The sequence below is a fragment of the Bradyrhizobium sp. 61 genome (assembly GCF_023073075.1).
GTDB classification, from domain to species: domain Bacteria; phylum Pseudomonadota; class Alphaproteobacteria; order Rhizobiales; family Xanthobacteraceae; genus Bradyrhizobium; species Bradyrhizobium barranii.
On the sequence record NZ_JADPIU010000084.1, the window covers coordinates 1 to 114,461 of the forward strand.

Below are 114,461 nucleotides of genomic sequence, written 5' to 3' on the forward strand. Positions count from 1 at the left end.
CGTCGATCTCATCCTTCGGCCGCCGCCCCAGCAGTGCCCATATTGCCGAAAGCAAATCCTTGAAAAACAGCGGCGAAAACACATTCTGCCAAAGTAGTGCTAGCCCAGCTCTTGCAGCAGCTTCCGCGTCTCGCCCAGCAGCGCCCGTATCGCCCTTCGTTCTGCGATCCGGTCTTGCGTGAATAGCCCATGCTTCCGCGCATTCTGATTTCCCCTCGGTGCGCCTGATCTCGCGGCGCTGCCATGCATGCGACAGCGGGTCTTGCCGTGCACCGCCGGCGCGAGGCAGGCGGTGCCGCTGCGTGTCCTGGCGCCGCAGCGCGGACTCGCCTGCATCGGAGCCGTGTTGCGGGTGTGATCGCCGCTCACGCGGTGGCGCCTTGTGCGGCAACGACCGGTTCATGTTCGCCTTCGCCGGCTTCGCGAGGCGAGCTCGATCCTGCTAACATCGCTGTGTCCCCGGTGTCTTGCTCCGTTACGAGCATGTCCGCGTGCTGTACGGCGTGGCTCGCGGTGGCTCCCGCGCCATCCTGCACCGTCAGACTCTCCACCGTGATCGCCCGCTCGCCAATGTTGCGGTACCGGTTGAGCGCCTCGACCTGGGCCGGAAAGATTCGCGCCAGCTTGGCGAGCGCGCGTGAGGCGCTGTCCTGCCGCGGGATGTCGTCGGCGAAGGCGAGGCGATGGGCGCAGCGCATCGCCAGGACGTGAATGGAGACCATCTGTGCCGCCAGCATGGCCTCGATGGAGTCCCGCGGTGCGATGCTCTTCATCATCGAGATCATGAAGGCGAGATTGGCCTCGTCCGGCTTCTGCGTAATCACGCTGGCTTTCACCAATTGCTTCAAGATGCCGTGCAACGCGTCACGGTCGACGGCACCGAGCGCGTCAGCCAGCAGCCGTTCGCCGGTTTTCGGGTCGGGATGATCGATGGCAATGCGCCGCCTGTAGAGTTTTACGCGCGGACTCTCGGCCAGCCCGCTGCGATCGTTTGCCGCGACCGGCGGCGTGGTGTGGCGATTTGGGGGTGTCGTCATGTGTCGTGTCCTTTGCCGGCGCAGGTGCGCGAACGACGCGCTCGCGTGCCGCGCGCGGCTACGAATTTTGAGATGTCGATGAGAGGCTTACGCGCGATCGCGGCGAGGCGCCCGTGGAGCGGGCGGCTTGGACGCTGGCGATTGTTGCGATGATGCCATCATGCCGGTGTTTTGCCCGACGTGTCAAATTTTATTTCGTGGTATCCGAAGGCGCGTGTCTTGCGCAAGTCCTTGTTCTGACAAGGGCCGGCTACTGTGCATAGGGTTGTTTTCGCATTTTTTGTTTGGATGCGGCTCTCGCGTGCCGCGCGACGGAATGACGGCGTGCAAACGCGATTGCGAAATCCGGCGCGACCGCTAATCATGATCTCCAGAGGCGCCGCACCATGCAAAAGCGGCAGCGCGGGTCCGGGGAGAGAACGAATGCAACGAACGCTTCGCCTGCTGGCGATTGTCGCCGGATTGTGCGTGACGACCGAGGCTCTCGCGCAAAAATATCCGACACGTCCGGTCAAGATCATGGTCGGTTTCAGCGCGGGCGGCCCGGTCGATGTGGTCGCGCGCATCATCGGCGACCGGCTGAGCAACAAGCTCGGCCAGCCCTTCGTGGTCGAGAACCGTGCCGGCGCCAACGGCATGATCGCAGCCGAGGGTGTGGCGCGCGCGGACGCGGACGGCTACACCATCCTCGCCTGCAACTCGTCCACCATCACGCTCAACAAGACGCTGTTCAAGGATGCCCGCTACGATCCGCAAGGGGACTTTGCGCCGCTCACCACCGTCATCTCGGCGCCGCTGGTTCTCGTGGTCAATCCCGAGAATCCCAAGACGGCCAACATCAACACCGTCGCCGATCTGGTCGCGGCGGCGAAGGCCGCGCCGGGCGCGCTCGCCTACGGCTCGGGCGGCAACGGCAACCTTGCCCATCTCGCCATGGAGCTGCTCAGCCAGAAGGCCGGCATCAAGCTGATCCACGTGCCCTATCGCGGTGGCGCGGCATCCGAGGTCGGCATCCTCGCGCAGGAGGTTTTGGCGGTGTTCGATCCCTTGTCCGCCGTGCCGCTGGTGAAGGCCGGCAAGCTGCGTGCGCTCGCGGTGTCATCGGCCGAGCGGCTGCCGGCGCTGCCTGAGGTGCCGACCGTCGCGGAGGCCGGCTATCCCGGCTTCGACATCTCGTTCTGGGTCGGCTTCTTCATGCCGAAGGCCGTGCCCGCGCCGATCCGCGAGACGCTGCACCGTGAGATCGTCGCCGCCGCCAGGGATCCGGCGGTGCAGGAGCGGCTGGAGTCGCAAAGCGTCGTGAGCGTGCTCAGCCCGGCCGACTATGCCGCGAAGATCGCGAAGGAGACGACGGAGCTTGCCGAGGTCGTCGCGGCCGCGAACATCAAGGCGGAGTAGGGGGCGTCACGGCGAGAGGATCTGCTTGCGGTAGCGGATCAGCGCTCGCTCGATGCGAGGCGCACGGCGCGGGCCTTCGCGCCGGTCGTCTTCCTCGATGCGCCGACGGAATCCTCATTAAAGCAGCAGGGAAAACCGGCCGCGAAGCGGGCTTCGAGCTAGTCCTTGGGAAAGTCTTTGCGCATCGCGATCTCGGCGGCGTCGCCGGGCGACAGCACGGTCTGCTCGAACGCTGCTTGCGGCTTCGTCATGATGTCGTAGAGCGAGATGCCCTTGATCGGCTTATCCATGAGTACGCGAACGCAGTCGGCGAGCGTGCCGTTGTAGACGAGATAGGGCGGACCCCGGTCCTTCTGTCTCTCGCCTTTCAGCGACGGCCACTTCTTCAGTTCGGCCGGCGCGTCGCAGGCGATCGGCGATTCCTCTTTGAACATGCGCTTGGCCTCGGGCGGCGTGGAAGGCCCGAAAGTCCTAGTGCCGCCGGGTAAACGCACGTTAAAGAATTAGTTAAAATCAGCCGGCAACGAAGGCGAGCAGGGTGCCGTTGGCCTTGGCCGGCGGCACGCAGATCGCAGCCCCGCTGCGCAACGCAGCCGGACCCAGCGCCTTCTCGGTGGCTGCGAGATCGCCGCTGACGAGGACCAGGGCCGCGCCGCCGCGCGCGGAAAGACCGGTGAGCGGCACGCCGGGATAGCGTTTGCCGAGCTGCTCCAGCGTCAGATAGACGAAGTCGGCGCGGTCGCCGCCGGACGGCACGGCGACGGCACCGTCGGCTTCCGCCTTCGGTTCGCGGTCGATCAGGCGGCCGAGATGCGCCGCATCCTGCGCGGGCTCGGGCGTTGCGATCAGCGTCTGCCTGATCCGCTTCGCCGCATTGGCGTGCTTCATCAATTCAGGAATCCACACCGTCTCGCGGGTCTTGTGCTGGCAGGCGAAGATGCGCACGCCGCCGGGCGCCTCCGCGGTCGGCCACATGAAGGTGCGGAATTTTGCCGCCGAGATCGTGCCATCGGGTAGCGTCACCGGCCGTTCGAAATCGGTCGGGCCGATCGGCGTCAGGCCGCGCGCACGGATCTCCTCGGCGCCGGCCGCGCTGTCGATCGCCGTGAAGGCGATGCGCTCGATGCCCTCGCCGTGCCTGTCGACGAAGGCGCGGGCCGGTGCGTTGTGCTCGGTCGCCACCAGCACGCCGAGCAGCTCCATGTAGTCGGGGTCGAACATGATGGTGTAATTGCCGGTGCCCATATGCGCGCTGTGGGTGCCGCGCGGCGACAGGGTGAAACCGAGCTGCCTGTAGTTTTCGGCGGCCTTGTCGAGCTCCCGAACCATGACCACGGCGTGGTCGATACCGATGATGTTCTTGAGGGCCACTGTTCTTTCCCCGCAGCAAATGCAAATTTCGATCTGGACCGCGCCAGCGGCCGCTGGCCCTGTCTACGCCGGATAGGCGATCAAGTCATTTTCAAATCGGGGGCGGATGCGGAATTTCATTTCGCGAAATGCGGTATCGACGCGTGATGGCGTCACTGCGCCTGCTCGATATAGGCGGCGAGGATGGCGCGCTCCTCGCTGGTCATGTCGGTGATGTTGCCCGGCGGCATCGCATTGGACCACGCCGCCACGCGGCCGATCAGGCGGATGTTGCGATGGATGTGCTCGGGCGCGTCGAGCAAGATGCCTTTGGGCGCGGTCACGATGCCGGCCCAGACCGGCTCGGCCGCGTGGCACATGCTGCAACGGGACATCACGATCTCCTCGACATTGGCGCGCGTCGGCTGTGCCGACAGCGCGCCCGTCTTGACCTCGCGTGGGCCTGCCGCGGAGAGCAGGAGGATCGCGATCACGCCCAACGCGGCGACACCCCACACCCACCACGGCGATTTGCGCCCCGCGTGCCGTTCGTTGAAGAAGTGGCGGATCACGGGGCCGAGCGCCAGAATGATCGCGACGATGATCCAGTTGAAGCGCGTTGCGTAGAGCAGAGGATAGTGATTGCTGATCATCAGCACGACGACGGGCAGGGTCAGGTAGTTGTTGTGAACCGAGCGCTCCTTGCTGGCCTTGCCGAGCTTCGGATCGGGCGCCTGGCCCGCGATCAGGCTGGCCACGATCTTCTTCTGGTTCGGGATGATCAGTGCGAACACGTTGGCGACCATGATGGTGCCGATGATCGCCCCGATCTGGTTGAAGGCGCCGCGACCGCTCAGGACGTGGGTGAAGGCGTAAGTGAGCGCGACCAGGAACAGATAGCCGCCGATGGCAAAGGGCAGCTCGCGCTGCGCAAGCCCGGTGCGGCAGGCCGCCTCATAGAGAAGCCATGCCAGCGCCAGGCTGCAGAAGCTGAACAGCCCGGCCTGGATCGGTGAGAGGTCGAGAATCGACTTGTCGACCAGGAACAGGTCGGCATCGAGATAGTACACCACCACCATCAGCGCGAAGCCGGACAGCCAGGTGGTGTAGGCCTCCCATTTGAACCAGGTCAGCTCCTCCGGCATCTGGCTCGGAGCCACCAGATATTTCATGATCCGGTAGAAGCCGCCGCCATGGACCTGCCAGGCTTCGCCCTGCACGCCGTCCGGCAGGTCAGTCTTCGGCTTCAGGCTGAGATCGAGGGCGATGAAGTAGAAGGAACTGCCGATCCAGGCGATCGCCGCGACCACGTGCAGCCAGCGCAGCAGCAGGCTCGCCCATTCCGATATGATGGATCCCCACATGATCACCCCATCAATTGCGACCTGAATGCCGCAGCTTTGATGACCGCAACCGGCGGTCGCGCCCTTACAATGTGTCGCACCGATCTGCCGCATTTTCCAGTACGATGGGCTCCGGCTGATGCACATCGTGCGGGCATGAGCTGACGTGGGATTCGGCAGGTGTTTGTACTGCCGCAGAACATTTGCGGACCTATAAGCGTCGACGTTCAGGACGCGCAGGCTGGGAGGAAGACGACGTGAAAAGCAGGATTTCGTCCGCAGCAACGGCTGCGGGATTGCTGGTCGCGGTTGCTGCCAGCGCGCAGGCCGAGCCGGTTCTGCAAGGCAAGGACGCCTATGGCGATTGGCAGGCCGACAAGCCCGGCACGGTCAGGTTGATCCGGCCGCAGGACCTCGTCAGACCCGGCGCTACACGGTCGGTTGCGAGCACCGCGCGTGTGGCGTCGCGACCGCCGGAGGCCACGCCACGTGTGCCGGCGGGTTTCAAGATCGAGCTGTTCGCCGAAGGCTTGCGCGCGCCGCGCATTGTGAGGGTCGCGCCGAACGGCGATGTCTTCGTCGCGGAGACGCGGGCCGACGCCATCCGCGTGCTGCGCGCCGGGGATGGCGGCAAGGCCGCGACCAGCGAGGTGTTTGCCAGCGGATTGAGACGGCCGTTCGGCATCGCCTTCTTTCCGAACGGCGACAATCCGCAATGGGTCTATATCGCCAACACCGACAGCGTCGTCCGGTTTCCCTATCAGGCCGGCGATCTCAAGGCGCGCGGCAGGGCGGAGACGATCGTGGCAAGCCTGCCGCAGGACGGCAGCCATTCCACCCGCGACATCGTCTTCACGCCCGACAACAAGCGCATGCTGGTCTCGGTCGGCTCGCTCAGCAACGTCGCCGAGGGCATGGGGACGCCGCCGGGCGGGTTGGATGGCTGGTCGAAGACGCAGCCGCTCGGCGCGGCCTGGGCCAGCGAGCTCGAGCGCGCCACCGTGCTAGCCTTCACGCCTGACGGCAAGGACCGGAAGATCTATGCCACCGGCATCCGCAACTGCGTCGGCCTTGCGATCGAGCCGCAGACCGGGCTGCCCTGGTGCTCGACCAATGAGCGCGACGGGCTCGGCGACGATCTTGTGCCCGACTACGTCACCAGCGTGAAGGAGGGCGCGTTCTACGGCTGGCCGTGGTTCTATATCGGCGGCAACGAAGATCCGCGCCATGCCGGCGCGCGGCCGGATCTCAAGGACAAGGTGACGGTGCCCGACGTGCTGATCCAGCCGCACTCGGCTTCGCTCGGCATGACTTTCTATCAGGGCACGCAGTTTCCGTCCGACTATCAAGGCGATGCCTTCGCCGCTGAGCACGGCTCCTGGAACCGCTCCAAGCGCACCGGCTACAAGGTGATCCGTATCAGGATGAAGGACGGCAAGCCCACCGGCGAGTACGAGGATTTCGTCACGGGGTTTGTCGTGAGTGACACGGAGGTCTGGGGAAGGCCGGTTGGTGTCGCCGTGGCGAAGGATGGATCGCTGCTGGTGTCGGAGGACGGCAATGGCACCATCTGGCGGGCGACGCGCGCACCGCAGTGACGCTGTTTCCCTCCCCCTCCAGGGGAGGGTAAGCAGCGCGCTCGACCTACCCCCGTCTCACACTCGCGCCACCGTCCACCGGCAGCGTCACGCCCGTGATGAAATTCGCCTCGTCCGACGCCAAGAACAGCGCGGCATTCGCGACGTCCCAGCCGGTGCCCATCTTCTTGCGCAGCGGTACCTTGCTGTCGCGCTCGGCTTCGACTTCAGCGCGGGGCTTGGACCATTCGCGGGCGCGGGTGTCGACGGCCATCGGCGTGTTCATCAGGCCGGGCAGGATGACGTTGGCACGGATGCCGTATTCGGCGTTCTGGTAGGCGAGCTGCTCGGTGAAGGCGATCATGGCCGACTTCGTCGCCTTGTAGGCGACGTAAGGATAGGTCGTGATCGCGGCCATCGAGGAGATGTTGACGATGGCGCCGCTTCCTTGCGCGCGCATGATCGGGATCACTTCCTTCGCTGCCAGAATACAGCTCTTCAGATTGATGGCGACGACACGGTCGAACGCCTCCTCGGTGATTTGAAGCAGCTCGGCATCGCCACCGGACAGGCTGACGCCGACATTGTTGTGCAGCACGTCGATGCGGCCCCAGCGCGCCAGCGCATCCGCGACCATCGCCTTGATGTCCGCGGATTTGGTCACGTCGGCCTTGAAAGCCGCGGCGGTGCCTTGCTCCGCTGCGATCAGATCGACGGTTTCCTGCGCCGATTCCAGGTGGTGGTCGACGCACAGCACTTTGGCGCCCTCGCGCGCGAAGGTCAGCGCGGTGGCGCGACCATTGCCCATGCCTTCGCCGGGGCTCTGGCCGGCGCCGACGACGATCGCGACCTTGTCCTTCAAGCGCATGTCACTTCACTCCCGGGATCGGGTACTGCTGGAGTACCTCTTTGTAATACGGTTCGTTGTCGATCTTCATGGTGGCGAGCACGCGCACCACACCACAATAGAAGGCGATGGTGAGTACGAGGTCGACCATGTGATCGTCGGAGAGATCTTTCTTGATCTCGGCGAAGGTCGCGTCCGACATCGCGAGCTCGCGCACCATCTCGCGGGCGCCTTTCAAGATCGCCCTGGCGAGCGGCTCCAGCTTCGACGGCTTGCCGTCGGTCTCTGCCATCAGGCCTGCGATGTCCTCGTCGGTGACGCCGAACTCCTTGCCGATCTTCACATGGTGGGTGAATTCGTATTCCGACTTCTCCATCCAGCCGACCTGGAGGATCGCGAGCTCCCGCAGCCGCGGGTCGAGCTTGCTCTTGAAGCGAATATAGCTGCCGATGCCGTTGAAGGCGCGCGCCATCTCCGGCGAGTTGACCAGCAGCTTGTGCAGGTTGGTGTTGCGCTTGAGCATGTCGCGATATTCGGGCGCGACCTGGTCGGCCTCGAGATAGGGTAGGCGGGCCATCCGTGTTCCTTTCAGTGTTCCTGTGATTCACGTTCCGGCGCTTGCAGCGTCACGCCGCCGTCGACCACCAGCACCTGGCCGGTGATGTAGCGCGCGAAGTTGCTGAGCAGGAATTTGACGGCGTGGCCGACGTCCCAGCCGGTGCCTTCGGTCTTGAGCAGGGAAGCCCTGGCGCGGTTGGTGCGGGCCTGCTCGCTCATGCCGCGGGCATAGACCATCGGCGTGTACATCGGGCCGGGGCAGATGCAGTTGACGCGAATGTTGTCGCGACCGTGGTCGACCGCCATGGCGCGCGTCAGACCGATGATGGCGGCCTTCGATGTCGTATAGGTCGTGAGCCCACGCGGCCTGAGCGCCGAGATCGAGGAGATATTGACGATCGCGCCGCCCTTGGCGGTCTTGATCATCGCGGGGATCGCGTGCTTGGAGAGCAGGAACATGGTCTCGACGTTGACCTGCATGACGCGGCGATACTGCTCGGGTGTCTCGTCGACCACGCTGCCGCGGCTGCCGATGCCGACATTGTTGTCGAGGAAATCGCGCCGGCCCCAGCGGTCGAGCGTGGCCTCGACCAGTGTCTTGCAATCGGCTTCGCTGGTGACGTCGCCGCCATGGGCCGCTGCCGTGCCGCCCTCGGCCGTGATCATCTCCACGGTGCGCTCGGCGAGCTTGAGGTCGCGATCGGCCACCAGCACTTTTGCCCCGGCGCGGGCCAATAGGATTGCTGCAGCGCGGCCGTTGCCGATGCCGTCGCCAGCGGCGCCACCGCCGCTGATCAGCGCCACCTTGCCGGCGAGGCCGGCATCGTCCTCGGGGCCCTGCATGTCGTTTCATCCCAATTATTTTCGTGCAGATTAGCAATCGCCCGGACAGGAGAGAAGGCCGATGGTCCCGCGCAGATGTCATTGACATCGCATGGAATTGCATGCCGCCGGGCGGCACGGCGCGCGATTAAGCGGGCATATCGCGGAACCGTTCTGCCGAGCTTGCGTTTGTTGCGGGGGCTTTTCCGCGCTAGGCTCTCGCCTGGGGTTTCCCAATCGCCAGTGGCTTGCCGATGAATCTGCTCGATCCACAAGGGCCGGTGGCTGCCGCCAACAGCACCATCTTGGTCGATTCCGTCTTCATCATGCTCGTGATCGTGGTGCCGACCATTTTCGCGATTTTGGCCTTTGCGTTCTGGTTTCGCGCGTCCAATCCGAGAGCGCGTTACCAGCCCGACTTCGTCTATTCCGGCCGCGTCGAGATGGTGGTGTGGGCGATCCCCGCGCTCACCGTGATCCTGCTCGGCGGCGTCGCCTGGATCGGCTCGCACCAGCTCGATCCCGCAGCACCCGTGCCGGGCACCGGCAGTCCGGTCCGCATCCAGGCGGTCTCGCTCGACTGGAAATGGCTCTTCATCTATCCGGACCAGCGCATCGCCACCGTCAACACGCTGACGGTGCCGGCCGGCGCCGAGCTGAATTTCCAGCTGACGTCGTCGAGCGTGATGAACGTGTTCTTCATCCCGCAGCTCGGCAGCATGATCTACACCATGAACGGCATGGTGACGAAGCTGAACCTGCGCGCCGACAATGAGGGCAAGTTGCAGGGCCTGTCGGCGCATTTCTCCGGCGACGGCTTTCCCGACATGATGTTCGACGTCAACGTGATCTCGCCGCTCGCCTTCCCGGACTGGGTCGCGACCACGGCGAAGACCGATGCCGTGCTGAACGAGGAGAGCTATACGAAGCTGATGCAGCAGGGCATCGAGAAGAACAGGCTGACCTTTCGCCTGGACGATCCCCGTCTGTTCGACCTGATCGCAACCCAGCACATTCCGCCAGGGCCCGGCCCGGAGCTGCTCTCCGATGCCGGCAGGCCGCACAGTGGAGGTCACGATGCTCGGTAAGCTCGATTGGTCGGCGATCCCGTTCGACCAGCCGATACCCCTCGTCGCGGGTGCCGTGGTGCTGGTCGCGATCCTCGGCGTGCTGATCTGGGTCGTCGTGAAAGGGCATTTGCCCTATCTCTGGCACGAATGGATCACCAGCGTCGATCACAAGCGCATCGGCGTGATGTACATCCTGCTCGCTTCGGTGATGCTGCTGCGCGGCGGCAGCGATGCCATCATGATGCGGCTCCAGCAGGCGGTGGCCTACCAGTCGCAGGGCTATCTCCCGCCGGAGCACTACAACCAGATCTTCTCGGCGCACGGCACTATCATGATCTTCTTCACGGCGATGCCGTTCGTGATCGGGCTGATGAACCTGATTGTGCCGCTTCAACTCGGCGTGCGCGACGTTGCTTTCCCAACGCTGAATTCGGTCGGCTTCTGGCTGACCGCGACCGGCGCGCTGCTGGTCAATATCTCGCTCGTGGTCGGCGAGTTCGCGCGCACCGGCTGGCTCGCCTTTCCGCCGTTGTCGGAGCTGTCCTATTCGCCCGGCGTCGGCGTCGACTACTACGCCTGGTCTCTCCAGATCTCCGGCGTCGGCACCCTGGTCGCCGGCATCAACCTGGTGACCACCGTGCTGAAATTGCGCACCAAGGGCATGAACTATCTGCGCATGCCGATGTTCTGCTGGACCACGCTGGCCTCCAACCTGCTCATCGTCGCCGCCTTTCCGATCCTCACCGCGACGCTCGCGATGCTGCTGCTCGACCGTTACCTCGGCTTCCACTTCTTCACCAATGAAGCCGGCGGCAACGTCATGATGTTCATGAACCTGATATGGGCCTGGGGCCACCCGGAGGTCTATATCCTCGTATTGCCGGCCTTCGGCATCTTCTCCGAGGTGGTGTCGACCTTCTCGGGCAAGGCGCTGTTCGGCTATCGCTCGATGGTGCTTGCCACCATGGCGATCTGCGTCATCTCCTTCATGGTCTGGCTACACCATTTCTTCACGATGGGCGCCGGCCCCGACGTCAACGCCATCTTCGGCATCGCCAGCATGATCATCGCGATTCCGACGGGAGTGAAGATCTACAACTGGCTGTTCACGATGTATGGCGGCCGCATCCGTTTTGCGACGCCGATGCTGTGGGCGGTCGGGTTCATGGTCACCTTCATCATCGGCGGGCTGACGGGCGTGCTGGTCGCGGTGCCCCCGGCCGACTTCATGCTCCACAACAGCATGTTCCTGGTGGCGCACTTCCATAACGTCATCATCGGCGGCGTGCTGTTCGGCGCCTTCGCCGGCTTCGAGTACTGGTTCCCAAAAGCGTTCGGCTTTCGTCTCGACGAGCGCTGGGGCAAGGCGGCGTTCTGGTTCACGTTCCTCGGCTTCTACGTCACTTTCATTCCGCTCTATATCGCCGGGATGCTCGGCATGACCCGGCGCATGCAGCACTACGACGTCGCGGCCTGGCGGCCATGGATGTTCGTGGCGGCCGCCGGCATGGCGGTGCTGACGATTGGCGTGATCTGCCAGATCGTGCAACTCGTGGTCAGCATCCGCAACCGCGAGGCCCTGCGCGACCGCACCGGCGATCCCTGGGACGGCCGCTCGCTGGAATGGGCGACCTCGTCGCCGCCGCCCGTGTTCAATTTCGCGTTCCATCCCGACGTGCGCGGCGAGGATGCCTATTGGGACATAAAGGCTGCCGCCCAGCAGCAATCGCTCGATCACGCCGCGCCCGAATATCACGACATCGAGATGCCCCGGAATTCACCGACCGGCTTCATCTGCGCGTTCTTCGCCACCATCATGGGCTTCGCGCTGATCTGGCACATCTGGTGGATGGTGATTTTGGGCGGCATCGGCGCATTCGCGACCTTCGTCGTGTTCGCCTGGCGCGACCATGACGAATACGTCATTCCGGCCGACGAGGTCGCTCGCATCGACCGCATCAATCTCGAGGAACGGCGCAGCCTCGTCAGCATGGCGGGAGCGCTCTGATGTCGATGACGGCGACAGCCGGCCGCGCGCATGCCGACCCCCACCACATCGGGCTCGTCGTCGAGCATCCAGGCCCGGCATCGAAGCGCATCGTGACCGCCTACGGCTTCTGGGTCTTCCTGCTCTCCGATATCGTGATGTTCTCCTGCTTCTTCGCGGCCTATGCGGTGCTGTCCGGCCAGACCGCGGGCGGCCCCAGCGGCTCGGAGATCTTCGAGCAGCGCAATGTCGCGATCGAGACGGTCTGCCTGCTGCTGTCGAGCTTCACTTGCGGCATGGCCAGCATTGCCGCCGACGTGCGCAACCGGTTCTGGTTCTATCTCGGCATGACCGTGACCTGCGTGCTCGGACTGATCTTTCTGACCATCGAGTTCCGCGAATTCGCCGATCTCGTCGCACGCGGCTATGGCCCGTCGCGCAGCGCGTTCCTGACGTCGTTCTTCTCGCTGGTCGGATGTCACGGCCTGCACGTCTCTGCCGGCGTGCTCTGGCTGCTCACCATGATGGCCCAGGTGTTTGCAAAGGGCTTTCGCGCCGACGTCCTGCGCCGGATGATGTGCTTTGCGCTGTTCTGGCATGCGCTCGACATCGTCTGGGTCGGGGTCTTCTCCGTCGTCTACCTGCTTGGGAGTGCCGTATGAGCGATCAGACGCATGTGCGGACCGGACACGATCTCGCACCGGGCGAGGAAGAGCAACACAGCGTCGGCGAGCGGGTGCTCGGCTACGTCGTTGGTCTCGGCCTCGCGCTGGTGCTCACGGCAACCTCATTCTTCATCGCCGGAACCGACCTGGTCTGGCAGCCGTCCATCCCTGTCGCTCTGATCGTGCTCGCGATCGCGCAGATGGGCGTGCACCTCGTGTTCTTCCTGCACATCACGACGGGGCCCGATAATACCAACAACGTGCTGGCGCTCGCCTTCGGCCTTCTGGTCGTCTTCCTGGTCGTCGGCGGCACTGTCTGGATCATGGGGCATCTGAATGCGAACATGCCGCCGATGGACCAGATCATGCCGATGCGGAAATAGGGCGCAGAAAAAAGAAGAGCCGCTTGTTGTGACAAGCGGCCCAAGTCTAGGGAGGAAACGCCCGAGCAAAGCAATCGGACCGAAGCCGGATTGCTGCCAAGGAACGCTCGCGCAAAGCGCTTGCGTACATATTAGATGTAGCAGCCACCGAGAGAGTTCAATTCCGGATCAATACTGTCTCCGGCTACCGCTCACATGCTCGTGACGGGCTTCCTCATTTCGGCCGGCGGCAATTGTAGGCCTTGCGGAAGCCGGCGGCCTGCGCGTCGTCCTCCGAGCAGAACCAGCGGTCCGGCTTGGTGGTCGCGGGATAGCTCGGGCAGCCCCTCAAGTGATAGATGCCGATATTGCCGGTGACGCGTGCCCGGACTGCGAGCTTGCCCTTGATGCTGCAACTCGGCGGCATGGTCAGCTCCTCCGGAAACAGCGCCGCGCGGATTTCCTTGTCGCGGTCGGCGCGGCAGGCGGCGCCGAGCAGCGTGCCGTCCTTCTTGCCCATGCGGAATTCTTGCGGTGCAACAAAGCAGCCCTTCCAGATGCCGGCTGACGCGGTTTTGGCATCGGCCGCGGCAGGCTTGACGTTCGCCTTGATCGGCTCGCGGGCGATGGCATAGCCAAGCTTGACCAGCTGCTCGTTCAACGAGACCTTGTCGCCCTCGGCGGTGCAGATCGCCCGGTGCCGTTTGCCGAAGCTCTTTTCCGGCCCGACATCGTCACAACGCACGCTGCGTTTGTTGATCAGCTTCGCCAGCTGGTCGCGGGCCTCGATGCCGCAGGTCCAGGGATCGGCGTGATCGTCGATGCAGACCTGGTCCAGTTCGGGTGCGTCGACGCCGTCGAGGCGGTAGGTGACGTCGCCGAGCTGGATCGAATTGGCGTCCCGGACGGTCGCGGCCGCCGTAAGCGCGGAGGCCGGCCCGGAAGAGGCGAGAAACCCGGACAGAGCGAGACACGAAACAAGCGCGAAGGCGCAGGCGGCGGCAAATGAATTCCTTAAGGACATAACGTCTCGCTATCGATTGCTCTGGCACCTCGTTCCTAGCATCCGGAAGTCGCGATACCAATGGTCTGCGCCCTGCGAAGTGCGACATTCGCGCGCCAGCCTTTACTGACCGGCCGGTCTGCCCCTATCGTTCGGCACGATCAAAAACCTGCGTAGACCGAATCGCCCTTGAAGCGGCGAGGGCGGGAGGAAGAAAGTTCGATGAAAGACCCCGTGGACGTCCTGATCATCGGCGCCGGCGCTTCAGGTGCCGCGATCGCGTGGTCGCTGGCCGAGACCAAGATGCACATCCTCTGCCTGGAGCAGGGCGGCTGGATGAACCCGGCGGAATATCCCAGCACGGGCCGCGACTGGGAGGCCAAGTTCTACGGGGAGTGGTCGTCGAGCCCGAATGTCCGCGGTCGGCCCGAGGACTATCCGATCAACGACGACAATTCGCCGATCAAGGTCGTCAACTACAACGCGGTCGGCGGCTCGACGGTGATGTACACCGCGCACTGGCCGCGGCTGCATCCCTCCGATTTCAAGGTGAAGACGCTCGACGGCGTCGCCGACGACTGGCCGATCGACTACGACGCGCTGACGCCGTTCTTCGAAGAGAACGACCGCATCATGGGTACGTCAGGCTTGTCGGGCGATCCGCTGTCGCCGCTGACGCATCCGCCGATGCCGCAGCAGCCGATGGGATTGTCCGGCGCCATCATCGGCAAGGCCATGAACAAGCTCGGCTGGCACTGGTGGCCGTCGGACACGACAGTCGCGACCACGGACTATGAGGGCCGCGCGCGTTGCATCAATCTCGGCCATTGCACGCCGGCCTGCGCCCAAGGCGCAAAATCCTCGACCGACATTACCTATTGGCCGCACGCGATCCGCGCCGGCGTCGAGCTGCGCACGCATTGCCGGGTGCGCGAGATCACCACCGACGAGAACGGCATGGCCTCGGGCGTGGTCTATTACGACAAGGACGGCGTCGAGCAGTTCCAGCCGGCGCATGTCGTCATCATCGCCTGCAACGGCGTCGGCACGCCGCGGCTGCTGCTCAACTCGGCATCCAACCGCTTCCCGCACGGTCTTGCCAATTCGTCGGGCCTCGTCGGCAAGAACCTGATGTTCCATCCCTATGCGCAGATCTACGGCTATGTGAAGGAGCCGACCGACAGCAACCGCGCGCCGCCGACCTGTGTGGAGCAAGGAATGGTATGACACCGACCTGTCGCGCGGCTTCGTGCGCGGCTACGGCGTCCAGTTCGTGCGCGGGGCAGGGCCCGTGTTCGAGGCCGTCGTGAGCGAGCAGAGGGGCATTTTGCCGTGGGGCGCGGATCATCACCGCGTCTTCCGCAAGCTCAATGGCCATCGGCTGGGATTCTCCGCGATCTGCGAGGACCTGCCGGAGGAGCACAATCGCGTCACGCTCGATCCTGTCCTGAAGGACAGCCACGGCATTCCAGCGCCGAGGATCGACTACACCATCAGCGAGAACAGCCGGAAGATGATGGAGCATGCGCTCGCGCGCGGCCGCGAGGTTCTGGAAATGGCGGGGGCGACCGACATCTGCGTCAACTCGCCGATCCCGTGGGGCGGCTGGCATCTGCTCGGCACCGCGCGGATGGGCACCGACCCCGAACGCTCCGTCGTCAACGAATGGGGCCGCACGCACGACGTGAAAAATCTCTTCATCGTCGACGGCAGCATCTTCGTCACCTCGGGCGGCGTGAACCCGACGTCCACCATCCAGGCCCTCGCGCTCTACATCGCCGACCAGATGAAGCAGCGCCTCGCCAATCTGTTCGACTGAGGCCGTCATGTCCGCTGACAATCAACTCACCCGCGCCCAATGCAACGATCTCCGCACGATTGCTGCGATGATCGTGCCCGCCAGCGACGAGTACAAGGTGCCCGGCGCCGACGCCCCCGCGATCCAGACCGATATTCTGAAGACGCTGGGCCGCGACGCCAAATTGGTGGCGGCGGCGCTGGACCATCTGGCCCGGCTCGCCGGCCAGCCGCTCGCAGAGCTCGATGCCGCCAGGCGCGATGCGGTGGCTCAGGAGTTCCGCAGCTCCGGCGGCGCGGCCGCCGCAACGCTCGTCCGCGTCGTCCTGCAATGCTACTACCGCGACGACCAGGTGTTGCGCTCGCTTGGGCTGGAGCTGCGCGCGCCGTTCCCCAAGGGGTACGTGCTCCCGGACGGCGACTGGTCGCTGCTCGACCCGGTCAAGGCGAGGGTGGGCACGCTGCGGCGCGCGCCCTAGCCACCTTGGTAGGTCAAGCCCTGACAGCCCAGCCTTGCGCCCCAGGCGGGTCCCTTGCGCTGGCAGGAACAGGCCACCATTTGTGTGAGCCTCAAGGACTCTTGCCATGCTGGATTTTACCTCAGACATCGTCGATGACGCCGCGTCATCGCGAGCGACAGCGTCTGCCCCGGTCGATGACCGGGCCCTGCTGGACGCCTATTCCAACGCCGTGATCGACGTGACCGACCGTGTCGGTCCCGCCGTCGTGCGCGTCGAGACCGGGCCAAAGGTGCCGAACGGCCGCGAGCGCGGCGGGCTCGGCTCCGGCATCGTGATCTCGCCGGACGGGCTCGTGCTCACCAACAGCCACGTGGTCGGTTCCTCCAGGGAGATCCGGCTGCGGGACGTCGAGGGTAACGTCGGTGAGGCCCGCGTACTCGGCGTCGATCCCGACACCGATCTGGCGCTGCTCCGCGCCAACGGCGTGCGCGACTTGCCCTATGCCGCGCTCGGCAACTCCAAGACCCTGCGTCGCGGCCAGCTCGTGATCGCGATCGGCAATCCGCTCGGCTTCGAATCGACCGTGACCGCCGGCGTGGTCTCGGCGCTGGGGCGCTCGATCCGCTCGGTGAGCGGGCGCACCATCGAGGACGTGATCCAGACCGATGCTGCGCTCAACCCCGGCAATTCCGGCGGTCCGCTGGTGTCGTCGAATGCCGAGGTGATCGGCATCAACACGGCCATCATCAACGGCGCGCAAGGCATCTGTTTCGCGGTCGCCAGCAACACCGCGCAGTTCGTGTTGTCGGAGATCATCCGCCACGGCTATGTCCGCCGCGCCTTTATCGGCGTCGCCGGGCAGACTGCACCGGTCCCGCGGCGGCACGCGGTACTGGCCGGCGTCGACAACAAGATGGGCGCGCTCTTGATGCAGATCGAGCCGGACGGACCGGCGGCGAAGGCGGGCCTGTTGCCCGGCGACGTCGTCATCAAGCTCGATGGTGTCGATATCAACGGCGTCGACGATCTGATCCGCGTGCTCGACCGCGACCGGATCGGCCGGCGGCTCGCCATGGACGTGCTGCGGCTCGGCCGCCTGCGGGCGATCGATATCGACCCGATCGAACGCAAGCCGGCGCGCTAGCGTTGGTGCCTCCGGGCGAGGTATGACGGTGTCATGCCTCGTTCCCGGACCCTTGCCGCATGATGCCGGCGCATGAGACCTACGATGTCATCGTCGTCGGCGCCGGTGCCGGTGGCATGACGGCCGCGGCCGTTGCCGCCGCTGAAGGCCTGCGCGTGCTGGTGATCGAGAAGACGGCGTACGTCGGCGGCACCACCGCCTGGTGCGACGGCATGGTCTGGATCCCCGCCAATCCCAAGATGAAGGACGTCGGGCTGTCCGACAGCATCACGGACGCGGTCCGGTATCTGTCGAGCACGGTGCCGGAGCCTGCCAATGCCGGCTTGCGCGCTGCCTTCCTCGCGCGCGGGCCGGAGGCGGTCGCCTATCTCGAAGCCAACACGGAAGTGCGCCTCCAGCCGGTGAAAGCCTGTCCGGACTGTTATCCGGAGCGGTTGGGCGCGACATCAGGCGGGCGCGTGCTGGAGCCGGTCGCGTTCGACGGCGCCCGGCTCGGCGCGCCGTTCGCACGGCTGCGCGCGCCGCTGCCGGAGCTCACGCTGTTCGGCGGGATGATGGTCAATCGCCTCGACATCCCGCATCTGCGCCGGGCCGGAAAATCGTTGCGTTCGACCCTGCGCGCGGCGCGGCTGGTTTCCGAATATGCGTTGCAGCGGCTGCGCAATCGGCGCGGCACGACGCTGCATCTCGGCAACGCGCTCGCGGCGCGGCTCTATGCCTCGCTGCTGGCGCGGCAGGTCGAGATTCTCTTCTGCGCCGATGTCGAGGGCCTGTCGATGCAGAGCGATCGTGCCAGCGGCGTTGTCATCCGCCACGGCTCTCGCGACCGCCTGATCGCCGCGCGTCGCGGCGTGGTGGTCGCGACCGGCGGCTTTTCGCACGACGCCGTGTTGCGCAAACGCTTCTTCCCGGTCGCGGCTGGTTTCGTCTCTGCGGCCAGCACCGCTGGCACTGGCGACGGGCTCCGGCTTGCGACCACGGCCGGTGCCGCGCTCAACACGGAGGCGACGTGTCCGGCTTATTGGGTGCCGGCCTCGCTGTTCCGTCGCGCCGATGGCAGCCGCGGTGTCTTCCCGCATACGGTGACCGACCGCGCCAAGCCCGGCGTGATCGCCATCAACGCGGCCGGCCGTCGCTTCGCCAACGAGGCGCTGTGCCACCATGAGTTCGTGCTGGCGATGTTGCGCGACTGCAATGGCGAGCCGGATCGGCCGTTTTATCTCGTCTGCGACCGTCAGTTCCTGTGGAGCTATGGCCTCGGCCGCATCAAGCCGTTTACGCTCAACCTCCGGCGCCATGTGGCGAGCGGCGAGTTGCTCAAGGCTCCTGACATCGCGCAGCTCGCGGCGAAGATCGGCGTCAATCCGTCCGTGCTCACGGCGACGATCGCAAGTTACAACGTTGATGCTGGGGAGGGCCGCGATCCCGAATTCGGTCGCGGCAACACCATCTATCAGCGTCACCTCGGCGATGCCACGCACAAGCCCAATCCTTGCGTCGCGCCGATTCTCCGCGCGCCGTTCTTCGCGATGCGCATCCATCCGGCCGATCTCGGCACGGCCATCGGCATGAAGGTGGATGCCCAGGCGCGCGTGCTGCGTGAGGACGGCACGCCGGTTGCGGGTCTCTACGCCTGCGGCAACGACATGGGCTCGATCATGAACGGCAACTATCCTGGGCCGGGGATCACGCTCGGGCCGGCGCTGACGTTCGGGTATATCGCGGGAAGGCATTTGGCGGAGGGGAGTGTTGTGACGGCGACGTCTGCGGTTGCAGGGACTCCCGTCTAGCCATCTCCACCGCTGTCATTCCCCGCGACCCGGCTACGCCAAGGCTTCGCCGGGGTTGAGGTCCAGGGGCGCCGAAGCTTTAGCGTAGGCGGCAAGCGGGGCATCCAGTACGCCGCGGCCCATCCGTTCAATCACAGCCGCCTCGGAGTACTGGATCGCCCGGTCAAGCCGGGCGATGACGCTGAGTGTGTGGCGAGCTCGTCCACAATCTCCGTTATTGCGAGCGAAGCGAAGCAATCCAGGCTGTCTCCGCAGAGGGTTTCTGGATTGCTTCGTCGCTTTGCTCCTCGCAATGACGCGGAGAGAGCTTCGGCGCTAACCGCTACTCCGCCGCCGCCGCAAAGCGGCTGTTCTCCAGCTCCGCCTCCAGCCGCGCAGTCTCGGCCGCCGCGACCTTGATGTTGGCTTCCTTGACGTGGCCGAAGCCGCGGATCGTCTCGGGCACGCGGGCCAGCCGCGCCAGCAGCGGGATCTGCTCCGCCTTCAGCCCGGACATCCGCTGATCGATCATGCCGACATAATCCGCGACTAGCTTCCGCTCGGTCCGGCGCTCCTCGGTGCGGCCGAACGGGTCGAACGCGCCGCCCCGCAGGAACTTCAGCTTGGCGAGCAGGCGGAAGGCGTGGATCATCCAGCCGCCGAACTCCTTCTTCTGGAGATGGCCGGTCGTCTTGTCGCGCTGCGCGAAGATCGGCGGGGCGAGGTGGTATTTCAGCGTGAAGTCGCCGTCGAACTTCTCCGACACCTTCTTGGCAAAGCTGCCGTCGGTGTAGAGCCGTGCAACCTCGTATTCGTCCTTGTAGGCCATCAGCTTGAACAGGTTCTTGGCGACCGCCTCGGTGAGCTCCGTGGACGCGGGCGAAGCGGCCATTTCCGCCTTGCGCACCTTGGCGACGGCCGTGCGGTAGCGGTCGGCGTAGGCCTTGTCCTGATAGCCGGTCAGGAATTCGGCGCGGGTCGCAATGACGTCGTCGAGCGACTTCGTCGGCGCGGATGCCCGGCTCTTGAACTGCAGTACGCTGCGGACGCGCGACATGTCGTGAGCGGCCAGCCGTCCCCAGGTGAAGGCAAGCTTGTTCATCTCGATCGCCGCGCCGTTGATCTCGATGGCGCGGAGCAGGGCCTCCAGCGACAGCGGGATCGCGCCCTTCTGGAAGGCGAAGCCGAGCATGAAGGGATTTGTCGCGATCGAGTCGCCCATTAGGGCCGAGGCAATGCCTGTCGCGTCGATGATGTCGAGGTTCGTGTCGCCGACGGCGTCACGCAGCACGGTCTGCATCGTGCCTATCTCGAAGTCGAGATCCGGGTTTTGCACGAAGCTCGCGGTCGGCTGCAGGTCGGCGTTGATGTAGGCCTTGGTCACGCCGCGCTCGGCGCGGCTGAGTGCGGAGGGACCTGCCGAGACGATCATGTCGCAGCCGAGGATGACGTCGGCGCCGCCGGTGGTGATGCGGACGGCAGAAATATCCTCCGGCCTCCGTGCGATGCGGACATGGCTCATCACCGCGCCGTTCTTCTGCGACAGGCCGGTGAAGTCCAGTGCCGAGCAGCCGCGGCCGTCGACATGGGCGGCCATGCCGAGCAGCGCGCCGATGGTGATGACGCCGGTGCCGCCGATGCCGGTGACGAGGATGTTGTACGGCGCCTCAAGCTCGCGGACAGGAGGCAGCGGCAGGTCGGCGAACAACTGTCCGGAATCGACCGCCGACGTCTTCATCCGCTTCAGGCTGCCGCCATGCACGGTGACAAAGCTCGGGCAAAAACCTTCGACGCAGGAAAAGTCCTTGTTGCAGTTCGACTGGTCGATCTGGCGCTTGCGGCCGAACTCCGTCTCCAGCGGCTGCACCGAGACGCAGTTGGAGGCCTGCGAGCAGTCGCCGCAGCCTTCGCAGACCAGCTCGTTGATGAAGGCGCGCTTGGCCGGATCGGGATAGAGCCCGCGCTTGCGGCGGCGGCGCTTTTCGGCGGCGCAGGTCTGGTCGTAGATGACGACCGTGAGACCCCCGATGTCGCGCAGCTCGCGCTGCACGGCGTCGAGCTCGCGGCGGTGATGGATGGTCGCGCCCTGCGGGAAGTAATTGCCCTCAGGGTACTTGCTGGGATCATCGGAGACGATGGCCAGGCGCTTCACGCCCTCGGCCCAGACCTGGTGCGCAATCTGCGCGACGTTGAAGGCACCTTCGGCCGGCTGGCCGCCGGTCATCGCGACCGCGTCGTTGTAGAGGATCTTGTAGGTGATGTTGATGCCCGCGGCAGAGGCTGCGCGCAACGCAAGCAGGCCGGAATGGGTGTAGGTGCCGTCGCCGAGATTCTGAAAAATGTGCTTCTCGGTGGTGAAGGGCGACTGGCCGATCCAGTTCACGCCCTCGGCACCCATATGCGAGATCAGATCGGTGCGGCGGGTCGGCATGCTCAAGGCCATGCCGTGGCAGCCGATGCCGGCCATGGCGCGGCTGCCCTCGGGCACGCGCGTCGAGGAGTTGTGCGGGCAGCCCGAGCAGAAGAACGGTGTGCGCGCGAGCTTGATCTGCGTGCTTGATGTGACGGGACTGTCGAAGGCCTCGAGCCGGGCGAGGCGTTGCTCCAGCACCGGGCTGTGATGCCCGAGCTTGCGCAAGCGTGCCACCAGCGCGCCCGCGACGATGGTCGGCGTCAGCTCGCCTTCGCTCGGCAGCAGCGGCGCGCCGCGCTCGTCACGCTTGCCCGTGACGGTCGGCCGCCTCGAGGCATCGATATTGTAGAGGATGCGCATCAGCTGGTCTTCGATGAAGCCGCGCTTCTCCTCGACCACGAGCACATCCTGAAGGCCTTCCGCGAAACGCTTGGCGCCGCTTTCCTCCAGCGGCCAGGTCAGTGCGACCTTGTAGATGCGAAGGCCGAGATCCTGGGCGTCCTTGTCGGTGATGCCCAAATCGGCCAGCGCCTGGCGCAGATCGAGATAGGCCTTGCCGGTCGCGAGAATGCCGAGCCGTGCCGGCTTGGAATCGAGCACGATGCGGTCGAGCTGGTTGGCGCGGGCGAAGGCCTGTACCGCGGCCATCTTCGGGCCGAACAGGCGCCTCTCGGCGTCCAGTGGCGGATCGGGCCAGCGGATGTTGAGGCCACCGGGCGGCATCTCGAAATCATCGGGAAGCTTGATCTGGATGCGCGCGGGATCGCTATAGATCGAAGCCGAGCTCTCCACGGTCTCGCTGATCGCCTTGAAGCCGACCCAGCAGCCGGAGAAGCGCGACAGCGCGAAGCCGTAGAGGCCGAGGTCGAGATAGTCCTGGAGCGTTGCCGGATTGATCACGGGGATCAGCGCCGCCGCGAACACCTGTTCGCTCTGATGCGCCAGCGTCGAGGACTGGCACCCATGGTCGTCGCCGGCAAGCGCGAGCACGCCGCCATTGAGCGAGGTGCCGGCCGCATTCGCATGTTTGAGCGCGTCGACCGAGCGGTCGACGCCGGGGCCCTTGCCGTACCAGATGCCGAACACGCCATCGACCTTTGCGCCGGGAAACAGGCCGACCTGCTGGCTGCCCCAGACGGCGGTCGCCGCCAGGTCCTCGTTCAGGCCGGGGACGAAGGCGATGTCGTGCTGCTGGAGGTGCGACTTCGCGCGCCACAGCGCGTGGTCGTACATGCCGAGTGGGGAACCGCGATAACCCGAGATGAAACCGCCGGTGTTGAGCCCCTGAAGCCGGTCGCGTTCGCGCTGCAACATGGGCAACCGAACCAGTGCCTGCGTGCCGGACAGGAAGATCCGCTTCGATTCGAGCCGGTATTTGTCGTCCAGCTCGACCTGCATCAGCGTCATTTCAGGAGTCCTCGTCTCTCGTTCGGCGTGGGGGTTTGCGCTGCGGGAGGGATAGCGGCGGCGCGACGCGAATTGTGACAGTCAAGAGCATGGGCCGGCGAAGTCAATACGGCTAGCCGCATCCGTGGCGCTCCTGCTAGTCATGGCTGCCTGTGGAGGACACCATGGCTGCAAACGCATTCGACACCGAGATTACAGAGACGGCCGAGGCGCTGATCGGGCCGTGGCGCCAGCCGCGCCAGATGCTGCACGCGCAAGTCTACGACGCGCATGCCTCGATCCACGACGATGCCACGGCGCAAAAGCTCGGCTTCAAGGGCGGCACCATCGAAGGCCCGACGCATTTCAGCCAGTTCGCCCCGCTCGGCGCGCGGCTGTGGGGGCAGGCCTGGTTCGAGAGCGGTTGCCTGTCCGCGCATTACCGCAACGCCTGCTTCGAAGGCGAGGAGGTGCAGGCGATCCTGTCGAAGCCGCTGCCCGGCACGAGCCAGTGCCAGATCCAGATGGTCAAGCGCGACGGCACCGAGGTGCTGCGCGGCACGGCCTCGGTCGGCGAACCGCACGCGGCAACCGCGCTCGAGGCACGCCTGGGCGAGCTCAAGCCGCTCGCCGATCCCGTGATCCTGCGCGATGTGAAGGTCGCCCAGACCAGCAAACGGCAGACGGTGCGGATGGCGCTCGATCAGAACATGGGCGACCTCTATCCATTCTCCCTGAGGCAGAAGCTCGCCGTCATCACCGAGAACTCGCCGTATTATTCCGGCGCCGACAATCCTTGGGGCAGAGCGATCATCCCGATGGAGATGCTGAGCGTGTTGTTCCAGTACCGCTCCAAGGACGATCCGCTGCCGGCTAGGGGGCCGGCGGTCGGCCTGTTCGCGGATCAGGAGATCAGGCTGATCAAGGGGCCGCTCTTCGTCGATGAGGCGTACGAAATCGAGCGTGAGGTTGTCGCGCTCTCCGGCAGCCGCCGCACCGAGAGCGCCTGGATGAAGACGCGCGTGTTCGGCAAGACGGGCGCGGTGGTGGCCACCATGCTGCTCAACATGGCGACGCTGAAGGATTCGTATGCGCCGTATGAGATGGAGTATCGGCAGCTGTACGGCGCGGGGCGGTAGTCTCCGCTCGTCATTCCGGGGCGCGAGCAGCGCGAACCCGGAATCCATTTCGCCTCACACATTGCGGCCCGATGGATTCCGGGCTCGACGCTTCGCGTCGCCCCGGAATGACGGCGAGTGAGTCCGTCGCCGCCCGCTCATCCTTTAAGCAGATGCACGTCGTAAAGCCGTCGCACAGGGAATAAGCAGCCGTCAGCCGCTGACGTAACCTTCTGAGTGCGCAGCAAATTCTCTCGCGGCCTGTGCCCCACCGCTATTGTACACAATGGCACGGCGTTTGCAGAACTCCTGGCAAAGAGAGTTCTCGCGGGGGCCTTGAGTCATGTTGAACTCGACCAAGCCGACACCGGGCGTCATCAGCGCCGAGCCCGAGCCGATCAGGCTCGACTGGCCTGCCACCGCGCTTCTCATCATCGACATGCAGCGGGATTTCATGGAGCCGGGCGGCTTCGGCGAAACGCTTGGCAACGATGTCAGCCAGCTCGCGCGCGCGGTGAAGCCGATCGGCGCGGTGCTGAAGGCGGCGCGTGACACCGGCATGCTGGTGATCCACACGCGCGAGGGGCATCTGCCCGATCTGTCCGACGCGCCGCCGGCGAAAGTCGAGCGCGGCGCACCGTCCTTGCGCATTGGCGATCCCGGCCCGATGGGGCGCATTCTCATTCGCGGCGAGGCCGGCCACGACATCATTCCCGAGCTCTATCCGCTCGACAGCGAAGTGGTGATCGACAAGCCCGGCAAAGGCGCGTTCTACGCCACCGAGCTCACGGATGTGCTGGAGAAATACGGCATCGAGAACTTGCTCGTCTGCGGCGTCACGACGGAAGTGTGCGTCAACACCACCGTGCGCGAGGCCAATGACCGCGGCTATCGCTGCGTCGTCATCTCCGACGGCTGCGCATCCTACTTCCCGGAATTTCACGAGATGGGCCTGAAGATGATCAAGGCCCAGGGCGGCATCTTCGGCTGGGTCGCGGACTCAGCCGCAGTCTTGGAGGCAATGAAGACTTCGACCACATAGGGGTAGCATCATGAGCACATTGACGGGGACGGCCGGCAAATCTGATCTGAGCAAGTCCGAGTTCAAGCCGGTACTATGGACATCGGGCGACTGGAACGCGTTCTTCGGCTTCGGCACCAACATCCTCGTTAACATGCTGGTGCTCACGGGTCTGCTGCGCTTCGTTTTGAAGATGCCTGATAGTCTCGTGTTCGGCCGCATCCTGCCCGCGCTCGGGCTGATGATGTGTCTCTCCACCTTCTACTACGCGTATCTCGCCTATCGGCTGGCGCAGAAGTCGGGCCGCAACGACGTCTGCGCACTGCCCTCGGGCGTCAGCGTACCGCACATGTTCATCGTCACCTTCGTGATCATGCTGCCGATCACGATCAAGACCGGTGCCCCGCTCAAGGGCTGGTCGGCCGGCCTCGTCTGGGTGTTCTTCCAGAGCTTTATCCTGATGATTGGCGGCTTCATCGCACCGTTCATCCGCAAGATCACGCCGCGCGCGGCGCTGCTCGGCACGCTCGCCGGCGTCTCCGTCACCTTCATCTCGATGCGTCCGGCGTTGGAGATGTACATGACGCCGCAGATTGGTCTGGTCTGCTTCGCCATCATCCTGGTGAGCTGGTTCGGCGGCGTGAAATATTGGCGCGGCATTCCCGCGGGGCTCGTCGCCATCGCGGTCGGCATGGTCATCGCCTGGGGCTCGAACCTGTTCGGGCTCGGCCTCGGTGGGCTGAGCGTCAAGGGCGTCGGCGACGCTTTCGCGAACTTCGGCTTCTCGGTGCCGATCCCGGCGTTGGGCTACGTCTTCTCCGGCTTCGAGTTCCTCGGCATCATTCTGGTTACCGCTATTCCGTTCGGCATCTACGACCTCGTCGAGGCCATGGACAATGTCGAGAGCGCGGAAGCGGCCGGCGACGAATATCCGACCACGCGGGTACTCACCGCCGACGGCGTTGTCAGCCTGATCGGCTGCCTGATGGGCAACCCCTTCATCAACGCCGTCTATATCGGCCATCCCGGCTGGAAGGCGATGGGCGGCCGCATCGGCTATTCGGCTGCGACCGGCATCATGGTGGTGGTGCTGGCCTGGTTCGGCATCATCTCGGTGCTGCTGGCACTCGTGCCTGTCGTCGCGATCTCGCCGATCCTGCTCTATATCGGCATGTTGATCGGCGCGCAGGCGTTCCAGACCACGCCGGCCAAGCACGCGCCCGCGATCGTGCTGGCGCTGACGCCGCATCTTGCCGCCTGGGCCAAGCTCCAGATCGACACGATGCTCGGCTCGACCATGATGGCGGCGACCTCTGTCGGCGGTCTCGCCGCCGACAAGGCCGACGCGGTCAAGGCCGCGGCGATCGCAGCACTGCCGCAGCAGGGCGTATTCTATCACGGCCTGGAGGTGATGGGCGGCGGCTCCATCCTCGGCGGCCTCATCCTCGGTGCAATCGGCGTCTTCATCATCGAGCGCGACTTCGAGAAGGCCTCGGCCTTCGCGCTGGTCGGTGCGGTGCTCACTTACTTCGGCTTCATGCATGGCGAAGCCGTCGGTATCGGCGGCGGCTTCGGCGTCACGCCCGCGGTGGCGTTCGCCTACGCGGTGATGGCGGCGGGATTGTTTTCCGCCAGCAAGCTCGGCGCCACCGAGCGCTACGCCGCCCATCCGGAGATGCACGCGCTGCCGGCGGAGTAGGTCTCGGCCAGTATTGGTCGCCGCCGGGTGACACCATGTCGCCCGGCTGTGTTTTTTCAGGCGACGCCCAGATCGGACAGGATATCGGCCCCGGCACGAACCTCGTGACTGGATCCCCGGAAATCGTCGCCAACGGGCTCGCAGGCGCCACCCAGATGCCGTGCAAAGAACGCCTCGGCAATCGCGAGATGAGAGAGCTGGTTCGGCGGCCTCTGGAATCCGTGTCCCTCATCGGGATAGACGATGTAGGTCACGGGAATGCCTTTCGCCTGCATAGCCGCTGCGATGGTGTCGCTTTCCGCGATCTTGCAGCGAACGTCGTTGGCGCCATGAAAGATCAGCATGGGCTTCTTGATGTTGTCGACCTTGTTGATCGGTGAACGTTCGGCGAGCAGCTTGCGGCCTTCCTCGGTGCGGGGATCGCCGTAGCTGCGATACATGAATTCCGCAAAGCCGGCCCAATAGGGTGGCATCGACTCCAGCAGGGTTTGCAGGTTGGAGATGCCGACGACCGGCACGGAACAGCAGAAGACGTCCGGCGTGAAGGTTGCGCCGACGAACGAGGCCAGGCCGCCGTAGGACAGGCCGAAAATCGCGACTTTGTCCTTTTGCGCGATGCCTTCGGCGATCGCCCAATCGACCATGTCGATGAGATCGTCGTGCATCTTTCGCGCATGCTCTTTCTCGCTCGCCGCGACAAACGCCTTGCCGAAGCCCGTCGATCCCCGATAGTTGACCGAAAGCACGGCGTAGCCGCGATCGGCCAGCCATTGGTGATCCCTGCGATAGCCGTAGATATCCCGTCCCCACGGACCGCCGTGGACGATGAGGACCATCGGCAGCGGCCGAGGCGGGCGATCGCCATCGATGTCGGCGGGCAGCGTGAGGTACGAGACGAGGGGCAGGCCGTCGCGCGATTTGCCTTGCACTTCCTGCATCGAAGCGAGGCGGTAGGGCTTCAGCTCGGGGCGCGCCGAAAACAGCTCGGTGATGGTCTGCTTGTCGCGGTCAAGGAGATGATATGTGATGGGTTGATCCGGCGCGTGGCTCGCCACGATCCATCGGCGGCCATCGTCGCTTTGGCTCTCAACATAAAACGCGTGGTCGCGTAGTCGCGCCTTGATCAGATCAAGCTCGGCCGCAATCGCAGGCGTCAAAGCCGTCCATTCCTGCCGACCGGGATCGATGCAGACCGCTTCGGGTTCGAGTGTCCGGGTGTTGAATATGGCTCCCGTCACATCGGCGCGGTCGCTTGCGAACAAGACACGTTCGTCACCCGTCGACCAGTTGATGCTTAGCAGGGCCGACTTGTCGTGCGTGACGCTCGAAGTCATATGGAGGTAGTTGCCCTCCGCGTCGAAATTCCAGGGCCGGGTGCTGATGTAGGCCTCGTATGAGGTATCGCGCCAATGCGTGACCTCGCCGTCGTCAATACGCCAGAGCCGTGTGCCTCCGTCAGGCGCGTTGCTGTGCGCGTAGCGCGGCTTCAACTGCCAGTCGAGCCCGACGTAATGGAACTCCTGGCGATTTTCCCAAACCAGGCTGCGTTCGCCGGTTGCGAGGTCGAGCACGTAGACATCGTGCCAGCGCGGGTCGCGATCGTTGAGGCTGACTGCAATCTTGTCAGGAACCATGTGCGACCAGTGCGTCGGCATCGCTCGGACATTGGCAAAGGGCGTGAGATCCCGGAGCTCTGAACTGCGGGGATCGACGACGAACAGGCGCAGATTCTCATCGCCGTTCTCGTCGTTGAGAAACATGATGTAGCGGCCGTCCGGGCTCCAACTCTGCCAGTTGATTGGTCGGCCCGTGGTGCGTGTCACGGGCCGGCCCGCCGCAATGCTGTCGACCGGAGAAACCCAGACGTTCAGAACGTCATCGACAGGGGCGAGCCAGGACAGCCATTGCCCATCTGGTGACAACTTGGCGCCGACGTAGGTCGGATTGCCAAACAGTTTTCGGCGCGGAATCAGAGGGCGAGCTGACATGTGGCGTCTCGTACGCAGGCGCGACTTCCATCACGCATCGTAGTGCTACGGTATGTAGCATACATACGCGAAAACCTTGCGTCAACTCCAAGTAGAGCGCGTGCTCGTGGCGCGGGAAGCGCGCAAGAGTGCGCTCCCCAGAGGATTGAGATTGGCGCAGCTACCCGCCCTTGACGGCCCCCGCGGTCAGCCCGGCCACGATCTGCCGCTGGGCGAACACTGTGAGCAGCAGCACCGGGAGGGTGACGATCAGCGCGGCGGCGGCGAGCGGGCCCCAGCTCAACTGGTCGAACGAGATCATGTTGTAGACGGCGACGGGCAGGGTGCGCGTCTCGCGTCCGGCCAGCACGATGCCGAACACAAAATTGTTCCAGGAGAAGATCACGGCGAGGATGAAGGCGACCGCAATTCCGGGCTTGGCGATCGGCAGGGCGACATGGCGAAAGACCTGCCAGCGCGTGGCGCCGTCAATGAGGGCGGCTTCCTCCAGCTCCAGCGGCGTGGTCTCGAAATAGCCGATCATGATCCAGATCACGATCGGCACCGTCACGACGAGATGGATGATGATCTGCGGCACCAGCGTTCCGAGCAATCCCAGCCATTGGAACAGCAGGAACAGCGGGATCAAATAGGACAGGCCGGGCGTGATGCGCGCGATCAGGATCACGATCGCGGATTTGTGCGCGGCCATGCGCGCGATGCCGTAGCCGGCGGGAACGCCGACGAGCAGGGCAAGCGTGGTCGCGCCGCCGGTGACGATCAGGCTGTTGACGAAATAGGTCAGGAAGCGGTTGGAAGCGAGCACGTCGGCATAGTTCTTCCAGGCGATGCGATCGGGGAAGAACACCGGCGGGTAGGCGGCATTGTCGACCTCGAACTTGAGCGATAGCGACGCCATCCAGAGGAAGAACAGGATCGCCGGCGACACGATGACGAACACCGACAGCCACAGACCGATCCTGCCAATGACCTGACGTAGGTTGATTCGACTTGGGTTGACTTGACTTGAGCTCATGCGCCGCTCGCGATTTCGGTCCACAGCATGCGCTGGCGGGCATAGAGCATCACGGCCGCGAGGGCGACGATGAGGAGGAAGAACACCACCGCGATCGCCGAGCCGTAGCCGAGGTCGTAATAGGTGAAGGCGACGCTGTAGAGATAGATGTTGATCGTCTCCGACGCCGAACCCGGTCCTCCCTGCGTGATCGCGAAGATGATGTCGAAACTCTTCACGGCGTCGATCATGCGGATCATGCCGGCGATGAACAGGAACGGCATGATCAGCGGCAGGGTGATGAAGCGGAATACCTGCCAGAAGCTGGCGCCGTCGATCTGCGCGCTTTCATAAGGTTCGGTCGGGATGGCGGCGAGGCCGCCGAGCACGATCAGCATGACCAGCGGCGTCCATTGCCAGGTCTCGACCAGCACGAGCGAGGGAATGACGGTCGCGGGGTGGAAGACCCAGAGCTGTGCGGGTATCCCGACCAGCGACAAGAGGTAGTTCAGCACGCCGAGCTGCGGGTGGAACATCATGGTCCAGACCAGTGCGATCGCGACGGGGGTCGCCATCATCGGCATGATGAAGATACCGCGCAGAAAGCCGCGGCCCGCGAATTTCTGGTGAAACACGACGGCCGCGAACGTGCCGAGGATCAGCGGCAGCAGCACCGACAGCAAAGTGTAGACCATGGTGTGGCCCACCGCCTCGATGAAGCGGGGATCGCTCGTCAGCCGCAGATAGTTGGAAAACCCGACGAAGGTGGTCGGTGAGCCGACCTTCCACTCGTTCAGGCTCATCCAGATCGTGAAGACCCACGGGAAGATGATGATCGCGAGCACGACGACCAGCGCCGGCACCACGAACGGCCAGTAGGACGGCGGCCGCAACGCCTTCTCCGGCGCGGCATCAGACTGTGTCGCGGCCGGAGTCGATTGTGTCAACGTACTCACGCCTTTTCGCTGCGCTCCAGGATCGGCCGGTACTGATCGTGGGCCTTCTTCAACTCGGTTGCGGGATCGGCGCCTGACAGTGTCGAGGTGAGGGCCGCGCCGACGAGATCGCGGAATTCGGCGACCGGGATCACGACGGGAAGGCCGAGCTTGCTGATCTTGGCGGAATCGATCACCGACTGCAGCCACTCCTTGGGCATCTTGACGCCGTTCTGGACCTCGGGATCGCCGAGGATCGAGTTGCGGAACGGCACGCCGCCGCCGGCCTGCAGCAGCCGCGCGCCCTGCTGCTTCGAGACCGCCCACTGGCAGAGCAGATAGGCGGCTTCCTTGTTCTTGCTCGCCGCGGCAATGCCAATGCCGTCGCCATAGGTGGCCGAATATTGCCCCTTCGGTCCGGCCGGCACGACGGTGTAGCCGACCTTGCCGACGACGCGCGAGGCGGCGGGGTCCTCCAGCGGCGGCGCCCAGCCGACGCCGTCGATCCACATCGCCGAACGTCCTTGCGTGAACGAGGCCATCGACTCCATCCAGTTGAAGCCGGCGACGCCTGGCGGGGCGACCTTCGTCAGCAGCGTCTGATAGAGCTTTGTCGCCGCGACCGCCTCGGGGCCGTCCGTGAGGATGTTGCCTTTGGCGTCGAGGAATTCGCCGCCATAGTCGAGGAAGAAGTTGGTCCACAACGTCATGTTGGCGTTGCGCAGGCCCCGTCCGACGAAACCGTAGGTGCCTTCCTTGGTGTCGGTCAGTTTTTCGGCGGCCGCGACCATCTCGTCGAGGGTCTTGGGGACGGCGACGCCCTTCTTCTGGAACAACTCCTTGTTGTAGTAGAGGATGAAGTAATCGACCGACCAGGGCAGCGACAGCATCTGGCCCTTGTCGTTCTTGGCGTATTGCAGGCCGGCGGCCGAGAAATCGCTCTCGACGAGATCGGGCGCCGTCAGCGTCGGATCCTTCATGAAGGGCGTCATGTCGGCGAGCCAGCCGCCCTTCTCGAACTGCCGCTTCTGCACGTGATAGCTGAGATGGACGACGTCGAAGCTCGGCCGGCCCGAGGTCAGCTCGATCACCACTTTCTGGCGCTGCTGCTGCTCGGGGATCTGTTCGGATTCCACCTGGATGCCGGTGAGCTCGGTGAACTCCTTGATGTTTTTTTGCAGGTTGTCGCCGCGCGGACCCTTGGCGAGGATCACCTCCAGCTTGGTCGCGGCGTATTTCTTCCAGTTGACCTCGGCGCGCGCCGGTAGTCCGGTCAGGCTGAGCGCGCCGGCCGCGGCGGTCCCCGTCAACAGCATGCGGCGCGAGATGTTATGGTTGGCCACGTCGAATCCCTCCCTCTGATTCATTTTCTTTGGGAGGGATACTAACGGCCGTGCCACGCCTGCCTAGCCCTAATCTGGGGACTCAGGGACGCACGGCAGGCGTCTCCATCGGCAGGCCGCGCGCCCGCGACATCAGGTAGAGTTCAAGCGCGACCAGCTCGGGCGCGCCGTAATCATAGGCCTGGGCGCGTACGCCGGTCATGCAACTGCGCAACCTTCGCTCGATCGACCCCAGCGTCTGCCACTCCAGGCGGTAGAGCGGATAGCCGGTCGGCTGCCCTTGCGTGATCGGCGCGCCCGCAAGACGCTTGTCGAAATTGTCGTCGTGGCAATTGGTGCAGGCGAGGTTGAGCTGGCCCTCGCGCTGCATGAAGAGGTCGCGGCCCTGCGCCACGAAAGGCTTCAGCTCCGGATCATCGCCAGCCGTGATCGCGACGCCGCGGGACTGGTGGGCGACGAAGGCGGACAGCGCCAGGAGGTCGCGGCTCTCGTAGGGCAGCGCCGGCGCCTGCTGATGATTGGCGCGGCAGAGGTTGATGCGCTGGTCGAGGGTGACGGGGCGCGCCAGCGCCTTGTCGAAGGCCGGATAGCGCGCCGCGACGCCCTTCATGCTGGTCGTTGCATCGCCGTGGCAGTCCGCACAGGCCTTGTCGGCGCTGCCGGCCTTCTTCGCCCAGAGCGCCCCGCCGTCGAGCACGAAAAGCATGCCCGGATTGGACGTGTCGTCATCCTGCATCGCGCGCGTGTCCGGCCCCATGAACGAATAGCCGGAGCGGCGCGCGTCCGGCGGAATTTCGCCGGCGAGCAGGGCAGGGGCCGCGGCCAACAATGTTGCCGCCGCTATCGCGCGCCAAAAGATCATTCGACCGTGATCGGGGCCGATGCGGTCGACGAATAGCCGTTGTCGCCGATCCATTCGAATTCGAACTTGCCGCTCTCCTTCGCGACCGTGAAGAAGGAGAGGTATGGGTTGGCCGCGATCGCCGGAAACAGGTCGGCGCGGAAAACTTCGGTGCCATTGTAGCGGCACGTAAAGCTCGTGATGATGTCGCGCGGCACCAGCGCGCCGTCCGCGGTGTGGCGGAAGCCGGTCTCCATGATGTGCGAGGTCAGCGTGCGGATCTCGATGACATCGCCGCGTTTGGCTTTTGCCGGGACGTTGATGAGCGCGGCCATCAGTTCATCTCCTCGGTACAGGCGGCCAGCGTCACGACGATGTCGGCGGCGACCTGCCAGAACGTGTCATCGGACAGGCGTGCGATTGCGACCACCTTCTGGGTGTCGGCGAGCCGGATTCGGGTCGAGACCTGGGCGCGGCCGGAGGAGGGGTTGAGATAGAAATTGCCGATGTTCGGCTGCGGGTTCTTCTCGTTGAAGACGTGGATGCTCTTGACGTAGTCGTTCGCGGTCATCGGGCTTGCGACGCTTACCGTCATCGGCACGGTGTTGCCGTTCTCGACCAGCGGCGGAATGTCGAGCTTGATCTTGCCGGTGCGAATCTGGGCTTCGCCGACGACGTTGCGGATGGCGGTGCTGAGCATCGCGGGCGTCGCTTCCAGCGGTCGCAGCGTGACGATCGGAATCGTTCCGGCGACCGTCGCGCCGCCTGCAATACTCAGGAATTGTCGTCGCGTGGTTGGCATGAAGCTAGTTCCGAAGCGTTACAAGAAAGGCCACGATGTCTTCGATCTCCGCGGCGGATAATATCGGCTTGCCGGCAAAATTGCGCCCGACCCGGACCAGCCCGTCGTTGCGATAATAGGACGGCATGATGGTCTGCGGGTTGTAGCGCGATGCATCGACCAGCCGCAGCCGCAACTGGCCAGCCGACCACCAGTTTCCGGTGCCGGTGAGATCGGGCGCGAGGTCACCCTGGAACCGCGCCTCCGGGAACGGACCGGAATGGCAAAGGATGCAGGTCGTGGTGCGCGCCACCACCAGCGCGCGTCCACGCGCGGCATCGGCTGGTGAGCCCGTGAGCGGCTCCGGGATGGTGTCACCGATGATCTTGTAGGGCACGAGCTCGTCGGCTCTTGCGCCGCAAGCCAAGGCAACGCCGGCGGCGATCAGCGCTGCGATATGAAGGAATGCTCTAGCCAAAGGTGTCCGCCGTGATGGTTTGAAACCAGCGTTCCGCCTCCGCGGCCTCGCGGGCGCGCAGCTCGCGCGGCGCATCGACCGGGCTGGTCGCGCCGCCCTCGACCTCGGCAAAGATGTCACCCCTGGGCTGGTAGTTGCCGGCGAGCGAGAAGCCGTAGCCGGGCGCGGCGGTTGTATAGCAGACGCCGGTCAGCCGCGGTGCCTCCGGCGCGCGGCCTGCGAACAGGTTGAGGATGGCGGCGGCGCAGGCGTTGCCCTGTGCGCTCGCGGCCGACGCCGATTTGGGAATGCCGCCGCCGAGGCAGGCGTCGCCGATGACATGGATATTCGGGACGAGCTTCGACTCGAAGGTCACGGGATCGATCGGGCACCAGCCGGTGGCATCCGCCGCGCCCGCGATCTCGGCGATGCGGCCGGCGCGTTGCGGCGGGATGACGTTGGCGACATCAGGCGTGTAGTTGCCGAACTCGGTGATGATGGTCCTTGTCGAAGGATCGACCGAGGTGACGCGACCGCCCTGCGACAGCGCGATGCGCTCGATCATGTCGCCATAGAGCTCCTTCCACGCCTTCTCGAACAGCCGCTGCTGCGAAAAATTGTCCTTGGCATCGAGGACCAGCACCTTCGAGCGCGGCTTCTTCGTCTTCAGGTAATGCGCGATCAGGCTGGCGCGTTCGTAGGGTGCCGGCGGGCAGCGCGAGGGATTGGCCGGGATCGCGATGGCAACCGTGCCGCCGTCCGCCATTGCCTCCAGCTGCCTGCGCAGCAGCAGCGTCTGCGCACCGGCCTTCCAGGCGTGCGGCATTTTTTCGGATGCCGCTTCGTCATAGCCGGGCAGGGCCTCGAAATGGAAGTCGATGCCAGGGGAGAGCACGAGGCGGTCATAGGGCAGCGCGACGCCGTCGGTCGTCACGACGCTGCGCCGCTGCGGCTCGATTGTGGTCACGGCCTCGCCGATCACGGTGATGCCCTCGGCGGCGAGCCTGTCATAGTCAAACTGCTGCGCGTCGATCTCACGCAGGCCCGCAATCACCTCGTTGCTGAAGGGGCAGGAGGTGAAGACCGCGTTCGGTTCGATCAGGATGATTTGCAGGTTTTCCTGCGCGCGTTTCAGCGCGCGGGCGCAGGCCGCGCCGCCGAACCCGCCGCCGACCACGACGATACGTGCTGCCGATTGCGCACGCGGGACCGATGGCCGCGCCAGCGTTGCGGCGGCCGCGGTGATGCCGAGCACGGCATTCCGCCGTGTCACCGGGCGCGTGGTCATCAGGATCATCCAGGCAAAAATGCCGCGGCGGCCGTTGCAGCCGCCGCGGCGTTCTCAGGCGAAGGTGATGTTCTGGTCGCGCAGCGGCACCGAGCGGATGCGCTTGCCCGTCGCCGCGAAATAGGCGTTGAGCACCGCCGGCGCCGCGACGCCGATGGTGGGCTCGCCGACGCCACCCCAGAACCCGCCGCTCGGCACCATCACCGATTCCACCTTCGGCATCTCGTTGATGCGCATCGAGTTGTAGGTGTCGAAGTTGGTTTGCTCGATCTTGCCGTCCTTGACGGTGCAGCCGCCGTAGAACAGCGCGGAGAGGCCGTAGACGAAGGAGCCGGCGATCTGCCGCTCCACCTGCGCCGGATTGACGACGTAGCCGGGATCGGTGGAGGCGACGATGCGATGCACCTTGATCTTGTTGCCGTCGGTCACCGAGATTTCGGCGGCGCCGGCGACATAGCTGCCATAGCCCATGACCTGCGCGATGCCGCGATAGACGCCCTGCGGTGCCGGCTTGTCCCAGCCGATCTTCTCGGCCACGGCATTGAGCACCGCCAGATGCTTGGGATGGTTGCCCATCAGCTTGCGGCGGAATTCGAGCGGGTCCTGACCTGCGGCCTGGGCCAGCTCGTCCATGAAGCATTCCATGTAGATCGCGTTGTGATTGACGTTCACGCCGCGCCAGAAGCCGGGTGGAACGTGCGGGTTGCGCATCGCATGCTCGACCAGGAGGTTCGGCACCGAATAGCCGAACGCGGCTTCGCCGGTCTGGGCGACGCCCTGGAATGCGGCCGGATCCATGCCGTTCTGCAGCGCTTCGGGGCGCAGCGAGAACAGGATCGACTGCCCGGACAGGCGGTAGTGCAGCGCCACCAGATTGTTGTTGGCGTCGAACGCGCCGATCATCTTGCACTGGGTGATCGGGTGATACCTGCCGTGCGCCATGTCCTCTTCGCGCGACCACAACAGCTTGATCGGCACGCCCGGCATCTGCTTGGCGATCATGACCGCCTGACGGACGTAGTCGGTCTGGCCGCGCCGGCCGAAGCCGCCGCCGGGCATCACCTTGTACACGTCGCACTTCTCCGCCGGCAGGCCGGAGGCCTCCAGCACCGCCGCGAAGACGGCTTCGCCGTTCTGCGTGCCGCACCAGACCTCGCATTTGTCCGCCGTGTAGAGCGCGGTGGCGTTCATCGGCTCCATCGTGGCGTGGTTCTGGTAGGGGTAGTTGTAGACGGCTTCGACCTTCTTCGCTGCGCCGGCAATCGCGGCTTTGACGTCGCCGTTCTTGTTGCCGACATAGGCCGGCTGCGAATCGTCGAGGCCCTCAGCCAGCCACTTCGCGATCGACTCGCTGGAGACCTTGGCATTCTCGCCCTCGTCCCAGACGATCGGCAGCGCTTCCAGCGCGGTCTTGGCGTGCCACCAGGTGTCGGCAACGACCGCAACCGCGGTGTCGCCGACCTTGACGACCTTCTTGACGCCTTTCATGCCGGTGATCTTGGCTTCGTCATAGCTCTTCAGCTTGCCGCCAAACACCGGGCAGTCCTTGATTGCGGCGTTCAGCATGCCCGGCAGCTTGACGTCGATGCCGTAGATCATCGTGCCGGTGGTCTTGTCGGCGGTATCGAGCCGCAACAGGCCCTTGCCTGCGATGGTCCAGTCCTTGGGATCCTTGAGCTTGACGTCGGCGGGCGGCGCCAGCTTGGCGGCGGCTTCGGCGACCTTGCCGTAAGTCGTCGTCTCGCCCGACGCCTTGTGGGTGATGACGCCCTTGGCGACGGTGCATTCGGAGGCCGGCACTTTCCACTCGTTCGCGGCGGCCTCGATCAGCATCACGCGCGCGGTGGCGCCGCCCTTGCGGACATAGTCTTGCGAGCTGCGGATGCCGCGGCTTCCGCCGGTCGAGAAATCGCCCCAGACGCGCTTGCGGGCGACGCTCTGGCCGGGGGTCGGATATTCGGTCGTGACCTTCGACCAGTCGCATTCGAGTTCCTCGGCGACCAGCTGGGCGAGTCCGGTGAGCGAGCCCTGGCCCATCTCGGAGCGGGCGATGCGGATCACGACGGTGTCATCGGGCCTGACCACGACCCAGGCGTTGACTTCCGGCGCGCCGTCGGCCGCGCGGACCACGGCGGGGCCACCGAAGGGGAGATCGAGCCCGATCGCGAGGCCGGCGCCGACAGCGGCGGTGCCGACGACGAAGGCGCGACGGTTCATCTTGGGAGAAACATGCTTATTCATGGGGCGGCTCCTCAGGCGCTGGCGATCGTGTGGATCGCTTCGCGCACCTGCTGGAAGGTGCCGCAGCGGCAGATATTGGTGATGGCCTCGTCGATATCGGCGTCGGTCGGCTTCGGCTTCTCGGCGAGAAGCGCGGCCACCGCCATGATCATGCCGCTCTGGCAATAGCCACATTGCGGAACGTCCTTGGCGATCCAGGCTGCCTGCACCTTGTGCAGCGTGTCGCCGGATGCGAGCCCCTCGATCGTGGTGATCTTCTTGCCTTCGGCCTCGCTGACCGAAATCCCGCAGGAACGGGTGGCAACGCCGTCCATGTGAACGGTGCAGGCGCCGCACTGCGCAATGCCGCAGCCATATTTGGTGCCGGTCAGGCCGGCATTCTCACGGATCGCCCAGAGCAGCGGCGTATCCGGCTCGACGTCGAGCGTGAAGGTTTTTCCGTTGATTGTTAGGTTTGCCATCGCAAGTCCCCTGATTGGCCCAATCCACCGATCGGACTCAGGGAATAATGTGTCTGGCAAATTGGAACTGTTCAAATCAATAGTCCGAGGGGTGGCCAACAGCGAGGCTGGCATGCGCGGGGAAGAATGTCGGGAGCGCGGTGTTGCGTTGTGAACGGCGGTGCAAATCCGCAGCCTTTGGTCGCATCGAATTCGTTTGACTATCTGAGGGTATTGTACAACCTTTGGTTTGATGGATCATTAGTCCATCCTAAGGGAGAATCTTCATGGGCCGCATCGTCACGATCGATCTCGAAAAAGTTCTCGCGTCAGGTAACGATCTCAAAGCCAAGTCACCGTCCGGACTCACCACCCACGCCGATTTGCTCAGCCTTGCCAGCGACGTCAGCAAGGACCCGGTCTCCTATCTGAGCAGCGTTGGCGTACAGCTCGACGACCAGACGGCGTCGATGCTGCGGAACAAGCTGGCCACGCGTAGCGGCGGCGTACAGGCCGGTACGATCCATATCGACATCCTCTGATCCCGTATCTGCAGATCACGATGGCCGGCTGACCGGTTCGCCGGGCAGCCGGGATATGAGGTCGTCGGCCATGGCGTTCGGCGCACAATTTTTATCCGATTTCCGCGCGGCCAGGGTGACGCCTACCAATCTCGTTCTGAACGTCACTCTGAAATGCCCGCTCAAATGTTCGCATTGCTGCTTTTCATCTGACATGTTTCACGGCGGGCACCTGTCCGCCGCGGACGTTCATCGTTGCATTCAGCAGGCCGCACAGATCCCGTCGATGGAGATCATCCATTTCGTCGGGGGTGATCCGATGCTGCATGCGGACATCGTTGCCGACGCCGTGGCCCTGGCCGCGTCGCTGGGCTTGCGCGCGGGTATCACCACGAGCGCGTTCTGGGCGAAGTCGCCCGCGCGCGCAACGGCGGCCGTTCGGCAATTGCGCGCGGCCGGGCTCACCGAAATGACGTTGTCTTACGACGATCCCCACGCCGAGTTCGTGCCGCTGAATTTCATTGCCAACGCGGTCGCCGCTGCGCGCGAATGCGGCCTGCTGCTTCGGATCGCCGTGGTGGTCGAGGCGGGTTCGAAGATCACCGCCGCCAGCCTGCGCGCCGATCTCGGTCTTCAGGACGAGCCCGGCATCAACATCTATGAGACCGTCGCCAACTCGACCGGACGCGGCGAGGGCACGGACGAGGACACGCAGGCGGGGCGCGTTCGCCACACCTCGGCCTATCGCGGTCCCTGCGAGTCCGTTCTCCACACCGTCACGGTCGATCACGAGGGCGGCATCCGGCCCTGCTGCGGCGTGCTTCCCCATTACGACTCGCTGAAGGTCGGCCACATCGCGAAGGAAGGGATCGAAGCCGCCATGCGGGCGGCCGCGGACGATCCGCTCTACAGATGGATCAGGCTCGAGGGACCCGTCGCCATCCTCGCCGCAGTCACGGCCGCCGATCCCGTGCCGATGCGCGTTGAGGATTTCGACGGCATCTGTACCGCCTGCGACCGCATCTTCCGCTCGCCAGAGCTGCTGGCGCGCGTGCGCGAGGCTGCCGAGGCGCGCCGCGGCCAGATCGAAACCTGCGAGATCCTGCTGGACGGGCAAACCGCATCGGCCAATCTCGTGGCCGCACAATGAGCGTCGATGTCCTCTTCTGCTCGGCGCCGGTGATGTCGGTGGTGCGGCCGTCGGCCGCGCTCGGCCTGTTGCAGGCCCTGCTGCGGCAGAAGGGCGTTCGGGCCGAGACGCTCTATCTCAATCTGCTCTTCGCTGATCGCATCGGGCTCGATCTGAACGAGCAGCTTGCGGAGAAGCTGCCGAGCCATCTCCTCGCCGGCGATTGGCTGTTCGGCGATTGCCTGGGCTCGCGGCCCGGACGGCCGCAGGCGCAGCGCCACCTCAGCGAGCTCAGCGCCGCCATCGAGCGCAACGGGCTGGACCAGCTCTACGAGATCCGCCGCAACCTGATCCCGTCCTTCGTGGCGGAAGCGGCCGACCGGCTGCTCGAACGCACCCCCAAGGTCATCGGCTTCACCTCGATGTTCGAGCAGACGGCCGCTTCGCTCGCGATCGCGGCCGCGGTCAAGGCGCGTGATCCGTCCGTCGTCGTCTGCTTCGGCGGCGCCAATTGCCATGGGCCGATGGGCGCCGTGCTGCTGAAGAACTTTGCGCAGATCGACTACGTCTTCAACGGCGAGGCCGATACCGTGTTCGGGCCGGCCGTCGAGGCGATCCTGCGCGGCGAAGAGCCCCGCGGCCTCCCGGGATGCCTGTCCCGCGACCAGCCGGCTGCTGGCGCAGCAGCCGGTCCGACCGCGATGGATGCGCTGCCGATCCCCGACTACGCCGACTATTTCGCACAACTGCCCTGGATGTCCGAAGCCGCCCGCGTGCGTCCCTCTATTCCGTTCGAGTCCTCGCGCGGCTGCTGGTGGGGGCAGAAGCACCATTGCACGTTCTGCGGCCTCAACGGGGAAGGCATGGCGTTCAGGGCCAAGTCGGCGCCGCGCGTCCTGCGCGAGATCGAGACGCTGCATGCGGAGTTCGGCATCGGTCGCTTTGCCGCGACCGACAACATCCTGGGCATGTCCCATATCGACGGCGTGCTGGGCAGGCTCGCCGAACGCCCGGCGCACGGCTTTCGCTTCTTCTACGAGATCAAGGCCAATATGGACGAGGCGCAACTCGAGAAGCTGGCGCTCGCGGGGACGGTCTGGTTGCAGCCCGGCATCGAGAGCCTGTCGGATCCGGTGCTGCATCTCATGCGCAAGGGCGTGAGCGCCTTGCTCAACCTGCGTCTGCTGCGCAATTGCCGCGAACTTGGCGTCGGGCTGGTCTGGTCGATCCTGTACGGGTTTCCCGGCGAGCCCCGCGACGCCTACGACGCCGTCGCCAAGATGGTCCCGCTGCTCGAACATCTTCAGCCGCCGGTCGGCTGCGGCCGTATCCGGCTCGACAGGTTCAGCCCCAATTTCGAGCGTGCCGCCGAGATCGGATTCCGCAACGTCACGCCGATGCCGGCCTATGGCGCGATCTACGATGTCCCTGACGAGGATCTCTTCGATCTCGCTTATTTCTTCGAGGGCGACGCACCCGATGCCGCGCGCGAGCAGGACTTGGTGTCGCTCAAGGCCGCAAGCGCGGCCTGGCGCGCGCGCTGGTTCGATCAGCCCTTTGCGCCGCAATTGACGATGACGGCGGTCGGCACGGCGCATCTCGTCAGCGACACCCGGGCATGCGCGCTCCAGCCGTTCTATTGTCCGACTCCGGCCGAGATCGGCGTGCTCAATCTGCTGCGCAATCCCTGCACGCGACTGAGCGTCATTGAACAGCTAGCCGATCGTTTGGATGCGGCATCAGTCGAGGCCGCACTGGATGCGATTCTGGCACGACGGTTGGCGATCGAGATCGACGGCAGAGTGTTGTCGCTCGTCACCGAGGCCGGTCGGGAGATTTTTGACGCCGACGCCCGTGCCGAGTTTCCGCTTGGATTCGTTTTGCCACGCGAGCGTATCGCCCCGCCGGAAGAAAACGGGTTGCACGTGGCCCTGACGAACGCCAGCGATGAAACGGCAGACCTCGAACGGGTGCAGCCATGACCGTCGAAGTCCGCCCCCTCGGCGACAAGTGCAACATCAAGTGCCGCTACTGCTATCAGGAGGGCATCCGCACCGCCGGCAACGTGCCGACGCGCTACGATCTCGATGCGATCATGGCGACGCTGGACAGATTGGCGGAGCCCTTCAGCCTGTTCGGCGGCGAGATCATGCTGACGCGCCGGCCCGATCTCGAACGCCTGATGCAGCTTGGCTTCGACCGCCATGGCGGCGTCGGCATGCAGACCAACGGCACGCTGATCGAGGAGCGCGACATCGAGCTCTTCAGGAAATACCACGTGCGTATCGGCATCTCGATCGACGGGTCGGGACCGCTCAACGATGCCCGCTGGGCCGGTAGCCTGGCGGCGACGCGGCGTGCGACCGCGCGCATCGAGGCGGCGATCGAGACGCTGTGCCGGGAGGGCATGCCGCCGAACGTGATCGTGACGCTCAACCGGATGAACGCCGCGCCGGCTCGGCTCGGCGTGCTGTGCGAGTGGATCGGGTTTCTCGGTAGCCTCGGCGTGCGCAAGCTGCGCCTGCACCTGCTGGAGCAGGACGAAACGGAAGGGGGCGAGGGTCTCGCGCTCACCGCGCAGGAGAACCTTGCGGCCTTGAGGCGACTGCGCCGGCTCGAACAGGAGCTGCCGTCGGTCCAGTTCGACATCTTCGCCGAGATGGCCGCGATGCTCAGGGGCAATGACGCGCAGACCTCATGCGTCTTCCACGCCTGCGATCCCTATGCGACCCGCGCCGTGGTGGGCGTCGAGAGCGATGGCCGGCTCGGCAATTGCGGCCGCACCAACAAGGATGGTGTGACCCATCTGCGTGCCGGCCGCGAGGCCTTCGAGCGCCAGCTCTCGCTTTACCGGACGCCGCAGGCCGATGGCGGATGCGAGGGATGCCGGTTCTTCCTCGCGTGCAAGGGCAATTGTCCGGGCACCGCGATCGACGGCGACTGGCGGATGCGCTCGATCGATTGCCCGGTGTGGTTCGGCCTGTTCGAGGACATCGAGACCGAGCTTCAGGCGAACGATGAGGTCGCGATCAGCCGGTCGGAGCGCCGGTCCGATCTCGAAGCGAAGATGATCGCCGCCTGGTCGATCGGTGACAATCCGACCCTGCATTCATTGCTCCAGCAGGCGGACGCACCATGACGTCCGCCTGGCCGACCTGCTGGCTGACCTGGCCCCGTCCTCCGCTCGCGGCCGCGCCGCGGGAGCCAGCCGTCGCCAAGGCAGCGACGCAGCGCATCAGCTTCACCGGCCCGCAGGCGCGCGCGCTCTGGCAGCTGCGTCTGGATCGCCTCAGGCATGCGGCGCTAGCGATCGAATTCGAGATGGTGCGCCGGAAGCGCATTCCGGCCTCGCTGGTGTGGACTGGCTATGATGGCATCGACGCCCTGACCGAGCGGGCGCGCGCGATTGGCCTCGAGGCCAAGCCGGTCAAGGCGTCGCTCGGCTATGCCGCCGACTGGCCGCTCGAGGCATCGATCGCCGAACCGAAGCGGCTGCTCGACTATGCCTTCCTGATCGGCGCAGCGCCGCTCGACACATCGATCGCCGAGCCGGCGGCGGACGGCCTGGAGCAGGCGGCGATACGGTTCGGCTATCCCGCATGCTGCGCAAGATCCTGGGCAGACTATCTTGGGCGCGGCGGATGCGATCCGTTGGCCGGCATCCTCGCGCGCGAGGACAAGACGGCTGTAACCGCTCATGTTGCGCTCGCGGTTCTGGGACTGGGGCCGGTGAGACACGCGCCTTGCTCTGCGGACTGTTCTGCCACGTGCGATCTTTCGCGTGAGTTCATCGATCTCGGCCGCCAGCTGGAATTGGCCGCGGAAATGAGTTGGCTCGAAGAGATGGCGGATTGGACGGTGGGTGCGTCGCTGGTCAATGGCGTTGCCGAGATTGCGACGGCCACCTTCCGCTGCACATGGCTGTCCGACGAGGGCACACCGTCGCATCGGCGGCCTCGTCAACGCGCAGCGGCGACGCATCTGGACAAGCGAAAGGCCGCGGCGGTCGAGCCCGCGGACAGCGCCGATATCCTCACCGAACTCGGCGGCGGATTTGAAGCGGCCGGTTTCGAAAACCCCTTCGCCATGCGCTCGCGCTTCAGCACGGTGGTCTGGGAGCAGACCGCTGCGCTGCGCCGCGCGGGTTCGGCCGTGCATGTCGGATGCGGCGATGGCTTGCTGCTGGAATTGATCGCGCAGACGAGGCCAAAGCTGAGATTATACGGTGCCGAGGAAGATGCCGCGCTAGCTGAAGCCGCGCGCCGGCGCCTCGGTGCGTCATTGCCGGTGCTCGGCGGGACCAGCATCGAGGCGATTGCGGCGCTGTCGCGTCTCGCGCCTGATGGCGTCGACCTCGCTTTCGTCGATCCGGAACGGCTTGGCGGTCACGAAGCGCTTGCCGCTGTCCGCGCGATCGCGAAATCGGTGATCGTGATCGGCACCGACCGTTCGCTGCACCGGCTTGGGGATATGGACACGCTTGCGGCATCGATGGGGCTTGCCTTGCTGCCTGGACGCGCAGGGCGAGTCTCCGCGGCCCTCTCGGCGACGAGTGGTCGTCCGCACTGACCGGTTCGAAGGAGAGATCGCCATGGACGCGACGTCGATTGACTGGGAACGCACGGCACGACCGCAGGCCGACGGCTACGATACCGCGGTCGCCCTCGGCCTGATCGACACCGAGCCGACGCCCTGGCGGCCGCTGCCGCCGCAGCGTCCCCCGGTGAACGGTGCGCCGGCCATCGCGGAGGGCAGGGTTGTCCTGCGCACGGAGGATCCGCTGCTGCCGGCGCCGCGGTTTGTCCCCGACGCGCTAGCCATCCCGGCGCTGGAGCAGGCGCTGCACTACGTCCGCCGCTGGCCGCTCGCTGCGAAACAATGGCCTGATATCGTGCACACCATCCAGTGCTATCACGACACCGAGCAGCCGACCGAGGGGCCCGGCCGGCTCGGCTCGGCCAGCCACTCGGTCGACGCGCGGTTCGGCGTCATCGGCCTCACGGTCAATTGCCCGCTCGCGACCGCGCAGGCGATCGTCCATGAAATGGCCCATCACAAGCTCCGGGCATTCGGCGTCGCCAACGAGAATGCGATCCGGATCATCAGCAATCCGCAGGACGAGCTCTATCCCAGCCCGATCGTGGTCGACCGGCCGCGTCCAATGACCGCAGTGCTGCACGCGCAATATTCGTTCATCCACGTCACCCAGCTCGACGTGCACATGCTGGAGCAGGAAGACGACCCGCAAGTTCGCAGCGACATCCGCGCACTGCTCGCGCGCAATGCGTCGCGGATGGAGCAGGGGTTCGAGACCCTGCGGCAGCATGCCCGCACCGATGCGGCCGGCCGGGCGTTTCTCGGCGCGTTCTTCGCCTGGTGCAGCGACGTCCTGGCGAGCAGCCGGACGATGCTTGCCAGCGAGCGCGTCTGATTGCCCGCTCTGCCCAGGACCGGGTTCCAGCCCTAAACGCCAGCTACGCGGTTTGAGGCGACTTTCGGCTGTGAATGCCGGTTCCACGGCCGATCGGCGCTGCATTGCGGCGACAGTTTGTCCTTTTTACCGGGGTGCAAGACGAACGCGCTCTGGTACACTGGGACGAAGCAAAAAGGGATTCCATGAACGTACCGCAGCGCTGCAACGTATTGATGCTCTATCCGCTGTTCTTGGCGGAGTCGTTCTGGAGCTTTGGCGAATCCTGCGAGCTGATGGGTGTGAAGCGACCCGCAGCTCCCCTCGGCCTGATCACGGTGGCAGCGATGTTGCCGAAGGACTGGACGGTCCGACTGATCGACTGCAACACCCAGCCCCTTGGTGACGAGGATCTCGCCTGGGCCGATGTCGTGTTCACCGGCGGCATGCTGCCGCAGCAGGCCGATACGCTGCGCCTGATCGAACTCTGCCGCGCCGTCGGCAAGCCGGTGGTCGTCGGCGGACCCGATCCGACGTCGAGTCCCCATGTCTACGAACGGGCCGACTTCCGGGTGCTCGGCGAGGCCGAAAGCGTCATCGACGAGTTCATCGCGGCCTGGGAAAGCGGGGCCCGCTCCGGCGTCTTCACTGCGCCGAAATTCCAGGCCGACGTGACAAAGACGCCGGTGCCACGCTTCGATCTCCTGAAGTTCGAGGACTATCTCTACCTCGGTGTGCAGTATTCGCGCGGCTGTCCGTTCACCTGCGAGTTCTGCGACATCATCGAGCTTTACGGCCGTGTGCCGCGCACCAAGACGGTCGAGCAGATGTTCGTCGAGCTCGAGACGCTCTACCGGATGGGCTATCGCGGCCATCTCGACTTCGTCGACGACAATTTCATCGGCAACAAGAAGTCGCTGCGGCAGTTTCTGCCCCAGCTCGCCGAATGGCAGCGCGCGCACGGCTATCCCTTCGAATTGTCCACCGAGGCCTCGGTCAACCTGGCCGACGATCCCGAGCTATTGGAGCTGATGGGCGTGGCCAATTTCTTCGGCATCTTCGTTGGCATCGAAAGTCCGGACCCTGCAACGCTGGTCGCGATGCGGAAGAAGCAGAACACGCGGCGCAACATCGCCGAGAGCATCCACAAGATCTATGCCGCCGGCATGCTCGTCACCGCGGGCTTCATCGTCGGCTTCGACAGCGAGAAGGTCTCGATGGCGGAAGCGATGATCGATTTCATCGAGGAGGCCGCGATTCCCGTCGCCATGGTCGGCCTGCTCTATGCGTTGCCGAACACGCAGCTCACGCGCCGACTCGAGCGTGAAGGCCGGCTGCATCCGGGCCACGATCTGGCGCCGACCATCGGCGCCGATCAGTGCACGGACGGCATCAACTTCGATCCGGTCCGCCCGTTGCGCGACATCCTGACGGACTACAAGCGGGTGCTGGAGCACATCTACAGCCCCGCCGCCTACGCAGGACGCGTCGACCGCCTGATGACGCTGCTCGACCGATCCAGGCAGCGCCCCGAGCTCGCCGAGGGCGACATCCGCTCGCGGGTCGGGGCGATGGAGACGGTGCACCGCGTTGTCACCGCCCTTCCCGAAGCGCGCGCGCCGCTGTGGCAGACCTTCATGAACTGCGCCAAGCGCGACACGTCATCGGCACGGATCGCGGTGCAGATGATTGCCGCCTATGCGCATCTCGGGCCGTTCTCGCGCAAGGTCATCGAAGCCATCGACGGGCGCCTCGCTGCGCTCAATGACGAGACGGTCATCCCGACCGCTGCGACGCTCGACACCACCGCAGCCCGGCACCTGGCCTGAAGGCTTACTTCACCGCCAGCCGCAAGAAGCTCATGACGCTGCCGAGCGCGGCAAAGCCGGCGCCGAGGGCCAGCGCAACGGTTGCGCCGTCGTGGCCGGCAAGCGCAAAGCAGAGGGCGGCGAGCGCCGCGCCCGTGGTCTGGCCCGTTAGCCGCGCGGTGGCGACGATGCCGGAGGCGCTGCCGCTGCGGTGCGGCGGCGCGCTCGACATCACCGCCTTCATGTTCGGTGCCTGGAAGAAGCCGAACCCCATGCCGCAGATCACCATCCGCCAGATGATGTCGGGTATGGCAGGATTGGACGGAAGCATCGCGAGCAATGCCATGCCGAGGCCGAGCAGCACGAGCCCGATGCCGCCGAGCAGGCCGACGGCATGGCGGTCGGAGAGGCGCCCCGCGATCGGCGCCATGATGCCGACCACCAGCGGCCAGGGCGTCATGAAGAAGCCGGTCTCGACCTGTGAACGCCCGAGCACGTCCTCGAAATAGAACGGCAGCGAGACGAAGGCGAGGCCCTGCACGGCGAACGAGCACACGGCAGTCGCCGCCGACAGCGCGAACATCGGCCGGCTGAACAGGTCGATCGGCAGCATCGGCGCCGGATGGTCGGCATGCCGGCGCGTCAGGATGAAGCCGAGTGCGAGGGCCGTGATCAGCTCAATACCCACGACGAAAGGCGACAGATTGTGTGCGGCGCTGCCGATGCCCGTGATGAACAGGCCGAGGCAAGCAGACGCCAGGACCGCGCCGAGGAAGTCGAAGCCGTGATCGGCGCGCGGCGTCTTCGGCAGCATCGCATAGCCGATGCCGATCGCGACGAGGCCGAACGGGATGTTGACCGCGAACAGCCACGGCCACGGGCCGAATGCGAGGATGGCAGAGGCGATTGACGGCCCGAAAGTGAAGGCGGTTGCGACCACGAGCGCGTTGTGGCCAAAACCGCGGCCGAGCATCCGGCCGGGATAGACGAACCGCACCAGCGCCGTGTTGACGCTCATGATGCCGCTGGCCCCCAAGCCCTGCAGCGTGCGCGCGACCAGCAGGCTGTCCAGCGACCACGCCACCGCGCAGAACAGCGAGGCGATGGTGAACAGGATCAGGCCGCCGAGATAGATGCGCTGGTGCCCGACGATCTCGCCGAGCGCACCGAGCGGCAGCAGGGTTGCCACCAGCGCGATCTGGTAGACATTGACCACCCAGACCGATTGCTCCGGCGTGACGTGCAAATCGGCGGCGATGGCTGGCAGCGCGATATTGGCGATCGCGGTGTCGAGAGAGGCCATCGCCAGCGCGGTGAAGATGGCAGCGATCGCCCAGCGCCGCTGCGTGGCCGGAAGGCCGTCGGCAATGGGATGGTCGGGCTCGCGCGCGGCGGCAGGTAACGTGATTGTCATTGCCTGGCGCGTTGCTCCGGCGGCGTGGTGAAAGGGGACTTTCGGCATGTACTACGCCGAAGGCCGCTTCCACAGGCATATGCTTGCATGCTGTGTATGCGCGAAGGTCAGGCGATGCGGCCGGCGGCTGGCGTATGATCGCGCCAGCTGCTGCAATCTTGGGGGATCATCATGCAAATCGTCGTTCTGCCCGGTGACGGCATCGGACCGGAGATCACGACCGCGACATCGGGCGTGCTGCGCGCGGCCTCCGAGCGCTTCCAGCTTGACTTGCGCCTCGAGGAGCACGCGGTCGGACATGCGAGCCTGAAGCTATCAGGCACGACGGTGCGCCCCGAGCTGCTCGACATCGTCCGCGCCGCCGACGGACTGATCCTGGGGCCGACCGCGACCTTCGACTTCAAGGACGAGGCGCATGGCGAGATCAACCCGTCCAGGCACTTTCGCAAGAGCCTGGACCTCTACGCCAATGTCCGGCCCGCGCGCACCTATGCGGGTCGGCCCGGCCGGCTCGGCGAGTTCGACCTCGTCGTCGTGCGCGAGAACACCGAAGGCTTTTACGCCGACCGCAACATGGAGCAGGGCAATGGCGAGATGCTGGTCACGCCTGACGTCGTGATCTCGCTGCGCCGGATCACGCGCCTCTGCTGCGAGCGTATCGCGCACGCCGCCTGCCGTCTGGCGATGAAACGGCGAAGACATCTGACCATCGTGCACAAGGCCAATGTGCTCAAGATCGGCGACGGCATGTTCCTCGACATCTGCCGCGCGGCCGCGAAGGGCTATCCCGGCCTCGAAGTCGACGACATCCTGGTCGACGCCATGATGGCGCATGTCCTGCGCAACCCCGATCGCTTCGACGTCATCGTCGCCACCAACATGTTCGGCGACATTCTGTCCGATCTCACGGCCGAGCTCTCCGGCAGCCTCGGCCTCGGCGGCTCGCTCAATGTCGGTGATCGCTACGCCATGGCGCAGGCCGCGCACGGCTCGGCGCCTGACATCGCGGGGCAGGATGTCGCCAACCCGGTCTCGCTGATCCTATCGACCGCGTTGCTGCTGGCCTGGCACGGCGAGAAGACCGGCGCCGTCCGTTATGAGGAAGCCGCGCGTGCGATCGAAGCCGCGGTGGCGAAGGCGCTTCGCGAGGGCAGGGTGACGCGCGACGTCGGCGGCAAGCTCGGCACCATCGCGGCAGGCGCTGCGATTGCGGAGATCTTGCAGGCGGAGTGAGCCATCGTCGCGGATGCCTGTGATTTTTTTTGGGGGCCAACACAAAAACTCGAAAAACAACCCCATGCACAGTAGAAGGCTCCTTGATCAATAAGGGATTTTCGGAGCGCGTTGCGACGACCTTCGTGACAGTGATCACGTTGACCCGTCGGGCAAAACACTGGCATGACGCTATCGTGCCAGCGGTCGGGGACAAGGGCGCATTCTCATCATGCGCGACGTCCGTTTCCTGACGTCCAGTGGCCCGTCTCCTCTGGCCCGCTTGAGCCAGATCAAGACTCACCCCGCGGCGCCGCCGGACCTTTCCATCAACGCATCCATGGAAAGGGCGGCCCATATGACAACCCTGCTCAGGGAAATCCGGGATACACCTCTGCTCTGGATGCTGGTCTTCGTGCCCATCGTGCTGGTGGCGGAGGCGGTCGCCCCGCATTCCCACACGCTGCTGTTCGTGCTCGCCGTGCTTGCGATCGTGCCGCTGGCGGCGCTGCTCAGTCACACCACCGAAGCGGTCGCCGCCAGAACCGGCGATGCCGTGGGTGGGCTGCTCAACGCAACGCTCGGCAATCTGACGGAGCTGATCATCGCCATCACGGCGCTGCGGGCAGGCGAGTACATGCTGGTGAAGGCCTCGATTGCCGGCGCGATCGTCACCAACGCGACATTCATGCTCGGCGCCTGCCTGCTGCTCGGCGGCCTGCGCTACCACGTGCAGGAGTACAACCGCGCCGGCGCGCGCCTGTCGTCCGGCCTGTTGCTGATGGCGACAGTCGCCCTGCTGGCCCCCTCAGCAGTCGCCGACCTCGAGCATTTGCCGCAGGACGGAGGCGTCATTCACAAGCTTAGCGTCGGCATTTCAGTCCTGCTGATCGCGGCTTACGCGCTTGGCCTGTGGTTCTCGCTCGGGACGCACAAGGAATTGTTCGCAAGCGCCGATCACGGCGAGCAGGAGGAAGCGCACTGGCCGATCGGGCTAGCCGTTGGGACGCTGCTGGCCGTCACCGTGCTGGTGGCGCTGGTGAGCGAGATCTTCGTGGAATCGGTGCAGAAGGCGGCGGAGACCTTCGGCATGAGTCCGGCTTTCGTCGGGTTCATCATCGTTTCGCTGGTTGGCGCCGCTGCCGAATTTGCAGTTGCCCTTGCCGCTGCGCGCAAGGACCGCCTCGACATGGTCGTCAGCATTGCGCTCGGCAGCGCCTCCCAGATCGCGCTGTTCGTTGCACCCGCGCTCGTGCTGCTCAGTTATGTCGTGGGACCGACGCCAATGAACCTTCAGTTCTGGCCTGGCGCCGTCACCATGGTGATGATCGCAACAGTCACGGCGACCTTCATCACCACCAGTGGACGCTCGGCATGGTTCGTCGGCGCGCTGATGATTTTCATTTATGCGGTGTTTGCGCTGACGCTGTATGTCGTCCCGCCGGCGGGCGAGGGATGAGGTGCACTCGCCCGCCGGCACAGGGGTGAATTGGCTCATCGGAGAATGGCGGCCCGTGGCGAGCCATCCTCCGAAGCGGCGAATACGTTTCCCGCTAGTAGGCCCAGTAGCTGCCGGTGGGCGGGCAATTGTCGCCGCCATAGCCATAGCCGTAGTTGCCGCCGCCATAACCGTAATACGATGCGGCCGGGTAGCCGTTGCCATAGGCGGGATAACCGCCATAGTAGCCACCGTAGTACCCGCCATAGCCGCCGTAATAGGCGCTCCGCGCGATTGCGCCGCCGACGACCGCGCCGGCGACCACACCATAACCGAGGCCGCGATAGCCGTAGCCGCGATAACCCCAGCCTCCGCGGTAGCCCCAGCCGACGCCGCGATAGCCGTAGCCGCCGCCGCGCCAGCCGCCGACCCAGCGCACTTCGGTGGTGACCTGATCGACCATCGATTTCATCGTCGAAAGATGCGTCGGGATCGGCCCGGCCTGAGCGATTGTGCCTGATAGCAGGGCGCCGGCTCCGGCGAGAACGAAGGTACGCAGGGAATTCGAGGATGTCATGATCGATCATCTCCTTGGCTTACGGGCGGCGCTTTCTGCGCGGCCGTACCCATTCCGGGATGGCAATGCCGCGGCGGGTTTGATCTAGATCAAGCGTCGACGGCGTATCCGGCCTGGACCTCGACGGGATCAATGTGCGATGCCGTCGGTAAGCACGCGCAGGCTCGTGGCGGGCGACTACTTCAAGTCGACCGTATCTTCCGCGATGATTTCTTCGTCGAATCCGGTCGTCCGCAACACGCGTACCGCGGCACGTTTGGCGCCGGCGAACTGATTGCGATCGACGTCCACCTCCGGGGTGGGACGACTCACTGCGATCGTGTCCCACGTCGACTTGTTGTCCGGCTTGACCTGGACCGAGTAGGTTACGCCGGCGACGGGCTGCAAACCGCCGAGCTGGTCGATCTTCAATGGTCGCCGGCTGGCTGCCGCAGCCCCGGCGAGCTCGAGTCCGAAGGTGGCGCCTGCGGTCGGCCCGGAAGGTGCCGCCCCGGCCTCGTATCGGCTGATCTCCTTCCCCTTGAGCTGGAGGCTTACCGACTTCATGCCGCTCACCCGCGGAAGGTCCGCCTGAATCAGACCGACTTCGTTCGGCCGGTCGGGTTCAGCAGATGACCGGCGGATCACGACTGGCTCACGGTAGACTTCCTTGCCGGCGCCGTCGTAAGCCACGAGTTCCACATCCTTGTCGGTGGCGGCGTCCGACGCGATGGTGGAGACCGACGGGTTCACATACATGATCTTGCCGTCGCCAGCGGTCTTGTTGATGGTGGCGACGACGTGAACGAATGATCCGGTCTTGATTTCGGTCTTCATCGGATCCTCCTAGGCGACCGGCGGACCGAGGGCGTCCTCTTCCAAAAGCCGGGTCATTATCGCCTGGTAAGTGTACGCCGATAGCCACTGGTTGTCTGCATAGGTCATCACGTCGTGATATGTGAGCCCCGGCAACGCTGCGGCCGGCAAGCCGAGTTCGTGATCCCCGGTGTCGACACCGACATATTTGTTGTCCGGCTTGCTGATACAGCCGTTCTCATAAGGGAATGTCGGATCGCTCGCGTCCTGCGCGGCGGGGGGAAATCCCGGATGAAACCGGCCGAACGTATGTCCAAGTTCGTGTGCGCCGTACCAGTCGGCATATGACGCGTCGCGATCGCCGGCAAAGCCGTTCGGCACGCCCGCGGGTCCGGAAGCGACGGTGTCCGGCTGGGGCGTGCCCGGAATGGCGAACGCCTTTCCTCGCATGAAGTTGTTGGACGCGTTATCGTCGACAAGACCGTAATAGTGCGTGCGCGGGTCGACGCCGCTGCTCACCTCGCGGCTTCGCAGCGCGGCGATCTGGGCATTGGCGAGATCGACCGTCGAGTCGTCGAACGGCGCGGCAAAATCCGCGTCCACCACCATGTGGGACCATTCGAGCGCGGCGACAGGATAGGCGCGGTTGAGAAACGACTTGAGATACGAAAAGTGGACCGCAGCGGGGGTGACGGTCGTTGTGCCCGCCCTGTATCGAAGACCGATCACCCGGATGCGCAGCGGCGGCGCCGCCGCGAATGTGACGGGCGCGATGTTGAACGCCGCCGCCGGAAGGTCGCCGCCTCCGGGCTGAAAGATGCGGCTGATGCGCAAGTTGAGTGTGCCCGCGCCGATGGCCGCGGCCGGCAGGCGGAAGTTCAGGCTCTTGTCGATGTCTTCCCGCTGTTCACGGAGGCTGAAGGGCGAGCCCGGGTCCACCCGAAGCGAGTTGAGGGCCGGGAGGAACGTGTCGCCTCCGCCGCTCCGGCTCCACGCAATTTCCGCGGTGATCTGACCGGGCTGCGACACCGAAGTCGGCTCAAGATAGAGGCGAACGAGCGTCGCCTTATCGGCGACCAGCGGCACCGAATTCGTCACGTCCTGAACACACTGGACGATCTCGACGCCGCGCACCTGCACGCCGGTCTGCGGCTGAGCAAGACCGAGCGGGCGGCGCTTGCGAGGTTTGAGTCTGGGAACGCCCGAGCCGCGATGCACGCACATCATGCACATGGTGTTGTTCCGGCTTTGATGACCCGTAACGCGAGCTTCGCTTTGTCGCGTGGACTTCAGGTCTACATTGATACTATACTACTCGCTATAATTGAATAAGGCCAACCCTGCGGATCGGTCATTTGGACGCAGCGCGGTTGACATAGCCTGTTGTCGGAGCCGGTCGCGAAAGGCCCCCGCACAGCAAGTTCTGCGGCGAATTATTTGCGCGGAGGACGTCCGATGTTGCATCGCTTTCAGTCGCGTGGGCTCGGCGCGGCAGCTGCTCCGCAGACCACCGCGTCGCCACGTTCGGAGTTCGAGCCGATCGAGGACATCCGCGCCTCGTTCATCGACAAATTCCAGAGGCGGCGGATCGAGGCCGGCGAGAAGCCCGCCGCCCTGAGGCGCAGCCTGAACGGACAGCCGATCGACGAGCCGGACCATCCGCGCTGATGGCCTCGCGGCAAGTCTCGTGCGACGCCTCCGTTTTTGGACAATCCCTTGTGATATCGAGGTCAGACGATGATCGATCCAAACGCAATTGCAGCGTTGAAAGTCTATCCGCCCATCGGCGTCGCCCGCGTTGGCAATGCCCAAGGCGCCGGCGACTACGTCATCGGCCCCGAGATGATCGGCGGTGCGTCGACCTTGCCCGGCACGACGCCGGAACAGCCGGCTCGCCTTGTCGAGGACTTTCGCACCGCGAACGGAGAGATCAAGCGGCAAGCCGCGCGCTTCCGCATCTACGCCCACATGAAGGACGGCAGCGTGCAGGAGGTGACCGCTGCATCCGCGAAGATCGAGTGGCGCGTCTGCATCGCAAACCTCAAGGCCGGCTGGTACGAGTTCAACCAGGCAATGGACCTCGGCCCGCTGAGCCAGAGCGCGTTGCAGCGAAATCGCGAGCTGGTTTTGCCGGACGCCAGGTGGAAGCTCGACATCACGCCAACCCCGCGAAGCATCGCGGGGCAGGGGGCTGGCCCGATCAGGTTGGACGATGGCGCGTTCTGGGCTTCGCCGGTCTATCTCGGCGAGCTTCGTACCGACGAGGAGGGGCGGCTGATCTTCCTCGGCGGCAATGGAGTTTCGCGGCCGTTCCGCAAAGGGACCCGGCCCCTGACTTTCGCCAACAATCCAGGTTGGCACGATGACGTCAGCGACGGGCCGGTGCGGGCGCAAGTGACATTTGCGGGGCATGCACCGATCGATGCGGAGCCCGGCTACGTCTGCGTTACGCCGCCGAATTACGCGCCGGGGCTGTTCGGTCTCGTAACGATGGACGACGTGGTGCGGGAGGTGTTCTACGACAAGGGCTGGATTCCACGACCGGTCAAGACCTCGTTCGTCAACGACGTGCAACCAATCTTTCAGCGCCTGACCGGACTGCAATGGGTCAACCACGGGCTCTTCGTCGTTCATGGTTTTGGCTCGCCGCTCGACGCGCAGAATGCGCAAGTCCTCGCCAAGCTCAACGACGCGTCTACTGCGAATGCGGCGTGGCGCGCGGCCGTGCTGGCGTTGTTTCGCGATCCAGGCGCGAGCGGCGCACTGATCGAAGATCAGATCGCGCAGGTGTTCGGCGATGCGGTCGACCAATTCTTCGAAGGTCCGCCGAAGCCTTCGAATTCGCTGCTTGCCGTGACGAAGACCCAGTACGCGCACCTCAAGCGCTGGGCTGCTGGAACATTCGATGCCGACGGGCCGTCGCACCAGCCGGCGCAGCCGCACGACTTCTCTGCCCTGCCTCCCGAGGTCCAGGTCAAGCATCTCGAGCGCGCATCCTTGCACGATTGTCTCGGCGGCCCATTCCATCCCGCGATGGAGATGACATGGGTGATGCGGATTCCGCTGATGTGGGCATCGGCGTATCGGCTGAAGGCCCTGGCCGGCGAGCAACCAGCGCGGCAGGACTTCGGGGGTACTCTCACGCCGGCGGTCTGCACCGGCGCGAATGGTCCGCACGATGGTGTCGCAGCCGGCTGCCTCACCCGCTTCCTCGGCGTGCCCTGGCAGACCGATCATACCTCGTGTAATTCGGCCGCCGACTACTTCCCGTCGACGTTCCTGTCGATGCCGACGTTCTGGGGACCGCGTGCCCCGGATCAGGTTCTGGCAGACGGAAACTATCTGCGTGCGGCCGCCATCGCGCCTCTCGGCCAGGCGACGCAGCAGCAGACGTTCAAGCACCTGATGAACCGGGTCGACTGGTTGCGCGACATCCGCGGCAACGACTACTATGACCGCCTGTCGAACATGATTGCGGAATGGTCCGAGCTCGGCATGGTGTTGCCGGTGAAGAACGCGCCTGCATCTCTGCCGGTGCAGGATCTGCGCGTCGAGCAGGGACGCCGCGACAGCAGCGGGCCGATCGATGTCACGGCCGATCCGAAGTACCACGCGGTCGAAGACATGGAGAGCCTTTTCTTGCCGCAGACGACGGCAGGCCTGGCGCAGCGGCGCGGTGCACGCAAGACGGCTCCCCCGCCGAAGCGGACCTATCGCCCGGGCGAGATCTGACCTTGGACGTGCTGCGCACCGACTGTCTCGTGGTCGGCGCGGGGCCTGCCGGCCTGACCGCCGCACGCCTGCTGGCCCTTAGAGGCCGCACGGTTATTGTCGCAGATTCCGGCGTCACACCGACGACGCGGCTTGAGCTCCTTGCCCCGGCCTCGCTCGCCACTGTCGCGGCGGTAGGACTTGAACATCTGCTTGACGATCCGGCGATCGCCCGAGCCTGTCTCGGGATTCGGCGAACACACCGTTCGGGCGCGTCGGACTACGAGGACTTTCTGCGTCATCCCTGCCGCGTCGGGCATGTGGTCGATCGCGCTCGTTTCGACGAGCGCCTTCGCGACGAGGCTGTCGCCGTCGGGGTTACATTTTACGGGCTGCGCGCAATCGGCGTCACGCCGGATCGCGGCGTTATCTGTCGCGCGAGTGATAGCACTCGGACGAAGCTCGTCCTTGCGGAGATCGTCGTCGATGCAACGGGTCGCGCCGCCGCGATTGCGCGGCGCCGGGGCGCGCGCGTGGTCGTCCGGGATCGCATGGTCGCAGAACTGGTCGAGGATGCGGCTGATGGCGCGCCGGCCGGTTCCGCATCGTGGCTCGAATACAGCAGCGATGGACCGACCTGGTCTTACCGCATCCGTGGGGCGCGAGGGCGTGTGCAGACTTGGCGCATTCGCAGGTCCGGCACACCGGCTGGAGATGCGCTGCTCAGCGTGGACGCGTCTGCTTGCCTCCTCTCGGAGGCTGCGGGCGAAAGTTGGATTGCAGTGGGCGATGCGGCGATGGCGTTCGATCCGATCGCCTCTCAGGGCCTGTTCAACGCATTGTCGTCCGCCTTGGTCGCGACGGGTGCGCTGTTGTCGGCCGATCGGCTGAGCCCGACCTCGGCGCGATTGTATTCCGACGCGGTCGCCACAACATTCCTTCACTGCGAAGCAGGCCGTATCAGCGTCTATGGCACCATGCCTCCGGCGCCGCAGTCATGGGCCGCGCCGGCAAAACGATCGCGCAATGAAGCATGATTTCGCAGGCCGATCGGGCTCCGAAGCCCGCTCCATGCTTTTCGGGATGATCCTCTAACCCTGCAGCCGGGGAACGAGACGTGTCGCGTTCTGATGGCCGATCGCGTCGAGATCGTCTGTCGAGAGGCCAAGCTTCTGCAACTGCGCGAACTGGCCAAGGCCGAAATACGGATAGTCGCTGCCATAGGTGATCTGGGAGGCGGGCACGAGCTTGAGCAGCGCGGCCATGGACGGCGCGAAAGTCGCATTCGCGGTGTCGTAGTGCAGCCGGCGTAGCTCGCCTTCGATTCCTTCCGGCGCAAACTCCTTCAGGTCGGGCCGCGACCCATAGAACGAATTGATGCGCCCGGCCATCATCGGAATCGTGCCGCCGGCGTGCGAGAACAGCCATTTGATGTCGCGATGGCGGGCGAATGCGCCGCTGAGCAGAAGGCTCGTCACGGTGCGTGTGGTGTCGTGCGGGACTTCGATCACCGCCGGAAACGTGCCGACGCTGAGCGCGCTACAGCAACTCGCGACCAGCGGATGCACATAAACGACCGCCTTGCGACGGTTCAGCTCCTCGAACACCGGCCTGTAGGCGGCATTGCCGAGCCATTTGTCGCCGTAGCTGCTTTGCAGCCCGATCCCGTCCGCCTTCAGCGTGTCGAACGCATATTCGATCTCCCTGAGCGTGGCATCGACGTCCTGCATCGACAAGGTCGCGAACAGGCCGAAACGGCCCGGATGGTCGCGCATCATGTCCGCCGCGTACTCGTTGCAGGCACGCGCAAGCCGGCCGGCTTCCGCCGGCCCGAGGTCGAACCACACGCCGGGCGTGGAGGCGACCGACAGGATGCCTGTGCGTATGCCATTGCGGTCCATGTCCTCGACGAGCTTCTCGCGGGTCCAGGCCACCTGGCCGGGAAAGTGCGGCTGCTTGCGTGCGTCTTCGTAGCCAAGCCAAAGCTTTTGATACTCAGGCGGATAGAAATGAAGATGGGTATCGATCAGCACGGGCCTGGTCTGTCCGTGCACCGCAACGGCGGGGATGGCCGAGGCAAGGCCAAGCGCACCGACGCCAGCGAGGAAGCCGCGGCGCGACGAGGGCGGGCCGTAGCAGGTGGGGCAGGCGTGATGCCCTCGAGATTCTTGATCCCATTTGTTCATGTTGCACGTCTCCCGTGACGAACTGGCAAAGCCAAGGCCTGTGGTGCTTCTATCGGCAGAACGTTTCGTCCCTCCGCTGTCTGTGGTGCGGCCGCAGCGGGGCAATGATTGTTGGGGATTGGAATACGCCGATTTTTCGTCGCCGAAACGATGCCTCGCGTCACGCCTGTGCATCGCCGCCGCAACTTTGTGTGAACGCCTCTCCAATTCTCCCGCGAGATGCTCCCTGATGTCGCGAGGTTGACCCGTCGGGCGAAACACTGGCAAAATGCGATGGCGGCGAAGATTTGCGATGACCGCAATCACTTTCAGTGAGTGGATCGATGAAGTCTGACAGGGATGGCATCAACCTCGCGGCCAAGCCAAGCGGAACGGGTTGCGTGGAATGCTCGGCTGCTGGCGGATGGTGGTTTCATCTTCGCAGATGTGTCGAATGCGGTCACATCGGCTGCTGTGATACGTCACCCAATCAGCATGCAACGAAGCATAACGCGGCGACGGGTCACCCGATCATCACGAGCTTCGAGCCGGGCGAACGGTGGTTTTACGACTATCGCACGGGACAGCCCTTCGCGGGCCCGAAGCTGCAAGGCCCGCACGCGCATCCGTTGGACCAGCCGGTGCCCGGGCCGGACGGCGCGGTGCCTCCGGACTGGCAATCGCTGCTGCATGAATAGGTCGCAGCCTCTGGCAACTGGTCCATAGCCGACGAGCGCGTTTAGCAGCGGGGCTGCTTCCGGGCATCGCGCGTGAACTCACGGGCGGACGTCTTGCGCGAACTCTCGGCACCCGTGAATCCCCCATTGGAACCCTCACTGGTGTCCGTGGCGCCGGATCAGCGACATTGCAAATGCAACGCGATCCTCGCGAAGATGAAATTCTCACGCAACGTAGCATCGAGATATTGCCCTCCCGACGTTCTGCAGGAGCCTCATTGCGCGTGAGGACTACAGATCGTTTGCGTCGATCGCCGCCGCCTCAGCCGGGCCTTCGCGGATATCGAAAGGAGAACGCCTGTGCAGCCTGCTCTCGACCATCCTGCTTCCGACCATCCTGCTTCCACGCCATATTGTTCTATGCCTTCACCACCGACCGACATCGAGGTCACGAGAAGGGATGACGGCACCCTGATATTGCGATCGCGGATTATGCTCGCTGGAGTGAGCGGGACGATTTGCGCATACCTTCCCCACTGGGCTCAGGAAACGCCGGACCGCGTCTTTCTCGCGCAACGAACCCGCGACAATGCATGGCAGTCGATCAGCTATGGCGAATTCTGGTCTCGAGTGCGCTCGGTCGGGCAGGCGCTGATTGATCGGGGTGGCGCAGCGGGCGATACGCTGGCCATCCTGTCCGGCAATTCGATCGAGAATGCGGTGATCCAGTTCGCCGCGATGTCGATCGGTCTGCAGGTTGCGCCGATCTCGCCAAGCTACAGTCTTCTGCCAGGTGGCCTCAGCCGCATCGAAGACATCGCGAAGGTCCTCACGCCGAAGTTTGTGTTTGCCCAGAAGGCGGATCCCTTCGTGCAAGCCCGTGCCATCCCCGGCTTTGCGCAGGCCGAATGGATAACGGCGGAAGAGGCGGCGGATACCACGCCGCTGTCGGAGCTATCCGCCGCGACACCGGGTCACGCGTTTGAGGCGGCGTTCGCAGCACTCGGACCGGAGACCGTCGGCAGAATCCTGTTCACGTCGGGATCGACCGGCTCTCCCAAGGGAGTGATCAATACCCATCGCATGATGTCGAGCGTGCTGCAGATGGCCGCTCAGGTCACGCCGGTCTCGCAGCCCCTGGTTCAGATCGAATGGCTGCCCTGGCATCATACCATGGGCTGCAACGTCATACTGAATGGGATTCTGAAGAACGGCGGCTCTCTCTATATCGACGATGGCCGACCGACGCCCGAAGCGTTTCATCGAACAATCGCCAATCTGCACGACGTTTCTCCGACGGCCTCATTCAATGTCCCAACCGGTTACGCGTTGTTATGCGCCGCGCTCGGCGAGGATCCAGACCTGAGACGGAAGTTCTTCCATCGCATCGACAGAATGATTTTTGGGGGCGCGGCGATCCCGGCGTCCGTAATGGCAACGCTTCAGGAATATGCAATCGAAGTCCGCGGCGAGCGAGTTCCGATTTTGGCCGGATACGGTGCCACGGAAGCCGGGCCGACCATCTGCGTGTCTTATCGACCGTGCGAAGCGCCGGGAGAGATCGGCTTGCCGGCACCCGGCATCGAACTCAAGCTGGTTCCGGCGATGGACGGTTACGAGGCGCGGGTCCGTGGCCCGAACGTCATGCCCGGTTATCTCGGATTACCCGAATTGTCCGCGGCAGCATTCGACGAAGAGGGCTTCTATCGGGTAGGCGACGCGGTCTCGTTCATCGATCCCGCCGATCTCTGCCGCGGCCTGAGGTTTTCCGGGCGTCTCTCGGAGAATTTCAAAATGATGACAGGCACGTGGGTGCTCGTCGGCGAGCTGCGTGCCGCCATCCTGAACCGGATGGGCGGCGTGCTGCAGGATCTGGTGATCGGAGGCGAGGGCCGCGATTCTCTCGTCGCGCTGGTATGGCTCAATCCGGACCGTGCAAGGCGACATGCTAACGGCGCAGCAGGCGCGGATTCCGGTGACACCCTTTCATTGGATTCCGGCGTTCGCGCATACGTCCATCGGGTCTTGACCGAGCATAACCTGGCGGCAGCGACCAACGCGCGGATATCGGCCGTTGCCATCCAGATCCAGCCGCTGTCGCTCGCGGCAGGCGAGACAACGGACAAGGGCTACATCAATCAGCGCGGGGTCCTGAAGAACCGTTCCGCCATTCTCGACAGTCTCTATAGCGGAGCAGCCTCGCCGCACATCATCCGGCTTGCCTCTCATCCACGCGCGTTGTCGACGGCAGGAAATGCAGTCACGTCGACTGATGCATGACCAGAGAGCCCGGCCGCCGACCTTCCGAGCGTGTTTCTTAAAGGGACCGCCTCTGCGTCATTGACGGCGGCGACGCCAGTAGATGTGGACGAGTGTGCGGCGAACGCCGCAACCCCAACGCGCCGCCGCGGCGATGCCGCAGCCGGCCCTGCCTTTCATTCAACCCGCGAAGCCCAAATTCTCACCATTGGCCTCGGCCTGCTCATTTCGGCGGCTTGGAATATGTATAGACATGCGGTCCATCATCGCGGCCGCAACATCACGTCAGTCAACACCGAGGTCGGCCCCGATGTGATCCTGATGGACGAGCCGTTCGGCGCTCTCGATGCCCAGACCCGTATGGTGATGCAAAGCGATCTCCAGACGTTGTCGATGGAAGCCGGCGCCACCGCTAGGTCCAAAGTCAGAGCGCAAAATAGACGGTCATCGCTGTAACGATCAGGCCCAGCACAACGGCGAGCACCAGTTCTGTCTTGATGCCGCCGGCGGAATGAGATTGTGCATCGTCAATCATTCGGCCAGTCCTGATGAAGCGAAAGAGCGAAATCACGATGATTGCGATCCCGATCGCGATCAGCGCGAGGCCGTCATAGTGACTGAACGCTCCCGTGAAGCGATCGAATTGCAGTCGGGACCCGATCTCCGTCCTGTTGGCTTCAGCGATAGTTCGGACGAAGAGGTTGAATTTCTCGACGACAAAGCCAAACGCGATGATCGCGATGCCCGTCCTGACCCAGGCGAGAAAAGTCCGCTCGTTTGCCGCGTGGTCTGAGTATCTCTCAATCATCGAGACCTCTCTGGTTGCTGTCGATGGGGTTCGTCGCGCGCTATTCCCGCAGGGGCGGAGCGGCGGGGCACACTGTATGCGAAGCCAGGGCAAGCCCTCAGAACTGATACCGCCGCAGCCCCCCATCCACCGGGATCACCGTCCCGGTGATGTACCGCGCCACCGGCGAGGCCAGAAACACCGCGAGCGCCGCGAGGTCCTCCGGTTCGCCCCAATAGCCGACCGGGATCTCTTCCTCGGCAAAGCGCTCGCGATAATCCGGCGGATAGTTGCGGCGGATCTGCTCGCTCATGATGCGGCCGGGCGGGATGCAGTTGATGGTAATGCCGTGCTCGCCGATCTCGCGCGACAGGCCCTTGGCCCAGGCGTGCACGGCGGCCTTTGCTGCGAAGGCGGCGTTGAGGCCCTCCGGCTCGGACTTGCCGGTGATGTTGACGATGCGGCCCCATTTGCGTTCGATCATCTGCGGCAGCAGCGCATGCGCGATGCGGCGGTAACTGGTGAAGTTCAGCGCGATCGCCTCGTCCCATTTGCTGTCGGGCGCATCGACGGGAAGGGGGCGGCTGCCGCCGGCATTGTTGATGAGGATGTCGACATGGCCGAGCTCTTTGAGCGCAAAGGCCGCGATGTTCTCCGCGGCGTCCTTGGCCATCACGTCCTGCTCGAACGGCGTGATCAGGCCGGAGCCGACTTCCTTCACCAGCTCGGCAAGGAGATCAGTGCGCCGCGCCACGCCGACGACGCGGACGCCTTCGGCAGCCAGACCCTTGGCGATGGCGCGGCCGATGCCGATGCTGGCTCCTGTCACGACTGCGGTTTTCGATTTGAGCCCGAGGTCCATGGTCACACGCTCTCTTGTTTGCTTTTTGCTTCTTGTCGTTCGTTTCCTGCCCGTCCCGCCGGCTTCGCGAATTGCCTGAGCGGGACGAGCAGTGGTAACCAAGAGCCTCGACGAAGGAAACACGAAAAAGAAAAGGCGTTGAGCAATGGTCTGGGATCCGCAGCAATACCTGAAATTCTCCGGCCATCGGCTTCGGCCCGCCGTCGACCTGTTGATGCGGATTCCGGATTTCGCCCCGCGCGCGATCGCCGATCTCGGGGCAGGGGCCGGCAACGTGACAAAATTGATCAAGGAACGCTGGCCGGACGCGACCGTGACCGGTGTCGAGGGCTCGGCCGAGATGGTGGCCGCAGGCCGCAAGGCGGCGCCGGATGTGGAATGGTCGCACGAGGATCTCGGCCATTGGCGCCCCGCGAGGCAATACGATTTGATCTATTCCAATGCCGCACTGCACTGGCTGCCCGATCATGCGGTGCTGTTTCCGTCAGTCATGGAGAAGGTGACGCCCGGCGGCATGCTTGCGGTGCAGATGCCGCGCAACTTCCTCGCGCCATCGCATGTGCTGATTGGCGAGACGGCGCTGAACGGTCCGTGGCGGTCAAAGGTCGAGCATCTCGTCACCCCGCCGCCGGTCGAAGGGCCGGCGTTCTATCATGATTTGCTCGCGCCGCTTTCCCAGAACGTCGACATCTGGGAGACCGAGTATCTGCAGGTGCTCGAAGGCGAGAACCCCGTGAAGGAATGGACCAAGGGGACCTGGTTGACGCGCTATCTCGACATCCTGCAGGGCGACGAGAAGGCCGCGTTCGAGGCCGCCTATGGCGAGCGGGTGGCGAAGGCCTATCCGAAGAATGCCGCGGGGCAGACGCTGTTTCCGTTCCGGCGTCTGTTCATGGTCGCCCAGCGCAAGGGCTGATCGCACTGCCGCAATGCGACATAAACCGTTCGCAACCCGGGACTGGAAGCGGGTCCCGGGTTGCGCGGACAACAGCCATCAAGCTAGCTTGCCTGCGGCAAATTGGGCTTAGGTCTAGTTGTTCGGGTGGTGGATTGCTGCCACTACTGGGCTGCAAACCGGGCTGCAAAACAAAAAGAACCCGGTTTTAGAGGTTGTTGGGAGGTTACTTCATGCGCAAGCTGCTTCTTGCGGTCGCCGCCGCAGCTATTCTCGTGGCCCCAGCCGTGGCACAGGCCCAGAGCCCTGTTGTCATCAAGTTCAGCCACGTCGTCGCCAACGACACCCCGAAGGGCAAGGGCGCGCTGAAGTTCAAGGAACTCGCCGAGAAGTACACCGACGGCAAGGTCAAGATCGAAGTCTATCCGAACTCCTCGCTCTACAAGGACAAGGAGGAGATCGAGGCGCTTCAGCTCGGTTCGGTGCAGATGCTGGCGCCCTCGACCGCGAAATTCGCGCCGCTCGGTATCAAGGAATTCGAGGCGCTAGACCTGCCCTGGCTGTTCAAGGACGACGAGACCTATTCCAACGCGATGAAGGGCACGATCGGCAAGTGGCTGTTCCAGAAGCTCGAGGCCAAGGGCATCACGGGGCTCGCCTATTGGGACAACGGCTTCCACATGGTGTCGTCGAATCGCGCGTTGATGAAGCCTGAGGATTTCAAGGGCCTGAAATTCCGCATCTCCGGATCGAAGATCGCGGACCAGTATTTCCGCCTGATGGGTTCGATCCCGCAGATCATGGCGTTCTCCGAAGTCTATCAGGCGCTGCAAACCGGCGTGGTCGACGGCTGCGAGAACACCGCGTCGAACTACCTGACGCAGAAGTTCTACGAGGTGCAGAAGGACATCACCGTGTCCTATCACGCGCATCTGCAATATGCGGTCATCGTCAACTCGAAATTCTGGTCCGGCCTGCCGCCCGACATCCGCGCCCAGGTCGAGAAGGCGATGGTGGATGCAACCGAGTACACCAACCAGATCGCGCACCAGGAGAACGAGGACGCGCTGGCCGAGATCAAGAAGGCGGGCAAGACCAAGCTGCATTATCTGACTGACGCCGACCGCAAGGCGTGGCAGGAAGCGATGCGGCCGACTTATACATGGGCAAAGGGCCGGGTCGGGCAGGAGGTGCTCGATCTCGTCGCCAAGGAACTCGACGTCAAGATGAACTGACGCGTTTTCCGCAAGGACAATACGAACGGTCGGGAGTGTGCGCACTTCCGGCCGTTTCGCATCGATAGGGGGACTTTGATTTGCTTCGCGTGCTCAACCAGGCGCTCAACCATCTCGAAGAATGGCTGATCGCGACGCTCATCGCGGCTGCAACCGGCTTGATCTTCATCGCCGTGGTGCACCGTTACGGCGCAGGCGAATCGATCGTCCTCTCCAGATGGGCGGCTGCGCACGGGATGAGCTGGCTCGCGACGCTGTCGATGGCGGTGTTCACCTTCCTGTCCGAGCTCGACCTGTCCTGGGCGCAGGAACTCTGCATCTACATGTTCATCTGGATGGCGAAGTTCGGCGCGGCCTATGGCGTGCGCACCGGCATCCATGTCGGCGTCGACCTGCTCGTCAACCGCCTGCCCGAGCATTCGCGCAAGCACGTGATCCTGTTCTCGCTGCTCTGCGGCGCGCTCTTCACCGGCATGATCGCCGCCTTCGGCGCCTCCTTCGTCTCCGAGATGTTCAAGACCGGCCAGCAGTCCAATGACCTGGAAGCGCCGATGTGGTTCGTCTATCTGGCGATCCCGCTCGGCTCGGGCCTGATGTGCTTCCGCTTCCTCCAGGTCTCGTGGTCCTACTACTGGACCGGCCATCTGCCGCATCACGACGAGAGCCATGTCGAGGGCGTGGAGGCCGACGTCTCGCCGGCGCTGCATCCGCAGCCCGCCGGCGCGGCGACCAGGGCCGCCGCGCGAAAAGTGTCGCCGCTCGGCGTCATCCTGATCATGGCGCCGATCCTGATCTTCGCGATGTGTCTCGCCGAGAAGTTTGGCGTGGTGGTGCTGCCGCACTGGATGCGTGCCGCGACCGTGTTCGCGCTGCTGATCGCGCTGATGCTGACCGGCATCCCGGTCTCGATCGCGCTTGGCCTCACCGTGATGACGTTCCTGTTCACGCTGACCACGGTGCCGATCGAAGCGGTCTCGATGAAGCTCTTCACCGGCATCGAGGGGTTCGAGATCATGGCGATCCCGTTCTTCATCCTCGCCGGCAATTTCCTCACCCATGGCGGCGTCGCGCGCCGCATGATCAATTTCGCGACCTCGCTGATCGGCCACTGGCACGGCGGTCTCGGCCTTGCCGGCATCGTCGCCTGCGCGATGTTCGCGCTGGTGTGCGGCTCGAGCGTCGCGACCGTTGCCGCGATCGGCGCGATCGTGCTGCCGGAGATGGTCCGCCACGGCTATCCCATGCATTTCGGCGCCGGCATCATCACCGTTGCCGGCTCGCTCGGCATCCTGATGCTGCCGTCGATACCGAAGATCGTCTATGCGGTCTCCACCAATACCTCGATCGGCGCGCTGTTCGTCGCGGGCCTGCTGCCGGGCATCATGCTGACGACGATGCTCTGCATCGTCACCTGGTGGCTCGCACGCAAGCGCGACTATCCACGCCTGCCGAAGGCGAGCTGGGGCGAGACCGTCCGCACCTTCCGCGAGAGCATCTGGGGATTGATGCTGGTCGTCATCATCATCGGCGGCATCTACAGCGGCCTGTTCACCGCCACCGAGGCGGCTGCGATGGCTGCGGTCTACTCCTTCGTCATCGCGGTGTTCGTCTACAAGGCGATCAAGATCGTGGACGTGCCGCGGGTGCTGCTGCGCGCCGCCAACACCAGCGCGATGCTGCTCTACATCGTCACCAACGCGGTGCTGTTCTCCTTCGTGCTCTCCAACGAGAACCTGCCGGCGACCTTGGCCGACTGGATCGCGGCGCAGAATCTCGGCTGGGTCGGCTTCCTCTTGGTCGTCAACATTCTCTTGCTGCTCGCCGGCAACTTCATGGAGCCGAACTCGATCATCCTGATCATGGCGCCGATCCTGGCGCCGGCGGCCAAGAAGCTCGGCATCGACCTCGTGCATTTCGGCATCGTGATGGACGTCAACATGGAGGTCGGCCTCTGCCATCCGCCTGTCGGGTTAAATCTCTATGTCGCCTCGATGATAGCGCGCATGCGAATAACCGAGCTCGCGGTCGCCGTGTTGCCGTGGCTCATCACCATGCTCGGCTTCCTCGTCATCGTGACCTACTGGCCCGATCTGACGCTGTGGCTGCCGCGGGTGCTGGGGATGCATTAGCCTATGCACGACCGGGACATGGCTAACGCGCGGTAAACCCGCGCGCTCAAATGCCATCGCTGCGCTGGGAACCCATTTTTACGGGTCTGCGGTAGAACCATGCCAGTGGATGGGGCTGGCATGTTCTTCAACAGAATGGAATCCGGACGAGCGTCGATTTCCGACGCCGTCTATCTGGAAGTCATCACGGGCCTGCACGGCACGACGATGCCCAACATTCTTGCGGCCGCCTGCCTCGCGATGGTCGGCGCCATCACGACCTACGAGACCGGCGATATGGTGACGGCGGCGCTGACGGTCGCCGGTGTCGTCGTCGCCATCGTCCGCCTGTTCGAAATTGTCGCATTCCGTCGCCGCCTCGCGCAGCCGACGCAGCTTGCTCGGGCCGAGGCCGTGATCTGGGAGCGGCGTTACATTGCCGGCACCGTGGTGACGGCATTGGTGCTCGGCGTTTTTGCCGCGCGCAGCATCGTGCTGGGTGATGCGCTCTGTTCCGTGATGGCGATTGGCATCGGCTTCGGCTTTGGCGCCGGCGTGGTGGCGCGGCTGGCGCTGCGTCCCGTCGCGGCGCTGCTCGATCTCGTCGCAATCGCAGCGCCTGCTGCGATCGTGACCTTCATGCAGCCGGATCTCCGCCATGTCGGGCTCGGGCTCCTCATCCTGATGTATGTGGCCGCCAGTTTCGAGATGGTGCGGCTGAGCTTCAATGCCTCGATCAACCAGATCACGCTCAAGCGGCAGTTCGAGCAGCTCTCGCGCCTGGACCCGATGACCGGCGCGTCCAATCGTTCGGTGCTGGCCACGGACCTGCCGCAGATGCTGGCGGCCGGGATGATTGCCGTCCATACGCTCGATCTCGACCGCTTCAAGGAGGCGAACGACCGGTTCGGGCATCCCGTCGGTGACGCACTGCTGAAGCAGGTCGCCGGGCGGCTCAAGGCGCTCGCCGCGCAGGATGACCTCGTGGTCCGGATGGGCGGCGACGAGTTCGTCCTGGTGCAGCGTGTGGCGGCTGATGCGGAAGCGATGGCGCAGCGCATCGTGCAGTCGATCAGCATGCCCTACGATATCGACGGACAAATGATCGAGCTCGGCGTCAGCGTCGGCGTTGCCGTCGCGCCGGACGACGGGCGCACCGCGGAAGCGCTGCTGTCGCGCTCCGACAAGGCGCTCTATCGGGCCAAGCAGGAACGCGGCGGCTATGTGCTGGCGCGGGATTTGCGGATGGCGGATGCGACCGCATCGGGCCAGATCTTGGCGGAAGAGCTCGCTGCGTAAGCCACGTGGACGGTGCACCCTCTCCCCTTGTGGGAGAGGGTGGCTCGCCGCGCAGCGGCGAGGCGGGTGAGGGGTTTCTCTCCGCACAAACAGTCTTGCGGGCGGAGATATACCCCTCATCCGGCGCTTTGCGCCACCTTCTCCCACAAGGGGAGAAGGGAAGAGGCATCTCGCTCGATTTCGGCAGTCTCCTCCGATAGCAATCACCCGCGAGATGCGGTTAGATGCTCGCACAGGCCGGGAGGAAACAAGAATGACCAGCAGCGAGCCGAAGGACGCAACACCCTCCGTCACCGCGCAGCATGATGCGATGCTGAATGCGCTGCCGTTTTCCGACACGCGGGATTTCGACGATGCCGCGCGCGGCTTCCTCGGCACGATCGAGAACGCGGAGATCACCAACCCGCAGGGGCGGACGGTCTGGAGCCTGAAGCCCTACGGCTTCCTGTCGTCCGAGCAGGCGCCGCCGACCGTCAATCCGAGCTTGTGGCGACAGGCGCGGCTCAACATGCATCACGGCCTGTTCGAGGTGGTGCCCGGGGTCTACCAGGTGCGCGGGCTCGACATCGCCAACATGACGCTGATCGAGGGCGACAGCGGTGTCATCGTCGTGGACACGCTGACGTCGATCGAGGGCGCACGTGCCGCGCTCGATCTCTATTACAGGCATCGTGGCCAGAAGCCGGTCGCCGCCGTCATTTTCACCCACACCCATACCGACCATTGGGGCGGCGCGCGCGGCGTGCTGGAGGAGGATGCGCTGACGACCGGGCGCGTGCCGATCATCGCGCCGAACCTGTTCATGGAGCATGCCGTCTCCGAGAACATCATCGCGGGACCGGCGATGCTGCGGCGGGCACAATACCAGTTCGGGCCGTTCCTCGCCAAATGTGTGCGGGGGCAGGTCGACAACGGGCTCGGCAAGTCGATGGCGGCGGGCGCCGTGGCACTGCTGCGTCCGACCGACCTGATCATGGCAACCGGCGACAGGCGGGTGATCGACGGCGTCGAATTCGAATTCCAGATGGCGCCGAACAGCGAAGCGCCGGCGGAGATGCACTTCTTCATCCCGCGCTACAGACTGCTGAACCTCGCCGAGAACTGTACGCACAATTTCCACAATCTGCTGCCGTTCCGCGGCGCCGACGTGCGCGATGCGCTGGCGTGGTCGAAGTACCTCAACGAGGCCTTGCGGCTCTGGGACGGCAAGGCGGAGGCGATGTGCGGCCAGCATCACTGGCCGGTGTGGGGCCGCGAGCGGATCGGCACGATGATCCGGCAGCAGCGCGATCTCTACAAGTTCGCGCATGACCAGACCATCCGCCTGATGAACCACGGCCTTACCGCAGCCGAGATCGCCGAGACGATCCAGTTGCCGAAGAGCCTGGAGGGTGCCTGGCATGGCCGCGGCTATTACGGCCATATCCGGCATAACGTGAAGGCGATCTACCAGAAGTATCTCGGCTGGTACGATGCCAACCCGGTCAATCTCGATCCGCTGCCGCCGGTAGAATCCGGCAAGAAGTATGTCGAGTACATGGGCGGCGCCGAGGCCATCCTCGCGCGCGCACGCAAGGACTTCGACAAAGGCGAGTTTCGCTTTGTCGCGCAGGCGCTCGGCCATCTCGTCTTCGCGGAGCCGGAGAATGCAGCGGCGCGTCTGTTGCTCGCGGATACGCTCGAGCAGCTCGGTTATGCCGCCGAGAGCTCGACCTGGCGCAACGCCTATCTGTTCGGCGCGCAGGAACTGCGTCAGGGCATGCCCAAGACCCCGCCGCGTCCGCCGATGCCGCGCGAGACGCTGGCCGCGCTACGCACCGAGCAGCTCTGGGACGTGCTCGGCATTCGGCTCAACGGCCCCAAGGCCGAGGGCAAGCACATCGTGCTGAATTGGAGCTTTTCCGATACCGGCGAGATCTTTGCGCTCAACCTGGAAAACTCTGCGCTGACCTATACCGAAGGCGTGCAGGCGGAAAATGCGGACGCGAGCTTCACGCTCGCGCGCGCAACGCTCGATGAGGTCATCGCGAAACTGACGAGCTTTCCGGAAGCGGTCGCCGCCGGCAAGATCAAGCTCGCGGGCAACCCGATGCGGCTTGCCGAGCTGATGGGCCTGATGGACGAATTCCCGCGCATGTTCGAGATCGTCGAGCCGAAGCGGGCGGTGGTGAGTTAGGGCGACGCCGCCGCCACGTTCTCGCTGGCATCGCCCTCCGCACTCTCGCTGTCATCGCCCGGCTTGACCGGGCGATCCAGTATTCCAGAGACCGCAGTGCTTGAGCCGAGAAGCCGCGGAGTACTGGATGCCCCGGTCAAGCCGGGGCATGACAGTGTGTCGTGAGGTGAAAGCGGCCCTTACTCCGCGCTGCTCACCAGCTTGATCCGCGGCGCCTGCGCTTCCGTCAGGCTGCGATAGGCCGCGAGATAATCCAGCGCCATCCGCCGCGCCGTGAAGCGCTTCTCGAACTGCTTGCGGATGGCCGCGCGATCGAGTTGCGGCAGGCGTTTGACGACGCCGGCGGCGCTGATGATGTCCTCGACCACGAAGCCGGTGAGGCCCTCATCGATGATCTCGGGCACCGAGCCGCGGTTGAAGGCGACGACCGGAGTGCCGCAGGCCATCGCTTCGATCATCACGAGGCCGAACGGCTCCGGCCAGTCGATCGGCAGCAGGAGGCCGAGCGCGCCGCTGAGGAAGTCCGATTTCTCGTCGTCGCCGATCTCGCCGATGAAGTCGACCAGCGGATTGTTCTGGATCATCGGCCTGATCAGCTCGTCGTAATAGTCCTGGTCGGCGCGATCGACCTTGGCCGCGATCTTCAGCGGGATGCCGCAATGCATCGCGATCTTGATGGCGCGGTCAACGCCCTTCTCTGGCGCGATGCGGCCGAGCACGGCGAGATATTCCTGCTTCGCCGGCTTCGGTGTCAGCAAGTTCTCCGGCAGGCCATGGTGGATCGTCGTCACCCAGTTCGCCTGCGGCACGGGCCTGCGCTGCGCGTTCGAGATCGAGATCACCGGCATTTTCGAGAAGGTGTTGAACACGGGCTGATGTTCCGGCAGGTCGAGCCGGCCGTGCAGCGTGGTCACGAACGGGGTCGGCTGCCGGTGGAACAGGGACCACGGATAGTAATCGAGATGGAAATGGAGGAAGTCGAACTCCTCGTCGTCACATTTCTGCCGCACGCGCTCCAGGAGCACCATATGCAGCGCGTTGGGATCACGCACGGAACCGTCGAGGCGAAGCGCCCGCGGCCAAAGTGCGTCCAGCTTCGCCGACGTCTGCGAGTCACCGCTGGCGAACAGCGTGACATCGTGTCCAAGGGCAACCAACTCCTCCGTCAACCAGTGCACCACCCGCTCGGTGCCGCCATACAGCTTGGGTGGAACAGCCTCAGTCAACGGAGCTACCTGCGCGATGCGCATCTCGTCATCTCCTCTGTGATCATGGAAGTAAAACCCCCGCCGTGTCTCGGCACCGGCATGCCAGACGAGGGAACGTTCTCGCAATTGCGAAGTTCCTTCAACGAACGTTACTTCTTCGACACACTTCAGTCGGCCGCGATGCTGCCATCTCCTCTTCTCACATCGTCCGCATCCGCATGTCGTGATGGCCCGGCCCGGGAACCGAGGCGAAGCGGTCGATGTTCAATCGGCTAATAGAAAAATCGAAATCAATACGACGGGGTCGCAGTCACATGGATCATCTTTCTGGTTACGCGCGCAGGCCATTTGCCTTTGTCTTGCGCTATCTGCGACGACGGCCGGCATCGCATCTCGTGATCCTGACCGCTGTCGTTGCAGCCGTTGCCTGTTCCGTGGGCACGCAATACGGCGTCAAATCCCTGGTCGACAGCCTGTCCGCGGGAACTTCGCACGGTGGCAGCGTATGGCTGGCATTCATTTTACTCATGTCGCTGATCGCGGCGGATAATTTCCTGTGGCGGATCGCGAGCTGGACCGCGAGCTTCACCTTCGTTCGTGTCACGGGCGATTTACGCCGTGACATATTTCGTCATCTGACGGGACACGCGCCGAGCTATTTCTCGGATCGCATGCCGGGCATGCTGACGAGCCGTATCACCGCGACCTCAAACGCGGTGTTCACGGTCGAGAACATGTTCGTCTGGAATGTGTTGCCGCCGTGCATTGCCACAATTGCGGCCATCGGTCTGATTGGAACCGTCAGTCCCTATATGGCACTCGGCCTGATCATGGTCGCGGGCGGTATGGTGATAGCGATGTTCCATTTGGCCGCAGCCGGCAAGCCGCTGCATGACGACTTTGCCGACAAGGCCGCCGTCGTCGACGGCGAGATGATCGACGTCATCAGCAACATGCCGCTGGTCCGCGCCTTCTGCGGCATCGGCCATGAGCACGAGCGGTTCGACGCGACGGTGAACCGGGAACTGACCGCGCGCGGCCGTAGCCTGCGTTATCTGGAAAAGCTGCGGCTCACGCATGCCGGCGTGACGGTCGTCCTGACGGTTGCGCTGATGGCCTGGGCGATCACGCTCTGGCAGCAGGGCGAGGCGACCACCGGCGATGTCGTGCTGGTCTGTACGCTCGGCCTCTCCATCCTCAATGCGACGCGCGACCTCGCGGTGGCGCTGGTCGATGTCACCCAGCACGTCGCGCGCCTGACCGAGGCGATCGCGACCTTGCTCGTGCCGCATGAATTGCGCGATCATCCCGAGGCCGAGCCGTTGATGAAGAGCGGCGCCGCGATCGCGTACAACAACGTCACCTTCGGCTATCCCGGCGGCGAGAAGATCTTTGAACGGTTCAGCCTGCGGCTTCAGCCCGGCCAGCGCGTCGGCTTGGTCGGCCAGTCGGGCGGGGGGAAATCAACCCTGTTCACGTTGCTGCAGCGGTTCTACGATGTCGATGAAGGCAGCGTGACCGTCGATGGCCAGGATATTTCCAAGGTGACCCAGCTGAGCCTGCGTGAGGCCATCTCGGTCGTGCCGCAGGATATCTCGCTGTTCCACCGCTCCATCCGCGAGAACATCCGCTACGGCCGTCCGAACGCGACCGACGACGAGGTGCTGCGCGCGGCGATCGCGGCGCGCTGCGATTTCATCGACAGCCTGCCGGAAGGTCTCGACACCATGGTCGGCGACCGCGGTGTCAAGATGTCCGGCGGCCAGCGCCAGCGCATCGCGATCGCGCGGGCCTTCCTGAAGGACGCGCCGATCCTGCTGCTGGACGAAGCCACCGCCGCACTCGACAGTGAATCCGAGGAGGCGATCCGCGAGGCGCTGTCGCGCCTGATGCGCGGCCGCACCGTGATCGCGATCGCGCACCGGCTGGCGACGCTGCGCAATTTCGATCGCGTCCTGGTGCTGAAGAATGGCAAGATCATCGAGGACGGCGCGCCCGACCGCCTGATGCAGGGCCAAGGCCCCTACCGTGAGCTGGTGACGCAGGAGATGAGTCGGCTGGCGAAGTTCGCCGCGTAAGTCCAACAGTTGCGTTTGCGTTGGTCGCGTTCGAAAAACAGGCCGCAGGGGAGCAGCTCATGGCAGCCGAAGCCGTAACCCAGATCATCTCGGTAACGCAGACGGAGGAGGCCGTCGCGGAGCAGGCGTTCTACATTCCGATGACGGGGCCCGCCGCGCGGCCCCGTCGGTCGCTCAAGCACGACGACACCTTCATCGTGCTGGACAGCCATGGTGACATCGGCGCCTCCGCGGGCGGGCCGGACGGCCTGTTCAATTGCGACACGCGCTATCTGGCGCGGCTGGAGCTCGTGCTCGACGATCTCCAGCCGCTGCTGCTCGGCTCGAATCTTCGCGATGACAATTCGGCCTTGACCGTCGATCTCACCAACCCCGATATCTATCGCCAGGGCCGCATCGTGCTGCAGAAGGACCTGCTGCACATCGTGCGCACGATCTTCCTCTGGCGCGGCACGGCCTATCAGCGCATCGGCGTGCAGAACCATGGCGACCGTCGCGCCAGCCCGGAGCTGACGCTGCTGTTCGACAGCGACTTCGCCGATCTGTTCGAGGTGCGCGGCGAGCGGCGCCCGCACCGCGGGACCGGCACCAGCAAGTTGCTCGGGCCGACCGACGTGCTGTTCCACTATCGCGGCCTTGACGATGCCGTGCGTACCACCGGCCTGCATTTCGACCCGCGTCCGACGCGGTTGTCGGTGAATGCCGCGACCTGGCAGCTCGACCTGGACCCGCACCAGTCGAAATCCCTGTTCGTGGCGGTGTCCTGCAACCGGCCGATCGCGGAGAAGCCCGCGCGCTTTTTCAGGGGCCTGCTCGCCCATCGCCGCGAGATGCGCCAGTCGACGACGGGCATGGCCAGCATCGAGACGTCGAACAACATCTTCAACGAGGTGCTGTGCCAGGCCATGGCCGACCTCAACATGCTGATGACGGAGACGCCGCAGGGGCGTTATCCCTATGCCGGCATTCCCTGGTACTCAACGACGTTCGGCCGCGACGGCCTGATCACCGCGCTCCAGATGCTGTGGATCGATCCGCGGGTCGCGAAGGGCGTGCTGCGGCGGCTCGCGCATTTTCAGGCAGAGACGGTCGATCCGCTGAACGATGCCGCGCCCGGAAAGATTTTGCACGAGATGCGTGGCGGCGAGATGGCTGCGCTTCGCGAGGTGCCGTTCGCGCAATATTACGGCAGCGTGGATTCGACCGCCTTGTTCGTGCTGCTCGCCGGGAGCTATTTCGAGCGCACCGGCGACGAAAAGACCCTGACCGAGCTGTGGCCGGCGATCGAGGCTGGGCTGGCCTGGATCGACGGCCCCGGCGATCCCGACAGGGACGGCTTCGTCGAATACCAGCGCGCCACCGAAAAGGGCCTCGCCAACCAGGGCTGGAAGGACTCGTATGACGCGATCTTCCATGCCGATGGCCAGCTTGCGGAAGGCAATCTCGCCCTTGCCGAGGTGCAGGGCTACGTCTTTGCCGCCAAGCAGCTCGCCGCACGTTGCGCGTTGCGGCTCGGCAAGCCGGACCTCGCCAAAAAGCTCGAGACCGAGGCCAAGGCGCTGGCCGAGCGGTTCGAGAAGGCATTCTGGTGCGAGGAGCTCGGTACCTATGCGCTCGCGCTCGACGGCAGGAAACGACCTTGCAAGGTGCGGACATCCAATGCCGGGCAGGTGCTTTTCAGCGGCATGATCCGCGAGGACCGCGCACGTCTCGTCGCCGCCGATCTGATGGCGCCGCACTTCTTCTCGGGCTGGGGCATCCGCACGGTCGCGCAAGGCGAGGTGCGCTACAATCCGATGTCCTATCATGACGGCTCGATCTGGCCGCACGACAATGCGCTGATCGCGCTCGGGCTCGCGCGCTACGGGCTCAAGCATTCGGTGGCGCATGTCTTCAAGGGCTTGTTCGACGCGGCGACATACATGGACCTGCGGCGGCTGCCCGAATTGTTCTGCGGCTTCCGGCGCGAGAAGCGGCGCGGCCCGACGCTCTATCCGGTCGCATGCGCGCCGCAGGCCTGGGCCAGCGCGACGCCATTCACGCTGCTGGAGGCGGCGCTCGGCATCGAGTTCGACGTCGCGCGCGGCGAGATTCGCCTGCGCAATCCGCATCTGCCGGCGTTCCTGAACGAGGTGATCCTGCGCGATCTGCGCCTGGGCAATTCCAGCGTGGATCTGCGCGTCAGCCGTCACGGCGACGACGTCGCGCTGGAGGTCTTGCGCACGCGCGGCCAGATCCAGGTCTCGATCGTGCTGGCGCGCTAGCGGCGCCTGCGAGGAGGGTTTTATGCGTACCGCCGGATGGTTGGTTCTGAGCGCAGCGATCGTCGCGGGATTGACGGTCGCCGTATCGCGTGCCGCGGAGGAACCGCCCGCGGGCCCAACGACGCCCCCCAGCGAAGCGAACGCGCCGGCCGCGGTGCAGCCGTCGACCTCCACCGTGCCGGTCACGCCGAAGGACGCCGCGCCGCCGCCGTCCGTGACCATCATCGGTGCGAGCGACGCCCATGGCGTGCTCGGCCGTGACGTGCGCAGCGCAGCCGACGAGGATATGGGCCGCATCGTCGACATCATCGTCGACCGCGCCGGCCGCGTGCGCGCCGCCGTGATTGATTTCGGCGGTTTCCTCGGCGTAGGCAGCCGCAAGATCGTGGTGGACTGGAACGCAATGCGGTTCGGCAAGATTGCCAACAAGAAGGACAGCATCACACTGGAATTGACCAAGGCGCAGGTCGCAGCCGCGCCGGAATACAAGGAAGACACGCCGATGGTGGTGCTCGGCGCGTCCGGCAGCCTGCAGCCGCTGCAAGCGATTCAGTGAGGCGCGGGGAGGGATGGCCGCCGGTGCTGTTGTCGAGGAAGCGGAACCACGCAGATCGCGATAGCCGGGTTGAACGGTACAAGGTTGCCGCGCCGCCGCCTGCGGGCCTTCCGGCGCCGTCGCGCCAGAGCCTGCGCGGCCTCGACTGGTTCATCTTCTTCCTCGCCGACGTGCAGACCGGGTTCGGCCCCTTCATCGCGGTCTACCTCACGACGCAGAAATGGACCCAGGTCGAGATCGGTCTCGTGCTGTCGATCGGTGGCATCGTCGCGCTGATCGGGCAGATGCCGGGTGGCGCGATCATCGATGCCGCGAAGTCCGAGCGGCTGGTCGCAGGCCTTGCGATCGCGACCATCGGCTTCTGTGCGCTCGCCTATGCGGCGATGCCGATCTTTCCCGTGGTGGTGGCCGCGGCCACGCTGCATGCGGCAGCGAGCTGCGTGCTGGGGCCGGCGATCGCGGCGATCAGCCTCGGCCTGGTCGGTCCGCTTGCGATCGGCGAGCGGCTCGGCCGCAATGCGCGCTTTGCGTCCCTCGGCAACGGCGTCGCCGCCGCCGTGATGGGCACGGCCGGCTATCTGCTGTCGAGCCGCTCGGTGTTCCTCGTCACCTTCCTGCTCGCGATTCCGACCCTGATCGCGCTGTCGCGCATCCGCGAGGAGGAAGTGGACATCGCGCGCTGTCACGGCGAGATGCCGCGCGAGGCGCCGGTTCCGGGCGACACCAATATCTGGCACCTGATCCGGCAACGCCCGCTCATCGTCTTCGCGCTGAGCGTGCTGCTGCTGCAATTGGCGAACGCCGCGATGATGCCGCTGATGGCGAGCGCGGTGACGGCGCGGTCGAGCCAGTGGGCAACGGTGCTCGTCGCCTTCTGCATCGTCGTGCCGCAGGCGATCGTGGCGCTGCTGTCGCCGACGGTCGGGCGCAAGGCGCAGCTCTGGGGCCGGCGGCCGCTGCTGCTGATCGGATTCGCTGCGCTGACGATCCGGGGCCTGCTGTTTGCGACCGTGCGCGATCCCTATCTGCTGGTCGCGGTGCAGGTGTTCGACGGCATCACGGCGGCGGTGTTTGCGGTGATGATCCCGCTGATCGTGGCCGACGTCGCCTTCGGCAGCGGCCATTTCAATCTGGCGCAAGGCATTGTCGGGACCGCGACCGGCATCGGGGCGTCCTTGAGCACGGCGCTTGGCGGCTATGTCAGCGACAAGTTCGGCAATGCCACCGCCTTCATCGGGCTGTCCGGCGTTGCCGCGACCGGGCTTCTGCTGATCCTCTTTGTGATGCCGGAAACCCGGCGCACCGGCATGATCGCGCCGAAAAAAATGGCCGGCTGAACGAATTCAGCCGGCCAAAGCGGGTGGGGAGGAAGACAGAAATCAGGCATCGAGATTGTGCAGGCGCTGACGGTTGCGCAGCACGATCTGACGGGCGCCGGAAAATCCCAAAATGCCCTGGGCGTGAAGCTGCGACAGCGCGCGCGACACGGTTTCCAGCGTCAGGCCGAGATAGTCGCCGATGTCGCGGCGGCACATCGGCAGTGCCATCATGCCGGCTACCGCGAGGCGGCGGTCCATCTCGAGCAGGAAGGTTGCAACGCGCTCCATCGCGGTCTTGCGTCCGAGCAGCAGCATGTGGTCCTCGGCGTGACGTAGTTCGCCGGCGGTCATGGCCCAGAGCTTGCGCGCGACCTGCACATCGGTGCCGGCGGCCTTCTCCAGGCTCGCGCGCTTCACCAGGCGCACGGTCGTGTCGATGATGGCTTCAGCGGCGAGGCGGTGGCTGGGACCGGATTCAAGGCCGAACACGTCTCCGGGGAGATGGAAGGAGCCGATCTGGCGGCGGCCGTCGGAGAGCAGCTTGTAGCTGCGCACCGCGCCGGTGATGACCTGGTAGACATATTCGGCCGGCTCGTCCTCGCCGTAGATCTCCTCGTCCTTGCGGTAGGAGAACTCGGTGGCGACGAGGCCGACATGGCCGGCGATTGCGCCGAACTGGTCGGAGACGGGATGGGCAGGAGCGATCTTGGCACGAACTTGCGTGTTGATCGCCTGGGTGTTGAGCGTCTCGGTCAGCATCTGCGCCATCTCCGTTGTGATGACGCTTTGGTACGCGGGTTCGGGCGCTTCGAAAATTTCGCGAGATATCTTAAGGGGGGTTACCTACGTAGAACCCCGTAGGTCAGTTGCCGCGGCCGCCCTGGATGGCGTGGCGGATGCACTTGACCAGGGTTTCGTCGAGAAGCGGCTTCAAGATCACGTCCTTGACGCCTGCGGCTGCCGCCCGGGCCGAGATGTTCCCATCGGGATAGCCGGTGATCAGGATCACGGGCGTGCCCTCGTCGGACTGGCGCAACCGGCCGGCCAGCTCGATGCCGTTGATGTCGGGCATCTTGTAGTCGATCACGTAGCAGTCTGCCCCCTGCGCGCCGCTGGCATTCAGCAGGGCCGTGGCATTCCTGAAGGTCCGCACGGTAAAGCCGTCGGTTTCCAGCAGGAATTGCAGGGATCCCAGCACAGCGGCATCATCGTCGACAACGTAGACGGTGGGCTTTGCGGATGACGTCACTGGAAGCCGCTGTTGGTGCGAGCCGATCTCGATCATCCCCTTTGGCTAGCACGGCCCGGGAGAATGATTTTGACTTGCCTCAATCCTTCAGCATCCCGGCGCGCATCGCCAGCCGGACCAGCTCCGAGAGGCTGTTGGCCTGCATCTTGGTCATGACGTTGGCCCGGTAGACCTCGATGGTGCGGGGGCTGATGTCGTATTCACGGGCGATCAGCTTGTTGGAGAGGCCCGCGATCAGCCCTTCCATGACCTGGCGCTCGCGCGGGCTGAGGGAGGCGACGCGGGCGGCGATGTCCTGCGAGATCGCCTCGTTCTTCGCCGCCGGCTCGGCCTGGCGGATCGCCGTCTCGATCATGGTGGTGAGGCGGTCGTCCTCGAACGGCTTCTCGAGAAAGTCGACCGCCCCCAACTTCATCGCCTCGACCGCGAGCGGCACGTCGCCATGGCCGGTCATGATCAGGATCGGGAACGGGCTTTGCTGCGCCTTCATCCGCTTCAACAGCTCGATCCCGTCGATTCCGGGCATGCGCACGTCCGAGACGACGCAGCCGAAGGCAAGGCCGGGCAGGACATCGAGGAAGGCTTGCGCATCGTCAAACAGGGTGACGCCGAAGCCGGAGGAATCCAGCAGGAAGTGCAGCGAGTCCCGCATCGCCTCGTCGTCGTCGATGACGTAGACATGTCCCTTGGTCGTCATGGATCAATTCTCATCGGCTGCCGGGAGAGTGAAGCGGAATGTCGCGCCGCCCGATGCGTTGCTCTCGGCCCACATGCGTCCGCCGTGAGCCTCGATGATCGAGCGGCTGATGGACAGTCCCACGCCCATGCCGGTTTCCTTGGTGGTGAAGAAGGTCTGGAACAGGTTGGGAATGACGTCGCCCTGGAATCCGGAGCCGGTGTCGGACACCTCGACCTCGATCATGTCGTCACCGACGCGGGTGTTGGCGACGACGAGCTCGCGCTGCGGCGACTGCGCCATCGCTTCCAGCGCGTTGCGGAACAGATTGACCAGCACCTGCTGGATCTGAACGCGGTCGGCGAGCACGAGATCGGCGTCGGGATCGAGGCTGAAGCGGAGCTGCACGTTCTGCTCGCGTGCGCCGGCAAGCCCGAGCGCGCCGGCTTCCTCGATCAGCTTGGACAGGCTCTCGACCCGCTTCTCGGACTCGCCGCGGGAGACGAAGTCGCGCAGGCGGCGGATGATCTGGCCGGCGCGCAAGGCCTGCTCCGCGGCGCGATCCATCGCACTTTCGATCTTCGGCGTGTTGGGGTCGGTGCTGCCGGCCAGCAGCCGCCGCGACCCCTTCATGTAGTTGCTGATCGCCGCCAGTGGCTGGTTGATCTCGTGGGCAAGCGCCGAGGCCATCTCGCCCATCGCGGTCAGCCGCGACACGTGGACGAGCTCGGACTGCAATTCCTGGAGCCGCGCCTGGGTCTGCTGGTGCTCGGTGAGGTCGCGGACGAAGCCGGTGAAATAGGGCTCGCCGCCGGACTGCATCTCGCCGATCGACAGGTGCATCGGAAAGGTCGTGCCGTCGCGGCGCTTGCCGGTCACGATGCGGCCGATGCCGATGATGTGCGGATCGTTGGTGCTGCGATAGCGCGCGATGTAGCTGTCGTGGCGGGTGCGGTCGGGCTCCGGCATCAGGATGCTGACGTTCTGGCCGATCGCCTCCTGCTCGGACCAGCCGAACAGGCGCTCGGCGGCGGTGCTGAACAGTTGCATGATGCCGCGGCCGTCGATGACGATCATGGCGTCGGGAATGGTGTGAAGGATCGAGCGGAGGTGGGTCTCACGCGTGCGCAGGGCTTCCTCGACCTGCTTCTCCTCGTCGATATCGAGGAAGATGCCGCTGAGATGGCGCGCGACGCCGGATTCGTCTCGAATCAAGCCGGCGCGGGCCCTGATCCATTTGCCTCGGCCGGAGTTGCCGGAAATCCTGAAGGAGACGTCGAAGCCGCCGCCATGCTCGGAGACCTGCTTGATCGCGTTCTCGACGCGAGCGCGGTCGTCGGGCTCGAGACGCGACAGGAAGAGGTCGTAGCTCGCCGGCTGGCCCCGCTCGATACCGAGCAGCATCCTCGCGGTTTCCGACCACTCCAGCTCGCGCGTCGTGAGGTCGAGATCCCAGGTGCCGACGCCGAATCCCTCGATCCGGACCCGGAAATGCTCGCCGCGACTGTCGTCTGGCGGATGCGTTACGCGGGTCGGCGACAATCGATGACTCCCATCTTCGCGCGGCGGGCGTGGTGCCGCGAACATGACCGCAATTTCGCCCATGGACCGGCCCGAGGCAAGTTCGGATGTCTGATTCCATTGGCGGATTTCCCGCAAGGTCGCGCCTGGCGATTTGATCTACCTCATCCTGCCCCGTCACGGCGAGGCTAGATTTCGCGCCAGTTCATAGCTGAGCGGAGAATCCCAATGACTTACGCGACCGTGATGGTCAGCCTGGCGCTCGACCAGTCCAACGAGGCGCGCCTTCAGGTCGCGGGCGAACTCGCCGAGCGATTCGAGGCGGCCATTATCGGGGTTGCCGCGGGGCAGTTCGCGCCGCCGCTCTATTTCACCGACGGCGCCGAGGCCCAGAGCCTTATCGATCAGGAGGAAGCCTCGATCAGGAAGCGCCTCGCCGATCTGGAGGCGCAATTCCGCGCCGCCACGAAGGCGCGCGACGGCCGCGTGGAGTGGCGCGGCGCCATGGATTTTCCGGCGCGTTTCGTGCTGGCGCAGGCGCGCTGCGCCGACATCATCGTCAGCGGCGGCCACAGCCCGGCTTTCTCCGACGCGTTCGCGCTCGCGAGCCCCAAGGACCTGGTGATGCAGGCCGGCCGCCCGCTTCTCGTCGTTCCCGACAAGGTCAACTGGCTCGACCTGCGCAGCGTGCTGGTGGCGTGGAAGGACACGCCGGAGGCGCGGCGCGCGGTGGCCGACGCGCTGCCGCTGCTGCGCAAGGCGAGGGACGTCACCATCGTCGAAATCCCGGAGCGCGACGACGATCGTTCGGCGGTGATGGCCGGCGTCACCGACGTTGCCGCCTGGCTCGCCCGTCACGGCGTCACCGCGAGCGCACGCGTCTCGGAGGCCGTGCAGAACGCAACCGCTGCCGCGCAGTTGGAGCAGGTCGCCGGCGACCTCGGGGCCGGCCTGATCGTGGCGGGCGCCTATGGTCATTCGCGCTTTCGCGAGCTGATCCTCGGCGGCGTCACCGAATATCTGGTCACCCAATCCGCCCGCAGCGTGCTGCTGTCGCACTGACGGCCGGTCGGCCAAAACGAAAATCGGAGGACGCGCTGTGTACAAATTTCTTGAAGAGATCGTCGACAGCTACATGACCCGCAACGTCACGACGGTGCGGCGCGACCACGACCTGCTCGCGCTCAGCGAGATGTTCGAGCGTGATGATTTCAACTCCTACCCGGTCGAGGACGACGGGCAGGTGGTCGGCATCGTCACCAAGTTCGACATCCTGAAGTGCTTCGCGTTCACGCCGAGCCAGATGCTGCCGCGCTATCGCGACCTGATGAGCCGCAGGATCGGCGACGTCATGACGCCCGAGTTCATCTATGTCAGCCCCGACACGCGGCTGACGCGCGTGCTCCAGATCATGGTCGAGCACCGCATCAGGAGCATCATCGTGCTCGACGGCGCCGAGAAGCTGGTCGGAATCATCGCCCGCGAGGACGTCATCAAGGCGCTCAAGGCCACGGCAAGGGAGTGACTTCTTCCTTCTCCCCTCATGTCCGCCGAAGCCTTGGCGAAGGCGGATGTGGGAGAAGGTGGCGCGAAGCGCCGGATGAGGGGTTCTCTCCACCGAAAGACTCTCCGTGCGGAGCCAACCCCTCACCCAAGTGAGTGCGCGGCACCGTCCTCGCTGCCCTCTCCCACAAGGGGAGAGGGCACTTCAACTGACGGGCGCCGCATCACTCACCCGAATAGAAATCCACCCATCTTGATTTCAATCAATTCGCCGCGAGGTCGAATGTGGTTTCTGGCGGCGTGTTCTTTCAGAGAGAATCCGCATGAGCCAGCCCTCCATCTCCAAATCCATGACCATCGGTGAAAGCGGCCTGGCTATCGTGTTCGCAGTCGCCGCCTTCCTTTGCGTGATCGCCTCGGCCAAGGCGCTCGATTCGGCCTTTGCCTTCCATGCCGCGCTCAGCGCAGCGGCGAGCTTGGCTGTGGTCTTTGGCATCATCAACCGCTACTTCGATCGTCCGGCAGCGCTGCCGCCGGCGGAGATCAACGGCCGCCCCAACTACAATATGGGTCCGATCAAGTTCACCGCCGTCATGGCGATGTTCTGGGGCATTGCCGGCTTCCTCGTCGGCCTCATCATCGCCTCCCAACTGGCGTGGCCCGCACTGAACTTCGATCTGCCCTGGACCAGCTTCGGCCGGCTGCGTCCGCTGCACACCTCCGCGGTGATCTTCGCCTTCGGCGGCAACGTGCTGATCGGCACGTCGCTCTATGTCGTGCAGAAGTCCTGCCGGGTGCGCCTTGCGGGCGACCTCGCGCCCTGGTTCGTCGTGATCGGCTACAATTTCTTCATCCTGATCGCCGGCACCGGTTATCTGCTCGGTGTCACCCAGTCGAAGGAATATGCCGAGCCGGAATGGTATGCCGACCTCTGGCTCACCATCGTCTGGGTCGCCTATCTGCTGGTCTTCCTTGCCACGATCATCAAGCGCAAGGAGCCGCACATCTTCGTCGCGAACTGGTTCTACCTCGCCTTCATCGTGACGATCGCGGTCCTGCATCTCGGCAACAATCCCGCGCTCCCCGTCTCGGTGTTCGGCTCGAAATCCTACGTCGCCTGGGGCGGCATCCAGGACGCGATGTTCCAGTGGTGGTACGGCCACAACGCGGTCGGCTTCTTCCTGACCGCCGGCTTCCTCGCCATCATGTACTATTTCATCCCGAAGCGCGCGGAACGGCCGATCTATTCCTATCGGCTGTCGATCATCCACTTCTGGGCGCTGATCTTCCTCTACATCTGGGCCGGTCCGCACCATCTGCACTACACGGCGCTGCCGGACTGGACGCAGACGCTCGGCATGACCTTTTCGATCATGCTGTGGATGCCCTCCTGGGGCGGCATGATCAACGGCCTGATGACGCTGTCGGGCGCCTGGGACAAGCTGCGCACCGATCCCGTGCTGCGCATGCTCGTGGTCTCCGTCGCCTTCTACGGCATGTCGACCTTCGAAGGACCGATGATGTCGATCAAGGTGGTGAACTCGCTCAGCCACTACACCGACTGGACCATCGGCCACGTGCATTCCGGCGCGCTCGGCTGGGTCGGCTTCGTCTCCTTCGGCGCGCTCTACTGCCTGGTGCCGTGGGTGTGGAATCGCAAGGGCCTCTACAGTCTGAAGCTCGTCAACTGGCACTTCTGGATCGCGACCCTCGGCATCGTTCTCTACATCTCGGCGATGTGGGTGTCCGGCATCCTGCAGGGCCTGATGTGGCGCGCCTACACCTCGCTCGGCTTCCTCGAATATTCCTTCATCGAGAGCGTCGAGGCGATGCATCCCTTCTACATCATCCGCGCCGCCGGCGGCGGGCTGTTCCTGATCGGCGCGCTGATCATGGCCTACAATCTCTGGATGACCGTTCGCGTCGGCGAAGTGGAAGTCCAGATGCCCGTCGCGCTTCAGCCGGCGGAATGAGGAGCCTTCCATGTCGTTCTGGACACGCCACCAAATCTTCGAAAAGAACTCGATCGTCCTGATCGTCGGCATCTTGCTGGTGATCGCGATCGGCGGTCTCGTCGAGATCACTCCGCTGTTCTACCTCAAGAGCACGATCGAGGCGGTCGACGGCGTCAGGCCCTACACGCCGCTGGAGCTTGCGGGCCGCAACGTCTACGTCCGCGAAGGCTGCTATCTCTGCCATTCGCAGATGATCCGCCCGCTGCGCGACGAGGTCGAGCGCTACGGCCACTTCTCGCTCGCCGCCGAGAGCATGTACGACCACCCGTTCCAGTGGGGCTCGAAGCGGACCGGTCCCGATCTCGCCCGCGTCGGCGCCAAATATTCCGACGTCTGGCACGTGACCCATCTGACCAACCCGCGCGCAATCGTGCCGCAGTCGGTGATGCCGGGCTATCCATTCCTGAGCCAGACCGAAGTCGATCCCGATACGATCGCCGACCACATGAAGACGCTCAAGGCCATCGGCACGCCCTACACCGACGACCAGATTGCGAACGCGGGCGCCGATCTGAAGGCCCAGGCCGATCCCGACAATGCCGGCTCAGACGCCTTCGGGAAGCGCTACGCCAAGGCCGTCGTGCGCAATTTCGACGGCAAGGCCGGCACGCCGACCGAGATGGACGCGCTGATCGCGTACCTGCAGATGCTCGGCACGCTGGTCGACTTCAAGCTCTACAACGAGAAAGCCAATCTTCGCTGAGAAGGCATCACCGATGAAAGCCATCCTGACACTCGACAATCTCGCGTCTGGTCTCGTGACCACGATCTGGACGCCGGTGTTCGTCGCGATCTTTCTCGCGATCATCGCCTACGCATTATGGCCCCGCAACAAGGCCGCTTTCGACGAAGCGGCGCACCTGCCGTTGCGGGAGGAGTAAGAGATCATGACCGATCATCATGGCGACATCGATTCCGTCACCGGCAAGTCCACGACCGGACATGAGTGGGACGGCATCAAGGAGCTCAACACGCCGCTGCCGCGCTGGTGGGTGATCTCATTCTACCTCACCATCGTTTGGGCGATCGGCTACTGGATCGTCTATCCGGCCTGGCCGCTGATCTCCAGCAATACCACGGGCCTGTTCGGCTATTCCTCGCGCGCCGACGTCGCGGTCGAGCTCGCCAACCTCGAGAAGGTCCGGGGTGACAGGATGGCGGCGCTGGGCGCGGCTTCGCTCGCCGACATCGAGAAGGACCCGGCCTTGCTGGCGCTTGCACGAGCCAAGGGCAAGACCGTGTTCGGCGACAATTGCGCGCCATGCCACGGCTCCGGCGGCGCCGGCGCAAAGGGCTTTCCGAATCTCAACGACGACGACTGGCTGTGGGGCGGCACGCTCGACCAGATCATGCAGACCATCCAGTTCGGCGCGCGTTCCGGTCACGCCAAGGCGCATGAGGGCCAGATGCTAGCCTTCGGCAAGGACGGCGTGCTGAAGGGCGACGAGATCGTCACGGTCGCCAATTACGTGCGGTCGCTGTCGGGCCTCTCGACCCGCAAGGGCTTTGATGCCGCGAAGGGCGAGAAGATCTTTGCGGAGAATTGCGTCGCTTGCCACGGTGACGGCGGCAAGGGCAACCCGGAGATGGGCGCCCCGAATCTGACCGACAAGATCTGGCTCTACGGTTCTGACGAAGCGAGCCTGATCGAGACCATCAGCCTCGGCCGCGCCGGTGTGATGCCGGCCTGGGAAGGGCGGCTCGATCCTGCCACCATCAAGGCGATGGCGGTTTACGTCCACTCGCTGGGCGGTGGCAAATAGCCTGCTCGCGACAAGCGGGGGCGAACAAAAGTGTCCCCGCTTGAGCTGGATCAACTGACGCGCTCGCGCCGGGTCTAGGTTTAATCGCACCTTTTCGAGAAGCTTCTTGGCGATGAACAAGACCGTGAACCCGAACGACCTCACATCGAACGATGACAATGGGCCGCTCTACGTAGCCCAGAAGAAGGTGTATCCCCAGAGCGTCTCCGGTACGTTCCGCCGGATCAAATGGGGCCTGATGGCGGTCTGCCTCGGCGTCTACTACTTCCTCCCGTTCGTGCGCTGGAATCGCGGCATCGGTGCTCCCAGCCAGGCGGTGCTGATCGATCTTCCCAACAGCCGCTTCTACTTCTTCTTCATCGAGCTGTGGCCGCAGGAAATCTACTACTTCACCGGCCTGCTGATCGTCGCCGCGGTGGCGTTGTTTCTGATGAACTCAGTCGGCGGCCGCATCTGGTGCGGCTATCTCTGCCCGCAGACGGTGTGGACCGATCTGTTCTATGCGGTCGAGCGGCTGGTCGAGGGCGACCGGCGCGAGCGGATGAAGAAGGACAAGTCGTCCGATCCGATGAAGCTGGAGCGCATCTCCGAGATCGTGCTCAAGCATTCGATCTGGCTCCTGATCGCCTGGTGGACCGGCGGTGCCTGGGTGCTCTATTTCAACGACGCGCCGACGCTGGTGAAGGAGCTCGTCACCTTCCAGGCGCCGATGATCGCCTATATCTGGATCGGCATCCTGACGGCGACGACCTATGTGCTCGCCGGCTTCATGCGCGAGCAGGTCTGCACCTATATGTGCCCGTGGCCGCGCATCCAGGCCGCGCTCACCGACGAATGGGCGCTCAACGTCACCTATCGCTACGACCGTGGCGAGAAGCGCACCTCGGTGAAGAAGGCGATCGAGCTGCGTGCGCTCGGCGAACATGTCGGCGACTGCGTCGACTGCTATCAATGCGTCGCGGTCTGCCCGACCGGCATCGACATCCGCAACGGACCGCAGCTCGAATGCATCCAGTGCGGACTCTGCATCGATGCCTGCGACAACGTGATGACCAAGATCGGCCGGCCGAAGCGGCTGATCGGCTACGACAACGACATCAACATCCAGCGCCGCCAGGAAGGCAAGGCGCCGGTCTACCGCATCGTCCGGGCCCGCACCGTCGCGTACAGCGCGATCATCGCGGCGGTCGGCGGCATCATGATCTACACGCTCGCGACCCGCAGCCTGCTCGACGTCAACGTGCTGCACGACCGCAACCCGGTCGCGGTTAGGCTCAGCGACGGCTCGATCCGCAACGCCTATACGGTGCGGCTCTTGAACAAGAGTGGCTATGACCGCGTCATCGCGATCGACGCCAACGGTCCGGCCAACTTGACCACGCATGTCGTCGGCATCGATTCCGTGACGCCCGATAGGCCGATGATCGTGATCCCGCGCGACTCCACCAGCGAGCTGCGCCTGCTGGTCACCGCGCCGGCGGAAAGCAATCCGGAAAAGTCGGTTCCTGTTCGCTTCCACGTCACCGACATCGGGCTCGGCGAGGTCGCCACCGCCACCGACAATTTCGTATCGCCCTAGGATCAGGAGACTGCCATGGCCACCAAGCCGCTGACCGGAACAAAGGTGTTCCTGATGCTGGTCGCCTTCTTCGGGCTCGTGATCGGCGTCAACGTGACCATGATGAAGCTCGCGATCGCGACGCTGCCCGGCACCGACGTCGACAGCCCCTATGCCGCGGGCCTCACCTATGATCGCGAAATCTCGGCGGCGCAGGACCAGGCCGCGCGAAATTGGCAGGTCAATGCCCATATCGAGCGCCGCGCCGATGGCGCTGCCACGCTTCAGGTCGAGGCGCGCGATGCGAGCGGCCAGCCGATGAGCGGGTTGAAATTCGGCGGACGTCTGGAGCGGCCGACCGACAAGCGCGCCGATCTCGCGGTCGAGCTGTCGGAAGCCGGCATCGGCATCTATCGCGGCAATGCCGCGTCGGTTGCACCGGGCCAGTGGGATCTCGTGATCGAAGGCGAGGCGCGGGGAACACGCGTGTTCATGTCGCGCAACCGCGTGATCCTGAACTGAAGGACATCGTCATGCAGGTCACGCGGGATTTTTCGCATTACGTCCGAGCCGCGGGCGAGGGTATCAAGCACATCGATCTCGCGGTCGAGGGGGTTCACTGCGCCGGCTGCATGGCCAAGATCGAGCGCGGACTGTCGGCCATCCCTGACGTCACGCTGGCGCGCGTCAACCTCACCGACCGCCGCGTCGCGCTGGAATGGAAGCAAGGTACGCTCGATCCGGCCCGCTTCATCGACCGGCTCGAAGAGCTCGGCTACAAGGCCTATCCTTACGAGACCGAAAGCGCGGAAGCGACCGAGGTCGCGGAATCCCGCTTCCTGCTGCGCTGCCTCGGCGTTGCCGCGTTCGCCACCATGAACGTGATGATGCTGTCGATCCCGGTCTGGTCCGGCAACGTCTCGGACATGCTGCCGGAGCAGCGCGACTTTTTCCACTGGCTGTCGGCGCTGATCGCGCTGCCGGCGGCGGCCTATGCCGGCCAGCCGTTCTTCCGCTCGGCCTGGCGCGCACTGTCGGCCAAGACCACCAACATGGACGTGCCGATCTCGATCGGGGTGTGCCTTGCACTCGGCATGTCCGTGGTCGAGACCATCCATCACGCCGAGCACGCCTATTTCGACGCGGCGATCATGCTGCTCACGTTTCTTTTGGTCGGCCGCTTCCTCGACCAGAACATGCGGCGGCGGACCCGCGCGGTCGCCGGCAATCTCGCCGCGCTGAAGGCGGAGACGGCGGCCAAGTTCGTCGGGCCCGACGAGATTTCGCAGGTGCCGGTCGCGGCGATCCATCCCGGCGACATCGTGCTGCTGCGGCCCGGCGAGCGTTGCGCGGTCGACGGCACGGTGATCGAGGGGCGTTCCGAGATCGACCAGAGCCTGATCACCGGCGAGACGCTCTATGTCACGGCGGAGAGGGGCACGGCGGTCTATGCGGGTTCCATGAACATCTCCGGCACGCTGCGGGTGCGGGTCTCGGCGGCGTCGGAGGCGACGCTGCTCGCCGAGATCACGCGGCTACTCGACAACGCGCTGCAGGCCCGCTCGCGCTACATGCGGCTCGCCGACCGCGCCTCGCGGCTCTACGCGCCGGTGGTGCATGCGACCGCGCTGATCACCATTTTGGGCTGGGTCATCGCGGGCGCCGGCTGGCACGATGCGATCGTGACCGGCGTGGCCGTGCTGATCATCACCTGTCCCTGCGCGCTCGGGCTTGCGATCCCGACCGTGCAGACGGTGGCCTCGGGCGCCATGTTCAAGGCGGGCGTGCTGCTCAATTCCGGCGACGCCATCGAGCGGCTGGCCGAAGCCGACCACGTCATCTTCGACAAGACCGGCACGCTGACGCTGCCCGATCTCGAAGTGATGAACGCGGCCGATATTCCCGCGGACATTTTTGAACTTGCCGGCCGGCTCGCGCTGTCGAGCCATCATCCGGTCGCCGCCGCCGTCGCGCAGGCCGCTGGCGCAAGGTCGCCGATCGTTGGCGCGGTCGAGGAGGCCGGGCAGGGTGTGCGCGCCGTGGTGGATGGTGTCGAGCTTCGCCTTGGCCGTCCGTCCTTCTGTGGAGCCGAAGCGCTGGTTGCCGACGTGACAAATCTCGATCCCGAGGCCTCTATCGTGGCTTTCAGCAAGGGGACCGAAAGATTTATCCTCTCGGTGCGGCAGGGCCTGCGGCCGGACGCGCAGGCCGTGATCGCGGCGCTGAAGGCGCGCAATATCGGCATCGAGATTCTCTCCGGCGACCGTGAGCCCGCGGTGATCGCGGCGGCCCATGCGCTGGGCATCGCCGAATGGCGTGCCGGCGTCACGCCGGCCGACAAGATCGCGCGGATCGAGGAGCTGAAGCGGCGCGGCGCCAAAGTGCTGATGGTCGGCGACGGCATGAACGACGCGCCCTCGCTGGCGGCCGCCCATGTCTCGATGTCGCCGATCTCGGCCGCGCATCTCAGCCAGGCGACCGCCGATCTCGTCTTCCTCGGCCGGCCGCTGGCGCCTGTCGTCGCCGCCATCGATTCCGCGCGCAAGGCACTGCACCTGATGCGGCAGAACCTCTGGCTGGCGATCGGCTATAACGTCCTCGCCGTGCCGGTGGCAATCAGCGGCGTGGTGACGCCGCTGATTGCGGCGGCGGCCATGAGCGGGTCGTCGATCCTGGTGATGCTGAATTCGTTGCGGGCGCGCAATGCGTCACGGGAGATCGTGTGATGGAGATCCTGGTCATCCTGGTGCCGCTGGCGCTGATGCTCGGAGGCGCCGGCCTCGTCGCCTTCCTCTGGTCGCTGCGGAGCGGCCAATATGACGATCTCGACGGCGCAGCGTGGCGGGCCATCGCCGACGACGAGCCGCCGCAGGACGCCCCGGTCAAGCGCTAACCGTTGGTTCCGCGCTGCCCTTTTCGGACATGGTCGCTGGACGGCCGGCGGTCGCCGGGCGTAACAATGCCGGAGGATTTTGCGTAGAAGCGACGGAGCAAGCTCTCCGGAGCAGGAGCGTGACGAGCATGCAGAAAAATGTCGGAGTGTGCGGGCCTAACGATCTGCCGGGACAGGTCGTGCTGGTGCTGCAAGGCGGCGGTGCGCTCGGCTCCTATCAGGCGGGCGTCTACCAGGCCCTGCACGAGGCCGGGATCGAGCCGGACTGGGTCATCGGCACCTCGATCGGCGCCATCAACGGGAGCCTGATCGCCGGTAATGCGCCGGAAAACAGGCTCGCACGCCTGAAGGAGTTCTGGAAGCGGATGGAGCAGAATCCAGTCTGGGCTCTGGGGGGCGCCTTTCCCGACTTCAGCGAGAAGCTCACCTATTTGTCGACTGTCACCAACGGCATTCCCGGCTTCTTCCGGCCCAACCCGCTGGCGCATGCGGGAGATTCCTTTCCGCTCGGCGCCGATCATGCCGGCTTCTATTCGACCGCGCCGCTGGAGAAGACGCTGAGTGAGCTGGTCGATTTCGATCTGGCCAACCGCTGCGCGCCGCGACTGACGGTCGGTGCGGCTCATGTCGGCACCAGCGAAATGCGCTATTTCGACAGCCGCGACGGCGAACTGACGGTGAAGCATGTCATGGCTTCGGGCGCGTTGCCGCCGGCCTTCCCGGCGGTGCGCATCGATGGCGAGCTGTATTGGGACGGCGGCATCCTGTCGAACACGCCGACGGAGGCCGTATTCGATGACAATCCACGCAGGGATTCGCTGATTTTCTCCGTGCATCTGTGGAATTCCGTCGGCGCCGAGCCGACCACGATGGCGGAGGTCTTGAACCGCCATAAGGACGTGCAGTACTCCAGCCGCATCGCGAGCCAGATCGTGCGGCAGCAGCAGGCCCATCGCCTCCGCCACGTCATTAACCAGCTTGCCGCGCGGTTGCCCGAGAGCGAGCGCAACGATCCCGCGGTGAGGGAGTTGATGAGCTACGGCTGTCCGACCCGCATGCATGTGGTGCGGCTGCTGGCGCCGCAGCTCGATCGCGAAACCCACACCAAGGATATCGACTTCAGTCCGTCAGGCATTACGCGGCGCTGGCATGCGGGCTACGCCCACACGAGATCGGTGCTGGCGCGAAAGCCGTGGATCGGTGAATTCGATCCGCTCGCCGGCGTGGTGCTGCACGAGCATATGGACGAGATGCCGATGGCGGCGGAGTAGGGCCGCGTCCGCTTTCATCGAATTGCCACAGGCCCTGCGGATTGTCGGCCGTCGTCCGCTTTTGAGAGGCCTTGCAGTTGGTATCCGGGAACGATCTGGAATTGGCCCTCGATCGGGTCCGCGCTGACGCCGCGGGACCGGTTGCCGGCGTGTTCGGCCCTGACACGGTGACCTGGCAGATCGACCGGGAGGCCCTCATCTTTCTCGGCGCCGGCCGCGCGCTGTTGCTGCAGCTGGCGCATCCCTGGGTCGCTGCCGCCATCGCGGAGCATTCACGGACCCTTGCCGATCCGATCGGCCGCTTCCATCGCACCTTCGACATCGTCTTTGCCATGGTGTTCGGCTCGCTCGACCGGGCGCAGTTGTCGTCCCGGCAATTGCATCGGCGCCACAGCATGATCGTCGGCGCGATGCCCGAGGCCGTCGGTCCGTTCGCGGCAGGCTCGCGCTACTGCGCCAACGACATTCCGTCGTTGCGCTGGGTTCATGCGACGCTGGTCGAGACCGCGGTGATGGCGCATGACCTGGTCCTTCCGCCGCTCTCGGCGGAGGAGCGCGAGCGCTACTGGGGCGAGAGCCGGATGTTCGGCGCCTTGTTCGGATTGACGGCCGACGATTTGCCCGCGGACTGGTCCGGCTTTGCGGCCTACACCGCGGCGATGGCGCAGTCGGATACGCTGACCGTCAGCCCGGCGGCGCGCGAGATCGCCGCGCAGATCCTTGGCGGCGCCCGTCCGTGGTTGCGGCCACCGCGATGGTATCGCGCGCTCACGGCGAGTTTGTTGCCGGAGCGCCTGCGAGCGGGCTTCGGGTTTGAATTCGACGAGCGCGACAAGCGGGCAGCCGACAATGCGCTGAGATGGATCAGGCGCGTCTATCCCAAACTGCCGGATCGGCTGCGCTATGTCGGTCCCTACCAGGAAGCGCAGGCACGGCTGCGGGGCGAGCCGCAGCCCGACTGGATGACCCGGTGTCTCAATCGCGCCTGGATCGGGCGGCCGCAAATGGATGTGCGCGGGAAGGGGTGAGGTTCTCAGCTCTTGGAGTGACGGGCGATAGAGTGGCGCGCCTCTCTCCACATCGTCATTGCGAGCGCAGCGAAGCAATCCAGACTGTCGCCGCGGAGACAGTCTGGATTGCTTCGTCGCTTCGCTCCTCGCAATGACGGGGAGGTCGCCTCACACCGACGCCAGCCTCCTATACAGCGCGCTATAACTGCCGGCCGAGATGCTCCAGGAGAACGATCGTCCCATCGCGCTGCGACGCATGGAGTCGAGCTGGTCATGCGCCACGAAAGCTGAGAAGGCGCGGCGGACCCCGCCAAGGAAGGATTCGTGCGAGGGTTTTGAGAACAGAAAGCCGGTCTCGCCGTCGGTGATGGTCTCGGCGAGGCCACCGGTCTGGTGACCGATCGGCAGCGAGCCGAAGCGCTGGGCGTACATCTGGCTGAGGCCGCACGGCTCGAAGCGCGACGGCATCAATGTGAAATCGCTGCCCGCGAAGATGCGCCGCGCCTGGGCGTCGTTGAAGCCGATTGTGACCCCGATCGCGTCGGGGCGGCGGCGATGTGCGTCGATCAGTGCCTGCTCGAGCGCGGGCTCGCCGGAGCCGGTGACCACGATCTGCCCGCCGGCGTCGATGATCTCGTCGGCGGCCGACAGCACGAGGTCGATGCCCTTCTGGTGCACGAGGCGTGCGACGATCGCGAACATCGGCCCGCGCGAGACCGCCAGGCCAAACTGCTTGCGGATATAATCCGCATTGGCCTTCTTGCCGACCCAGTCGCCGGCGCCGAACTGCTGGGCCAGCTGGGAGCAGGAGCGCGGGTCCCAGCTCTCGTCGATGCCGTTGAGAATGCCGGTGAGCTCGGCCGCGTCGGAGCGGACACGAAGCAGGCCTTCGAGGCCGCAGCCGAATTCCTCCGTCGTGATCTCGCGTGCATAGGTGCCGCTGACGGTGGTGAGGTGCGAGGCATAGACCAGCCCGGCCTTGAGGAAGGAGAGCTGGTCGTAGAACTCGACGCCGTCGATATGGAAGGAACTCTCGGGGACGCCGATCCGCCGCAGCGAGTCCTTCGGGAAGAGTCCCTGGTAGGCGAGGTTGTGGATGGTCAGGATCGACGGCAGCTTGGCGCCGCGCCAGGCGAGGTAGGCCGGCACGAGCGAGGCCTGCCAGTCATTGGCATGGATCAGGTCTGCTGCCCAATTCTTGTCCAGCTTGCCCATGGCCAGCTCAGCGGCTGCCGAGGCAAAGCGCGCAAAGCGGATGTCGTTGTCCGGCCAGTCGTGTCCGGACTCGTCGCCATAGGGATTGCCGGGCCGGTCGTAGAGTTGTGAGCACAACAGCACATAGACCGGCAGCCCGTCCTTGGTCGCAGCCCGGCCAAGCGAGCAGGCCGGCATCTCCGCGAGCGCCGGGCAGCGGCCAACGATCTGAATATGCGTGAGTTGTTCGATGATGTCGCGGTAGCCGGGCAACATGACCCGGATATCGGCGAGAGGGCGAAGCGCCCTGGGAAGGGCAGCGGAAACGGCGCCGAGTCCGCCAACGCGGACGAAATCGTCCATCTCGGTTGTGACGAACAAGACCCTCAAGAACAGCTGCCCTCTTCCGATCCCGTTTATTGCTATGCAAGAACGGGTCCAGTTGTCCTGGAATTCCAAGCCCGCCCGTCAGACGTGTCCGTTCGGTAAAGACTTTCCTACTCACCCGCCGCCCTCTAGGGTCGGCGCATCAACAAGAGAGAACTTCGATAGTTCCTAAGAGGCCGAGGGGGCGTAAGCAGGCATGTCGTTAGCAGATAAGCATGAGGGGACGACGACAAAGGCCTTCGCGGGCCTCAGGGTCCTGGATTTTTCGACCACCATCGCCGGTCCCCACTGTGCGCGGATGCTTGCCGACATGGGCGCCGAGGTCATCAAGATCGAGACCGATGGCGGCGAGACGATGCGCACCCGGCCGCCGCTGCGCAAGGGGTGCAGCACCGTATTCGGCCAGCTCAACGTCGGCAAGAAGAGCGTCGTGCTCGATCTCAAGTCCGAGGAGGGCAAGGAGGCGGTGCGCCGGCTCGCCGCGACCGCCGATATCCTGGTCGAGAACTTTCGCCCCGGCGTGATGCACCGGCTGCGGCTTGACTACGACCGCCTGCGCCCGGTCAATCCCAAGCTGATCTATTGCTCGATCTCGGGCTACGGCCAGACCGGTCCCTCGGCCGAGCTGCCGGCCTATGCGCCGGTGATCCATGCGGCCTCCGGCTACGACATGGCGCATCTCGCCTACCAGCCCGGCCGCAGCCGGCCGGATTATTGCGGCATCTACCATGCCGACGTCGTCACCGGCACCTACGGTTTCGGCGCGATTGCGTCGGCGCTCTATCAGCGCACCGTGACCGGGCAGGGCCAGCACATCGACGTTTCGATGCTGGAGACGATGCTGAGCCTGACGGTGATCGAGCTGCAGAGCTCGCAATTCGCGGTGAAGCCACCGCCGCGCCCGATGTTCGGGCCGACCGAGACGGCCAATGGCTATGTCATGATCACGGTCGCGAGCGAGAAGACGTTTCAATGCCTGATGGGTGTGATCGGCCGCCCCGAATGGATTTCCGATCCGCGCTTCTCCACCTACGCCGCGCGCCGCGAGAACTGGGCTGACATGATGGACGGTGTCGAGGCCTGGTCGCGGCCACTCACGACCGACGCGTGTCTTGTCGCGCTTGGCGCGGCCGGTGTGCCGGCCTCGGCCTATCGCACCGTGTCCGAGGCGCTGGCCGATCCGCAACTCGCGCACCGGCAGGCGTTCTCGTCCGTCGAGGACGAGGGTGGCTCGTTCCAGGTGCTCAATCTGCCGTTCCGGATGTCGGGCGCCGACACCACGCCCGCCAAAACGATGGCCGTGCTCGGCGAGCACACGGACGCATTGCGCCAGGAGATCGGCCTCGCCGGCGATGCTCCAATTCCGTCAGGCAAAACGGCTGCGACAAACTGAGCGCATCGCAGCACCACTACAGCGTTTGATCTCTCGCGTGTTCCTCTTGCCGTGGCGAACATTTATCGCCAAGCTCGCCTCCGAGTCATTCAACGATCCGAAACATCGGACGAGGGATCCCGGGAGGAACCATGACGAACCTTGCTGCCGCGGCGCGCAAACACGCGCCGATTTTCCTTGTTGCGGCATTTTCTCTCCTTCCGCCGGCCGAGCCGGCACAGGCGCAGAAGGCGGGCGGCAGCATCACCGTCGGTCAGGAGTTGGAGATTACGGGCTTCGATCCGCTCAAGGTCGGGGTCTACGACACCTCGACCTTCACCGCTGCGGCCGCGATCTTCGACACGCTCACCACGCTCGACGAGAAGGGCGAAGCCGCGCCAAAGCTGGCAGTATCCTGGACCCATTCGGACGATTACAAGAGCTGGACCTTCAAGCTGCGCGAGGGCGTGAAATTCCACGACGGCACGCCGTTCAATGCGCAGGCCTTCAAGGAGAACTTCGATCGGCAGAAGGACCCCGCCAACAAGTGCCGCTGCGCCTTCTACATCACCAACGTCAAGGAGGTGCTGGCGCCCGACAAATATACTGTCGTCTACAATCTCACCGATCCTTCCGTGAATTTGCCGGCGACGAACACCATCCAGAGCCAGAACAACGTCGTGCATTCGCCGACGGCGTGGAAGACCAAGGGCGACGACTACAATCGCAATCCCGTCGGCACCGGTCCCTACATCCTGAAATCATGGACGGCCGGCGATCGCATGGTTCTGGAGAAGAACCCGGGCTACTGGGACAAGGGCCGTCCCTATCTCGACCGCATCATCCTGAAGCCGCTGCCCGACGCGCAGTCGCGTTTCGCCTCGCTGCAATCGGGCGAGGCCGACATCATCTGGGACGACGAGAACGACGCTGACAACATCATGAAGGCACAGAAGGACTCCAAGCTCACCGTGCACACCTACAAGGGCTCGGGCGCGCAGGTCTATGCCTTCAACACCAAGGTGGCGCCGTTCGACGACGTCCGCGTGCGGCAGGCGCTGGTGATGGCGATCGACCGCCCGAAGATGTCGCAGGCGATCAGCAACGGCCTGAGCCGGCCCGCGACCAATCCTTACGGCGACGGCTCCTGGGTCAAGTGCAAGGACGACGGCGCGCTGCCGTTCGACGTCGAGAAGGCCAAGGCGCTGATCAAGGACTATGGCAAGCCGGTCGAGTTCAAGACGCTGGTGACCGCGACGCCCCGCGGCCGCATGATCGGCCAGGTGCTCCAGCAATTCTGGAAGCGCGTGGGCGCCAATATGGAGATCGAGCAGGTCGACCAGGCCACCATTCCGCCGCGCGCCTTCATGCGTCAGTTCCAGCTCATACCCTGGCGCATCGTCGACCTCGCCGATCCCGATCCGCAGATGTATGCGAACTTCCGCAGCGGCAGCCCGCTGGCGCTGGCCAACTTCGCCGATCCGGAGCTCGACCGGCTGCTCGACCACTCCCGCGTCACCGCCGATCCCGCCGCGCGTATCGAGGACTATTGCGCGATCAGCCGCCTGATCAACAAGGAGGCAATCTGGTTCTGGACCTTCCAGAACACCTATTACGCGCTGTCGAGCGCCAAGCTGAAGGGCTTTCCGAAAATCTACAACGGCGTGATCGACGTCTCGACCACCTGGCTGGAATGACCGCGCGATGCTGAACTTCGTCGTGCGGCGGCTCCTTGCCATCCTGCCGGTGCTGCTCGCCGTCTCGCTGCTCACCTTCCTGATCGCCGCGTTGCTGCCGGGCGACCTTGCCTATGTCATCCTCGGCGATCAGGCGACGCCGGAGAATGTCGCGGCTTTGCGCCGTGACATGGGGCTCGACCAGCCGCTGTGGTGGCGTTACCTGAGCTGGCTCGGTCACGTCCTGCAGGGCGATCTCGGCCGCTCCTTCCGCACCGGGCAGACGGTGTTGCAGGCGGTAGCCGAGCGCATTCCGGTCTCGCTCGAGCTGATGCTGATGGCCGAGTTCATCGGGCTCCTGATCGGTGTCCCGCTCGCAATCGCCTGCGCCGCGCGCGCCGGTGGCGCCTTCGACCGCTTCATGACCGGCAGCGCCTTCGCCATGCTGTCGATGCCGTCGTTCCTGATGGCGATTTTGTTGATCTATCTGTTCGCGGTCGAGCTGCGCTGGCTGCCAGCGACCGGCTATGTGCCGTTCATCGAGGAGCCGCTGTCGAACCTGCGCTTCTTCGTGCTGCCGGCGCTGACGCTGGCGCTGGCGGAATGGCCTGGAATCATGCGGGTGTTGCGCTCCGACATGATCGCGACCCTGCAGGAGGACTACATTGCTCTCGCGAAAGCGAAAGGCCTCAAGCCCGCGCGCATCCTGTTCGTGCATGCGCTCAAGCCATCGTCGCTGACCCTGGTGACGGTCACAGGCATCAACATCGGTCGCCTGCTGGGCGGCACGCTGATCGTGGAATCGATCTTCGCGCTGCCGGGCATCGGCCGCTTGCTGGTTGGCGCGATCTACACCCGCGACCTCGTCATCCTCCAGGGCGTGGTGCTGCTGGTCGCCTGCGGCTTCGTCATCGTCAATTTCATCGTCGACATGCTTTACGCCGTGCTCGATCCGAGGATCCGCCATGGCCACGCTTGAGCTGTCGATGCAGGACGAGGTGGTCTCCGAGCCGGTTCGGCGCCGGCGCAAGCTCGGCCTGTTGTTCTGGTTCGCGAGCGCCTGGCTCGCGATTGTCCTGACGCTCGCGATCCTGGCGCCGGTGCTGCCGCTGCAGAATCCTGTAGACATGGACATGCTGGAGCGCCGTGCGGCGTTCTCCGGGGAACACTGGCTCGGCACCGACGGGCTCGGCCGCGACGAATTTGCCCGCCTGATCTTTGGCGCGCGGGTGTCGCTGACGGTCGGGCTGATCGCGCCGATGATCGGCCTTGCGCTCGGCGGCGCGCTTGGTCTCCTCGCCGGCTATTTCCGCGGCCGGTTCGAGACGCTGGTGGTCGGCAGTATGGACGTGCTGCTGGCCTTTCCGCCGCTGATCTTCGCGCTCGCGGTGACGGCCTATCTCGGCCAGTCGATTCTCAATCTCACCCTGATCCTCGGCGTGCTCGGCATTCCCGCCTTCATGCGCGTGGCGCGCGCGGCCACGCTGACTTTGGCGCGGCGGGAGTTCGTGATCGCGGCCGAGGCGCTCGGCGCCAGCCATGCGCGCATCCTGCTGCGCGAGCTGCTGCCGAACGTGATCCTGCCGCTGCTGCGTTCTTCCTGCTCGGCGTCGCCGTCACCATCGTGGTCGAGGGCGCGCTGTCCTTCCTCGGGCTCGGCGTGCCGCCGCCCATGGCGAGCTGGGGCAGCATGATCGGCGAGGGGCGCGACAGCCTCGATGTCGCGCCGCGGCTGGCCTTCCTGCCGGCAACGGCGCTGTTCTTGACGGTGCTGGCCTTCAACCTGGTCGGCGACACCTTGCGGGCCCTGACCGACCCGCGTCAGGGGGCGCTGTGAGCGCGCCGCTTCTGACCATCGAGGACGTGGCGGTCGAACTGCCGACCCCCCGCGGTAATTTGCGCGCCGTGGATCATGTCGATCTGTCGCTGGAGGCGGGCCGCACGCTCGGCATCGTCGGCGAATCCGGCTGCGGCAAGACCATGCTGTCGCGCGCGGTGCTTCAGCTGCTGCCGAAGAAGGCGAAGCTGACCGGGCGCGTGATGTTCGACGGCCAGGATCTGGTGCGGCTCGACTCCGAGCGTCTGCGGCGCCTGCGCGGGCGCGACCTCGCGGTCGTGTTCCAGGACCCGATGACCTCGCTCAATCCGGTGCTGACCATCGGCACCCAGCTGATGGAGACGATCCAGGAGCATCTCGAGCTCGATGCGCCGGCGGCGCGGAAGCGCAGCATCGAGCTGCTCGCCGCAGTCGGCATTCCGGCGCCGGAGCAGCGGCTCGCGCAATATCCGCATCAATGTTCCGGCGGCATGCGTCAGCGCATCGCGATTGCGATCGCGCTATCCTGCGAGCCGAAACTGTTGATCGCGGACGAGCCGACCACGGCGCTCGACGTCACGATCCAGGCGCAGATCCTCGATCTGCTGGCGCGCGAGCAGCGCCGCCGCCACATGGCGATGATCATCATCACCCACGATCTCGGCGTCGTCGCCGGCCGCGCCGACGAGGTCGCGGTGATGTATGCGGGCAGGGTGGTCGAGCGCGCGCCGACGCAGGCGTTGTTCAAGCGCATGAACATGCCCTACACCGAGGCGCTGCTGGCGGCGATCCCGAAGCTGGAGACCGCGCCGCATACGCCGCTGCCCGCCATCTCCGGCCGTCCGCCCGATCCCACGCGGCCACTGAAAGGATGCTCCTTCGCACCGCGCTGCCGCTATGCCGCAGGGCGCTGTCACGAGGCCAAGCCCGAATTGAAGGGCGCGGAGATGCCGGGGCATCTCTATGCCTGCTTCCATCCCATCCAGATGACGGAGGGGATTGGCGCATGATGCAGTTTGCCATGCCCGCTGAGCCGCTCCTGAACGTCGACAATCTCGTCGTCGAATATGGTCTCGGCAACAAGACGGTGCACGCGGTCTCCGGCGTCAGCCTCCAGGTCGCGCGCGGCGAGACGCTGGGGCTGGTCGGCGAATCCGGCTGCGGCAAGTCGACGCTGGGGCGCGCGGTGCTGCAATTGCGCCGTGCCAAGTCCGGCCGCGTGCTGTTCGACGGCGAGGACCTTACCGCGATGGAAGGCGAGGCGCTGCGCAAGATGCGCCGCCGCGTGCAGCTGATCTTCCAGGACCCGATCGCCTCGCTCAATCCGCGCCGGCGCATCGGCGACATCGTTGCCGAGCCGCTGATCATCGCCGGCGTGAAGGATGCCGCCGAGCGCAAGCGGCGCGTTAACGACGTGCTGTCCGCGGTCGGGCTCGACCCTGACCTCGTAGCGGGCCGTCTGCCGCACGAATTCTCCGGCGGCCAGTGCCAGCGCATCTGCATCGCACGATCGCTGGTGCTCAACCCCGAATTTATCGTCTGCGACGAGCCAGTCTCGGCGCTCGACGTCTCCATCCGCGCGCAGATCCTCAATCTGCTCGAGGAGATGAAGGCGCGCTTCGGCCTGACGCTGCTGTTCATCGCGCATGACCTCGCGGTGGTGAAAGCGGTCAGCGACCGCGTCGCGGTGATGTATCTCGGCCGCCTCTGCGAGGTCGGGCCGTCGGAGCAATTGTTCGCAAGGCCCGCGCATCCCTACACGGACCTGCTGTTGCAGGCGATCCCGGTGCCCGATCCGGACGTGCGTCCCGTCGAGAGTGTGGCGACCGGCGAGCCGCCATCGCCGATTGCGCCGCCGTCCGGCTGCCGCTTCCGCACCCGCTGCCCGCGGGCCGACCAGCGGTGCAGCGCGGAGATACCGGAGTTGCGCGAGGTCGCACCCGGCCAGTTCGCGGCTTGCCACCATCCGCTGGCCTGAACTAAAGACGGTAGCGGATTTGTTTCGCCCCGCCGGTCATGGCATGGTGGCGACGACAAAGAAGTATGCCGGGAGGACGCCGATGAAGAGTTTCAAGGTCGCCGATTTCAAGGCGCCGCTGCAGGAGTTCGACGAGGCCACGCCGCAGCCGTCGGGCACGCAGGTGCTGATCAAGGTGAAGGCCGCCGGCGTCTGCCACAGCGACCTCCACATCTGGGAAGGCGGCTACGATCTCGGCCACGGCCGCAAGCCGCTGTCGCTGAAGGACCGCGGTATCAATCTGCCGCTGACCATGGGTCATGAGACGGTCGGCGAAATCGCAGCCTTCGGCCCCGATGTGAAGCCGACCGACCAGGGCGATCTCAGGCTCGGCGATGTCGGCCTCGTCTATCCCTGGATCGGCTGCGGCAAGTGCGCCACGTGCCTGGCCGGTGACGAGAACATGTGCCTGACGCCGCGCTCGCTCGGCGTCTATTGCGACGGCGGCTATTCCGACCACATGCTGGTGCCGCATCCGCGCTATCTGCTCAACCTGAAGGGGCTCGATCCCGCCTCGGCGGCGCCCTACGCCTGCTCTGGCGTCACCACCTACAGCGCGCTGAAGAAGGTCGAGCAGCATTTTGACACGCCGATCGTGATGTTCGGCGCCGGCGGTCTCGGCCTGATGGCGCTGTCGCTGCTGAAGGCAATGGGCGGCAAGGGCGCGATCATGGTCGACATCGACGCCAGGAAGCGCGAGGCCGCGGAAAAGGCCGGCGCGCTCGCGACCGTCGATCCCAAGGCGCCGGACGCGCTGGAGCAGCTTGCCAAAAAGGCGGGCGGACCGATCCGCGCCGTGATTGATCTGGTCGGTAACGCCGCGACCACGCAACTCGGCTTCGATTGCCTGACCAAGGGCGGCAAGCTCGTCATCGTCGGCCTGTTCGGCGGCGGCGCGACCTGGGCGCTGCCGCTGATCCCGATCAAGGCGGTGACGATCCAGGGCAGCTATGTCGGCAATCTGCGCGAGACGCAGGAGCTGCTTGACCTCGTGCGCGCGAAGAACGTGCCGCCGATCCCGGTGACGCGCCAGCCGCTCAACAAGGCCAATGACGCGCTGGTGCAATTGCAGCAGGGCGCGGTGGTCGGTCGCACGGTGCTGACGCCGTAATAAACGCTCTCTCCTCCGTCATTGCGAGCGAAGCGAAGCAATCCAGAAATCCCTCCGCGGACACAGTCTGGATTGCTTCGTCGCTTCGCTCCTCGCAATGACGTCCTTGGCTCGTTCCTTCCTAAGGTCTCTCAAATGTCCGCAAACAACGCCTTCCACATTGCCGTGCTCGCCGGTGACGGCATCGGTCCCGAAGTCATGGCACCGGCTATCGAAGTCTTGCGCAAGATCGAGGCGAAGTCCGGCCTGAGCTTCCGCTTCACCGAGGCGCCCGCCGGCGCCAACAATTATCTCGCGACCGGCAAGTCGATGCCGGATTCCACCATCATGCTCTGTGAGGAGGCTGACGCAATCCTGCTCGGCGCCTGCGGCCTGCCGTCGGTGCGCTATCCCGATAATACCGAGATCGCGCCACAGATCGAGCTGCGGTTCATCTTCGATCTCTATGCCGGCGTGCGCCCGGCGCGGCTCATTCCGGGCGTGCCGAGCCCGATCGTCGGCGCCGACCAGCGCGGCATCGATCTCGTCGTGATCCGCGAATCCACCGAAGGCCTGTTCGCCTCGATGGGCAAGGGCGTCGTCACACATGAGGACGCGCGCGAGACCATGGTGATCACGCGCAAGACCTCCGAACGCCTGTTCGAGTTCTCGTTTCGGCTCGCCGAGCGGCGCAAGGCGCGCGGCAAGCCGGGGATGCTGACCTGCGTCGACAAGGCGAACGTGTTCAAAGCCTTTGCATTCTTCCGCGGCATCTTCGACGAGATCGAGAAGAAGCATCCGAACGTGAAGACCGACCGGCTCTATGTCGATGCCTGCTCGGCTATGCTGGTGAAGCGTCCCTGGGATTTTGACGTGATGGTGATGGAGAACATGTTCGGCGACATCGTCTCCGACATCACCGCGAGCCTGATCGGCGGCCTCGGCATGGCGCCGTCCGCCGACATCGGCGACAAATATGCCGTGTTCCAGCCCTGCCACGGCACCGCACCAGACATCATGGGGCAGGGCAAGGCCAATCCCACCGGCATGATCTTGTCGGCGGCGATGATGCTGGACTGGCTCGCCGACAAGCACGGCGTCGAGAACGCGGCGGAAGCCGGCGAGCAGATCGAGCGTGCAGTGGATCAGATCTACGCCGGCGGCATCAAGCCGATGGAGTTCGGCGGCAGCAATGGCACGGCTGACATTACGAAAGCGGTGCTCGCCGCGCTGTAGTTACCGCTGGCGGTCGATATCGGAGGAGCTGGAAGTCAATGAGCAATCCGGTTCCCGAGCACTATCGGCACCTCAGGACCTTCGCCTTCGGCGACAATCCTGCGCTCGCGGATGAATTGGTCGAACTCGTCGTCAAGGGCGTCAAGACCGCGACTTGCAGCACGGAGGACGAACCGAACACGTCGACGCCGGGTGAGCGCTGGGTCGTACTCAACGGGCGCGGAGAACCGCGCTGCGTCATCGAATCCGTCGAGATCACCTATCGGCGCTTCAATGAAGTCGATGCCGCCTTTGCGCACGATGAGGGCGAAGGCGATCGAAGCCTCGCCTATTGGCGCAGCGCCCATCGGACCTATTTCGGTCGGCTCGGACGATTCAGCGAGGACATGATGCTGATGTGCGAGCGCTTTCGCCTGATCGAGGTGTTTGGCGATCAGAAGCTGACGCCTGCGCCTTGCTGAGCCCGGACGCCGAGGCTACTTGCCCGTAAACTGCGGCTTGCGCTTTTCCATGAAGGCCTGCCGGCCCTCGCGAAAATCCGCGCTGTCCATGCAGGCGTGACCGATCGCCTTGATCGCCTCCAGGTCGCGCTGGCTCTCGTCCTTCAACACCTGCGCGATGGTGATCTTGGCGGCCTTGATCGCGAGCGGGGCGTTCTCGGAGATGGTCTGCGCGATCGTCATCGTCTCCCCCCACAACTCGTCGATCGGGAACAAGCGCTCGACGAGGCCAATGCGCAGCGCCTCGGCGGAATCGATCCGCATGCCCGTGTACATCAGAAGCCGTGCCCAGGACGGACCGACCAGCGACACCAGATGCTTCAAGCCGTCATAGCCGTAGGCGATGCCGAGTTTTGCCGCGGGAATGCCGAACTGACTGCCATGCGCGGCGAGGCGGATGTCGGCGAGCATCGCGACCTGCATGCCGCCGCCGAGGCAAAAGCCCTCGATGCAGGCGATGGTCGGCTTGGGATAGTCGGCAAGCAGCGCGCGCTGGGCGGCGCTGCGCCTGGCATATTCCTCGGACGCCGCCGCGTTGTGGCGGGTCTTCTCGAACTGGCTGATGTCGGCCCCGGAGACGAATGCCTTGCCGCCGGCGCCGCGCAGGATCACGACGCGCACCGCCTCGTCATCGCGCAGGCTCGTCAGCGCCTCGCCAAATCCCTCCCACATCTCCAGCGACATCGCGTTGCGCTTGTCGGGATTGTTGAAGGTGATCACGCCGACGCCGTCGATGACCTGCTTGAGGATCTTGCCGTCGGCATGGGGTGTTTCGGTCGTGCTGGAAATGTCAGGCATTGCGCGCTCGCTTGTCGTAGGCCGGGCGCAATGTGCGGCCGGGGCGCGGCCCGGGTCAACCGCGACGAGGGACGCGGCTTTGCATCCGCCTGTGCCGCGATTGCATGGCGCGAGAAGCGGTTATTCCTTGAGCATGATCTTTTCGGAAAACCGCTGCACACTTTTCCGGATCATGCTCTACTGCGTTGCGTGCATATGCGCGGTCAGGGGATGGCTGCCGGCATTGCTGAAAAACGCCGCCTCTTCGGCGGTGGCCTCCAGCAACTGCTCGTCCTGATTATAGACGTCGTTGCGGAACTGGACGGTCTGGTCCCTGGTCATCCATGCGGTGAGGTAGATCCAGGCCACCGGCACCTTCTTCGCCATGGCGACCTCGAGGTGCTGGCCGCTCGCAATCTCCGTATCGATCGCGGCGCGGCTCCATTTCGGCTGGTCCTTCAGCAGCCAGGCGGCGAGATCGCGCACATTGTCGACGCGCGAGCAGCCATGGGAATCGAAGCGGTAGTCGTCGCTGAACAGATTGCGCTGGTTGGTGTCGTGCATATAGACCGAATAGGCGTTCGGCATGTCGATCTTCACCGCGCCGAGCGCGTTGAAGGTGCCGTTGTGCTGACGCACGGTGAAGTTCGGTGTGTGCGTGCCCGACCAGTCGACCGAATGCGGGTCGATCGGATTGTCGTGGGCGTCGAGCACCTCCATGTGCATGCGCGACAAATAGGTCGGATCCTTGCGCATATGCGCCGAGATCTCGGTCTTGGCGATCGAGGACGGCACCGTCCAGCTCGGATTGAGCACGACGCTGGTGATCTGGGCCGTCAGGGTCGGCGAGGGCTTTTCGGTCTTGCCGACGATGACGCGATAGCGCCGCACCACCACATCGTTCTCGACCGCTTCGGCAAAGGCGGCGGGGATGTTGACCACGACATAGCGCTGGCCGAAGCCGAAATTCATGTTCTCGAGCCGTTGGAGCGAGGCCTCCAGCTGCCGGATTCGTTTCTGCACGGAGACGTTCATCGCCGCGAGCGTACGCGGCGTCACCGTGCCGGTCGGCGCCAGTCCATGGCGGGCCTGGAAGCGTTTTACGGCGTCGGCGAGATCTTGGTCGAAGGCGCCGGTCGCCTTGTCGGCGGCGAGATCGCCGGAGAGGATTAGTCGCTTGCGCAGCAGCTCGTCGCTGGCGCCCTGGACGCCGAGGGCGAACTTGGCATCGGCAGGGATGGCCGGCCAGCCGCCGCGTACGGCAAGATCGGAGTAGCTCAGCGCGGCATCCTTGATGCGCTGGGCCGAGCCCTCGTCATAGGTTGGCTCGTGCGTCAGCGCGAGTGCCGCGGCCGAACGGCTCTCCGCCGTCGAAGCGGGCGCGGCAGCCTTCGGCGCGGCAGCATGGGCCGGGTTCGCCGCAGCCGGCACCGTACCGGCCGCCGTTGCCGGCCTGGGGTTTGCCTGTCCCGTGGTTTCGGTTTGCGCCAGCGCGGAGGCGCTCGCGAGCACGCCGACGGCAACGATCATCGCATGGCGTTTCGACATGTGTCCCATTTTCCCCACGAGGACGAGGCCCGGACGGGCGCTCGCATTGGCAATTCCCGCTCGCCGCGCCGCGTGCGCCGATTCGCAAAAATCGGCGGGAAGCTAGAGCTCCGGAGTTGAGGTCCCATTAAGCACGGCAGTCGAAAGCCCGCGCGTTCGAGGCGGGGCGTCTCGATTGGGTCGCAGCAGGGGCGGGATCGGTTCGCGAAATCCGCGGCGATGGCGGGCAAATTGCCAAAAAATCCGCAGCAAGAAATCCGCAAGAAAAAAGGGCGGCTTGGCCGCCCCGAAAGGAGAGCCGCGCGCAAGCGCGCGGACTGGGTCTCGTTCAATCCGGCCGCGCCCCCGTGACGCGGCGGATTGAACATCGGCCGTAAAGGTCAGAGCCCGATCGGCTCAGGCCTCGTTCGCTGCGATCGATTCCATCAGCGAGACGAGCTGACGCTGCACCGTCTGGTCCTTGATCTTGCTGTAGGCGCGCAGCAGGCGGAGGCTGAAGGCGGAATCGAGGAACAGCAGGCTCTCGACTTCGCGCGCCTTGTTGTCGCCGTCATAGAAGAAGGTCACGGGCACATCGAGGGCGGTGGCGATCTGCTGAAGCCGAGCCGCGCCGACGCGATTGACGCCCTTCTCGTATTTCTGGACCTGCTGGAAGCTCACGCCGAGCTTCTCGCCGAGCTCGGCCTGCGAGATCTTCATCTCGACGCGCCGCAGACGGATCCGCTTGCCAAGCTCAATGTCCGGCTTGCCGGCGCTGCGCTGCTTCATTCTTTTCGCCGCTGCTTTCATACTCTCACCTTTGTTCTTCGGTTGAAAATCCCCCGAAGAGCTGGGTCAGGGGTTCGCCCATATACTCGTCCTTGAATTCATGCGGATGCACGAACTCTTCCTTAAACCACGGGAATCGCGCCGGATTGAAAGCCTCGATCAGCCAGTCAATCATGTGCCGAACGCGTGGAATCCGGCCGCTACCAGGGTGGTAGGACAACCAGATATCCAGCGGCCTGTTCAGCTCGACCTCCAGTGGAATCAACTTCCCGCCAAGCGCAATGGCGTAGCTCGGGAATACGCCGATGCCGGCGCCATTCGCGACCGCCCAATAATTGGCGCTTGAGACGTTGGTCTTCATGACCAGCAGGTCACGTTCCGGAACGCCTGGGAAGAAGCTCTCGAAGGTTTCCTTGGCGGCAAGCTGGTCGGCGAATTGCAGCACCAGGCGGTGCTTGATCAATTCGAGCGCCGAGCGCGGCGTGCCGTGTTTTTCAAGGTATTTTTCCGAAGCCCAGAACATCAGGTGCATGCGGCCGAGCCGCACCAGCTTGACGTCGAGCGCGGAGGGACGCGACAGATGGATGGCGACGTCGGCCTCGTGACGAGAGACATCGGCCGAGCGCATCGCGCAATGCAAGTCGACCAGGATCTTCGGATAGGCCTGCTGGAATTCGACCAGCCGCGGGGCGAGCCAGAACGTCCCGAGACCCTCGGTGACGGCCACGCGAACTTCGCCGGACAGGGCGTTGGCCGTCGAATCGCTGGTGCGCAGCACGTCGAAGGCGGCCGCCTCCATACGCTCGACTGCGGAGACCACCAGTGCACCTTCATCGGTCAGATGCGTGCCGTGGACGTCGCGGGTGAACAGGGTGGTGCCGGTCTGGCGCTCGAAATCATCAATCCGGCGGCGGACGGCGTTGATCGACAGCGACAGGCGTTCAGACGCCGAGCGAAAACTGCCGCATCGAACGACTTCCAGGAATATGCGGGCCGCATCCCAATCGGAGAGGCCGCTGATGTTGATCTTTGGGCGTTCCTCCTGTGGAACGCCCCTTTCCGCCAAGGAGTGCATACAAGTCCCTTCGGGTTGCTAAACTGGCAGAATTGGGCGCAAACCACAACCACTGCGGGTTGGGGAACGGCGACTTTTGAACGCCATCGTTACTGCCTCGTGGGCGGTATCCGAGTGTTACTAAGGCTGAGAATCGAATCGGCCGACCAACGTTGGAATGAGGGGTGTGGCGTGAGTTCCGTTGCGAGCCCTGAAATGGCTGCAGGATTGTCGGCGTTTTCCGTCACGGAAGTCCTTGCGCGCGAGCTGTCGCCGCGCGGAATGGGTCGATCATCCAGTGCCGCGCGTTCGACTCCCGGCCACGACGATAATGGCGTCCCGCGCAGCGGGTCGATGTTCGCGGGAGCCACGGTTTCCCGGCAAAATCATACTGAAATCATGTTCGGAGGCGTCGGCGCCTCGTGTTATTCTCGGTATCCCATGGGGGCCGAGGGGATTTCCACAAACACGTCTCGCAGGCCGAACTAACGGAAAGAACGCCGGTGTCGCATTCAGACGAACAGTTGCAGTCGGTGCTGGAAACGCTTGAGGAGTGCCGCAAGGTTCTCAACGAGAGCAATAACCGCGAGTCGGCCGAGCTGCTGTCCATCGTCATCCTCGACGTGCGGATGAAGCTCAAAGGAATTGACAGTGCCGATCTCAAGGCGCTGTGCGACGAAATGTTGCGGAGCGCTGGAAGCGAACCGCAGCCCCCCTCCAAGCAGACGCAGGACCAGCCCCGGCGTCCGCTGCTCCGCGTGGTGAAGTAGCCGCGCCGCCGAGTCTCGCTTTTTGGCGAGGTTTGTGCGCGTCCCGATGCCGCATCTGTGATCGCAGACGGCATCGGGAGGAGCCTGGTTTCGTGCGCCTCTGTTGTGCGCATTCCCCGGCATCGGCTACACCAGAGCCGGTTCGGCTCCCGCCCGCGCGCATTCCCGGTGCGCGGCCAAAGAGCCTGAGATGGCTCCGACTGCATCATGCAAAATGTCTCGATCCCGGCGGCCCTGATTGCCGGCCTCGTCAGCTTCCTCTCTCCCTGCGTTCTGCCCCTGGTTCCGCCCTATCTGATCTATCTCACGGGCGCCACGATCGAGCATGTCGAGAACAAGGAGCCGGCCTCGGCGTCCAAGCGCGCCATCATGATGTCGGCGCTCCTGTTCGTGCTCGGTTTCTCCACGGTGTTCGTGGCGCTCGGCGCCAGCGCTTCGCTGATCGGCGGGCTGATCCGTGCCTGGTCGGCCGAGCTGTCGATCCTTGCCGGCATCGTCATCATCATCATGGGCCTGCACTTCCTGGGACTGACGCGGATCGGCCTGTTGATGCGCGAGGGGCGCCTGACCGCGCCCAAGCCTGTCGGCCTGTGGGGCGCCTATGTGATGGGCCTCGCCTTCGCCTTCGGCTGGACGCCCTGCATCGGCCCGATCCTTGCCGCGATCCTCTCGATCGCCGCGGCGGAGGCGACGGTGACGAAGGGGGCGGGCCTGCTCGCAGTCTATTCGGCCGGTCTCGGCATTCCCTTCCTGATCGCCGCCCTGATGATCGAGCAGTTCTCGAAGCTGTTCGCGCGCATGAAGGGCCAGCTCGTCAATGTCGAGCGCGCCATGGGCGTCCTGATGGTGATCACTGGCATCGGCTTCCTCACCGGCACGGTCTCGAATGTCAGCATCTGGCTGCTCGAGACGTTTCCGGCGCTGCAGACGATCGGGTAGCTCACGCGGTCGGCACGGTAGTCAGGTCAAACCGAACATGCGCGACGATGCCGGTCGCGCCGCTCCGGTTCTGATGCATCAGCCTGAAGCCGTGCCGGTCGGCGGTGGATTTGGCGATCGCAAGACCAAGCCCGGTCCCCTCGACGCCCTGGGGCGCAGCCCTGAAGAAGCGGTCGTAGATGAACGGCATTGCGTCTTCGGGAATGCCTGGGCCGTCGTCGACGATCTCCAGCGCGCAAATCTTGCCGTCATTGACGACCTTGAGTTCCACGGAGCCGCCTGAACCTGAATAGCGAATGGCGTTGTCCAGCAGAATGGCGATGAGCTTGGCGATCGCGTCGCGATCGCCGAGGAACCTGCACGGTGTCTCCGCCGTCATCGCGAGCTGGACGTTGCGCGCCTCAGCCAGCGGATAGAAGTCCGCCAGCAACGACGTCGCGAGCGCGGCAAGATCGACGTCGTCGCGCTTCTGGATCGAGACGCCTTCCGTTCTGGCCATTTCGAGCAACTGGTTCGCCAGATGCGATGCGCGCCGCACGCCGTCCCGAAGTTCGTCTGCAAGCTCGCGAGTCTGTCCGGACAGTTCTGCGGCGATCAGGTTTTCCGCCTGAATCTGGAGCGCGGCCAGAGGTGTCCTCAGTTCGTGCGCCGCGTCCGCCACGAAGCGGCGCTGCGCGTCGAGTGCCGACCGGTGACGATCGACGAGCTTGTCGATGGCAACGATCAGCGGAGCCACTTCCGCCGGTACGCCCACCGGACGCAGGGGCTCCTGCGCATCGACGCTGCGCTGGCCGATTTCGGCCGACAGCCGTTGCAGACCGCTCATCGTGCGGCTGATCGACCAACCCAGAACGGCCCAGACCAGCGGGATGGCGAGCAGCAGCGGAAGCGCGGCGCCTGTCGCCGCGTGCAGCGCGATCTCGTGCCTGGCGCTCCACGCTTGCGCGATCTGGATATCGTGCTGCGCGTGGCTCCAGCGATAGACGCGCCAATCCTGCCCGTCGGCGGTCACGTCGGACAATCCCGGCATTGATTGCCAGGGAATATCGATCGGAGGACCCGCCCGATGCACCAGCGCGCCGGAGCGATCCCAGATGCGGACGACCAACTGATCCTCGTCTTCGCTTTCGAGCAGCGGACCCGCACCGTTGCGGTCGCCTGGACCGACATTGACGGCGATCTCCTGCAACTGCGCGTCGAGGAACTTGTTCATCTCATAGGCGACCAGGCCGAACGATGTTGCCGTCGCCAAGAGGCCGATGGCGGCCAGCAACAGCGTCGCACGCGTGATGATGGTCTTGCGAAGAGAGCTCATGATCCGGACTTCGTGACCATCCAACCGGCACCGCGGATGTTCCGGATGACGTCCTTGCCATACCGCTTGCGCAAGCCGTGGATGACGACGTCAACGGCGTTGCTCTGCACCTCGTCGCTCCAGCCGTAGATCCGGCTCTCGATCTGGCCTCGCGACAGAATGGTTCCGGGACGCTCCATCAGGGCGTACATCACCGAGAACTCCCGCGCGGAAAGCGTCGATTGGATGCCGCGGAAGGTCGCCACATGGGTCGATGGATCGAGCGTGATCTCCTTGCTGCTCATCAGCGAATTGGAGCGGTCGTTGACCCTGCGCATGACCGCGCGGATGCGCGCGAGCAGGGCGCGCAACTCGAACGGCTTGACGATGAAGTCGTCGGCGCCGAGATCGAGTCCCACAACCATGTCTTCGACCCGGTCGCGGGCCGTGATCACCAGGATGGGCGAAGCCTTCCTGCTGCGCGCGGCCTTGAGAATCTCGAGGCCAGTCATGCCGGGCAGTCCGATATCGAGCAGCGTGATCGCGTGCTCGGCGCGTTGTAGCGCGGCGTAGCCGTCCTGTCCGTCGCGGGTCCAGTCCACGGTCATTCCATTTCGCTTCAATCCGCGGACGAGCGCCTTGCCGAACATCGGATCGTCTTCGATCAGCAGGAGGCGCATTGGATTCAGGGAAAATCGCTGTGTTGGAGGGGTGGCGCGTCGCAGCACCAAGCGCCACATTCGACACCGTGGCCAAATGGTCAACCGCCTGCGCCTCAATTTAGAACTCTTACAAATTGGAGCGTGAGCGTAGAGAGGCTCGACCTATTCTAAATCCGATCTAATCCTCATCTAATTCTTCGCATTGCAGATGCGCCCCAGTTTGGGACCGCGAAGCCGTCTTTCAGAGCGGCACGCGAAGTTTTGGGGCGTTGCAGATGGAATTGGGTTGTTGGGCTGGCCGTAAGGCGTTGCGTAGTTTTCTGCTGTCGACGACGGCAGCGCTGTCATTCAGTGGCGGGCTGACGATGCAGGCCGGCCCGGCCTCTGCGCAGCAGGGGCAGGTGGCGGGAGCCTTGCCGTCAGTCGTCGTTTCCGCTCCGCAGCAGCGCGCCCGCCGGGCGCAGACCGCGGCCACCTCGCGCGCAGCGCGATCGAATCGCCGGACGGCCGTCGCACCGGTCGAGAAGAAGCCGCCGAGCGTCAACAACCAGGACGCGCGTACCGGCCAGAAGGGCTATGTCACGCGGAGCGTGACCAGCGCGACGAAGACCAATACGGCTCTCCTCAACGTGCCGCAGTCGGTGACGGTGCTGACGAAGGATTTCATCAGGGACCAGGCTTTCACCTCGATCGGCGAGGCGACCCGCTATGTGCCCGGCGTGATCTATCACCAGGGCGAATCGCATCGCGACGACCTCGTCATCCGCGGCCAGCGCAGCAACGCCGACTTCTACACCAACGGCATCCGCGACGACGTCCAGTATTTTCGCGACTTCTACAACATTCAGCGGCTCGAGGTCCTGAAGGGACCGAACGCGATGATCTTCGGTCGCGGCGGCGGCGGTGGCGTCGTCAACCGCGTACTCAAGGAGGCCGACGGTACGACCATTCGCGAGGTGACGGTCGGCGGCAATTCCTATCCCGGCGCCCGCGTGACCACCGACGTCGGCCAGGCGATCAACGAGAACTGGGCCTTCCGTCTCAACGCGATGTACGAAAACACGCAGAGCTATCGTGATTTCGTCAACCTCGAACGCTGGGCGATCAATCCTACCGCGACCTTTGCGCCGAACGACACCACGACGGTCAAGCTGAGCTACGAGCATCTGCACGACCGGCGTACCGTCGATCGCGGCATCCCCTCGCAGATCCGCCCCGGCAACGCCTTCCCGCGCTATCCCTACGATACGTCGCCGTCTGCGTTCTTCGGTAACCCCAACCTCAACTATGCGCTCGCCGATGTGGATATCGGAACCGCTGTCGTCGAGCACGATTTCGAGAACGGGTGGACGATCAAGAATTCGTCGCAGATCGCCAACTACGACAAGTTCTACCAGAACATCTATCCGGGCGGAGGAGCCAATTCCGGTGCGGTCAATGCCGCCGGAACCTCGAGCAATCTGCAAGCATACAACAACGAGACCGACCGGACGAATTACTTCAACCAGACCGATCTCACCTACAAATTCGGGACGGGCCCAATTCGTCACACCGTCGTCTTCGGCGCCGAGGTGGGCCGTCAGAACGGCCTGAACTACCGGCAGAGCGGGCTCTTCAATGGCGTATCGTCGACCATCACGATCGATCCGAGGAATCCGACGTCGTACGTTCCGGTCACTTTCGCCAATAACGGGGGTACCGATGCCAACAACACCTACAAGCTCAATCTCGGCGCCGTCTACGTCCAGGACCAGGTCGAGATCACGCGCTATCTGGAGCTGATCGGCGGCCTGCGGTTCGATCACTTCGACCTGACGTCGCGAGACCGCCGCACATTCGTCGAGCTCAACCGGGTCGATGATCT

At 64.7% G+C, this 114,461-nt stretch carries 102 protein-coding genes and 2 pseudogenes (1 of these 104 running past the window's edge); 64 read left to right on the forward strand and 40 right to left on the reverse strand.

The genetic code is table 11. The features are described 5' to 3' along the window. Positions 1 to 99 precede the first annotated feature (99 nt). Positions 100 to 336, reverse strand: a complete 237-nt coding sequence (locus IVB46_RS45020; protein WP_071917640.1) for an HGGxSTG domain-containing protein — start codon at positions 334 to 336, stop codon at positions 100 to 102. A gap of 29 nt (positions 337 to 365) precedes the next feature. Then, positions 366 to 1,037, reverse strand: coding sequence for a hypothetical protein (locus IVB46_RS33555; RefSeq protein ID WP_247344465.1), 672 nt, complete (start codon positions 1,035 to 1,037; stop codon positions 366 to 368). Between the two features lie 423 nt (positions 1,038 to 1,460). Between IVB46_RS33555 and IVB46_RS33560 the strand changes: the two genes are divergently transcribed. Further along, complete coding sequence (locus tag IVB46_RS33560; protein WP_247344468.1) at positions 1,461 to 2,435, forward strand: tripartite tricarboxylate transporter substrate binding protein; 975 nt, start codon at positions 1,461 to 1,463, stop codon at positions 2,433 to 2,435. Positions 2,436 to 2,593: 158 nt separating this feature from the next. Here IVB46_RS33560 and IVB46_RS33565 read toward each other — a convergent pair whose 3' ends face one another. From IVB46_RS33565 to IVB46_RS33575, 3 genes are all read right to left on the reverse strand, one after another. Next, entirely contained in the window at positions 2,594 to 2,869 is a 276-nt protein-coding gene (locus IVB46_RS33565; protein WP_247307579.1) for a hypothetical protein, read from the reverse strand. 79 nt (positions 2,870 to 2,948) lie between these two features. Beyond that, the gene (locus IVB46_RS33570; protein WP_247344472.1) at positions 2,949 to 3,806 is read right to left on the reverse strand and encodes a VOC family protein; all 858 of its coding nucleotides are present in this window, start codon (positions 3,804 to 3,806) and stop codon (positions 2,949 to 2,951) included. A gap of 152 nt (positions 3,807 to 3,958) precedes the next feature. Further along, a complete protein-coding gene (locus tag IVB46_RS33575; protein WP_247307582.1) occupies positions 3,959 to 5,149 on the reverse strand; it encodes a urate hydroxylase PuuD in 1,191 nt (396 codons plus the stop codon). A 236-nt stretch (positions 5,150 to 5,385) separates the two neighbouring features. On the opposite strand from IVB46_RS33575, the gene IVB46_RS33580 reads away from it, so the two are divergent. After that, positions 5,386 to 6,726, forward strand: coding sequence for a sorbosone dehydrogenase family protein (locus tag IVB46_RS33580; RefSeq protein ID WP_247307584.1), 1,341 nt, complete (start codon positions 5,386 to 5,388; stop codon positions 6,724 to 6,726). A 46-nt stretch (positions 6,727 to 6,772) separates the two neighbouring features. Here the strand turns inward: IVB46_RS33580 and IVB46_RS33585 are convergent, their stop codons facing one another. The 3 genes from IVB46_RS33585 to IVB46_RS33595 are packed head-to-tail and all read right to left on the reverse strand — an operon-like array spanning position 6,773 to position 8,953. Next, positions 6,773 to 7,573, reverse strand: a complete 801-nt coding sequence (locus IVB46_RS33585; RefSeq protein ID WP_247307587.1) for an SDR family NAD(P)-dependent oxidoreductase — start codon at positions 7,571 to 7,573, stop codon at positions 6,773 to 6,775. Position 7,574: 1 nt separating this feature from the next. Next, entirely contained in the window at positions 7,575 to 8,129 is a 555-nt protein-coding gene (locus IVB46_RS33590; RefSeq protein WP_247307597.1) for a carboxymuconolactone decarboxylase family protein, read from the reverse strand. Between the two features lie 11 nt (positions 8,130 to 8,140). Beyond that, on the reverse strand, positions 8,141 to 8,953 hold the full coding sequence (locus tag IVB46_RS33595; RefSeq protein ID WP_247344476.1) for an SDR family oxidoreductase: 813 nt from the start codon (positions 8,951 to 8,953) through the stop codon (positions 8,141 to 8,143). A gap of 233 nt (positions 8,954 to 9,186) precedes the next feature. On the opposite strand from IVB46_RS33595, the gene IVB46_RS33600 reads away from it, so the two are divergent. From IVB46_RS33600 to cyoD, 4 genes are read left to right on the forward strand one after another with little or no spacing between them, the layout of a single operon-like run. Next, a complete protein-coding gene (locus tag IVB46_RS33600; protein ID WP_166088820.1) occupies positions 9,187 to 10,020 on the forward strand; it encodes a cytochrome ubiquinol oxidase subunit II in 834 nt (277 codons plus the stop codon). Next, positions 10,010 to 12,010, forward strand: a complete 2,001-nt coding sequence (cyoB, locus tag IVB46_RS33605; RefSeq protein WP_247344480.1) for a cytochrome o ubiquinol oxidase subunit I — start codon at positions 10,010 to 10,012, stop codon at positions 12,008 to 12,010. Before IVB46_RS33600 ends, cyoB begins: the two co-directional genes overlap by 11 nt. Beyond that, a complete protein-coding gene (locus IVB46_RS33610) occupies positions 12,010 to 12,651 on the forward strand; it encodes a cytochrome (ubi)quinol oxidase subunit III (RefSeq protein ID WP_247307599.1) in 642 nt (213 codons plus the stop codon). Before cyoB ends, IVB46_RS33610 begins: the two co-directional genes overlap by 1 nt. Then, complete coding sequence (gene cyoD, locus IVB46_RS33615; protein ID WP_247307604.1) at positions 12,648 to 13,037, forward strand: cytochrome o ubiquinol oxidase subunit IV; 390 nt, start codon at positions 12,648 to 12,650, stop codon at positions 13,035 to 13,037. Before IVB46_RS33610 ends, cyoD begins: the two co-directional genes overlap by 4 nt. A gap of 214 nt (positions 13,038 to 13,251) precedes the next feature. Here cyoD and IVB46_RS33620 read toward each other — a convergent pair whose 3' ends face one another. Further along, a complete protein-coding gene (locus tag IVB46_RS33620; RefSeq protein ID WP_247307607.1) occupies positions 13,252 to 14,040 on the reverse strand; it encodes a thermonuclease family protein in 789 nt (262 codons plus the stop codon). Between the two features lie 201 nt (positions 14,041 to 14,241). Here IVB46_RS33620 and IVB46_RS45130 point away from each other — a divergent pair. The 4 genes and pseudogenes from IVB46_RS45130 (at position 14,242) to IVB46_RS33645 (ending at position 19,211) form a co-directional block, all read left to right on the forward strand. Then, positions 14,242 to 15,838, forward strand: a pseudogene (locus IVB46_RS45130) (GMC family oxidoreductase). Between the two features lie 7 nt (positions 15,839 to 15,845). Continuing rightward, on the forward strand, positions 15,846 to 16,295 hold the full coding sequence (locus IVB46_RS33635; protein WP_247307612.1) for a hypothetical protein: 450 nt from the start codon (positions 15,846 to 15,848) through the stop codon (positions 16,293 to 16,295). A gap of 106 nt (positions 16,296 to 16,401) precedes the next feature. Continuing rightward, positions 16,402 to 17,421, forward strand: coding sequence for a trypsin-like peptidase domain-containing protein (locus IVB46_RS33640; RefSeq protein WP_071916003.1), 1,020 nt, complete (start codon positions 16,402 to 16,404; stop codon positions 17,419 to 17,421). A 59-nt stretch (positions 17,422 to 17,480) separates the two neighbouring features. Further along, complete coding sequence (locus IVB46_RS33645) at positions 17,481 to 19,211, forward strand: FAD-dependent oxidoreductase (protein WP_247307614.1); 1,731 nt, start codon at positions 17,481 to 17,483, stop codon at positions 19,209 to 19,211. Between the two features lie 322 nt (positions 19,212 to 19,533). Here the strand turns inward: IVB46_RS33645 and IVB46_RS33650 are convergent, their stop codons facing one another. After that, a complete protein-coding gene (locus IVB46_RS33650) occupies positions 19,534 to 23,010 on the reverse strand; it encodes an indolepyruvate ferredoxin oxidoreductase family protein (protein ID WP_247307617.1) in 3,477 nt (1,158 codons plus the stop codon). Positions 23,011 to 23,174: 164 nt separating this feature from the next. Between IVB46_RS33650 and IVB46_RS33655 the strand changes: the two genes are divergently transcribed. The 3 genes from IVB46_RS33655 (at position 23,175) to IVB46_RS33665 (ending at position 26,827) form a co-directional block, all read left to right on the forward strand. Next, positions 23,175 to 24,128 carry a hypothetical protein gene (locus IVB46_RS33655; RefSeq protein WP_247307620.1) on the forward strand — a complete coding sequence of 318 codons (954 nt, stop codon included), beginning with the start codon at positions 23,175 to 23,177 and terminating at the stop codon, positions 24,126 to 24,128. Between the two features lie 322 nt (positions 24,129 to 24,450). Next, positions 24,451 to 25,149, forward strand: a complete 699-nt coding sequence (locus IVB46_RS33660) for an isochorismatase family cysteine hydrolase (protein ID WP_247307623.1) — start codon at positions 24,451 to 24,453, stop codon at positions 25,147 to 25,149. Positions 25,150 to 25,159: 10 nt separating this feature from the next. Then, positions 25,160 to 26,827, forward strand: coding sequence for a regulator (locus IVB46_RS33665; protein WP_247344492.1), 1,668 nt, complete (start codon positions 25,160 to 25,162; stop codon positions 26,825 to 26,827). A gap of 56 nt (positions 26,828 to 26,883) precedes the next feature. Here IVB46_RS33665 and IVB46_RS33670 read toward each other — a convergent pair whose 3' ends face one another. The 11 genes from IVB46_RS33670 to IVB46_RS33720 form a co-directional block, all read right to left on the reverse strand. Next, positions 26,884 to 28,815 carry a S9 family peptidase gene (locus tag IVB46_RS33670; protein ID WP_247307625.1) on the reverse strand — a complete coding sequence of 644 codons (1,932 nt, stop codon included), beginning with the start codon at positions 28,813 to 28,815 and terminating at the stop codon, positions 26,884 to 26,886. A 160-nt stretch (positions 28,816 to 28,975) separates the two neighbouring features. After that, positions 28,976 to 29,800 (reverse strand): carbohydrate ABC transporter permease, encoded by an 825-nt coding sequence (locus tag IVB46_RS33675; protein WP_085404559.1) that lies wholly within the window; start codon positions 29,798 to 29,800, stop codon positions 28,976 to 28,978. Positions 29,801 to 29,826: 26 nt separating this feature from the next. After that, positions 29,827 to 30,765, reverse strand: coding sequence for a sugar ABC transporter permease (locus tag IVB46_RS33680; protein WP_247307627.1), 939 nt, complete (start codon positions 30,763 to 30,765; stop codon positions 29,827 to 29,829). Continuing rightward, positions 30,762 to 32,111: a sugar ABC transporter substrate-binding protein gene (locus IVB46_RS33685; protein ID WP_247344495.1), complete on the reverse strand. Its 1,350-nt coding sequence runs from the start codon at positions 32,109 to 32,111 to the stop codon at positions 30,762 to 30,764. The genes IVB46_RS33680 and IVB46_RS33685 overlap by 4 nt, the downstream gene beginning before the upstream one ends. Positions 32,112 to 32,169: 58 nt before the next feature. Next, the gene (soxA, locus tag IVB46_RS33690; protein WP_028156969.1) at positions 32,170 to 32,949 is read right to left on the reverse strand and encodes a sulfur oxidation c-type cytochrome SoxA; all 780 of its coding nucleotides are present in this window, start codon (positions 32,947 to 32,949) and stop codon (positions 32,170 to 32,172) included. Beyond that, on the reverse strand, positions 32,946 to 33,263 hold the full coding sequence (gene soxZ / locus IVB46_RS33695; RefSeq protein ID WP_247307633.1) for a thiosulfate oxidation carrier complex protein SoxZ: 318 nt from the start codon (positions 33,261 to 33,263) through the stop codon (positions 32,946 to 32,948). Before soxZ ends, soxA begins: the two co-directional genes overlap by 4 nt. Then, positions 33,263 to 33,730 (reverse strand): SoxY-related AACIE arm protein, encoded by a 468-nt coding sequence (locus IVB46_RS33700; RefSeq protein WP_247307636.1) that lies wholly within the window; start codon positions 33,728 to 33,730, stop codon positions 33,263 to 33,265. The genes soxZ and IVB46_RS33700 overlap by 1 nt, the downstream gene beginning before the upstream one ends. 4 nt (positions 33,731 to 33,734) lie before the next feature. Then, positions 33,735 to 34,187 carry a sulfur oxidation c-type cytochrome SoxX gene (gene soxX / locus IVB46_RS33705; RefSeq protein WP_208073423.1) on the reverse strand — a complete coding sequence of 151 codons (453 nt, stop codon included), beginning with the start codon at positions 34,185 to 34,187 and terminating at the stop codon, positions 33,735 to 33,737. Then, on the reverse strand, positions 34,180 to 35,463 hold the full coding sequence (locus tag IVB46_RS33710) for an NAD(P)/FAD-dependent oxidoreductase (RefSeq protein ID WP_247307639.1): 1,284 nt from the start codon (positions 35,461 to 35,463) through the stop codon (positions 34,180 to 34,182). The genes soxX and IVB46_RS33710 overlap by 8 nt, the downstream gene beginning before the upstream one ends. A 45-nt stretch (positions 35,464 to 35,508) precedes the next feature. After that, positions 35,509 to 37,695, reverse strand: a complete 2,187-nt coding sequence (locus IVB46_RS33715; RefSeq protein ID WP_247307641.1) for a molybdopterin cofactor-binding domain-containing protein — start codon at positions 37,693 to 37,695, stop codon at positions 35,509 to 35,511. Between the two features lie 11 nt (positions 37,696 to 37,706). Next, the gene (locus IVB46_RS33720) at positions 37,707 to 38,156 is read right to left on the reverse strand and encodes a (2Fe-2S)-binding protein (RefSeq protein ID WP_014497095.1); all 450 of its coding nucleotides are present in this window, start codon (positions 38,154 to 38,156) and stop codon (positions 37,707 to 37,709) included. Positions 38,157 to 38,422: 266 nt separating this feature from the next. Between IVB46_RS33720 and IVB46_RS33725 the strand changes: the two genes are divergently transcribed. The 7 genes from IVB46_RS33725 to IVB46_RS33755 all read left to right on the forward strand — a co-directional run bounded on the left by IVB46_RS33725 (position 38,423) and on the right by IVB46_RS33755 (position 47,024). Further along, complete coding sequence (locus IVB46_RS33725) at positions 38,423 to 38,677, forward strand: hypothetical protein (protein ID WP_028150121.1); 255 nt, start codon at positions 38,423 to 38,425, stop codon at positions 38,675 to 38,677. 70 nt (positions 38,678 to 38,747) lie between these two features. Beyond that, positions 38,748 to 39,806, forward strand: coding sequence for a radical SAM/SPASM domain-containing protein (locus IVB46_RS33730; protein ID WP_247309076.1), 1,059 nt, complete (start codon positions 38,748 to 38,750; stop codon positions 39,804 to 39,806). After that, positions 39,803 to 41,767 carry a RiPP maturation radical SAM C-methyltransferase gene (locus IVB46_RS33735; protein WP_247344498.1) on the forward strand — a complete coding sequence of 655 codons (1,965 nt, stop codon included), beginning with the start codon at positions 39,803 to 39,805 and terminating at the stop codon, positions 41,765 to 41,767. The genes IVB46_RS33730 and IVB46_RS33735 overlap by 4 nt, the downstream gene beginning before the upstream one ends. After that, a complete protein-coding gene (locus tag IVB46_RS33740; RefSeq protein WP_247307673.1) occupies positions 41,764 to 42,924 on the forward strand; it encodes a radical SAM protein in 1,161 nt (386 codons plus the stop codon). The genes IVB46_RS33735 and IVB46_RS33740 overlap by 4 nt, the downstream gene beginning before the upstream one ends. After that, positions 42,921 to 44,354, forward strand: coding sequence for a hypothetical protein (locus IVB46_RS33745; RefSeq protein ID WP_247307676.1), 1,434 nt, complete (start codon positions 42,921 to 42,923; stop codon positions 44,352 to 44,354). Before IVB46_RS33740 ends, IVB46_RS33745 begins: the two co-directional genes overlap by 4 nt. Before the next feature lie 22 nt (positions 44,355 to 44,376). Further along, positions 44,377 to 45,216, forward strand: coding sequence for an HEXXH motif-containing putative peptide modification protein (locus tag IVB46_RS33750; RefSeq protein ID WP_247307679.1), 840 nt, complete (start codon positions 44,377 to 44,379; stop codon positions 45,214 to 45,216). Between the two features lie 185 nt (positions 45,217 to 45,401). Beyond that, on the forward strand, positions 45,402 to 47,024 hold the full coding sequence (locus IVB46_RS33755; RefSeq protein ID WP_247307682.1) for a B12-binding domain-containing radical SAM protein: 1,623 nt from the start codon (positions 45,402 to 45,404) through the stop codon (positions 47,022 to 47,024). 4 nt (positions 47,025 to 47,028) lie between these two features. On the opposite strand, the gene IVB46_RS33760 is transcribed toward IVB46_RS33755, so the two are convergent. Further along, the gene (locus IVB46_RS33760; RefSeq protein WP_247307685.1) at positions 47,029 to 48,417 is read right to left on the reverse strand and encodes an MFS transporter; all 1,389 of its coding nucleotides are present in this window, start codon (positions 48,415 to 48,417) and stop codon (positions 47,029 to 47,031) included. 171 nt (positions 48,418 to 48,588) lie between these two features. Here IVB46_RS33760 and IVB46_RS33765 point away from each other — a divergent pair, with 171 nt between their 5' ends. Both IVB46_RS33765 and cax read left to right on the forward strand, forming a co-directional pair. After that, positions 48,589 to 49,650 (forward strand): isocitrate/isopropylmalate family dehydrogenase, encoded by a 1,062-nt coding sequence (locus IVB46_RS33765; RefSeq protein ID WP_247344501.1) that lies wholly within the window; start codon positions 48,589 to 48,591, stop codon positions 49,648 to 49,650. A gap of 337 nt (positions 49,651 to 49,987) precedes the next feature. Continuing rightward, positions 49,988 to 51,088 (forward strand): calcium/proton exchanger, encoded by a 1,101-nt coding sequence (gene cax / locus IVB46_RS33770; protein ID WP_247307691.1) that lies wholly within the window; start codon positions 49,988 to 49,990, stop codon positions 51,086 to 51,088. Between the two features lie 94 nt (positions 51,089 to 51,182). Here the strand turns inward: cax and IVB46_RS33775 are convergent, their stop codons facing one another. The 3 genes from IVB46_RS33775 to IVB46_RS33785 form a co-directional block, all read right to left on the reverse strand. Next, positions 51,183 to 51,644: a hypothetical protein gene (locus IVB46_RS33775; RefSeq protein WP_247307694.1), complete on the reverse strand. Its 462-nt coding sequence runs from the start codon at positions 51,642 to 51,644 to the stop codon at positions 51,183 to 51,185. 177 nt (positions 51,645 to 51,821) lie between these two features. Beyond that, complete coding sequence (locus IVB46_RS33780) at positions 51,822 to 52,460, reverse strand: hypothetical protein (RefSeq protein ID WP_247307696.1); 639 nt, start codon at positions 52,458 to 52,460, stop codon at positions 51,822 to 51,824. A gap of 9 nt (positions 52,461 to 52,469) precedes the next feature. Continuing rightward, the gene (locus IVB46_RS33785) at positions 52,470 to 53,666 is read right to left on the reverse strand and encodes a zinc-dependent metalloprotease (protein ID WP_247344504.1); all 1,197 of its coding nucleotides are present in this window, start codon (positions 53,664 to 53,666) and stop codon (positions 52,470 to 52,472) included. Positions 53,667 to 53,894: 228 nt separating this feature from the next. On the opposite strand from IVB46_RS33785, the gene IVB46_RS33790 reads away from it, so the two are divergent. The 3 genes from IVB46_RS33790 (at position 53,895) to IVB46_RS33800 (ending at position 57,187) form a co-directional block, all read left to right on the forward strand. Further along, positions 53,895 to 54,107, forward strand: a complete 213-nt coding sequence (locus IVB46_RS33790; protein ID WP_247307703.1) for a hypothetical protein — start codon at positions 53,895 to 53,897, stop codon at positions 54,105 to 54,107. A 69-nt stretch (positions 54,108 to 54,176) separates the two neighbouring features. After that, entirely contained in the window at positions 54,177 to 56,171 is a 1,995-nt protein-coding gene (locus IVB46_RS33795; RefSeq protein ID WP_247307717.1) for a LodA/GoxA family CTQ-dependent oxidase, read from the forward strand. A gap of 8 nt (positions 56,172 to 56,179) precedes the next feature. Then, entirely contained in the window at positions 56,180 to 57,187 is a 1,008-nt protein-coding gene (locus IVB46_RS33800; RefSeq protein WP_247309078.1) for an FAD-dependent monooxygenase, read from the forward strand. Between the two features lie 54 nt (positions 57,188 to 57,241). Here IVB46_RS33800 and IVB46_RS33805 read toward each other — a convergent pair whose 3' ends face one another. Further along, entirely contained in the window at positions 57,242 to 58,336 is a 1,095-nt protein-coding gene (locus tag IVB46_RS33805) for an amidohydrolase family protein (RefSeq protein WP_247307720.1), read from the reverse strand. Between the two features lie 323 nt (positions 58,337 to 58,659). Between IVB46_RS33805 and IVB46_RS33810 the strand changes: the two genes are divergently transcribed. The 3 genes from IVB46_RS33810 (at position 58,660) to IVB46_RS33820 (ending at position 61,707) form a co-directional block, all read left to right on the forward strand. Continuing rightward, positions 58,660 to 59,013, forward strand: coding sequence for a UBP-type zinc finger domain-containing protein (locus IVB46_RS33810; RefSeq protein ID WP_166350696.1), 354 nt, complete (start codon positions 58,660 to 58,662; stop codon positions 59,011 to 59,013). A gap of 339 nt (positions 59,014 to 59,352) precedes the next feature. Next, positions 59,353 to 61,272, forward strand: coding sequence for an AMP-binding protein (locus IVB46_RS33815; RefSeq protein ID WP_247307721.1), 1,920 nt, complete (start codon positions 59,353 to 59,355; stop codon positions 61,270 to 61,272). A 60-nt stretch (positions 61,273 to 61,332) separates the two neighbouring features. Beyond that, on the forward strand, positions 61,333 to 61,707 hold the full coding sequence (locus IVB46_RS33820; protein ID WP_247307729.1) for a hypothetical protein: 375 nt from the start codon (positions 61,333 to 61,335) through the stop codon (positions 61,705 to 61,707). On the opposite strand, the gene IVB46_RS33825 is transcribed toward IVB46_RS33820, so the two are convergent. Further along, positions 61,676 to 62,059 carry a DUF202 domain-containing protein gene (locus IVB46_RS33825; RefSeq protein ID WP_028150113.1) on the reverse strand — a complete coding sequence of 128 codons (384 nt, stop codon included), beginning with the start codon at positions 62,057 to 62,059 and terminating at the stop codon, positions 61,676 to 61,678. The genes IVB46_RS33820 and IVB46_RS33825 overlap by 32 nt on opposite strands. Before the next feature lie 97 nt (positions 62,060 to 62,156). Beyond that, entirely contained in the window at positions 62,157 to 62,900 is a 744-nt protein-coding gene (locus IVB46_RS33830) for an SDR family oxidoreductase (RefSeq protein WP_247309079.1), read from the reverse strand. Between the two features lie 145 nt (positions 62,901 to 63,045). On the opposite strand from IVB46_RS33830, the gene IVB46_RS33835 reads away from it, so the two are divergent. The 6 genes and pseudogenes from IVB46_RS33835 to IVB46_RS33855 all read left to right on the forward strand — a co-directional run bounded on the left by IVB46_RS33835 (position 63,046) and on the right by IVB46_RS33855 (position 70,613). Beyond that, a complete protein-coding gene (locus IVB46_RS33835) occupies positions 63,046 to 63,816 on the forward strand; it encodes a methyltransferase domain-containing protein (RefSeq protein ID WP_247307732.1) in 771 nt (256 codons plus the stop codon). A 212-nt stretch (positions 63,817 to 64,028) separates the two neighbouring features. Beyond that, on the forward strand, positions 64,029 to 65,030 hold the full coding sequence (locus IVB46_RS33840) for a DctP family TRAP transporter solute-binding subunit (RefSeq protein WP_247307735.1): 1,002 nt from the start codon (positions 64,029 to 64,031) through the stop codon (positions 65,028 to 65,030). A 260-nt stretch (positions 65,031 to 65,290) separates the two neighbouring features. After that, positions 65,291 to 65,635 (forward strand): annotated as a pseudogene (locus IVB46_RS45135) (TRAP transporter small permease); the annotation flags it as partial. 240 nt (positions 65,636 to 65,875) lie between these two features. Beyond that, positions 65,876 to 67,159, forward strand: a complete 1,284-nt coding sequence (locus IVB46_RS45140) for a TRAP transporter large permease subunit (RefSeq protein ID WP_321576422.1) — start codon at positions 65,876 to 65,878, stop codon at positions 67,157 to 67,159. 120 nt (positions 67,160 to 67,279) lie between these two features. Beyond that, positions 67,280 to 68,437 carry a GGDEF domain-containing protein gene (locus tag IVB46_RS33850; RefSeq protein ID WP_247307738.1) on the forward strand — a complete coding sequence of 386 codons (1,158 nt, stop codon included), beginning with the start codon at positions 67,280 to 67,282 and terminating at the stop codon, positions 68,435 to 68,437. A gap of 253 nt (positions 68,438 to 68,690) precedes the next feature. Continuing rightward, positions 68,691 to 70,613 carry an alkyl sulfatase dimerization domain-containing protein gene (locus tag IVB46_RS33855; protein ID WP_247307741.1) on the forward strand — a complete coding sequence of 641 codons (1,923 nt, stop codon included), beginning with the start codon at positions 68,691 to 68,693 and terminating at the stop codon, positions 70,611 to 70,613. A 179-nt stretch (positions 70,614 to 70,792) separates the two neighbouring features. Here IVB46_RS33855 and IVB46_RS33860 read toward each other — a convergent pair whose 3' ends face one another. Next, positions 70,793 to 71,863 carry a glycosyltransferase family 4 protein gene (locus IVB46_RS33860; protein ID WP_247307743.1) on the reverse strand — a complete coding sequence of 357 codons (1,071 nt, stop codon included), beginning with the start codon at positions 71,861 to 71,863 and terminating at the stop codon, positions 70,793 to 70,795. Positions 71,864 to 72,135: 272 nt separating this feature from the next. Between IVB46_RS33860 and IVB46_RS33865 the strand changes: the two genes are divergently transcribed. From IVB46_RS33865 to IVB46_RS33880, 4 genes are read left to right on the forward strand one after another with little or no spacing between them, the layout of a single operon-like run. Then, positions 72,136 to 73,899, forward strand: a complete 1,764-nt coding sequence (locus IVB46_RS33865; RefSeq protein ID WP_247307746.1) for an ABC transporter ATP-binding protein — start codon at positions 72,136 to 72,138, stop codon at positions 73,897 to 73,899. A gap of 59 nt (positions 73,900 to 73,958) precedes the next feature. Further along, positions 73,959 to 76,163 (forward strand): amylo-alpha-1,6-glucosidase, encoded by a 2,205-nt coding sequence (locus IVB46_RS33870; protein WP_247307748.1) that lies wholly within the window; start codon positions 73,959 to 73,961, stop codon positions 76,161 to 76,163. Between the two features lie 22 nt (positions 76,164 to 76,185). Next, positions 76,186 to 76,719, forward strand: coding sequence for a PRC-barrel domain-containing protein (locus IVB46_RS33875; RefSeq protein ID WP_247307751.1), 534 nt, complete (start codon positions 76,186 to 76,188; stop codon positions 76,717 to 76,719). Positions 76,720 to 76,742: 23 nt separating this feature from the next. Beyond that, on the forward strand, positions 76,743 to 78,056 hold the full coding sequence (locus IVB46_RS33880; RefSeq protein WP_247307754.1) for an MFS transporter: 1,314 nt from the start codon (positions 76,743 to 76,745) through the stop codon (positions 78,054 to 78,056). A gap of 42 nt (positions 78,057 to 78,098) precedes the next feature. Here IVB46_RS33880 and IVB46_RS33885 read toward each other — a convergent pair whose 3' ends face one another. The 4 genes from IVB46_RS33885 to fixL form a co-directional block, all read right to left on the reverse strand. Beyond that, positions 78,099 to 78,797 (reverse strand): helix-turn-helix domain-containing protein, encoded by a 699-nt coding sequence (locus tag IVB46_RS33885; protein ID WP_247307756.1) that lies wholly within the window; start codon positions 78,795 to 78,797, stop codon positions 78,099 to 78,101. Between the two features lie 103 nt (positions 78,798 to 78,900). After that, a complete protein-coding gene (locus IVB46_RS33890) occupies positions 78,901 to 79,323 on the reverse strand; it encodes a response regulator (RefSeq protein ID WP_247307759.1) in 423 nt (140 codons plus the stop codon). Between the two features lie 43 nt (positions 79,324 to 79,366). Further along, positions 79,367 to 79,984: a response regulator FixJ gene (gene fixJ, locus IVB46_RS33895; protein WP_014497070.1), complete on the reverse strand. Its 618-nt coding sequence runs from the start codon at positions 79,982 to 79,984 to the stop codon at positions 79,367 to 79,369. A gap of 3 nt (positions 79,985 to 79,987) precedes the next feature. Then, positions 79,988 to 81,505, reverse strand: a complete 1,518-nt coding sequence (gene fixL / locus IVB46_RS33900; RefSeq protein ID WP_247344508.1) for a sensor protein FixL — start codon at positions 81,503 to 81,505, stop codon at positions 79,988 to 79,990. Between the two features lie 207 nt (positions 81,506 to 81,712). Here fixL and IVB46_RS33905 point away from each other — a divergent pair, with 207 nt between their 5' ends. From IVB46_RS33905 to IVB46_RS33960, 12 genes are all read left to right on the forward strand, one after another. Next, positions 81,713 to 82,546 carry a universal stress protein gene (locus IVB46_RS33905; protein ID WP_247307765.1) on the forward strand — a complete coding sequence of 278 codons (834 nt, stop codon included), beginning with the start codon at positions 81,713 to 81,715 and terminating at the stop codon, positions 82,544 to 82,546. A 37-nt stretch (positions 82,547 to 82,583) separates the two neighbouring features. Beyond that, positions 82,584 to 83,009: a CBS domain-containing protein gene (locus IVB46_RS33910; RefSeq protein ID WP_247307784.1), complete on the forward strand. Its 426-nt coding sequence runs from the start codon at positions 82,584 to 82,586 to the stop codon at positions 83,007 to 83,009. A 301-nt stretch (positions 83,010 to 83,310) separates the two neighbouring features. Then, positions 83,311 to 84,960, forward strand: a complete 1,650-nt coding sequence (gene ccoN / locus IVB46_RS33915; protein ID WP_247307795.1) for a cytochrome-c oxidase, cbb3-type subunit I — start codon at positions 83,311 to 83,313, stop codon at positions 84,958 to 84,960. Positions 84,961 to 84,970: 10 nt separating this feature from the next. Further along, the gene (gene ccoO, locus IVB46_RS33920) at positions 84,971 to 85,705 is read left to right on the forward strand and encodes a cytochrome-c oxidase, cbb3-type subunit II (RefSeq protein ID WP_247307812.1); all 735 of its coding nucleotides are present in this window, start codon (positions 84,971 to 84,973) and stop codon (positions 85,703 to 85,705) included. Between the two features lie 13 nt (positions 85,706 to 85,718). After that, a complete protein-coding gene (locus IVB46_RS33925) occupies positions 85,719 to 85,883 on the forward strand; it encodes a CcoQ/FixQ family Cbb3-type cytochrome c oxidase assembly chaperone (RefSeq protein WP_018457132.1) in 165 nt (54 codons plus the stop codon). 6 nt (positions 85,884 to 85,889) lie between these two features. Next, the gene (gene ccoP, locus IVB46_RS33930; RefSeq protein ID WP_247307815.1) at positions 85,890 to 86,765 is read left to right on the forward strand and encodes a cytochrome-c oxidase, cbb3-type subunit III; all 876 of its coding nucleotides are present in this window, start codon (positions 85,890 to 85,892) and stop codon (positions 86,763 to 86,765) included. Between the two features lie 112 nt (positions 86,766 to 86,877). Continuing rightward, positions 86,878 to 88,344: a cytochrome c oxidase accessory protein CcoG gene (ccoG, locus tag IVB46_RS33935; protein WP_247307837.1), complete on the forward strand. Its 1,467-nt coding sequence runs from the start codon at positions 86,878 to 86,880 to the stop codon at positions 88,342 to 88,344. A gap of 15 nt (positions 88,345 to 88,359) precedes the next feature. Further along, positions 88,360 to 88,845, forward strand: coding sequence for a FixH family protein (locus IVB46_RS33940; protein WP_247307840.1), 486 nt, complete (start codon positions 88,360 to 88,362; stop codon positions 88,843 to 88,845). A gap of 11 nt (positions 88,846 to 88,856) precedes the next feature. Then, positions 88,857 to 91,049 carry a cation-translocating P-type ATPase gene (locus IVB46_RS33945; protein WP_247307843.1) on the forward strand — a complete coding sequence of 731 codons (2,193 nt, stop codon included), beginning with the start codon at positions 88,857 to 88,859 and terminating at the stop codon, positions 91,047 to 91,049. Next, entirely contained in the window at positions 91,049 to 91,216 is a 168-nt protein-coding gene (ccoS, locus tag IVB46_RS33950; protein ID WP_014497059.1) for a cbb3-type cytochrome oxidase assembly protein CcoS, read from the forward strand. Before IVB46_RS33945 ends, ccoS begins: the two co-directional genes overlap by 1 nt. A 128-nt stretch (positions 91,217 to 91,344) precedes the next feature. Continuing rightward, positions 91,345 to 92,487, forward strand: coding sequence for a patatin-like phospholipase family protein (locus IVB46_RS33955; protein ID WP_247307846.1), 1,143 nt, complete (start codon positions 91,345 to 91,347; stop codon positions 92,485 to 92,487). Between the two features lie 77 nt (positions 92,488 to 92,564). Continuing rightward, positions 92,565 to 93,515 (forward strand): oxygenase MpaB family protein, encoded by a 951-nt coding sequence (locus IVB46_RS33960; RefSeq protein ID WP_247309081.1) that lies wholly within the window; start codon positions 92,565 to 92,567, stop codon positions 93,513 to 93,515. A gap of 150 nt (positions 93,516 to 93,665) precedes the next feature. Here the strand turns inward: IVB46_RS33960 and glgA are convergent, their stop codons facing one another. Beyond that, entirely contained in the window at positions 93,666 to 95,081 is a 1,416-nt protein-coding gene (gene glgA / locus IVB46_RS33965; RefSeq protein ID WP_247307849.1) for a glycogen synthase GlgA, read from the reverse strand. Between the two features lie 193 nt (positions 95,082 to 95,274). Between glgA and IVB46_RS33970 the strand changes: the two genes are divergently transcribed. The 10 genes from IVB46_RS33970 (at position 95,275) to IVB46_RS34015 (ending at position 104,746) form a co-directional block, all read left to right on the forward strand. After that, the gene (locus IVB46_RS33970) at positions 95,275 to 96,471 is read left to right on the forward strand and encodes a CoA transferase (RefSeq protein ID WP_247307852.1); all 1,197 of its coding nucleotides are present in this window, start codon (positions 95,275 to 95,277) and stop codon (positions 96,469 to 96,471) included. 131 nt (positions 96,472 to 96,602) lie between these two features. Continuing rightward, on the forward strand, positions 96,603 to 98,147 hold the full coding sequence (locus IVB46_RS33975) for an ABC transporter substrate-binding protein (protein ID WP_247307854.1): 1,545 nt from the start codon (positions 96,603 to 96,605) through the stop codon (positions 98,145 to 98,147). 7 nt (positions 98,148 to 98,154) lie between these two features. Next, entirely contained in the window at positions 98,155 to 99,105 is a 951-nt protein-coding gene (locus IVB46_RS33980) for an ABC transporter permease (protein ID WP_247307856.1), read from the forward strand. Beyond that, positions 99,092 to 99,820, forward strand: coding sequence for an ABC transporter permease (locus tag IVB46_RS33985; protein WP_247344513.1), 729 nt, complete (start codon positions 99,092 to 99,094; stop codon positions 99,818 to 99,820). The genes IVB46_RS33980 and IVB46_RS33985 overlap by 14 nt, the downstream gene beginning before the upstream one ends. Further along, positions 99,817 to 99,963 (forward strand): hypothetical protein, encoded by a 147-nt coding sequence (locus tag IVB46_RS33990; protein ID WP_247344516.1) that lies wholly within the window; start codon positions 99,817 to 99,819, stop codon positions 99,961 to 99,963. The genes IVB46_RS33985 and IVB46_RS33990 overlap by 4 nt, the downstream gene beginning before the upstream one ends. Continuing rightward, a complete protein-coding gene (locus IVB46_RS33995; protein ID WP_247307862.1) occupies positions 99,960 to 100,952 on the forward strand; it encodes an ABC transporter ATP-binding protein in 993 nt (330 codons plus the stop codon). Before IVB46_RS33990 ends, IVB46_RS33995 begins: the two co-directional genes overlap by 4 nt. Continuing rightward, entirely contained in the window at positions 100,949 to 101,920 is a 972-nt protein-coding gene (locus tag IVB46_RS34000; RefSeq protein ID WP_247307876.1) for an oligopeptide/dipeptide ABC transporter ATP-binding protein, read from the forward strand. The genes IVB46_RS33995 and IVB46_RS34000 overlap by 4 nt, the downstream gene beginning before the upstream one ends. An 82-nt stretch (positions 101,921 to 102,002) precedes the next feature. Then, complete coding sequence (locus tag IVB46_RS34005; RefSeq protein ID WP_166089648.1) at positions 102,003 to 103,070, forward strand: alcohol dehydrogenase; 1,068 nt, start codon at positions 102,003 to 102,005, stop codon at positions 103,068 to 103,070. Between the two features lie 135 nt (positions 103,071 to 103,205). Next, positions 103,206 to 104,285: an isocitrate/isopropylmalate dehydrogenase family protein gene (locus tag IVB46_RS34010; protein ID WP_247307878.1), complete on the forward strand. Its 1,080-nt coding sequence runs from the start codon at positions 103,206 to 103,208 to the stop codon at positions 104,283 to 104,285. Positions 104,286 to 104,323: 38 nt separating this feature from the next. Then, positions 104,324 to 104,746, forward strand: coding sequence for an ASCH domain-containing protein (locus tag IVB46_RS34015; protein ID WP_247307880.1), 423 nt, complete (start codon positions 104,324 to 104,326; stop codon positions 104,744 to 104,746). A 15-nt stretch (positions 104,747 to 104,761) separates the two neighbouring features. On the opposite strand, the gene IVB46_RS34020 is transcribed toward IVB46_RS34015, so the two are convergent. Both IVB46_RS34020 and IVB46_RS34025 read right to left on the reverse strand, forming a co-directional pair. Beyond that, positions 104,762 to 105,583, reverse strand: coding sequence for an enoyl-CoA hydratase (locus tag IVB46_RS34020; protein WP_247307882.1), 822 nt, complete (start codon positions 105,581 to 105,583; stop codon positions 104,762 to 104,764). Between the two features lie 177 nt (positions 105,584 to 105,760). Continuing rightward, a complete protein-coding gene (locus tag IVB46_RS34025; RefSeq protein WP_247344519.1) occupies positions 105,761 to 107,110 on the reverse strand; it encodes a L,D-transpeptidase family protein in 1,350 nt (449 codons plus the stop codon). 219 nt (positions 107,111 to 107,329) lie between these two features. Here IVB46_RS34025 and IVB46_RS44960 point away from each other — a divergent pair, with 219 nt between their 5' ends. Then, a complete protein-coding gene (locus IVB46_RS44960; protein WP_256468680.1) occupies positions 107,330 to 107,461 on the forward strand; it encodes a hypothetical protein in 132 nt (43 codons plus the stop codon). 45 nt (positions 107,462 to 107,506) lie between these two features. Here the strand turns inward: IVB46_RS44960 and IVB46_RS34030 are convergent, their stop codons facing one another. After that, positions 107,507 to 107,878, reverse strand: coding sequence for a helix-turn-helix transcriptional regulator (locus IVB46_RS34030; protein ID WP_014497036.1), 372 nt, complete (start codon positions 107,876 to 107,878; stop codon positions 107,507 to 107,509). Between the two features lie 25 nt (positions 107,879 to 107,903). Continuing rightward, positions 107,904 to 108,953, reverse strand: coding sequence for a LysR family transcriptional regulator (locus tag IVB46_RS34035; protein WP_038943246.1), 1,050 nt, complete (start codon positions 108,951 to 108,953; stop codon positions 107,904 to 107,906). Positions 108,954 to 109,465: 512 nt separating this feature from the next. Here IVB46_RS34035 and IVB46_RS34040 point away from each other — a divergent pair. Next, a complete protein-coding gene (locus IVB46_RS34040) occupies positions 109,466 to 109,702 on the forward strand; it encodes a hypothetical protein (RefSeq protein ID WP_224517737.1) in 237 nt (78 codons plus the stop codon). Between the two features lie 207 nt (positions 109,703 to 109,909). Next, on the forward strand, positions 109,910 to 110,641 hold the full coding sequence (locus IVB46_RS34045; RefSeq protein ID WP_085404442.1) for a cytochrome c biogenesis protein CcdA: 732 nt from the start codon (positions 109,910 to 109,912) through the stop codon (positions 110,639 to 110,641). 1 nt (position 110,642) lies between these two features. Here the strand turns inward: IVB46_RS34045 and IVB46_RS34050 are convergent, their stop codons facing one another. After that, on the reverse strand, positions 110,643 to 111,956 hold the full coding sequence (locus tag IVB46_RS34050) for an ATP-binding protein (RefSeq protein ID WP_247307887.1): 1,314 nt from the start codon (positions 111,954 to 111,956) through the stop codon (positions 110,643 to 110,645). After that, positions 111,953 to 112,615 (reverse strand): response regulator transcription factor, encoded by a 663-nt coding sequence (locus tag IVB46_RS34055; RefSeq protein ID WP_247307888.1) that lies wholly within the window; start codon positions 112,613 to 112,615, stop codon positions 111,953 to 111,955. Before IVB46_RS34055 ends, IVB46_RS34050 begins: the two co-directional genes overlap by 4 nt. Positions 112,616 to 112,905: 290 nt before the next feature. On the opposite strand from IVB46_RS34055, the gene IVB46_RS34060 reads away from it, so the two are divergent. Next, positions 112,906 to 114,461 carry the 5' portion of a TonB-dependent siderophore receptor gene (locus IVB46_RS34060; RefSeq protein ID WP_346016151.1) on the forward strand. Its footprint extends 718 nt past the window's final position, so 1,556 of the gene's 2,274 nt are visible here — the first part of the coding sequence; it begins with the start codon at positions 112,906 to 112,908; the stop codon falls past the right edge of the window.

Coding starts and splice junctions, on each gene's coding strand:
- IVB46_RS45020 (WP_071917640.1), bottom strand. CDS start 336: ATGCAGGCGAGTCCGCGCTGCGGCGCCAGGACACGCAGCGGCACCGCC.
- IVB46_RS33555 (WP_247344465.1), bottom strand. CDS start 1,037: ATGACGACACCCCCAAATCGCCACACCACGCCGCCGGTCGCGGCAAAC.
- IVB46_RS33560 (WP_247344468.1), top strand. CDS start 1,461: ATGCAACGAACGCTTCGCCTGCTGGCGATTGTCGCCGGATTGTGCGTG.
- IVB46_RS33565 (WP_247307579.1), bottom strand. CDS start 2,869: ATGTTCAAAGAGGAATCGCCGATCGCCTGCGACGCGCCGGCCGAACTG.
- IVB46_RS33575 (WP_247307582.1), bottom strand. CDS start 5,149: ATGTGGGGATCCATCATATCGGAATGGGCGAGCCTGCTGCTGCGCTGG.
- IVB46_RS33585 (WP_247307587.1), bottom strand. CDS start 7,573: ATGCGCTTGAAGGACAAGGTCGCGATCGTCGTCGGCGCCGGCCAGAGC.
- IVB46_RS33590 (WP_247307597.1), bottom strand. CDS start 8,129: ATGGCCCGCCTACCCTATCTCGAGGCCGACCAGGTCGCGCCCGAATAT.
- IVB46_RS33595 (WP_247344476.1), bottom strand. CDS start 8,953: ATGCAGGGCCCCGAGGACGATGCCGGCCTCGCCGGCAAGGTGGCGCTG.
- IVB46_RS33600 (WP_166088820.1), top strand. CDS start 9,187: ATGAATCTGCTCGATCCACAAGGGCCGGTGGCTGCCGCCAACAGCACC.
- cyoB (WP_247344480.1), top strand. CDS start 10,010: ATGCTCGGTAAGCTCGATTGGTCGGCGATCCCGTTCGACCAGCCGATA.
- IVB46_RS33610 (WP_247307599.1), top strand. CDS start 12,010: ATGTCGATGACGGCGACAGCCGGCCGCGCGCATGCCGACCCCCACCAC.
- cyoD (WP_247307604.1), top strand. CDS start 12,648: ATGAGCGATCAGACGCATGTGCGGACCGGACACGATCTCGCACCGGGC.
- IVB46_RS33620 (WP_247307607.1), bottom strand. CDS start 14,040: ATGTCCTTAAGGAATTCATTTGCCGCCGCCTGCGCCTTCGCGCTTGTT.
- IVB46_RS33635 (WP_247307612.1), top strand. CDS start 15,846: ATGTCCGCTGACAATCAACTCACCCGCGCCCAATGCAACGATCTCCGC.
- IVB46_RS33640 (WP_071916003.1), top strand. CDS start 16,402: ATGCTGGATTTTACCTCAGACATCGTCGATGACGCCGCGTCATCGCGA.
- IVB46_RS33645 (WP_247307614.1), top strand. CDS start 17,481: ATGATGCCGGCGCATGAGACCTACGATGTCATCGTCGTCGGCGCCGGT.
- IVB46_RS33650 (WP_247307617.1), bottom strand. CDS start 23,010: ATGACGCTGATGCAGGTCGAGCTGGACGACAAATACCGGCTCGAATCG.
- IVB46_RS33655 (WP_247307620.1), top strand. CDS start 23,175: ATGGCTGCAAACGCATTCGACACCGAGATTACAGAGACGGCCGAGGCG.
- IVB46_RS33660 (WP_247307623.1), top strand. CDS start 24,451: ATGTTGAACTCGACCAAGCCGACACCGGGCGTCATCAGCGCCGAGCCC.
- IVB46_RS33665 (WP_247344492.1), top strand. CDS start 25,160: ATGAGCACATTGACGGGGACGGCCGGCAAATCTGATCTGAGCAAGTCC.
- IVB46_RS33670 (WP_247307625.1), bottom strand. CDS start 28,815: ATGTCAGCTCGCCCTCTGATTCCGCGCCGAAAACTGTTTGGCAATCCG.
- IVB46_RS33685 (WP_247344495.1), bottom strand. CDS start 32,111: ATGAATCAGAGGGAGGGATTCGACGTGGCCAACCATAACATCTCGCGC.
- soxA (WP_028156969.1), bottom strand. CDS start 32,949: ATGATCTTTTGGCGCGCGATAGCGGCGGCAACATTGTTGGCCGCGGCC.
- soxZ (WP_247307633.1), bottom strand. CDS start 33,263: ATGGCCGCGCTCATCAACGTCCCGGCAAAAGCCAAACGCGGCGATGTC.
- IVB46_RS33700 (WP_247307636.1), bottom strand. CDS start 33,730: ATGCCAACCACGCGACGACAATTCCTGAGTATTGCAGGCGGCGCGACG.
- IVB46_RS33710 (WP_247307639.1), bottom strand. CDS start 35,463: ATGATCCTGATGACCACGCGCCCGGTGACACGGCGGAATGCCGTGCTC.
- IVB46_RS33715 (WP_247307641.1), bottom strand. CDS start 37,695: ATGAATAAGCATGTTTCTCCCAAGATGAACCGTCGCGCCTTCGTCGTC.
- IVB46_RS33720 (WP_014497095.1), bottom strand. CDS start 38,156: ATGGCAAACCTAACAATCAACGGAAAAACCTTCACGCTCGACGTCGAG.
- IVB46_RS33725 (WP_028150121.1), top strand. CDS start 38,423: ATGGGCCGCATCGTCACGATCGATCTCGAAAAAGTTCTCGCGTCAGGT.
- IVB46_RS33730 (WP_247309076.1), top strand. CDS start 38,748: ATGGCGTTCGGCGCACAATTTTTATCCGATTTCCGCGCGGCCAGGGTG.
- IVB46_RS33735 (WP_247344498.1), top strand. CDS start 39,803: ATGAGCGTCGATGTCCTCTTCTGCTCGGCGCCGGTGATGTCGGTGGTG.
- IVB46_RS33740 (WP_247307673.1), top strand. CDS start 41,764: ATGACCGTCGAAGTCCGCCCCCTCGGCGACAAGTGCAACATCAAGTGC.
- IVB46_RS33745 (WP_247307676.1), top strand. CDS start 42,921: ATGACGTCCGCCTGGCCGACCTGCTGGCTGACCTGGCCCCGTCCTCCG.
- IVB46_RS33750 (WP_247307679.1), top strand. CDS start 44,377: ATGGACGCGACGTCGATTGACTGGGAACGCACGGCACGACCGCAGGCC.
- IVB46_RS33755 (WP_247307682.1), top strand. CDS start 45,402: ATGAACGTACCGCAGCGCTGCAACGTATTGATGCTCTATCCGCTGTTC.
- IVB46_RS33760 (WP_247307685.1), bottom strand. CDS start 48,417: ATGACAATCACGTTACCTGCCGCCGCGCGCGAGCCCGACCATCCCATT.
- IVB46_RS33765 (WP_247344501.1), top strand. CDS start 48,589: ATGCAAATCGTCGTTCTGCCCGGTGACGGCATCGGACCGGAGATCACG.
- cax (WP_247307691.1), top strand. CDS start 49,988: ATGACAACCCTGCTCAGGGAAATCCGGGATACACCTCTGCTCTGGATG.
- IVB46_RS33775 (WP_247307694.1), bottom strand. CDS start 51,644: ATGACATCCTCGAATTCCCTGCGTACCTTCGTTCTCGCCGGAGCCGGC.
- IVB46_RS33780 (WP_247307696.1), bottom strand. CDS start 52,460: ATGAAGACCGAAATCAAGACCGGATCATTCGTTCACGTCGTCGCCACC.
- IVB46_RS33785 (WP_247344504.1), bottom strand. CDS start 53,666: ATGATGTGCGTGCATCGCGGCTCGGGCGTTCCCAGACTCAAACCTCGC.
- IVB46_RS33790 (WP_247307703.1), top strand. CDS start 53,895: ATGTTGCATCGCTTTCAGTCGCGTGGGCTCGGCGCGGCAGCTGCTCCG.
- IVB46_RS33795 (WP_247307717.1), top strand. CDS start 54,177: ATGATCGATCCAAACGCAATTGCAGCGTTGAAAGTCTATCCGCCCATC.
- IVB46_RS33805 (WP_247307720.1), bottom strand. CDS start 58,336: ATGAACAAATGGGATCAAGAATCTCGAGGGCATCACGCCTGCCCCACC.
- IVB46_RS33810 (WP_166350696.1), top strand. CDS start 58,660: ATGAAGTCTGACAGGGATGGCATCAACCTCGCGGCCAAGCCAAGCGGA.
- IVB46_RS33825 (WP_028150113.1), bottom strand. CDS start 62,059: ATGATTGAGAGATACTCAGACCACGCGGCAAACGAGCGGACTTTTCTC.
- IVB46_RS33830 (WP_247309079.1), bottom strand. CDS start 62,900: ATGGACCTCGGGCTCAAATCGAAAACCGCAGTCGTGACAGGAGCCAGC.
- IVB46_RS33835 (WP_247307732.1), top strand. CDS start 63,046: ATGGTCTGGGATCCGCAGCAATACCTGAAATTCTCCGGCCATCGGCTT.
- IVB46_RS33840 (WP_247307735.1), top strand. CDS start 64,029: ATGCGCAAGCTGCTTCTTGCGGTCGCCGCCGCAGCTATTCTCGTGGCC.
- IVB46_RS45140 (WP_321576422.1), top strand. CDS start 65,876: ATGCGTGCCGCGACCGTGTTCGCGCTGCTGATCGCGCTGATGCTGACC.
- IVB46_RS33850 (WP_247307738.1), top strand. CDS start 67,280: ATGTTCTTCAACAGAATGGAATCCGGACGAGCGTCGATTTCCGACGCC.
- IVB46_RS33855 (WP_247307741.1), top strand. CDS start 68,691: ATGACCAGCAGCGAGCCGAAGGACGCAACACCCTCCGTCACCGCGCAG.
- IVB46_RS33860 (WP_247307743.1), bottom strand. CDS start 71,863: ATGCGCATCGCGCAGGTAGCTCCGTTGACTGAGGCTGTTCCACCCAAG.
- IVB46_RS33865 (WP_247307746.1), top strand. CDS start 72,136: ATGGATCATCTTTCTGGTTACGCGCGCAGGCCATTTGCCTTTGTCTTG.
- IVB46_RS33870 (WP_247307748.1), top strand. CDS start 73,959: ATGGCAGCCGAAGCCGTAACCCAGATCATCTCGGTAACGCAGACGGAG.
- IVB46_RS33875 (WP_247307751.1), top strand. CDS start 76,186: ATGCGTACCGCCGGATGGTTGGTTCTGAGCGCAGCGATCGTCGCGGGA.
- IVB46_RS33885 (WP_247307756.1), bottom strand. CDS start 78,797: ATGCTGACCGAGACGCTCAACACCCAGGCGATCAACACGCAAGTTCGT.
- IVB46_RS33890 (WP_247307759.1), bottom strand. CDS start 79,323: ATGATCGAGATCGGCTCGCACCAACAGCGGCTTCCAGTGACGTCATCC.
- fixJ (WP_014497070.1), bottom strand. CDS start 79,984: ATGACGACCAAGGGACATGTCTACGTCATCGACGACGACGAGGCGATG.
- IVB46_RS33905 (WP_247307765.1), top strand. CDS start 81,713: ATGACTTACGCGACCGTGATGGTCAGCCTGGCGCTCGACCAGTCCAAC.
- ccoN (WP_247307795.1), top strand. CDS start 83,311: ATGAGCCAGCCCTCCATCTCCAAATCCATGACCATCGGTGAAAGCGGC.
- ccoO (WP_247307812.1), top strand. CDS start 84,971: ATGTCGTTCTGGACACGCCACCAAATCTTCGAAAAGAACTCGATCGTC.
- IVB46_RS33925 (WP_018457132.1), top strand. CDS start 85,719: ATGAAAGCCATCCTGACACTCGACAATCTCGCGTCTGGTCTCGTGACC.
- ccoP (WP_247307815.1), top strand. CDS start 85,890: ATGACCGATCATCATGGCGACATCGATTCCGTCACCGGCAAGTCCACG.
- ccoG (WP_247307837.1), top strand. CDS start 86,878: ATGAACAAGACCGTGAACCCGAACGACCTCACATCGAACGATGACAAT.
- IVB46_RS33940 (WP_247307840.1), top strand. CDS start 88,360: ATGGCCACCAAGCCGCTGACCGGAACAAAGGTGTTCCTGATGCTGGTC.
- IVB46_RS33945 (WP_247307843.1), top strand. CDS start 88,857: ATGCAGGTCACGCGGGATTTTTCGCATTACGTCCGAGCCGCGGGCGAG.
- ccoS (WP_014497059.1), top strand. CDS start 91,049: ATGGAGATCCTGGTCATCCTGGTGCCGCTGGCGCTGATGCTCGGAGGC.
- IVB46_RS33955 (WP_247307846.1), top strand. CDS start 91,345: ATGCAGAAAAATGTCGGAGTGTGCGGGCCTAACGATCTGCCGGGACAG.
- IVB46_RS33970 (WP_247307852.1), top strand. CDS start 95,275: ATGTCGTTAGCAGATAAGCATGAGGGGACGACGACAAAGGCCTTCGCG.
- IVB46_RS33975 (WP_247307854.1), top strand. CDS start 96,603: ATGACGAACCTTGCTGCCGCGGCGCGCAAACACGCGCCGATTTTCCTT.
- IVB46_RS33980 (WP_247307856.1), top strand. CDS start 98,155: ATGCTGAACTTCGTCGTGCGGCGGCTCCTTGCCATCCTGCCGGTGCTG.
- IVB46_RS33985 (WP_247344513.1), top strand. CDS start 99,092: ATGGCCACGCTTGAGCTGTCGATGCAGGACGAGGTGGTCTCCGAGCCG.
- IVB46_RS33990 (WP_247344516.1), top strand. CDS start 99,817: ATGATCGGCGAGGGGCGCGACAGCCTCGATGTCGCGCCGCGGCTGGCC.
- IVB46_RS34000 (WP_247307876.1), top strand. CDS start 100,949: ATGATGCAGTTTGCCATGCCCGCTGAGCCGCTCCTGAACGTCGACAAT.
- IVB46_RS34005 (WP_166089648.1), top strand. CDS start 102,003: ATGAAGAGTTTCAAGGTCGCCGATTTCAAGGCGCCGCTGCAGGAGTTC.
- IVB46_RS34010 (WP_247307878.1), top strand. CDS start 103,206: ATGTCCGCAAACAACGCCTTCCACATTGCCGTGCTCGCCGGTGACGGC.
- IVB46_RS34015 (WP_247307880.1), top strand. CDS start 104,324: ATGAGCAATCCGGTTCCCGAGCACTATCGGCACCTCAGGACCTTCGCC.
- IVB46_RS34020 (WP_247307882.1), bottom strand. CDS start 105,583: ATGCCTGACATTTCCAGCACGACCGAAACACCCCATGCCGACGGCAAG.
- IVB46_RS34025 (WP_247344519.1), bottom strand. CDS start 107,110: ATGTCGAAACGCCATGCGATGATCGTTGCCGTCGGCGTGCTCGCGAGC.
- IVB46_RS44960 (WP_256468680.1), top strand. CDS start 107,330: ATGGCGGGCAAATTGCCAAAAAATCCGCAGCAAGAAATCCGCAAGAAA.
- IVB46_RS34030 (WP_014497036.1), bottom strand. CDS start 107,878: ATGAAGCAGCGCAGCGCCGGCAAGCCGGACATTGAGCTTGGCAAGCGG.
- IVB46_RS34035 (WP_038943246.1), bottom strand. CDS start 108,953: ATGCACTCCTTGGCGGAAAGGGGCGTTCCACAGGAGGAACGCCCAAAG.
- IVB46_RS34045 (WP_085404442.1), top strand. CDS start 109,910: ATGCAAAATGTCTCGATCCCGGCGGCCCTGATTGCCGGCCTCGTCAGC.
- IVB46_RS34050 (WP_247307887.1), bottom strand. CDS start 111,956: ATGAGCTCTCTTCGCAAGACCATCATCACGCGTGCGACGCTGTTGCTG.
- IVB46_RS34055 (WP_247307888.1), bottom strand. CDS start 112,615: ATGCGCCTCCTGCTGATCGAAGACGATCCGATGTTCGGCAAGGCGCTC.